At 68.5% G+C, this 108,866-nt stretch carries 109 protein-coding genes and 1 tRNA gene (1 of these 110 only partly in view); 44 read left to right on the top strand and 66 right to left on the bottom strand.

What is annotated here, in order from left to right; translation table 11 throughout:
• A protein-coding gene (locus AC3A5Z_RS11660; protein WP_487519504.1) for a DMT family transporter crosses the window boundary here: on the bottom strand, window positions 1-416 show its beginning. 475 nt of this gene lie to the left of the window's left edge; only the first 416 of its 891 coding nucleotides appear in the window; the start codon lies at window positions 414-416; its stop codon lies beyond the left edge, outside the window.
• An 18-nt stretch (window positions 417-434) separates the two neighbouring features.
• Window positions 435-848 (bottom strand): Fur family transcriptional regulator, encoded by a 414-nt coding sequence (locus AC3A5Z_RS11655; RefSeq protein WP_487519503.1) that lies wholly within the window; start codon window positions 846-848, stop codon window positions 435-437.
• A gap of 655 nt (window positions 849-1,503) precedes the next feature.
• Between AC3A5Z_RS11655 and AC3A5Z_RS11650 the strand changes: the two genes are divergently transcribed.
• The 5 genes from AC3A5Z_RS11650 to AC3A5Z_RS11630 all read left to right on the top strand — a co-directional run bounded on the left by AC3A5Z_RS11650 (window position 1,504) and on the right by AC3A5Z_RS11630 (window position 7,902).
• Entirely contained in the window at window positions 1,504-5,166 is a 3,663-nt protein-coding gene (locus AC3A5Z_RS11650) for a vitamin B12-dependent ribonucleotide reductase (protein ID WP_487519502.1), read from the top strand.
• A 110-nt stretch (window positions 5,167-5,276) separates the two neighbouring features.
• Window positions 5,277-5,780: a cell wall hydrolase gene (locus AC3A5Z_RS11645; protein WP_487519501.1), complete on the top strand. Its 504-nt coding sequence runs from the start codon at window positions 5,277-5,279 to the stop codon at window positions 5,778-5,780.
• 127 nt (window positions 5,781-5,907) lie between these two features.
• Window positions 5,908-7,107: an MFS transporter gene (locus AC3A5Z_RS11640; protein ID WP_487519500.1), complete on the top strand. Its 1,200-nt coding sequence runs from the start codon at window positions 5,908-5,910 to the stop codon at window positions 7,105-7,107.
• Window positions 7,108-7,118: 11 nt separating this feature from the next.
• Window positions 7,119-7,577 (top strand): hypothetical protein, encoded by a 459-nt coding sequence (locus AC3A5Z_RS11635; protein WP_487519499.1) that lies wholly within the window; start codon window positions 7,119-7,121, stop codon window positions 7,575-7,577.
• A 91-nt stretch (window positions 7,578-7,668) separates the two neighbouring features.
• Window positions 7,669-7,902 carry a FeoA family protein gene (locus AC3A5Z_RS11630; RefSeq protein ID WP_487519498.1) on the top strand — a complete coding sequence of 78 codons (234 nt, stop codon included), beginning with the start codon at window positions 7,669-7,671 and terminating at the stop codon, window positions 7,900-7,902.
• A 127-nt stretch (window positions 7,903-8,029) separates the two neighbouring features.
• Here the strand turns inward: AC3A5Z_RS11630 and AC3A5Z_RS11625 are convergent, their stop codons facing one another.
• The 5 genes from AC3A5Z_RS11625 to dddP all read right to left on the bottom strand — a co-directional run bounded on the left by AC3A5Z_RS11625 (window position 8,030) and on the right by dddP (window position 12,748).
• Window positions 8,030-9,094: a flagellar motor switch protein FliG gene (locus AC3A5Z_RS11625; RefSeq protein ID WP_487519497.1), complete on the bottom strand. Its 1,065-nt coding sequence runs from the start codon at window positions 9,092-9,094 to the stop codon at window positions 8,030-8,032.
• Between the two features lie 57 nt (window positions 9,095-9,151).
• On the bottom strand, window positions 9,152-9,310 hold the full coding sequence (locus AC3A5Z_RS11620; protein WP_487519496.1) for a hypothetical protein: 159 nt from the start codon (window positions 9,308-9,310) through the stop codon (window positions 9,152-9,154).
• A 142-nt stretch (window positions 9,311-9,452) separates the two neighbouring features.
• Window positions 9,453-10,757 (bottom strand): adenylosuccinate lyase, encoded by a 1,305-nt coding sequence (purB, locus tag AC3A5Z_RS11615; RefSeq protein WP_487519495.1) that lies wholly within the window; start codon window positions 10,755-10,757, stop codon window positions 9,453-9,455.
• A gap of 411 nt (window positions 10,758-11,168) precedes the next feature.
• Window positions 11,169-11,414: a putative hemolysin gene (locus AC3A5Z_RS11610; protein ID WP_487519494.1), complete on the bottom strand. Its 246-nt coding sequence runs from the start codon at window positions 11,412-11,414 to the stop codon at window positions 11,169-11,171.
• Window positions 11,411-12,748 carry a dimethylsulfonioproprionate lyase DddP gene (gene dddP / locus AC3A5Z_RS11605; protein ID WP_487519493.1) on the bottom strand — a complete coding sequence of 446 codons (1,338 nt, stop codon included), beginning with the start codon at window positions 12,746-12,748 and terminating at the stop codon, window positions 11,411-11,413. The genes AC3A5Z_RS11610 and dddP overlap by 4 nt, the downstream gene beginning before the upstream one ends.
• 141 nt (window positions 12,749-12,889) lie before the next feature.
• On the opposite strand from dddP, the gene AC3A5Z_RS11600 reads away from it, so the two are divergent.
• Window positions 12,890-13,669, top strand: coding sequence for a heme-dependent oxidative N-demethylase family protein (locus tag AC3A5Z_RS11600; protein ID WP_487519492.1), 780 nt, complete (start codon window positions 12,890-12,892; stop codon window positions 13,667-13,669).
• A gap of 63 nt (window positions 13,670-13,732) precedes the next feature.
• Window positions 13,733-15,913 carry a Hint domain-containing protein gene (locus AC3A5Z_RS11595; protein WP_487519491.1) on the top strand — a complete coding sequence of 727 codons (2,181 nt, stop codon included), beginning with the start codon at window positions 13,733-13,735 and terminating at the stop codon, window positions 15,911-15,913.
• Here the strand turns inward: AC3A5Z_RS11595 and efp are convergent.
• Window positions 15,889-16,455: an elongation factor P gene (efp, locus tag AC3A5Z_RS11590; RefSeq protein ID WP_107662687.1), complete on the bottom strand. Its 567-nt coding sequence runs from the start codon at window positions 16,453-16,455 to the stop codon at window positions 15,889-15,891. The genes AC3A5Z_RS11595 and efp overlap by 25 nt on opposite strands.
• A gap of 103 nt (window positions 16,456-16,558) precedes the next feature.
• Here efp and epmA point away from each other — a divergent pair, with 103 nt between their 5' ends.
• Window positions 16,559-17,611, top strand: coding sequence for an EF-P lysine aminoacylase EpmA (gene epmA, locus AC3A5Z_RS11585; RefSeq protein WP_487519490.1), 1,053 nt, complete (start codon window positions 16,559-16,561; stop codon window positions 17,609-17,611).
• A 6-nt stretch (window positions 17,612-17,617) separates the two neighbouring features.
• On the opposite strand, the gene AC3A5Z_RS11580 is transcribed toward epmA, so the two are convergent.
• Window positions 17,618-19,114 carry an alpha/beta hydrolase gene (locus tag AC3A5Z_RS11580; protein WP_487519489.1) on the bottom strand — a complete coding sequence of 499 codons (1,497 nt, stop codon included), beginning with the start codon at window positions 19,112-19,114 and terminating at the stop codon, window positions 17,618-17,620.
• A gap of 272 nt (window positions 19,115-19,386) precedes the next feature.
• Here AC3A5Z_RS11580 and AC3A5Z_RS11575 point away from each other — a divergent pair, with 272 nt between their 5' ends.
• On the top strand, window positions 19,387-20,031 hold the full coding sequence (locus AC3A5Z_RS11575; protein ID WP_487519488.1) for an L-fuculose-phosphate aldolase: 645 nt from the start codon (window positions 19,387-19,389) through the stop codon (window positions 20,029-20,031).
• A 121-nt stretch (window positions 20,032-20,152) separates the two neighbouring features.
• On the top strand, window positions 20,153-20,923 hold the full coding sequence (locus AC3A5Z_RS11570) for a CPBP family intramembrane glutamic endopeptidase (RefSeq protein WP_487519487.1): 771 nt from the start codon (window positions 20,153-20,155) through the stop codon (window positions 20,921-20,923).
• Here AC3A5Z_RS11570 and AC3A5Z_RS11565 read toward each other — a convergent pair.
• Window positions 20,920-21,744 carry an FkbM family methyltransferase gene (locus AC3A5Z_RS11565; protein ID WP_487519486.1) on the bottom strand — a complete coding sequence of 275 codons (825 nt, stop codon included), beginning with the start codon at window positions 21,742-21,744 and terminating at the stop codon, window positions 20,920-20,922. The genes AC3A5Z_RS11570 and AC3A5Z_RS11565 overlap by 4 nt on opposite strands.
• Before the next feature lie 303 nt (window positions 21,745-22,047).
• Between AC3A5Z_RS11565 and AC3A5Z_RS11560 the strand changes: the two genes are divergently transcribed.
• The gene (locus tag AC3A5Z_RS11560) at window positions 22,048-22,254 is read left to right on the top strand and encodes a cold-shock protein (protein WP_487519485.1); all 207 of its coding nucleotides are present in this window, start codon (window positions 22,048-22,050) and stop codon (window positions 22,252-22,254) included.
• A 68-nt stretch (window positions 22,255-22,322) separates the two neighbouring features.
• Here AC3A5Z_RS11560 and xth read toward each other — a convergent pair whose 3' ends face one another.
• Window positions 22,323-23,093: an exodeoxyribonuclease III gene (xth, locus tag AC3A5Z_RS11555; protein WP_487519607.1), complete on the bottom strand. Its 771-nt coding sequence runs from the start codon at window positions 23,091-23,093 to the stop codon at window positions 22,323-22,325.
• Window positions 23,094-23,182: 89 nt separating this feature from the next.
• Here xth and AC3A5Z_RS11550 point away from each other — a divergent pair, with 89 nt between their 5' ends.
• Entirely contained in the window at window positions 23,183-24,469 is a 1,287-nt protein-coding gene (locus AC3A5Z_RS11550; RefSeq protein ID WP_487519484.1) for an anaerobic sulfatase maturase, read from the top strand.
• Here the strand turns inward: AC3A5Z_RS11550 and AC3A5Z_RS11545 are convergent.
• From AC3A5Z_RS11545 to AC3A5Z_RS11535, 3 genes are all read right to left on the bottom strand, one after another.
• Window positions 24,460-26,007, bottom strand: coding sequence for a phospholipase D-like domain-containing protein (locus tag AC3A5Z_RS11545; RefSeq protein WP_487519483.1), 1,548 nt, complete (start codon window positions 26,005-26,007; stop codon window positions 24,460-24,462). The two genes, AC3A5Z_RS11550 and AC3A5Z_RS11545, sit on opposite strands and share 10 nt — an antisense overlap.
• Window positions 26,004-26,732 carry an endonuclease/exonuclease/phosphatase family protein gene (locus AC3A5Z_RS11540; RefSeq protein WP_487519482.1) on the bottom strand — a complete coding sequence of 243 codons (729 nt, stop codon included), beginning with the start codon at window positions 26,730-26,732 and terminating at the stop codon, window positions 26,004-26,006. Before AC3A5Z_RS11540 ends, AC3A5Z_RS11545 begins: the two co-directional genes overlap by 4 nt.
• 101 nt (window positions 26,733-26,833) lie before the next feature.
• The gene (locus AC3A5Z_RS11535; RefSeq protein WP_487519481.1) at window positions 26,834-27,154 is read right to left on the bottom strand and encodes a phasin family protein; all 321 of its coding nucleotides are present in this window, start codon (window positions 27,152-27,154) and stop codon (window positions 26,834-26,836) included.
• 105 nt (window positions 27,155-27,259) lie between these two features.
• On the opposite strand from AC3A5Z_RS11535, the gene AC3A5Z_RS11530 reads away from it, so the two are divergent.
• A complete protein-coding gene (locus tag AC3A5Z_RS11530; protein ID WP_487519480.1) occupies window positions 27,260-28,747 on the top strand; it encodes a bifunctional aminoglycoside phosphotransferase/ATP-binding protein in 1,488 nt (495 codons plus the stop codon).
• A gap of 214 nt (window positions 28,748-28,961) precedes the next feature.
• Here the strand turns inward: AC3A5Z_RS11530 and AC3A5Z_RS11525 are convergent, their stop codons facing one another.
• Complete coding sequence (locus tag AC3A5Z_RS11525; RefSeq protein WP_487519479.1) at window positions 28,962-29,906, bottom strand: DUF6635 family protein; 945 nt, start codon at window positions 29,904-29,906, stop codon at window positions 28,962-28,964.
• A 152-nt stretch (window positions 29,907-30,058) separates the two neighbouring features.
• On the opposite strand from AC3A5Z_RS11525, the gene AC3A5Z_RS11520 reads away from it, so the two are divergent.
• The 5 genes from AC3A5Z_RS11520 (at window position 30,059) to AC3A5Z_RS11500 (ending at window position 34,822) form a co-directional block, all read left to right on the top strand.
• Window positions 30,059-31,417 carry an acyclic terpene utilization AtuA family protein gene (locus AC3A5Z_RS11520; RefSeq protein WP_487519478.1) on the top strand — a complete coding sequence of 453 codons (1,359 nt, stop codon included), beginning with the start codon at window positions 30,059-30,061 and terminating at the stop codon, window positions 31,415-31,417.
• Window positions 31,410-31,712: a DUF4387 family protein gene (locus tag AC3A5Z_RS11515; RefSeq protein WP_487519477.1), complete on the top strand. Its 303-nt coding sequence runs from the start codon at window positions 31,410-31,412 to the stop codon at window positions 31,710-31,712. Before AC3A5Z_RS11520 ends, AC3A5Z_RS11515 begins: the two co-directional genes overlap by 8 nt.
• A 160-nt stretch (window positions 31,713-31,872) precedes the next feature.
• Window positions 31,873-32,826 carry a tripartite tricarboxylate transporter substrate binding protein gene (locus tag AC3A5Z_RS11510; RefSeq protein ID WP_487519476.1) on the top strand — a complete coding sequence of 318 codons (954 nt, stop codon included), beginning with the start codon at window positions 31,873-31,875 and terminating at the stop codon, window positions 32,824-32,826.
• Window positions 32,827-32,850: 24 nt separating this feature from the next.
• Window positions 32,851-33,321, top strand: a complete 471-nt coding sequence (locus AC3A5Z_RS11505; protein WP_487519475.1) for a tripartite tricarboxylate transporter TctB family protein — start codon at window positions 32,851-32,853, stop codon at window positions 33,319-33,321.
• Window position 33,322: 1 nt separating this feature from the next.
• On the top strand, window positions 33,323-34,822 hold the full coding sequence (locus AC3A5Z_RS11500; RefSeq protein ID WP_487519474.1) for a tripartite tricarboxylate transporter permease: 1,500 nt from the start codon (window positions 33,323-33,325) through the stop codon (window positions 34,820-34,822).
• 4 nt (window positions 34,823-34,826) lie between these two features.
• Here the strand turns inward: AC3A5Z_RS11500 and AC3A5Z_RS11495 are convergent, their stop codons facing one another.
• Genes AC3A5Z_RS11495 through AC3A5Z_RS11475 form a run of 5 tightly spaced genes read right to left on the bottom strand, consistent with a single transcriptional unit; the run spans window position 34,827 to window position 39,649 of the window.
• The gene (locus AC3A5Z_RS11495; RefSeq protein ID WP_487519473.1) at window positions 34,827-36,284 is read right to left on the bottom strand and encodes an aldo/keto reductase; all 1,458 of its coding nucleotides are present in this window, start codon (window positions 36,282-36,284) and stop codon (window positions 34,827-34,829) included.
• Between the two features lie 2 nt (window positions 36,285-36,286).
• Window positions 36,287-37,219 (bottom strand): branched-chain amino acid ABC transporter permease, encoded by a 933-nt coding sequence (locus AC3A5Z_RS11490; RefSeq protein ID WP_487519472.1) that lies wholly within the window; start codon window positions 37,217-37,219, stop codon window positions 36,287-36,289.
• The gene (locus AC3A5Z_RS11485) at window positions 37,219-38,130 is read right to left on the bottom strand and encodes a branched-chain amino acid ABC transporter permease (protein WP_487519471.1); all 912 of its coding nucleotides are present in this window, start codon (window positions 38,128-38,130) and stop codon (window positions 37,219-37,221) included. The genes AC3A5Z_RS11490 and AC3A5Z_RS11485 overlap by 1 nt, the downstream gene beginning before the upstream one ends.
• Window positions 38,127-38,852: an ABC transporter ATP-binding protein gene (locus AC3A5Z_RS11480; protein ID WP_487519470.1), complete on the bottom strand. Its 726-nt coding sequence runs from the start codon at window positions 38,850-38,852 to the stop codon at window positions 38,127-38,129. Before AC3A5Z_RS11480 ends, AC3A5Z_RS11485 begins: the two co-directional genes overlap by 4 nt.
• Window positions 38,849-39,649: an ABC transporter ATP-binding protein gene (locus tag AC3A5Z_RS11475; protein ID WP_487519469.1), complete on the bottom strand. Its 801-nt coding sequence runs from the start codon at window positions 39,647-39,649 to the stop codon at window positions 38,849-38,851. The genes AC3A5Z_RS11480 and AC3A5Z_RS11475 overlap by 4 nt, the downstream gene beginning before the upstream one ends.
• Window positions 39,650-39,728: 79 nt before the next feature.
• On the opposite strand from AC3A5Z_RS11475, the gene AC3A5Z_RS11470 reads away from it, so the two are divergent.
• Genes AC3A5Z_RS11470 through AC3A5Z_RS11450 form a run of 5 tightly spaced genes read left to right on the top strand, consistent with a single transcriptional unit; the run spans window position 39,729 to window position 43,507 of the window.
• Complete coding sequence (locus AC3A5Z_RS11470; RefSeq protein WP_487519468.1) at window positions 39,729-40,424, top strand: GntR family transcriptional regulator; 696 nt, start codon at window positions 39,729-39,731, stop codon at window positions 40,422-40,424.
• The gene (locus AC3A5Z_RS11465) at window positions 40,421-40,768 is read left to right on the top strand and encodes a TIGR04076 family protein (RefSeq protein ID WP_487519467.1); all 348 of its coding nucleotides are present in this window, start codon (window positions 40,421-40,423) and stop codon (window positions 40,766-40,768) included. The genes AC3A5Z_RS11470 and AC3A5Z_RS11465 overlap by 4 nt, the downstream gene beginning before the upstream one ends.
• Window positions 40,755-41,804 (top strand): aldo/keto reductase, encoded by a 1,050-nt coding sequence (locus AC3A5Z_RS11460; protein WP_487519466.1) that lies wholly within the window; start codon window positions 40,755-40,757, stop codon window positions 41,802-41,804. Before AC3A5Z_RS11465 ends, AC3A5Z_RS11460 begins: the two co-directional genes overlap by 14 nt.
• A complete protein-coding gene (locus AC3A5Z_RS11455) occupies window positions 41,801-42,211 on the top strand; it encodes a hypothetical protein (protein WP_487519465.1) in 411 nt (136 codons plus the stop codon). Before AC3A5Z_RS11460 ends, AC3A5Z_RS11455 begins: the two co-directional genes overlap by 4 nt.
• Before the next feature lie 36 nt (window positions 42,212-42,247).
• Window positions 42,248-43,507, top strand: coding sequence for an ABC transporter substrate-binding protein (locus tag AC3A5Z_RS11450; RefSeq protein WP_487519464.1), 1,260 nt, complete (start codon window positions 42,248-42,250; stop codon window positions 43,505-43,507).
• Between the two features lie 52 nt (window positions 43,508-43,559).
• Here AC3A5Z_RS11450 and tkt read toward each other — a convergent pair whose 3' ends face one another.
• A complete protein-coding gene (gene tkt, locus AC3A5Z_RS11445) occupies window positions 43,560-45,581 on the bottom strand; it encodes a transketolase (protein WP_487519463.1) in 2,022 nt (673 codons plus the stop codon).
• A 273-nt stretch (window positions 45,582-45,854) separates the two neighbouring features.
• Here tkt and AC3A5Z_RS11440 point away from each other — a divergent pair, with 273 nt between their 5' ends.
• The gene (locus AC3A5Z_RS11440) at window positions 45,855-46,337 is read left to right on the top strand and encodes a hypothetical protein (RefSeq protein WP_487519462.1); all 483 of its coding nucleotides are present in this window, start codon (window positions 45,855-45,857) and stop codon (window positions 46,335-46,337) included.
• Window positions 46,330-46,704 carry a cell division protein ZapA gene (locus AC3A5Z_RS11435; RefSeq protein WP_487519461.1) on the top strand — a complete coding sequence of 125 codons (375 nt, stop codon included), beginning with the start codon at window positions 46,330-46,332 and terminating at the stop codon, window positions 46,702-46,704. The genes AC3A5Z_RS11440 and AC3A5Z_RS11435 overlap by 8 nt, the downstream gene beginning before the upstream one ends.
• Before the next feature lie 153 nt (window positions 46,705-46,857).
• Here AC3A5Z_RS11435 and AC3A5Z_RS11430 read toward each other — a convergent pair whose 3' ends face one another.
• From AC3A5Z_RS11430 to pyrC, 3 genes are all read right to left on the bottom strand, one after another.
• The gene (locus tag AC3A5Z_RS11430; RefSeq protein ID WP_487519460.1) at window positions 46,858-48,345 is read right to left on the bottom strand and encodes a replicative DNA helicase; all 1,488 of its coding nucleotides are present in this window, start codon (window positions 48,343-48,345) and stop codon (window positions 46,858-46,860) included.
• 264 nt (window positions 48,346-48,609) lie between these two features.
• On the bottom strand, window positions 48,610-49,308 hold the full coding sequence (locus tag AC3A5Z_RS11425) for an orotate phosphoribosyltransferase (RefSeq protein WP_487519459.1): 699 nt from the start codon (window positions 49,306-49,308) through the stop codon (window positions 48,610-48,612).
• 142 nt (window positions 49,309-49,450) lie between these two features.
• Window positions 49,451-50,491: a dihydroorotase gene (pyrC, locus tag AC3A5Z_RS11420; protein ID WP_487519457.1), complete on the bottom strand. Its 1,041-nt coding sequence runs from the start codon at window positions 50,489-50,491 to the stop codon at window positions 49,451-49,453.
• Window positions 50,492-50,645: 154 nt separating this feature from the next.
• Between pyrC and AC3A5Z_RS11415 the strand changes: the two genes are divergently transcribed.
• Window positions 50,646-51,041 (top strand): lysozyme inhibitor LprI family protein, encoded by a 396-nt coding sequence (locus tag AC3A5Z_RS11415; protein ID WP_487519456.1) that lies wholly within the window; start codon window positions 50,646-50,648, stop codon window positions 51,039-51,041.
• On the opposite strand, the gene AC3A5Z_RS11410 is transcribed toward AC3A5Z_RS11415, so the two are convergent.
• Both AC3A5Z_RS11410 and AC3A5Z_RS11405 read right to left on the bottom strand, forming a co-directional pair.
• Complete coding sequence (locus tag AC3A5Z_RS11410) at window positions 51,042-51,983, bottom strand: phosphoadenosine phosphosulfate reductase (RefSeq protein WP_487519455.1); 942 nt, start codon at window positions 51,981-51,983, stop codon at window positions 51,042-51,044.
• A 165-nt stretch (window positions 51,984-52,148) separates the two neighbouring features.
• A complete protein-coding gene (locus tag AC3A5Z_RS11405) occupies window positions 52,149-53,162 on the bottom strand; it encodes a glycosyltransferase family 2 protein (RefSeq protein WP_487519454.1) in 1,014 nt (337 codons plus the stop codon).
• A gap of 188 nt (window positions 53,163-53,350) precedes the next feature.
• Between AC3A5Z_RS11405 and AC3A5Z_RS11400 the strand changes: the two genes are divergently transcribed.
• The 5 genes from AC3A5Z_RS11400 to AC3A5Z_RS11380 all read left to right on the top strand — a co-directional run bounded on the left by AC3A5Z_RS11400 (window position 53,351) and on the right by AC3A5Z_RS11380 (window position 59,842).
• On the top strand, window positions 53,351-54,223 hold the full coding sequence (locus AC3A5Z_RS11400) for an AAA family ATPase (protein ID WP_487519606.1): 873 nt from the start codon (window positions 53,351-53,353) through the stop codon (window positions 54,221-54,223).
• A gap of 98 nt (window positions 54,224-54,321) precedes the next feature.
• Window positions 54,322-55,575 (top strand): vWA domain-containing protein, encoded by a 1,254-nt coding sequence (locus tag AC3A5Z_RS11395; RefSeq protein ID WP_487519453.1) that lies wholly within the window; start codon window positions 54,322-54,324, stop codon window positions 55,573-55,575.
• Window positions 55,576-55,696: 121 nt separating this feature from the next.
• On the top strand, window positions 55,697-57,748 hold the full coding sequence (locus AC3A5Z_RS11390; RefSeq protein ID WP_487519452.1) for an OmpA family protein: 2,052 nt from the start codon (window positions 55,697-55,699) through the stop codon (window positions 57,746-57,748).
• Window positions 57,749-57,866: 118 nt separating this feature from the next.
• The gene (locus AC3A5Z_RS11385) at window positions 57,867-58,844 is read left to right on the top strand and encodes an XdhC family protein (RefSeq protein ID WP_487519451.1); all 978 of its coding nucleotides are present in this window, start codon (window positions 57,867-57,869) and stop codon (window positions 58,842-58,844) included.
• On the top strand, window positions 58,844-59,842 hold the full coding sequence (locus AC3A5Z_RS11380; protein WP_487519450.1) for a molybdopterin-binding protein: 999 nt from the start codon (window positions 58,844-58,846) through the stop codon (window positions 59,840-59,842). Before AC3A5Z_RS11385 ends, AC3A5Z_RS11380 begins: the two co-directional genes overlap by 1 nt.
• A gap of 124 nt (window positions 59,843-59,966) precedes the next feature.
• Here AC3A5Z_RS11380 and infC read toward each other — a convergent pair whose 3' ends face one another.
• Window positions 59,967-60,461 carry a translation initiation factor IF-3 gene (gene infC / locus AC3A5Z_RS11375; protein ID WP_487519449.1) on the bottom strand — a complete coding sequence of 165 codons (495 nt, stop codon included), beginning with the start codon at window positions 60,459-60,461 and terminating at the stop codon, window positions 59,967-59,969.
• 256 nt (window positions 60,462-60,717) lie between these two features.
• Between infC and AC3A5Z_RS11370 the strand changes: the two genes are divergently transcribed.
• Window positions 60,718-61,338, top strand: coding sequence for a hypothetical protein (locus AC3A5Z_RS11370; protein ID WP_487519448.1), 621 nt, complete (start codon window positions 60,718-60,720; stop codon window positions 61,336-61,338).
• Window positions 61,339-61,410: 72 nt separating this feature from the next.
• Here the strand turns inward: AC3A5Z_RS11370 and AC3A5Z_RS11365 are convergent, their stop codons facing one another.
• The 6 genes from AC3A5Z_RS11365 to cobA form a co-directional block, all read right to left on the bottom strand.
• The gene (locus AC3A5Z_RS11365; protein ID WP_487519447.1) at window positions 61,411-62,217 is read right to left on the bottom strand and encodes a ferredoxin--NADP reductase; all 807 of its coding nucleotides are present in this window, start codon (window positions 62,215-62,217) and stop codon (window positions 61,411-61,413) included.
• Between the two features lie 62 nt (window positions 62,218-62,279).
• A complete protein-coding gene (locus AC3A5Z_RS11360) occupies window positions 62,280-62,687 on the bottom strand; it encodes a DUF934 domain-containing protein (RefSeq protein ID WP_487519446.1) in 408 nt (135 codons plus the stop codon).
• Window positions 62,684-63,439 carry a phosphoadenylyl-sulfate reductase gene (locus AC3A5Z_RS11355; protein WP_136792474.1) on the bottom strand — a complete coding sequence of 252 codons (756 nt, stop codon included), beginning with the start codon at window positions 63,437-63,439 and terminating at the stop codon, window positions 62,684-62,686. The genes AC3A5Z_RS11360 and AC3A5Z_RS11355 overlap by 4 nt, the downstream gene beginning before the upstream one ends.
• Window positions 63,429-65,099 (bottom strand): nitrite/sulfite reductase, encoded by a 1,671-nt coding sequence (locus AC3A5Z_RS11350; RefSeq protein WP_487519445.1) that lies wholly within the window; start codon window positions 65,097-65,099, stop codon window positions 63,429-63,431. The genes AC3A5Z_RS11355 and AC3A5Z_RS11350 overlap by 11 nt, the downstream gene beginning before the upstream one ends.
• A gap of 33 nt (window positions 65,100-65,132) precedes the next feature.
• Window positions 65,133-65,438: a DUF2849 domain-containing protein gene (locus AC3A5Z_RS11345; RefSeq protein WP_136792476.1), complete on the bottom strand. Its 306-nt coding sequence runs from the start codon at window positions 65,436-65,438 to the stop codon at window positions 65,133-65,135.
• Window positions 65,435-66,202 carry a uroporphyrinogen-III C-methyltransferase gene (cobA, locus tag AC3A5Z_RS11340; RefSeq protein ID WP_487519444.1) on the bottom strand — a complete coding sequence of 256 codons (768 nt, stop codon included), beginning with the start codon at window positions 66,200-66,202 and terminating at the stop codon, window positions 65,435-65,437. The genes AC3A5Z_RS11345 and cobA overlap by 4 nt, the downstream gene beginning before the upstream one ends.
• Before the next feature lie 142 nt (window positions 66,203-66,344).
• Here cobA and AC3A5Z_RS11335 point away from each other — a divergent pair, with 142 nt between their 5' ends.
• Window positions 66,345-66,806 (top strand): Lrp/AsnC family transcriptional regulator, encoded by a 462-nt coding sequence (locus tag AC3A5Z_RS11335; RefSeq protein ID WP_107663927.1) that lies wholly within the window; start codon window positions 66,345-66,347, stop codon window positions 66,804-66,806.
• A 116-nt stretch (window positions 66,807-66,922) separates the two neighbouring features.
• On the opposite strand, the gene AC3A5Z_RS11330 is transcribed toward AC3A5Z_RS11335, so the two are convergent.
• The 7 genes from AC3A5Z_RS11330 to AC3A5Z_RS11300 all read right to left on the bottom strand — a co-directional run bounded on the left by AC3A5Z_RS11330 (window position 66,923) and on the right by AC3A5Z_RS11300 (window position 72,134).
• Complete coding sequence (locus AC3A5Z_RS11330; protein WP_487519443.1) at window positions 66,923-68,101, bottom strand: cytochrome P450; 1,179 nt, start codon at window positions 68,099-68,101, stop codon at window positions 66,923-66,925.
• A complete protein-coding gene (locus tag AC3A5Z_RS11325) occupies window positions 68,101-69,039 on the bottom strand; it encodes a DMT family transporter (RefSeq protein ID WP_487519442.1) in 939 nt (312 codons plus the stop codon). Before AC3A5Z_RS11325 ends, AC3A5Z_RS11330 begins: the two co-directional genes overlap by 1 nt.
• A gap of 62 nt (window positions 69,040-69,101) precedes the next feature.
• Window positions 69,102-69,839 carry a triose-phosphate isomerase gene (gene tpiA / locus AC3A5Z_RS11320; protein WP_487519441.1) on the bottom strand — a complete coding sequence of 246 codons (738 nt, stop codon included), beginning with the start codon at window positions 69,837-69,839 and terminating at the stop codon, window positions 69,102-69,104.
• 79 nt (window positions 69,840-69,918) lie between these two features.
• Window positions 69,919-70,269 (bottom strand): HesB/IscA family protein, encoded by a 351-nt coding sequence (locus tag AC3A5Z_RS11315; RefSeq protein WP_487519440.1) that lies wholly within the window; start codon window positions 70,267-70,269, stop codon window positions 69,919-69,921.
• Between the two features lie 29 nt (window positions 70,270-70,298).
• Entirely contained in the window at window positions 70,299-71,033 is a 735-nt protein-coding gene (locus AC3A5Z_RS11310; protein ID WP_487519439.1) for a DUF3307 domain-containing protein, read from the bottom strand.
• Window positions 71,030-71,686: a hypothetical protein gene (locus tag AC3A5Z_RS11305; RefSeq protein ID WP_487519438.1), complete on the bottom strand. Its 657-nt coding sequence runs from the start codon at window positions 71,684-71,686 to the stop codon at window positions 71,030-71,032. Before AC3A5Z_RS11305 ends, AC3A5Z_RS11310 begins: the two co-directional genes overlap by 4 nt.
• An 85-nt stretch (window positions 71,687-71,771) precedes the next feature.
• Entirely contained in the window at window positions 71,772-72,134 is a 363-nt protein-coding gene (locus AC3A5Z_RS11300) for an SUF system Fe-S cluster assembly protein (protein WP_487519437.1), read from the bottom strand.
• A 329-nt stretch (window positions 72,135-72,463) separates the two neighbouring features.
• Here AC3A5Z_RS11300 and AC3A5Z_RS11295 point away from each other — a divergent pair, with 329 nt between their 5' ends.
• The 3 genes from AC3A5Z_RS11295 to AC3A5Z_RS11285 all read left to right on the top strand — a co-directional run bounded on the left by AC3A5Z_RS11295 (window position 72,464) and on the right by AC3A5Z_RS11285 (window position 76,229).
• A complete protein-coding gene (locus AC3A5Z_RS11295; RefSeq protein WP_487519436.1) occupies window positions 72,464-73,945 on the top strand; it encodes a lipopolysaccharide biosynthesis protein in 1,482 nt (493 codons plus the stop codon).
• A 4-nt stretch (window positions 73,946-73,949) separates the two neighbouring features.
• Window positions 73,950-75,020, top strand: coding sequence for a polysaccharide pyruvyl transferase family protein (locus tag AC3A5Z_RS11290; protein ID WP_487519435.1), 1,071 nt, complete (start codon window positions 73,950-73,952; stop codon window positions 75,018-75,020).
• Window positions 75,021-75,269: 249 nt separating this feature from the next.
• Entirely contained in the window at window positions 75,270-76,229 is a 960-nt protein-coding gene (locus AC3A5Z_RS11285; RefSeq protein WP_487519434.1) for a glycosyltransferase, read from the top strand.
• A gap of 22 nt (window positions 76,230-76,251) precedes the next feature.
• Here the strand turns inward: AC3A5Z_RS11285 and hypE are convergent, their stop codons facing one another.
• From hypE to AC3A5Z_RS11185, 20 genes are all read right to left on the bottom strand, one after another.
• Window positions 76,252-77,274: a hydrogenase expression/formation protein HypE gene (gene hypE, locus AC3A5Z_RS11280; protein ID WP_487519433.1), complete on the bottom strand. Its 1,023-nt coding sequence runs from the start codon at window positions 77,272-77,274 to the stop codon at window positions 76,252-76,254.
• A 63-nt stretch (window positions 77,275-77,337) separates the two neighbouring features.
• Window positions 77,338-78,474, bottom strand: coding sequence for a hydrogenase formation protein HypD (gene hypD, locus AC3A5Z_RS11275; protein ID WP_487519432.1), 1,137 nt, complete (start codon window positions 78,472-78,474; stop codon window positions 77,338-77,340).
• Window positions 78,471-78,761 carry a HypC/HybG/HupF family hydrogenase formation chaperone gene (locus tag AC3A5Z_RS11270; protein ID WP_487519431.1) on the bottom strand — a complete coding sequence of 97 codons (291 nt, stop codon included), beginning with the start codon at window positions 78,759-78,761 and terminating at the stop codon, window positions 78,471-78,473. Before AC3A5Z_RS11270 ends, hypD begins: the two co-directional genes overlap by 4 nt.
• A gap of 1 nt (window position 78,762) precedes the next feature.
• Entirely contained in the window at window positions 78,763-80,244 is a 1,482-nt protein-coding gene (locus tag AC3A5Z_RS11265; protein WP_487519430.1) for a sigma-54-dependent transcriptional regulator, read from the bottom strand.
• On the bottom strand, window positions 80,244-81,083 hold the full coding sequence (gene hypB, locus AC3A5Z_RS11260) for a hydrogenase nickel incorporation protein HypB (RefSeq protein WP_487519429.1): 840 nt from the start codon (window positions 81,081-81,083) through the stop codon (window positions 80,244-80,246). Before hypB ends, AC3A5Z_RS11265 begins: the two co-directional genes overlap by 1 nt.
• Window positions 81,083-81,424, bottom strand: a complete 342-nt coding sequence (gene hypA / locus AC3A5Z_RS11255; RefSeq protein ID WP_487519427.1) for a hydrogenase maturation nickel metallochaperone HypA — start codon at window positions 81,422-81,424, stop codon at window positions 81,083-81,085. The genes hypB and hypA overlap by 1 nt, the downstream gene beginning before the upstream one ends.
• On the bottom strand, window positions 81,417-82,307 hold the full coding sequence (locus AC3A5Z_RS11250; protein ID WP_487519426.1) for a HupK protein: 891 nt from the start codon (window positions 82,305-82,307) through the stop codon (window positions 81,417-81,419). Before AC3A5Z_RS11250 ends, hypA begins: the two co-directional genes overlap by 8 nt.
• The gene (gene hybE / locus AC3A5Z_RS11245; RefSeq protein WP_487519425.1) at window positions 82,304-83,080 is read right to left on the bottom strand and encodes a [NiFe]-hydrogenase assembly chaperone HybE; all 777 of its coding nucleotides are present in this window, start codon (window positions 83,078-83,080) and stop codon (window positions 82,304-82,306) included. The genes AC3A5Z_RS11250 and hybE overlap by 4 nt, the downstream gene beginning before the upstream one ends.
• Entirely contained in the window at window positions 83,077-83,910 is an 834-nt protein-coding gene (locus AC3A5Z_RS11240) for a hydrogenase expression/formation protein (RefSeq protein WP_487519424.1), read from the bottom strand. Before AC3A5Z_RS11240 ends, hybE begins: the two co-directional genes overlap by 4 nt.
• Window positions 83,911-83,921: 11 nt before the next feature.
• Entirely contained in the window at window positions 83,922-84,299 is a 378-nt protein-coding gene (locus tag AC3A5Z_RS11235) for a thioredoxin domain-containing protein (protein WP_487519423.1), read from the bottom strand.
• Between the two features lie 4 nt (window positions 84,300-84,303).
• Window positions 84,304-84,621 carry a HypC/HybG/HupF family hydrogenase formation chaperone gene (locus AC3A5Z_RS11230; RefSeq protein WP_487519422.1) on the bottom strand — a complete coding sequence of 106 codons (318 nt, stop codon included), beginning with the start codon at window positions 84,619-84,621 and terminating at the stop codon, window positions 84,304-84,306.
• Window positions 84,621-85,241 carry a HyaD/HybD family hydrogenase maturation endopeptidase gene (locus AC3A5Z_RS11225; RefSeq protein ID WP_487519421.1) on the bottom strand — a complete coding sequence of 207 codons (621 nt, stop codon included), beginning with the start codon at window positions 85,239-85,241 and terminating at the stop codon, window positions 84,621-84,623. The genes AC3A5Z_RS11230 and AC3A5Z_RS11225 overlap by 1 nt, the downstream gene beginning before the upstream one ends.
• Before the next feature lie 273 nt (window positions 85,242-85,514).
• Complete coding sequence (gene cybH / locus AC3A5Z_RS11220) at window positions 85,515-86,303, bottom strand: Ni/Fe-hydrogenase, b-type cytochrome subunit (protein ID WP_487519420.1); 789 nt, start codon at window positions 86,301-86,303, stop codon at window positions 85,515-85,517.
• A gap of 4 nt (window positions 86,304-86,307) precedes the next feature.
• On the bottom strand, window positions 86,308-86,889 hold the full coding sequence (locus tag AC3A5Z_RS11215) for a HupE/UreJ family protein (RefSeq protein ID WP_487519419.1): 582 nt from the start codon (window positions 86,887-86,889) through the stop codon (window positions 86,308-86,310).
• A gap of 11 nt (window positions 86,890-86,900) precedes the next feature.
• Window positions 86,901-88,691 carry a nickel-dependent hydrogenase large subunit gene (locus tag AC3A5Z_RS11210; protein WP_487519418.1) on the bottom strand — a complete coding sequence of 597 codons (1,791 nt, stop codon included), beginning with the start codon at window positions 88,689-88,691 and terminating at the stop codon, window positions 86,901-86,903.
• A gap of 3 nt (window positions 88,692-88,694) precedes the next feature.
• Entirely contained in the window at window positions 88,695-89,786 is a 1,092-nt protein-coding gene (locus AC3A5Z_RS11205) for a hydrogenase small subunit (RefSeq protein ID WP_487519417.1), read from the bottom strand.
• Between the two features lie 212 nt (window positions 89,787-89,998).
• Window positions 89,999-92,263 carry a carbamoyltransferase HypF gene (gene hypF, locus AC3A5Z_RS11200; protein ID WP_487519416.1) on the bottom strand — a complete coding sequence of 755 codons (2,265 nt, stop codon included), beginning with the start codon at window positions 92,261-92,263 and terminating at the stop codon, window positions 89,999-90,001.
• Window positions 92,263-93,687, bottom strand: a complete 1,425-nt coding sequence (locus AC3A5Z_RS11195; protein ID WP_487519415.1) for a nickel-dependent hydrogenase large subunit — start codon at window positions 93,685-93,687, stop codon at window positions 92,263-92,265. Before AC3A5Z_RS11195 ends, hypF begins: the two co-directional genes overlap by 1 nt.
• Window positions 93,684-94,676: an NADH-quinone oxidoreductase subunit B family protein gene (locus tag AC3A5Z_RS11190; RefSeq protein WP_487519414.1), complete on the bottom strand. Its 993-nt coding sequence runs from the start codon at window positions 94,674-94,676 to the stop codon at window positions 93,684-93,686. The genes AC3A5Z_RS11195 and AC3A5Z_RS11190 overlap by 4 nt, the downstream gene beginning before the upstream one ends.
• On the bottom strand, window positions 94,673-96,007 hold the full coding sequence (locus AC3A5Z_RS11185) for a sensor histidine kinase (protein ID WP_487519413.1): 1,335 nt from the start codon (window positions 96,005-96,007) through the stop codon (window positions 94,673-94,675). Before AC3A5Z_RS11185 ends, AC3A5Z_RS11190 begins: the two co-directional genes overlap by 4 nt.
• A gap of 121 nt (window positions 96,008-96,128) precedes the next feature.
• Between AC3A5Z_RS11185 and AC3A5Z_RS11180 the strand changes: the two genes are divergently transcribed.
• Together AC3A5Z_RS11180 and AC3A5Z_RS11175 are read left to right on the top strand one after the other, a co-directional pair.
• Window positions 96,129-96,563 (top strand): pyridoxamine 5'-phosphate oxidase family protein, encoded by a 435-nt coding sequence (locus AC3A5Z_RS11180; RefSeq protein WP_487519412.1) that lies wholly within the window; start codon window positions 96,129-96,131, stop codon window positions 96,561-96,563.
• Window positions 96,564-96,676: 113 nt separating this feature from the next.
• Window positions 96,677-97,360, top strand: coding sequence for a hypothetical protein (locus AC3A5Z_RS11175; RefSeq protein WP_487519411.1), 684 nt, complete (start codon window positions 96,677-96,679; stop codon window positions 97,358-97,360).
• Here AC3A5Z_RS11175 and AC3A5Z_RS11170 read toward each other — a convergent pair.
• Entirely contained in the window at window positions 97,344-98,639 is a 1,296-nt protein-coding gene (locus tag AC3A5Z_RS11170; RefSeq protein ID WP_487519410.1) for a vWA domain-containing protein, read from the bottom strand. The two genes, AC3A5Z_RS11175 and AC3A5Z_RS11170, sit on opposite strands and share 17 nt — an antisense overlap.
• The gene (locus AC3A5Z_RS11165; RefSeq protein WP_487519409.1) at window positions 98,639-99,757 is read right to left on the bottom strand and encodes an AAA family ATPase; all 1,119 of its coding nucleotides are present in this window, start codon (window positions 99,755-99,757) and stop codon (window positions 98,639-98,641) included. Before AC3A5Z_RS11165 ends, AC3A5Z_RS11170 begins: the two co-directional genes overlap by 1 nt.
• Before the next feature lie 360 nt (window positions 99,758-100,117).
• Here AC3A5Z_RS11165 and AC3A5Z_RS11160 point away from each other — a divergent pair, with 360 nt between their 5' ends.
• From AC3A5Z_RS11160 to AC3A5Z_RS11150, 3 genes are read left to right on the top strand one after another with little or no spacing between them, the layout of a single operon-like run.
• The gene (locus tag AC3A5Z_RS11160; protein WP_487519408.1) at window positions 100,118-101,542 is read left to right on the top strand and encodes a sensor histidine kinase; all 1,425 of its coding nucleotides are present in this window, start codon (window positions 100,118-100,120) and stop codon (window positions 101,540-101,542) included.
• Window positions 101,539-101,745: a hypothetical protein gene (locus AC3A5Z_RS11155; protein ID WP_487519407.1), complete on the top strand. Its 207-nt coding sequence runs from the start codon at window positions 101,539-101,541 to the stop codon at window positions 101,743-101,745. Before AC3A5Z_RS11160 ends, AC3A5Z_RS11155 begins: the two co-directional genes overlap by 4 nt.
• Window positions 101,715-102,131, top strand: a complete 417-nt coding sequence (locus tag AC3A5Z_RS11150) for a sensor histidine kinase (protein ID WP_487519406.1) — start codon at window positions 101,715-101,717, stop codon at window positions 102,129-102,131. The genes AC3A5Z_RS11155 and AC3A5Z_RS11150 overlap by 31 nt, the downstream gene beginning before the upstream one ends.
• Here AC3A5Z_RS11150 and AC3A5Z_RS11145 read toward each other — a convergent pair.
• From AC3A5Z_RS11145 to AC3A5Z_RS11135, 3 genes are all read right to left on the bottom strand, one after another.
• Complete coding sequence (locus AC3A5Z_RS11145; protein WP_487519405.1) at window positions 102,128-102,931, bottom strand: hypothetical protein; 804 nt, start codon at window positions 102,929-102,931, stop codon at window positions 102,128-102,130. The genes AC3A5Z_RS11150 and AC3A5Z_RS11145 overlap by 4 nt on opposite strands.
• 193 nt (window positions 102,932-103,124) lie before the next feature.
• Window positions 103,125-104,534 carry a type I glutamate--ammonia ligase gene (gene glnA, locus AC3A5Z_RS11140; protein WP_487519404.1) on the bottom strand — a complete coding sequence of 470 codons (1,410 nt, stop codon included), beginning with the start codon at window positions 104,532-104,534 and terminating at the stop codon, window positions 103,125-103,127.
• A 72-nt stretch (window positions 104,535-104,606) separates the two neighbouring features.
• Window positions 104,607-104,945, bottom strand: coding sequence for a P-II family nitrogen regulator (locus AC3A5Z_RS11135; protein WP_107664804.1), 339 nt, complete (start codon window positions 104,943-104,945; stop codon window positions 104,607-104,609).
• A 179-nt stretch (window positions 104,946-105,124) separates the two neighbouring features.
• Here AC3A5Z_RS11135 and AC3A5Z_RS11130 point away from each other — a divergent pair, with 179 nt between their 5' ends.
• Window positions 105,125-106,657, top strand: coding sequence for an NAD(P)H-hydrate dehydratase (locus AC3A5Z_RS11130; RefSeq protein ID WP_487519403.1), 1,533 nt, complete (start codon window positions 105,125-105,127; stop codon window positions 106,655-106,657).
• A gap of 4 nt (window positions 106,658-106,661) precedes the next feature.
• Here AC3A5Z_RS11130 and AC3A5Z_RS11125 read toward each other — a convergent pair whose 3' ends face one another.
• Window positions 106,662-107,138 carry a Hint domain-containing protein gene (locus tag AC3A5Z_RS11125; RefSeq protein ID WP_487519402.1) on the bottom strand — a complete coding sequence of 159 codons (477 nt, stop codon included), beginning with the start codon at window positions 107,136-107,138 and terminating at the stop codon, window positions 106,662-106,664.
• 213 nt (window positions 107,139-107,351) lie between these two features.
• Between AC3A5Z_RS11125 and AC3A5Z_RS11120 the strand changes: the two genes are divergently transcribed.
• A tRNA-Leu gene (locus AC3A5Z_RS11120) sits at window positions 107,352-107,436 on the top strand.
• 24 nt (window positions 107,437-107,460) lie between these two features.
• On the top strand, window positions 107,461-108,795 hold the full coding sequence (gene tig / locus AC3A5Z_RS11115) for a trigger factor (RefSeq protein ID WP_487519401.1): 1,335 nt from the start codon (window positions 107,461-107,463) through the stop codon (window positions 108,793-108,795).
• Window positions 108,796-108,866: the final 71 nt, after the last annotated feature.

Here is a 108,866-nt window from a genome sequence, read left to right as displayed (position 1 = left end):
GGGCGGATCACGATCATCACGCCGACGAACCCCACCGCGATGGCGCTCCAGCGCCGCCAGCCAACGGTCTCGCCCAGAAACACCGCCGCGCCGAAGGTGACGGCCAGCGGCGTCGCCTGCAGGATGGCGGAGATGGTGGCCAAGGGCACCAGCGCCAGCGCGGTGATGAAGCCCGCCGTGCCGATCATCTCGCCCGCATTGCGCCAGAGCACCGGCCCCGCCAGCGCTTCGCGCGACCAGATGCTCTTGCCCTCGCGCGCGGCAAGGGCGGCGAAGAGCGGCGTGCCGGCGATGCCGAGGAACAGCAGCACCTGCCCGGTCGGCAGGTCCACCGCGACCAGCTTGATGAACATGTCCTCCACGGCGAAGGCCGCCATCGAGGCGACCATCATGAGGATGCCGCGCAGGTTTTCCATCTTGTCCTTGCCGGGCGGTCAGCCCTTCTTCACCGGTGTGCCGTAGAGCTCCAGCCGGTGCCCGATCAGCTTGTAACCAAGCTTCGCCGCGATGCGTTCCTGCAGCGCCTCGATGTCGGGATCGACGAATTCGATCACCTCGCCCGAGTTCATGTCGATCAGGTGGTCATGGTGGTCGCGCTCGGCATCCTCGTAGCGCGCGCGTCCGTCGCCGAACTCCAGCCGCTCCAGGATGCCAGCCTCCTCGAACAGCTTTACCGTGCGGTAGACCGTGGCGATGGAAATGCGCGGATCGACGGCCGAGGCGCGGGCATAAAGCTCCTCGACATCGGGATGGTCGTCAGCGGCACCGATCACCTTCGCCACGATGCGGCGCTGCTCGGTCATCCGCAGGCCTTTCGCCTCGCAGCGCGCGATGATGTTCTTGTGCATGACGGTCCCCGGTCTGATCGTCTCTCGGGACTTAGGCGATTTTGTCGCGCCGGAAAAGCCCACATCGCCGCGCCGAGGGGGCAGGCCACCCCGCCGCCACCACAGGTTGTAGCTGGGGATTCTCCGGGGCGCGCTGCGCGGCTGCCGGAGAATCGGGCAGAGGGTGGTGCGGCTTGAGGATTCCGCGCAACAGGCGGGAAATGCTTGGCTCGGCAGCAGCCCGGCGTGTCGCGGGGGCGGCGCTTCGCGCCCGCACTTCATCCACCGTTTCAAGGCGGAGCCGCAAACGCCGCTCCTTCCAGAGGATTTGCCGCTTATCCACCGCACAACCCAAAGTTATCCACTTGCCCATCCCCAAGTCGGGCCTCGCGGTGAATCGGCAGGACCCGGAGCGGCGGACGCGGGTCAAGCCGAAAATCGCTGGCGCCGCTAAAATTTCCCGATTGCCGACCCCCAGATTTTACGACACTTTGACGAAGCGCCCGAGCAGGGCACAATATATAGTGTGCATCGCCTGAGTGCCGAAGTCCCGCCGATCGCGCGTTCCGCGCCGGATCATGCCCCGCCTCCGCGGGACGAGAGGGTTTTGCGCACAGGTCAGCGCCGGAGCAGTCTCGGGGCCGGGCCCCGCAACCGAAAACAGGAGACGGGGCAGATGAAGATCGAGCGGAAGTTCACCACGGCCGAGACAGGCGCCTACGGTGCCATCGATTTTGCGACGACGGTTTCCGAGATCCGCAATCCCGACGGCACGGTGGTCTTCCGCAACGAGGCGGTGGAAGTGCCGGAAGGCTGGAGCCAGGTGGCCTCCGACGTTCTGGCGCAGAAGTATTTCCGCAAGGCGGGGGTTCCGGCCAAGCTGAAGCGCGTGAAGGAAAAGGGCGTGCCCGAGTTCCTCTGGCGCTCGGTGCCCGACGAGGCGGCGCTGGCGGCGCTGCCGGAAGACCAGCGCATTGTCGGCGAGACCAGCGCCAAGCAGGTCTTCGATCGTCTGGCCGGGGCCTGGTGCTACTGGGGCTGGAAGGGCGGCTATTTCACCACCGAGGCCGATGCCCGCGCCTATTACGACGAGATGCGCTTCATGCTGGCCCGGCAGATGGCCGCGCCGAACTCGCCGCAGTGGTTCAACACCGGCCTGCACTGGGCCTATGGCATCGACGGCCCGTCGCAGGGCCATTACTACGTCGATTACCAGACCGGCAAGCTTACCAAGTCCGAGTCCGCCTACGAGCACCCGCAGCCGCATGCCTGCTTCATCCAGTCGGTGAAGGATGATCTGGTCGGCGACGGCGGCATCATGGATCTCTGGGTCCGCGAGGCGCGGCTGTTCAAATATGGCTCGGGCACCGGCACCAACTTCTCCAGCCTGCGCGGCGAGGGCGAGAGGCTGTCGGGCGGCGGCAAATCCTCCGGCCTGATGGGCTTTCTCAAGATCGGCGACCGCGCGGCGGGGGCGATCAAGTCGGGCGGCACCACGCGGCGCGCGGCCAAGATGGTGATCTGCGACATGGATCACCCCGATGTCGAGCAGTTCATCAACTGGAAGGTCATCGAGGAGCAGAAGGTCGCCAGCCTCGTGGCCGGCTCCAAGATGCACGAGGCCAAGCTGAACGAGATCTTTACCGCCATCGGCGGCTGGGACGGCTCGATCGCCGATGCCACCGATCCGGCGAAGAACGAGGCGCTGAAGGCGGCGATCCGGTCGGCCAAGAAGGTGATGATCCCCGAGACCTACATCAATCGCGTGCTGCAATACGCGCGGCAGGGCTTCTCCTCGATCGAATTCCCGACCTATGATACCGACTGGGATTCCGAGGCCTATATCTCGGTCTCCGGCCAGAACTCGAACAACTCGGTCCGCGTCACCGACGCCTTCCTCAAGGCGGTGCGGGACGATGCCGACTGGGCGCTGATCCGCCGCACCGATGGCAAGGTGGCCAAGACCATCAAGGCGCGCGATCTCTGGGATCAGGTCGGCCATGCCGCCTGGGCCTGCGCCGATCCGGGCATCCAGTTCCATGACACCGTCAACGCCTGGCACACCTGCCCGGAAGATGGCGCGATCCGGGGGTCCAACCCCTGCTCGGAATACATGTTCCTCGACGACACGGCCTGCAACCTCGCCTCGATGAACCTGCTGACCTTCTACGCCAACGGCAAGTTCGACGCCGACGCCTATGTCCATGCCACCCGGCTCTGGACGGTGACGCTGGAAGTCTCGGTGATGATGGCGCAATTCCCCTCGCAGGAAATCGCCCAGCTCTCCTACGACTTCCGCACGCTGGGCCTCGGCTATGCCAATATCGGCGGCCTCTTGATGAACATGGGCTTCGGCTACGACTCCGCCGAAGGCCGGGCGCTCTGCGGCGCGCTGACCGCGATCATGACCGGCGTCTCCTATGCCACCTCGGCCGAGATGGCGGGCGAACTCGGCGCCTTCTCGGGCTACCAGCGCAACGCGAGCCACATGCTGCGCGTCATCCGCAACCACCGTGCCGCGGCCTATGGCAAGACCACAGGCTACGAGGCCGTAAACGTTGCGCCGGTGCCGCTCGACCATGCCAACTGCCCCGATCCGTCGCTGATCCCGCTGGCGAAATCGGCCTGGGACGAGGCGCTTTCCCTGGGCGAGCAGCACGGCTTCCGCAATGCGCAGACCACGGTGATCGCGCCCACGGGGACCATCGGTCTGGTGATGGATTGCGACACCACGGGCATCGAGCCGGACTTCGCGTTGGTGAAGTTCAAGAAGCTCGCCGGTGGCGGCTACTTCAAGATCATCAACCAGTCGGTGCCCGCGGCGCTGGAAAAGCTCGGCTACCGCTCGTCGCAGATCTCCGAGATCGTTGCCCATGCGGTCGGCCACGGCTCGATCGGCAACTGTCCGGGGATCAACACCACGGCGCTGATCGGCCATGGTTTCGGGTCGCGCGAACTCGACAAGATCGAGGCGGCGCTGCCCTCGGCCTTCGACATCCGCTTCGTCTTCAACCAGTGGACGCTGGGCGAGGATTTCTGCAAGAACACCCTCGGCATCCCGGCGGACAAGCTGGCCGATCCGACCTTCGACCTCCTGCGCCATCTCGGCTTCTCCAAGGCACAGATCGATGCGGCCAACGACCATGTCTGCGGGACGATGACGCTGGAGGGCGCACCCTTCCTGAAGCCCGAGCATTACTCGGTCTTCGACTGCGCCAATGCCTGCGGCAAGACCGGCAAGCGCTATCTCTCGGTCGAGAGCCACATCCACATGATGGCCGCTGCACAGTCGTTCATCTCGGGCGCGATCTCCAAGACGATCAACATGCCGAACTCGGCCTCCATCGCTGAGACGCTGGCGGCCTACGAGCTGTCCTGGTCGCTCGGCATCAAGGCGAACGCCCTCTACCGCGACGGCTCGAAGTTGAGCCAACCGCTTGCCTCGGCGCTGGTCGAGGATGACGAGGAAGCCGAGGAGATCCTGACCAACGGCTCGCAGCAGGAGAAGGCGATCGTTCTGGCCGAGAAGATCATCGAGAAGGTGATCGTCAAGGAGATCATCCGCTCCAACCGCGAGAAGCTGCCCGAGCGCCGCAAGGGCTACACCCAGAAGGCCATCGTCGGCGGTCACAAGGTCTACCTGCGCACCGGCGAGTACAAGGACGGCACGCTGGGCGAGATCTTCATCGACATGCACAAGGAAGGCGCGGGCTTCCGGGCGATGATGAACAACTTCGCCATCGCGGTCTCGGTCGGCCTGCAATACGGCGTGCCGCTGGAGGAATTCGTCGAGGCCTTCACCTTCACCAAGTTCGAACCGGCCGGCATGGTGCAGGGCAACGAGACGATCAAGAACGCGACCTCGATCCTCGACTACATCTTCCGCGAACTGGCGGTCTCCTATCTCGACCGCACCGATCTCGCCCATGTCAAACCGCAGGGCGCGTCCTTCGACGATCTCGGCGGCGGGCAGGAAGAGGGCAAGCGTTCGAACCTGTCCGAGGTCTCGGAAGCAGCCGCCTCGCGCAGCCTCGAGGTGCTGAAGCAGATCAGCTCCACCGGCTATCTGCGCAAGCGCCTGCCGCAGGAGCTGACCGTGCTGCAGGGCGGCATGTCCGTCTCCAGCTTCGATGCGGTCTCCACCCTCGGCGGCATGCTGACCGAGACCCGCGGCGCAACCGCGCTCGCTTCGGGCACCGTCGGGATGGACGCCCGCACCAAGGCAAAGATGCAGGGCTACGAGGGCGATCCCTGCGGCGAATGCGGCAATTACACGCTGGTGCGCAACGGCACCTGCATGAAGTGCAACACCTGCGGCGGCACCAGCGGCTGCAGCTGAGACGGTCGGCCCGACCGTCATACGAGATCCCGTGCGGGGACGAAGGGCAGGGGCGGGGCGTGTCGCGAGGCGCGCGCCGTCCCTGACCTTCAAGAAGGATAGGAGCGGCCATGAAATCCAGTCGGACACGTCTCTTGCTGCTCGGTCTCGCGGCGGCGGTCTCGCTGTCGGGCTGCGGGTTGTTCCATCGGGCGACGCCGCAGGAATGCATGGAGCGCGCGATGTATTTCGAGTCGCACCGTTCCAGCCGCGACGGGATGATCGCAGTCGGCAGCGTCGTGATGAACCGGGTCGAATCCGGAAAATACCCCCGGTCGGTCTGCGGGGTCGTGGCGCAGAAGAACCAGTTCGCCCGGGGTATCATGTCCCGCCGGATGACCGAGACGCGCTCGAGGGCGCTGGTGCGCGAGGCGGCGCGGTCGGTGCTTGCGGGCGAGCGTCATCCGCTGATCGGCAACGCGATGTTCTTCCACACCGCGGGCCATCGCTTCCCCTATGACAACATGCATTACGTGCTGGTGACCGGCGGCAATGCCTTCTACGAGCGTCGCCCGACGGAATACGTGACCCAGCGCGTCCCGCCCGCGCCGGTGGACGGGCTGACCGGCTGGTAGGGCAAAAAACGCTTCCACTGCTGGCGTCTTTGGGCGCGGGCCCGGCGCGTTTCGGCGCCCCGGCCTCTTGTGGCTGCCGCCGGGCTGTGCGCAAGTGACGCGTTCGAACCAGACAAAGACGCTTTCCATGACCATCGCGACCCGCTCCGGAACCCATCTGACCGTGCTGGTCGTGCTGGGAACGACCCATCTGCTGAACGATCTGATGCAATCGCTGATCCCGGCGGCCTATCCGATCCTGAAGGAGAGCTACGCGCTCGACTTCGTCCAGATCGGCCTCATCACCATGACTTTCCAGATCGCGGGCTCGTTGTTGCAGCCGGTGATCGGCATGGTGACCGACCGGCACCCCGCGCCCTATTCGCCGGTGGTGGGGATGATGTTCACCCTCTCGGGGCTGGTGAGCCTCGCCTTCGCCCACAGCTATGCGATGATCCTCGTCTCGGTGGCGCTGATCGGCATCGGCTCGTCGATCTTTCACCCCGAGGCGACCCGGATGGCCCGCTATGCCGCCGGACAGCGGCAGGGGCTGGCGCAGGGCATCTTCCAGGTCGGCGGGCAGGCGGGCGGGGCGCTCGGCCCGGTCTTCGCCGCGCTGATCATCGTGCCCTGGGGTCAACCGAGCCTCGCGTGGTTTGCGGTCACCGCGCTTCTGGCGATGCTGCTCCTGACCTGGATCGGCAGCAAGCAGCGGGCGATCAGCGCCGAGTTCACCGCGCTGCGGGCGCAGGCCAAGAAGACCGGCGGCAGCCCGATGCATGCGCCGCTGACCATCGGCGTCGGACTCGTGGTGCTGACCCTCTTGATGTTCACCAAGAACGCCTATGGCGAAAGCTTCCGGTCGTTCTACACCTTCTACTTGATCGAGCGGTTCGGCCTGTCGATCCCCTCGGCGCAGATGATGCTGTTCATCTTCCTGCTGGCTTCGGCGGCGGGAGCGCTGATCGGCGGCATCGTCGGCGACCGGATCGGGCGCTACCGGATCATCTGGATCTCGGTGCTGGGGCCGCTGCCGCTGACGCTGATGCTGCCCTATGTCGATCTGTTCTGGACCGGGGTTCTGACGGTGATGATCAACCTGATCATGGCCAGCGCCTTTGCCTCGATCCTGCTCTATGCGATGGAGCTGCTGCCGAACCGGATCGGGCTGATCGGCGGGCTGTTCTACGGGTTGAACTTCGGGCTCGGCGGCATCGCTGCGGCGATCCTCGGGGTGATGGCCGAAAGCTATGGTGTCGAGACGGTGTATCGCATCTGCTCCTTCCTGCCGCTGGCCGGGCTGCTCGCCTGGTTCCTGCCGCGGCTGGACGAGGGCCGGGCAGGCTAGAAAGGACGGCGATGTTCAGCGACTGGAAGAAGGAGAAGGCGGTTCAGGCGCTGATCGACGAGGCGCAGGCCCTGGCCGAGCGGCTGGAAAGTGCGAAGCCGCATGTGATCGACGGCTACGCCGCCGCCGCGCAGGTCTGGGCCGCGACCTACCGCGCCGAGGGGCAGGAGCTGCGCGACCTCGCCAGCTGGAAGCCCGCCGTCGTCACCCGCTTCATCGGCAAGGCCGAGACGCGCATCGCCGCGCTGCGCAAGCAGCGGGCCTATGACAGCAGCGACGGGCTGGCGGTCTGGCTGCACACCGCCCGCGCCGTGACCGAGCCGCGCATCGCCCCCGCGGCGCGCGAGATCTGGCAGCGGCTGGAGGAGACGGGCGAGAACGCCCGAACAATGGCCGCCGAGCTTCTGGCCGAGGCGGGCCTGCCACCCGACCCGCCCTGCATCCCGACGGGCTTCGGCAAGACGGGCTGAGGCTTGCCTGCGGCAAGCTGTCACCTCTCTATTTCCGAGTGAAATTCTAAGCTACCTCGGGGGCCGCTTCGGCCCGATGCAGGAGAGCACCATGCAGACGCCGCTGACGCTGATCGACGGAGGGGTGAAGACCCATGTGACCGCCATCCTCGGCGGGCGCGAGATGCAGAAGCGGCTGTCGGACATCGGCATCCTCGTCGGGCGCGAGGTCGAAGTGGTCCGCCGCGGCGGCGGCGGGGCGCTGGTGGTTGCGGTGGGCGACACGAGGCTGGCGCTCGGTGATGACGTATCGCGCAAGATCTTCGTCGCGCCGAGCCGGGTGTAGGCGTCTGCGCGGGGGCGTGTTCGAGGCGCATAGGGCAGGGCGGGCGCTCGCCGTTCGTGAAGCGTGAATGGCAGAGGCTGCCCAAGGACCGGCCCGCACGCCTCTCAGCTCCGGAGGAGCGCCGCCACTACTCGTCCTCCTCCACGATCAGCGTCAGCTCCCCCGCCGCCTCGAGCTGGCGGATCCCGGCGACGATGGCGTTCATCGCCTCCTCGGCCTCCTTCTCTTTCACCCTGCCGCGCTGGCCCGCCTCTTCGCGCAGGCCCTGCGCCATCCGTTGCGACATGTTGGCCAGCAGGAACTCCGCCGCCTCCGTCGCCTCGGGTGAGGCCTGTGCCGCGGCAATGGCCGCGACGAGGCGCACCTGATCGACGACCCGCACCACCTTGGGCACGTCGCGCGGGTTGAGCCGGGCCGGGATGTGCAGGAAGGTGAAGATCGCCTTGCGCACCTGCTCGGCAAAGGCCGCATCGGCCTCCTCCAGCCCCTTCAGCACCTCGTCGCGGGTCAGCGCTGGCGAGACGTTGAGGATCGCGCCCACCCGGTCCACCGGCGTGCCGGTGAAGGCGCGGGCGGGCAGATTGTCGAACTGCGCCGCCAGCGAGACGCCGATCCGCCGCACGGTGTCGGGATCGACATTGCCGGTCATCGACACGGCATAGGCGACGCGGCGGGCCTTCTCGCCGGGCAGCTTGCCCAGAAGCTCCGCCGCCTTGGGCACCGGCAGCTTCGACAGCATGACCGCCGCTACCTCGGTGCTTTCCTGCTCCAGCACCGGCACCAGCGCCTCCACCGGCAGGGCGGTCAGCTTCTCCCACGGGTCGCCCTTGCCGCCGGAGCCCGCCATCCGCCGCAGCCGCGTCGCGGCACCGGGGCTGATATGGCCGTCCATGACTGCCAGCGCGCCTTCGAGCCCGCCGGGGAAGGAGAGGCCGACCTGATCCAGCTCGTCGAGAAACTCCTCGATCACGGCGATCATGGTGGATCGGTCGATGCTGCGCATCTTGGCCATCTGCTCGGTCAGACCGGCCTGCAGGTCTTCGGGCAGGGAACTGAGCGGCGGCAGGCTGCCGCCTTCGGCCAGCATCAGCCGGACGATGATCGCGGCTTTCTCCCGCCGTGACAGGGTACGAGGGCCGTCATCCGCCACGACCAGTCGTGACGGGGTGATCTGTGCCAGAGCCTGTGCCATGCCGCCTCCGATTCTTCAGGACGGGGCCAGCATGGCAGCAGGCGGGTTAAGGCCGGCTTAGCTCGAGACCGTGACGCAGGCCTTCAGCGCCGGATCGTAGGTCTGGTTGTCGCCGCAGGCCGAGGCGGTGACGTTCTTGCTGAAGGGGCAGCCCTCGGCCAGGGCCAGCGTGGGAGCAAGGGTCAGGGCGACGAGGGCAAGGGCAGTGATCTTCATCGGCAGTCCTCCTTCTGGGGCGCGGGGCGCCCGGTGATGCGAGAGCAACAGTGGGAACGGCGTTGGAAATCGTATGCCCGGAAGGATAGCACGGATTCGGTCGCGGCAAGAGGGCAATCCCGCCTTGCCGCGACCGGGGCGATCAGGCGCCGAAAACCCGGGCGAAGATCGTGTCGACATGCTTGGTATGATAGCCGAGGTCGAACTTCTCCTCGATCTCGGCAGGGCTGAGGGCGGCGGTCACCTCGGGATCGGCGAGAAGCTCGGTCTTGAAGTCGGCGCCCTGCTCCCAGACCTTCATCGCATTGCGCTGCACGAGGCGGTAGCTGTCCTCGCGGCTGACGCCGGCCTGCGTCAGGGCCAGCAGCACGCGCTGGCTCATCACCAGACCGCGGAACTTGTTCATGTTGGCCAGCATGTTCTCGGGGTAGATCACCAGCTTCTCCACCACCCCCGCGAGACGGTGCAGCGCGAAGTCGAGCGTGATCGTGGCGTCGGGGCCGATGGCACGCTCCACCGAGGAATGGCTGATGTCGCGTTCGTGCCAGAGCGCCACATTCTCCATCGCCGGGATCACCGCCATCCGCACGAGGCGCGCGAGGCCGGTCAGGTTCTCGGTCAGCACCGGATTGCGCTTGTGCGGCATGGCCGAGGAGCCCTTCTGCCCGGGAGAGAAGAACTCCTCCGCCTCCAGCACCTCGGTGCGCTGCATGTGGCGAATCTCGATGGCAACATTCTCGATCGACGAGGCGATGACGCCTAGCGTCGCGAAGAACATCGCGTGACGGTCGCGCGGGATCACCTGGGTCGAGATCGGCTCGGGGGTGAGACCCATCGCGGCGCAAACATGCTCCTCGACCGACGGGTCGATATTGGCGAAGGTGCCGACCGCGCCGGAGATCGCCCCGGTCGCCACTTCGGCGCGGGCGTTCACCAGACGGGCGCGGTTGCGCGCCATCTCGGCGTAGAAACGGGCGAAGGTCAGGCCCATGGTGGTCGGCTCGGCGTGGATGCCGTGGCTGCGGCCGATGCGGACGGTGTGCTTGTGCTCCATCGCCCGGGTCTTCAGCGCGGCCAGCACCCGATCGAGCGCGGCCAGCAGCAGGTCGGAGGCGCGCACCAGCTGGATGTTCAGCGTGGTGTCGAGCACGTCCGACGAGGTCATGCCCTGATGCACGAAGCGCGCCTGATCCGCGCCGATCAGCTCGGCCAGATGGGTCAGGAAGGCGATCACGTCATGCTTGGTGACGGCCTCGATCTCGTCGATGCGGGCGATGTCGAAGCTCATGTCCTTGGCGCGCCAGACGGCTTCGGCATGGTCCTTCGGGATGACGCCGATGGCGGCCTGCGCGTCGCAGGCATGGGCCTCGATCTCGTACCAGATGCGGAATTTCGTCTCGGGCGACCAGAGGGCGACCATTTCGGGACGGGAGTAGCGCGGGATCATCGGACAGCCTTTCGGTTCGGGGCGGGCGTGCATCGCTTAGCCGCTGGGGCCCGGGGTGGCAAGGCTGGGCTGCCGCAACTGCAGGCGGCGGGTTCATGGCGAGGCTGGAGTGACGATCGGCAAACCGCGTCACGGGCCGATCGGCACGATCCAGATGAGCCTCGAGCGCCGCTTCACCCGCCTCGGCGCTCTCACGACCGGCGAGAGATACCGGGCGGCCCGCCGCCGCGCCCTGCCGTTCTTCTCTGAAAAATATCCCCGCCGGAGGCATCCCAGCTCAACCGCAAGCGCACCCGGACATCATCCTGCCGCGGCAGCGCCGCGCGCGGGGGCTCGATGCCCCCAAGCGCGGCTCGCCCGGGCCGGTTCAACCGCGGGCGGTCCGTCGGGCCGGCTGCGGAGGGAGCGGGGTCAGAGCGGGTTGGTGTCGCGGTAGAGCTTCCATTCCTCGATGACGCTGCCGTCCTTGAGGTGGCAATAGCCCGCCTCGCCGGCCTGTTCCTGCCGGATCTCCAGCTGCCCGCCGAGCCGGGCGCAATAGACCGAGGCCGGGTTCGCCATGCCGGCGCGCGCCAGATCGGGCGCGCCGCTCTCGGTGCCACCGCCGCCGCAGGCCGCGACGAGGGCAAGCGGTGCCATCTGCAGGTATCGGATCATCGCGCCCCCATGAGTGCCGCATCGAACGGATAGGTCGTCAGGTTCTCGTGGCCGGCGGGGGTGATGAGCACCTGATCCTCCAGCTTGATCGAGAAGTCGCCACCCTCCGGCGAGACCAGCGCCTCGACACAAAGCACCATGCCGGGCTCCAGCGCAACCTCGAAGGCGCCCTCCACCCAGGCATCGGGGTAGGGAACGAAGGGCCATTCGTCGCAGAGCCCGACGCCATGCATCTTGCAGGAGTACTTCTGCTTCCAATAGCGCGGCTCCAGCCGATGCCCGCCATGGGTGAGTTCGCGCACCGTCACCCCCGGCTTCAGCATCGCCATGTTGGCGTCGATATGGGCGCGGGCGTGCAGCATGGCCTCGACCATCGCGCGGGGTGGCGGGCGGTCCCCTATCCACCAGCTCCGAGAGATGTCGATGCAGATGCCGTAGCTGCCGATCAGGTCGGTGTCGAAGGCGACGATCTCGTTCGGCTGGATGATCCGCGGTCCGCATTCCTGAAACCACGGGTTGGTGCGCGGGCCGGAGGCGAGGAGCCGGGTCTCGATCCACTCGCCGCCGCGGCGGATGTTCTCGGCATGGAGCACCGACCAGACGTCATCCTCCGACATCGCGCCGCCCGGAATGCCCTCGCGCGCCGCCCGCTCCATTTCGGCGATGGCGGTCTCGCAGGCGTGGTGGGCGCAGCGCATGGCGAGGATCTCGTCGGGGCCTTTCACCGAGCGGGCGCGTTCGGCGACCGCCTCGCCCTCCAGCACCTCGAACCCGGCCCGCTCCAGCGCGCGCAGGCCGTGGACCATGATCTTGTCCACGGCCAGCCGCCGGTTGGTCCCGGCATGGGCGCGCATCACCTCGGTCACCTGCCCGGCGAAGGAGCTGGCATCGGCCTCGGTCCGGTCGCCGCAGACGCCGTAGAAGAACGAGGCGCCGGAGCGGATCTCGGCGACGAGCGGGTTGAAGCTGGCGAGGAACGGCGCCTGCTTGTAATCCCAGAGGACCATATGCCCGTCGGCGCAAAGGAGCACGGCGCGGAACGGGTTGTGGCTGTTCCAGAGCTGCATGTTGGTGGTGTCGGTGGCATAACGGATGTTCATCGGATCGAAGAGCAGCAACCCGCCGATGTCGCGCGCGACAAGGGCCTCGGTCAGCCGTCGCCAGCGATACGCGCGCATTGAAGCGAGGTCGGGCAGCGCCAGCCCCGCCGCCTGCCATTCGGCGAAGGCGAGCCGGGTCGGGCCGATCTCCACCCGGTCGTTGGCGTTGGGCGAGCCGTCGCCCAGTGTGGCGCCCCGGCTGGGATCGATCTTGCGGCGGTCGACATAATTCATATCGCACTCCTCCCCGATCAGACGAGCCTCGGGCAGCGGCGGCGCGCTGGCGCGTCTTGCGGCGACATGGGCCGCGTCGCAAAGCGCTGTCGCGCCTGCAGGCTCTTCCCTCGCGGCGTGGGGACGGGCTAGAACCGCCCGATGAGCCCGATCCTGCAAGCCCGCCTGCCTTTCGCCCCCTGGATGGACCCCCGCACCTGGCGCCTGCCCGGCATCCTGCCGGTGGAGGGCGACGACTGGCTGCGGATCGACGACGCCTATTGCGCGCAGATGGCGGAGCGCGACCGGCTGATCGCGGCCTGTCCCGACCTGGTGCACGGGCTGCTGCAGCCCGCGCGGCCCGCGGCGGAGGAACTCTTCGACCGGGTGCTCGACTGGCTACGGCGCGTGCCGGGGTTCACCGTGGGCGCGGAGGCGGTGACGCGGCCGGATGGCGTCGTCGTCCCGCTGGACCGCAGCCGGCCCCTGCTGACGCTCGGGCGGCTGGTGCAGGAAGACCTCTGCCTGATGCAGAGCGAGGGCGGCGAGAGCGTGCTGACCGGCGCGATCCTCTGTTTCCCGGCAAGCTGGACGCTGGCCGAGAAGCTCGGGCGACCGATGACCGGCATCCATGTGCCGGTGGAGCCCTATACCGCCGACGTCGCCCGCCGGGTGCAGCGGCTCTTCGATGCGATCCGACCGGAGCAGATGCTGTGGCGGGCCAATGCTCTGGTCTATGACGATCCCATGCTGCACCAGCCCCGGCGCGAAGGTCACCATCGCCCCGCGCCGGTGGAGCGGCGCTATCTGCGCTCGGAACGGCAGGTGCTGGCCCGGCTGCCGCAGAGTCGCGCGGTGGTCTTCTCGATCCACACCTACCTCGTGCGGGTCGAGGATCTGGAGCCGGAGGCGCGGGACGGGCTGGCGGCGGCGGGGCTCTGAGCGATTAACCGCATCTTCAGCCGCGGCCTCTAGCTTGGGCCACCGGACCCGAGCGGAGGCGTGATGGCCACCTATGTCATCGGCGGCTATGCCGCATCGGACTTCACCATCCTCGGCGGTGGCCAGCCTGCCATCGGGGCGCAGTTCCGGCTCGACCCGGACTGGAGCGCCTCGACCCACGCGCTGACCATCACCGTCACCGATGACGACAGCACCTTCGACGCGAGCCAGAACGGCGCCAGGGACCCGACGCAGAGCGCCGTCATCACCGATGCGCAGGGCGTCGTGGTGGCCGACGGTCCGGCGCGGCTTGTCCATACCGGCAGCACCACCGATGGCGCGGGCCAGTCGATCCAGGTCTACGAGGTCTATGTCAACGACGTGCTGGCGGGCTATGCCTCGGCCCAGCCGATCCAGCCCGGCACCACCTACGAGATCACCGCGGGCGGCGACGTGGGCCTCGCCCCCGACTATGCCTCCTTCGCAACCTCGACCTACGAGCAGTCCGCCGACAACAGCGCCAGCGGCGGCGGCTTTGCCGACGATCTGCGCGGCGGGGCGGGCGATGACAGCCTGACGGGCGGTTCGGCCGATGACACGCTTTCGGGCGGCGAGGGCAATGACACGCTGCGCGGCGGCATCGGCAACGACACGCTGGAGGGCGGGGACGGCAATGACTCGCTCTACGGCGACGACGGCGCGGACCGGGTGGCGGGCGGCGCGGGCGGCGACCGGGTGGATGGCGGGTCGGGCAATGACACGCTGCTGGGCGAGGATGGCAACGACACGCTGGTCGCGGGGCTCGGCAACGACTCGATGCGCGGCGGCACGGGCGACGACTGGCTCTACACAGGCGCCGGGTCCGACACGCTCTGGGGCGAGGCGGGATCGGACACCTTCTTCATCACCGAAGCGTCCGGGCCCGAAGTCGTCCATGGTGGCGAGGATATCGGCACGGTCGAGCGCGACATGCTGGATTTCCGCAACATCACCACCTCCGACGGGGTGCGGGTGGTCTTCAGCGGCGACGAGAGCGGCGGCTACACGCTGAAGAACAGCACCGGCCAGTTCACCGGGATCGAGGGCGTTGCCGGGACCGAGCGCGACGATGTGCTGAACGCCGAAGCCTCCGGCGCGGCCCAGTCGCTCGACGGGCGCGAGGGACGCGACACGCTGACGGGCGGCTCCGCCGACGATACGCTCGGCGGCGGGCAGGATGAGGACGTGCTGACCGGCGGCGGCGGGGACGACCTGCTGACCGGTGGCGGCGGTTCCGACCGGCTGGTGCTGTCCGAGGGCGGCGGGCGCGACACGGCGACCGATTTCAACATGACCCGCGACGGCAGCGATCGGACCACCGACCAGATCGACGTCAGCCGCTTGCGCGCGCCGGATGGCAGCCCTGTGCGGATATGGGATGTCACGGTCAGCGACGACGGCGACGGCAATGCGCTCCTCGCCTTTCCGAACGGCGAGGAGCTGATCCTGCAGGGCGTGACCCCGGCGGAGGCCTCGGCGAAGCTGAACGCGATGGGCGTGCCCTGCTTCGTCTCCGGCACGCTGATCGACACGCCCACGGGCGGGCGCCGGGTGGAGGATCTGCGGCCCGGCGATCTGGTGAGCACGCGGGACCACGGGCCGCAGCCGCTGGTCTGGACCGGGGGCAGGGCGCTCGGGCCCGCGCAGCTGCGCCAGTCGCCGCAGCTGCGCCCGGTGCTGATCGAGCCGGGGCGGATCGGCGCGCAGCGCCGCCTGCTGGTCTCGCCGCAGCATGCGGTGATGCTGCGGATCGCGGGGCAGGAGGTGCTGGTGCGGGCGCGGCATCTGGCGCAGGCGGGGCTCGCGGGCATCCGGGTGGCCTCGGCCAAGCGGCACGTCGGCTATCACCACCTGCTCTGCGCCCGGCACGAGATCCTGCTGGCCAATGGCGTGGCCTGCGAAAGCCTCTATCCCGGTCCGCAGGCCCTGCTGTCGCTGGGCAGCGCCGGCGCCGCCGATCTGCTGGCGCGCCGTCCCGACCTTGCGGGCGTGCTCGCAGGCCGGGTTGCGGCGTGGGAGGTCTACGGCCCGCCGGCCCGCCCGGTGCTGGAGCGGCGCAGGCTGTTGGCGCTGGAGCAGGCGGTGCTCGAGGCGGCTCTGGCGGTCAGTGGGCCGAACGGAAACGGGGCGGCGCGCGGGTCTGCGCGGCCGCCCCGTCTGTCACGCCCGAGCGCGGAGGATCAGTCCTTGGCGCGCTCGACGTAGGAGTTGTCTTCGGTGTTGATCACGATCCGCGTGCCGGCACCGATATGCGGCGGCACCATGACGCGCACGCCGTTGGTGCACATGGCGGGCTTGTAGGAGGAGCTCGCCGTCTGGCCCTTCACCACCGGCTCGGTCTCGGTGATCTCGACCGTGACCTTCTGCGGCAGTTCGATGGCGATGGCGACACCGTTGAAGGTCTTGAGATAGACCCGCAGGCCCTCAGTCAGGAAGACCTTCTGGTCGCCCACCACATCCTCGGTGACCACCACCTGATCGTAGCTCACCGGCTCCATGAAGTGGTAGCCCTCGCCATCCTCATAGAGGAAGTCGTATTCGCGCTCGTCGACATGGGCGCGCTCGACCTGCTCGGTCGTGCGCCAGCGCTCCGACACCTTGGTGCCGTCGGAGATGCGGCGCATGTCGACCTGGGTGACCGGCGTGCCCTTGCCGGGGTGGAAGTTCTGCGCGGTCAGCACGATGTAGAGCTTGTCGTCCAGCTCCACCACGTTGCCCTTGCGAAGCGTCGATGCGATGACTTTCACGGTGTATTCCTTGTGGTCCATGGCCGCGCGGATTAGGCAGCGCGGGCTTTGGTCCCGCGCCTACCCCATCCGATCCGAAATTTCCAGCCGAAAGCCGCCCCGCATGACAGCCTCCGCCGATTCCGCCGCATGGTGGCAGCCGCATCGCCACGCCGACCGCCGCCCGCTGCTGCTGGCGCGCAACCGCATCCAGCAGGGGCTGCGGCTCTGGCTGGCGGGGCAGGGCTTCACCGAGGTCGATCCCGTCGCGCTGCAGGTCTCGCCCGGCAACGAGGCGCATCTGCACGGCTTCGCCACCGAGGCGATCGGCAATGACGGGCAGGGGCGGCGGATGTACCTGCACACCTCGCCGGAATTCGCCATGAAAAAGCTCCTGGCGGCGGGCGAGACGCGGATCGCCGCCTTCGCCCATGTCTGGCGCAACCGCGAGCGCGGCGTGCTGCATTCGCCGGAGTTCACCATGCTGGAATGGTATCGCGCGGGCGAAGGCTACGAGGTGCTGATGCAGGATTGCGCGGCGATGCTGCGGCTGGCGGCGGAAGCGGCGGGCAGCCGGATGCTGCGCTTCCGCGAGGCGAGTTGCGATCCATTCGCCGAGCCGGAGCGGCTGAGCGTGGCCGAGGCCTTCCAGCGATTCGCGCGCATCGACCTGCTGGCGACGGTCGATGCGGCGGGCGAACCCTCGGCGGAGCTGTTGCGGGCGCAGATGCAGGCCGCAGGGCTGAAGGCGGCGGCGGATGACACCTGGTCCGACATGCTGAGCCGGGTGCTGGTGGAAAAGGTCGAGCCGCATCTGGGTCATGGCCGCGCCACCATCCTCGACCGCTATCCGGTGGCCGAGGCGGCGCTGGCGCGGCCCGCCGCCGACGATCCGCGGGTGGCGGAACGTTTCGAGCTCTATGCTTGCGGGGTGGAGCTGGCCAACGGGTTCGGCGAGCTGACCAACCCGGAGGAGCAGCGCCGGCGCTTCGGGCTGGAGATGGACGAGAAGGCGCGGGTCTATGGCGAGCGCTATCCGCTGGATGAGGATTTCCTCGCGGCCTTGGCGCAGATGCCCGCCGCCAGCGGCATCGCGCTCGGCTTCGACCGGCTGGTGATGCTGGCCACCGCCGCGCCGCGGATCGACGATGTGATCTGGGCGCCGGTCGCTCCCTGAGCCTGCTCAATAGAGCAGCGTCGATTGCGCGCTGAACAGCGGCGTCGAGGCGGCGATCGACCAGGCGAGGATGATCCCCAGAGCCAGCCCCAGCGTCAGCGGGCCGGAGCGCGGCGCCGTCCAGCGCGCCATCAGGCCGAAGACGAGGAGGAACAGCAGGAACACCGGGATGACGGTGAAGAGCAGCCCCATCTCGGCTGGCGCTGCGAACATCGTCGCCGCCAGCGCCACCAGCGGCACCAGCGCCAGCAGCCCGCGGCGCCAGAGCGGCGCGCCATGGGCGAGCAGGCATTTCGCCAGCATGAAGGGCAGGGTGCCCGCAGCGAGCAGCAGCATCAGCGGCAAGCGCGGTCCGGTCGGCAGGAAGGCCGCGCCGTAGCGGTCGAGCGCCAAGGCGAAGGCCCCGAGCGCCCAGAATAGCAGGAGGCCGAAGGCGGCGGGATCGAAGCGCAGCGGCAGGCGCATGAAATGCCGCAGCACCGCCAATTGCAGCCCGCCCCAGACGCCGAAGAACAGCGCCAGCCGCCCGAAGGCGGCAAAGCCGAGCACCGGCTCGGTGAAGGCCAGCGCGGCAGCGGCGGCGGGCAGCGCAGGCAGGATCAGCAGCGCGAGGAACAGCCTCGGGCTGACCTCCAGCGCGGGCGTGGGGCGGGAGGGCAGGAGCTGGGCGAGCGGACGGTAGAGCGCGACGATGGCCGCGAGCAGCAGCGCGATCCACGGGCCGGTGAAGGCCAGCGTCCGAGAGCGCGGCAGGTTGGCGGCCTCGGTCAGCCAGTCGCGCGTCTCGCGCAGGGTGGTGGGGCTCCAGAGCACGCCCACATGGCCGACATAGGGCGCCGAGACCGCGCGGCGCCGCACCCCGCCGCTGCCGACCGTCTGGCCCTCTTCGGCGAGTGCGATCTGGGCGACAGCCTCCAGCGCGACCTCGCGCAGCCGGCCTTCCTGCGCGCCCGAGACGATCAGCAGCCGGGCCGGATGCGCGGGTGTGATGACATCGGAATACATCGAGATCAGCGCCACCGTCTCCACCTCCGGCAGGTCGCGGGCGCTGCGCACGAGGATATCGGTCGCCATCGAGTGACCGAGTAGCGCCGCGGGCCCCGTCACCCCCGGCAGCGCTTCGGAGGCGGCGATCACCGCCTTGGTCTGGGCGACGAGTTGCACGGTGGTCCCCTCGATCACCGTCACGTCGGGCGACATCCCCAAGGGGCTGCGGCCCTGACCGACGAAGTCGAAGGACACCACCGCGAGCCCCGCCCGGGCCAGCGTCAGCGCGATCGACTCCATCATCTGCCGCGATCCGGCGAAGCCGTGGGCGATCACCACCAGCGGGCGCGGCGTAGCATCGTCGAGCCGGTAAAGCGTGGCGCGGGTGTCGCCGATGGCAAGATCACGCCGCTCGATCCCCCAGCGCGCGCCTTCCAGCATGACCAGCGAGATCAGCACCATCAGCACCGCGATCGAGGCGAGGGCGAAGCTGCGGCGGCTCTGACGGCTGGACACTGGCAACACTCCCACGGAAAGCCCACGGGATCAGCTTGTTCAGAGAGGCCGCGATATGGCAAGCGGCTCGGGCGGCGCGGCCGCGTTTCGGATCGGGCGCCGCAGCATGCCTGCCCTGCCTGCACAGCTTCCCACCACCCCTTGGCTCCCCGCCGACCTCGCGGATCCTTCAGGACACCCCCCAACCGTCCTTGGGGCCAGCGCGCTTTCGCCGGTTTGACGGCGCGGCAGGGCTCGCCTATCACCTCGGGGGCACAGCGGGAGGGCAGGCGATGGACGCGGCGGAACGGCAGAAGCGCGAGGAGATCATCCGGCATTGTCTGGAGATGAACCGCTCGGGGCTCAATCAGGGCACCTCGGGCAACCTGTCGCTGCGCCACGGCGAAGGGCTGCTGATCACCCCGACGTCACTGCCCTACGAAGGGATGCAGCCCGAGGACATCGTCTTCCTGCACATGGACGGCACGGCGGAGGGGCGGCACAAGCCCTCGAGCGAATGGCGTTTTCACCGCGACATCCTGCGCGACAAGCCCGAAGTGAACGCGGTGGTCCATGCTCACCCGACCTATTGCACCATCCTCGCCATCATGAACCGCGAGATCCCGCCGGTGCATTACATGGTCGCAGCGGCGGGCGGCTCCACCATCCCCTGCGCGCCCTATGCGATCTATGGCTCCGAGGAGCTGTCGCAGAACGCCCTTGCGGCGCTGAAGGACCGTTCGGCCTGCCTTCTGGAGCATCACGGGCTGATCGCCACCGGGCGCAGCCTGCCGCGCGCCATGTGGCTGGCGGTGGAGGTCGAGGCGCTGGCGCGGCAGTATCACGGCTGCCTGCAGATCGGCGAGCCGCGGCTCCTGAGCGACGCACAGATCGCCGCGGTGTTGGAGAAGTTTTCGGGCTACGGTCTGGCAGGCTGAGGTCCGACCGCCCGGAAACCGCGCGCGGCACGCATTTGTGCGCGCCCGTGCGGCCGAGACGGGTTGCAATCCGGTGCCGAATCTTACGGACTCTGCCCGAGGAAAAAGCAAGGAAACCCGGATGCCCCTTCAGACCAACCGGATCGCTGTTGCCCTGATCGTGCTGCTGCTCTGGGCGCTGGTGACGGTGGTGGCCGGCAACTGGATGACGCGCGAGTATTCCTCGCTGCTCGACGTGGTGACGCAGGGGCCGGTGCCGTCCTTCGTCGCGGCGGTGACGCTGCTGATCGTGGCCAGTGCGGTGCTGCGCTGGGAAGGGCTGGGGCTGGGCCCGGCGCATCCCTGGCAGTCGCTGAAGATCATGCTGCTGCCTTCGGTGTATCTCGTGCTCTTCCTGTCGATCGCCGTGGCACTCGGCCTGCCGCCGGTGATGATGATCGGCTCCATCGTGCTGAACTGCCTGCTGGCGAGCTTTTCGGAAGAGGTGATGTTCCGCGGCATCCTGTTTCAGGGGCTGCGCTCGCGGCTGGCGATCTGGCCCGCCGTCTGGATCACCTCGCTGCTCTTCGGCGCCATCCACAGCCTGAACGTCTTCTTGACCGGCGAGCTGTCGCAGGCGCTGGTGCAATCGGTGGCGGCGGTGATGAGCGGGGTGCTGTTCATCGCCATGCGGCTGCGCACCGGCTCGCTCTGGCCGCCGATCCTGTTTCATGCCGCGTGGAACGCCAGCACCTTCCTGATGGTCGCCGCCGCCGGGGGCGGCTCGGCGCCGCCGCCCGAGACGAGCGGTCTGGCGCTGGTGGCGCCGCTTCTCTTCGTGCTGCCGAACCTGCTCTACGGGCTCTACCTGCTGCGCGACATCGACTATCGCTGCGCAGGCCGGACCGCCTAGGCCGGGGCGACGCTCCACGTCGGGATATGGGCGTAGATGCGCGCGGTATAGGCCTGCAGCGCGGCCATCGCCTGATCGGCGAGCGCCGGATCGTCTTCGGGCAGCGCCACGAGGTAATGCGGCTTCCAGCAGGGCCAAGCCGCCGTCTGCCGGTCGAAGGCCGTCCCGAGGATGTCGACCAGCCGGTATCCGCAGCGCTCGAACAGGGCGAAATAGGCATCGTAGCCCACGCCGAACAGGCTCATGTAGCGCGGGATATGCTCGAGACAGATCACCGGGCGATCCGAGCGCAGCCGCTCCTCGGCCCCCGAGAGAGCCCCGTATTCACCGCCTTCGAGGTCGAGCTTGATGAAGCGCAGGCGCCGACTGCCGGTCTCCAGATCGTCGATGCGCACCTGCGGCACACGGATGCGGTCGATCTGGGTGAGGGCGGGCGGGACGTGCAGCGAGGACCGCCCGGGATCGCTCAGGGCGACGGAGAACTCCAGATCCTCGGTCCCGGCGCCAAGGGCGGCGAAGAGCGGGCGCACGGGCGGCGACGGGAAGCGGTCTCGCAGGCAGGGAATCATCGCGGGATTGGCGTCCACCGCTATGACGAGACCCCGCTGCTGCACCCGCCCGGCCATCGGCCCGGTGTGCCTGCCCTGATTGGCGCCGCCGTCGATCGCGGCGTCTCCAGGCTGCAGACAGGCGGTGTAGATCGCCTCGATCGTGCCCTCGTAGGACCAGTCGAGCGGATGCGCCGAGGCGGGCCAGGACTGGAACGGCGCATGGAAATCCGCCATGGCATCCATCGATGAAAAAGCGCGCAGGGCCCGCATCTTACCTCCTACCTTCACAGGTGCCGGGAGCGGCACGGGCGAGAGACTTTCGCGCATGGGAGCGGGGGGCAAGCCCTATCCGGGACCTGCGGCGATATGCGGGGGTGCGCGATCCGCCGCCGCCGGGCGGGCCCGGAAAAAACTAAATTCGGGAAAGGGTTGTGTAACGGGGCGATATGACCCATGTTGGTCGGGCAAGATGTTTTCCGTCGACCCTTCTGATCCTCACGGCCCAGTTGCGATGTGACAAGGCTGAGCCAAACCGCCGCATTCCGCGGGTGGACCCAAGAAGGAGATCTCACGATGGCCAATGGCACCGTGAAATGGTACAACGCAACCAAAGGCTTCGGCTTTATCGCTCCGGCGAACGGCAACCGTGACGTGTTCGTGCACGCCTCGGCTCTGGAGCGCGCGGGCATCCGCGAGCTCGCCGACGGTCAGGCCGTGACGTTCGACATCGAATCCGGCCGTGACGGTCGTGAGTCGGCGATGAACCTCGCTCTCGCCTGATTTCGTCAGGTTGCACGATCTGAAACGGGGGTGGCGCAGGCCGCCCCCGTTTTTCTTTGCGCCGCAGGTCAGTCCTTCAGCGTGATCCAGGCGGGGGCATGGTCGCTCGCCTTCTCCCAGCTTCGCACGGCGCGGTCCACACCCGCCGCCGTCAGCCGCCGCGCCACCTTGGGGCTCAGCAGCAGGTGGTCGAGCCTGAGCCCCGCATCGCGGCCGTAGGCGTCGCGGAAGTAATCCCAGAAGGTGTAGATCCGCTCCTTGGGGTGCTTCTTGCGGATCGCGTCGGTCCAGCCCTGGGCGACGAGCGTCGCATAGGCCTCGCGGATCTCGGGCAGGAACAGCGCGTCCTTCTGCCAGCGCTCGGGCTTGTAGACGTCGAGCTCGGTCGGCATCACGTTGAAATCTCCCGCCAGCACCGCAGGCAGCTTCTGCGCCAGCAGATCCGCCGCATGGGCCTGCAGCCGGGCGAACCACTCCCGCTTGTAGTCGAGCTTCGGCCCCGGCGCGGGATTGCCGTTGGGCAGGTAGAGACAGCCGATCAGCAGCCCGTTCACCGCCGCCTCGATGTAGCGCGACTGGTCATCCGCCTTTCCCGGCAGGCCGCGCCGGGTCTCGACCGGCTCGCTCCCGCGGGCGAGGATGGCGACGCCGTTCCAGCGGCTCTGCCCGTGCCAGACGGCGCCATAGCCCGCCTTCTCCAGCGCCGCGGCGGGAAACTTCGTCTGCGGCGCCTTCAGCTCCTGCAGGCAGACGGCATCGGGGCGGGCCTCTTCCAGCCAGCGCAGCAGGACGGGCAGGCGGCCATTGATGCCGTTGACGTTGAAGGTGGCGATCTTCATGGGCATGAGATAGCACGCTGCGGCGCGAGGTCAGCGGCGGGCGGCGATGCCGCAGCGACGCCGGGGGAGGGCGCGGCTAGGTATAGCCCATGACCCGCCCGTTCCACATCATGGCCAAGCCCGCCGGGCCGCGCTGCAATCTCGCCTGCGACTATTGCTATTACCTTGAGAAGGAGCCGCTCTTTCCCGACCGCCGCCTGCGGATGGGACGCGAGGTGCTGGAGCGCTTCGTGTGCGGCTACATCGACAGCCAGAGGGCGGCGGGGCTGGGCGAGATCTGGTTTGCGTGGCAGGGCGGCGAACCCGCCCTCATGGGGCTCGCGTGGTTCCGCGAGCTGGTGGCGCTGCAGGTGCGACACTGCCCGCCGGGGCACCGCGTCCGCAACGCGCTGCAGACCAACGGCACTCTGATCGACGCGGAATTCGCGGCCTTTCTTGCCGAGCACCGCTTCCTCGTCGGTGTCAGCCTCGACGGCCCGCCCGGGCTGCACGACCGCTACCGCCGCGACCGGCGCGGGCAGGGCTCTGCCGAACGGGTGCAGGCGGGGCTGGACGCGCTGCGCGGCGCGGGGGCCGAGGTCAACCTGCTCTGCACCGTGAACCGCAGCAACGCCCGCCACCCGTGCGAGGTCTACCGCCATCTGCGGGGGCAGGGCCGGTTCCTGCAGTTCATCCCGGTGGTGGAGCGGCTGGCCCCCGACGGCAGCCTTGCCGGGCCGCCGCAGCCGGGCGACGAGGCCTTGCCCCCGGCGCCGTGGAGCGTGTCGGGCAGGGACTATGGCCGGTTCCTTTGCGCCGTCTTCGACGATTGGCTCAGGCAGGATGTGGGGCGCATCCATGTGCAGCTTTTCGACATGGCGTTGGGGGTCTGGCTTGGCCAGCCAGCCTCGCTCTGCGTCCATGCCAGGACCTGCGGCGATGCGCTGGCGCTGGAGCAGAACGGCGATGTCTTTGCCTGCGATCACTACGTCTATCCCGCGCACCGGCTCGGCAACCTGACCGAGACGCCGCTGGCAGATCTGGCCGCAAGCCCCGCCCAGCGGGCTTTCGGCGCCGCCAAGGCCGATGTGGCGGCGGCCTGCCGGGCGTGCCCGTGGCTCGCGCTCTGCTGTGGCGGCTGCCCCAAGCACCGCAGCCTGCCGCCCGATGCCGAGGGGCGGCGGCGGAGCGTGCTCTGCGACGGCTACCGGATGTTCTTCGCCCACGCCGCGCCGTATCTCGCGACCATGGCGCGGCTGATCCGCGCCGGGCAACCCGCCTCCGCGATCATGCCGCTCCTCGCCCGGGCCGAGACGCGGGAGGGCATGCCTGGGCGCAACGCGCCCTGTCCTTGCGGTTCGGGGCGGAAATTCAAGCATTGCTGTGCTCAGAGATAGCTCTGGATCGGCAGATGGCCGACGACCCACGAAATCGCACGCAGCGTCAAGGGCGACTCCGGCTCGAACTTCGCCTGTGCCGGACGACCGCCGCGCAGCACCGACCAGCGCATCCGACCCTCGTCGAGCGACAGCGTATGCGCCTGATCCGGAGCGATCTGCCGCTCGAACATCTCGGTCAGCTCCGCCACCAACTGCGGCTCCTCGAAGAGGATTCCGAGCTCGGTATTCATGAAGGCCGAGCGCAGGTCGAAGTTCAGCGAGCCGACCACCGCCTGCCGACCGTCGATCAGGAAGACCTTCGTGTGCAGCAGATCGCGCCGTCCCGTGGGACGGACCGGCGGGCAGAATTCGTGCATCTCGGCCCCGGCCTTCAGCAGCGGCAGCCGGTAGTGGCGGTAGGCGCCATGCACCAGCACCATGTCCGTCACCGCCAGCGCATTGGTCAGGATCGACAGCCGCACCCCGCTCGCGGCGATGTCCTCGAGCATCTTGCAGCCCTCGTTGCCCGGCACGAAATAGGGCGTGATGAAGCGGACCTCGTGCTCGGCGGCCTTCAGGAGCGCGTTGATCGCATCCGACATCCAGGGCGACGTGCGCTGCCCCAGCGCCTTGTCCGGCGGATCGGCCAGGAGCGTGATGCTGTCGGTGAAGCGCAACCCTTGGGTCAGCAGCGCCAGGTGCCGCCCCTCCATCGTGCGCATGACGAAGCGCCGCGCCGCCGCCGAGCGGTTGTGGCGCGCCATGCGGCGGTGGAACGAGCCCATCTTGACCTTGAACTTCGGCCAGAGCGTCAGGATCGGCAGCGCCAGACCGAGGTTCCAGTAGCTGTCGAACAGCGCCTCCACCTCGGCCACCTTGGGGCCGGTCAGCATGATGTCGGCATCGCGCGACATCGGCTCGCCGCCCTCGTAGGCATCGAAATAGGTGTCGCCGATATTGCGCCCGCCAAGGATCGCGAGCCGCCCGTCGACGATCCAGGCCTTGTTGTGCATGCGGCGGTTGAAGCGGGACAGGCCCAGCATCATCTCGAGCAGCCGCCGGACGGCATGGCCGCGGTTGCGGGTCGGGTTGAACAGCCGCACCTCGACATTCGGGTGCTGGTTCAGCGCGAGGAAGGAACGGTCGAAGCCCTGCACGTTCACGTCGTCGAGCAGCAGCCGGATGCGCACGCCCCGATCCGCCGCCGCCAGAAGCTCGGCCAGGAGCAGCCAGCCCGTCGTGTCGGTGCGCCAGATGTAATACATCAGATCGAGGCTGCGCCCCGCTGCCGCCGCAGACAGCGCGCGCGCGGCAAAGGCGTCATCGGCCTCGAGCAGGTTCTTAAGCGCGGAGCGCCCGGGTTCCCCGGCCTCCAGCGGGTCGAAGAGGAGGTCGAGTTGCGTTGCGGGGCCGCTGCGCGGCAGAGCGGTCGTCACCGAGCCCCGTGCCTGCCGGGCAAAGCGTCTCCAGGACCGATAGGTCAGCACCGACAGGATGGTGACCGCCAGCGCGGTCCAGATCAGCCAGAACAGCGCGTCGAGCCCGGTGTCGATCATGAGCCGGTCATCTGCTGCGGCGCGATCAGCCGGAGCCGCGCCTTGATCGGCAGATGGTCCGACGCCTTGCGGGCCAGAGGCGAGTCGTGCGGCGTCACATCGTGCAGCTGCGCCAGCGAGCAGGTCATGATCCGGTCCAGCGCAAGCATCGGATAGCGCGAGGGAAAGCTGCGCACCGAGGCCGAGGTGGTGAAGTGCCGCGACAGATGGGTGAGCGAGGTCGCCCGCACCCGCCACTCGTTCAGATCGCCCATCAGCAGCGTCGGCCGCGGCTCCAGCGTGTCGAGAAGCTCCAGAAGCGCGCGGGTCTGCGAGGCGCGCGAGCCGGGAAGAAGCCCCAGATGCGCTGCGATCACCCGGATCGGGCTGCCCTTGACGACGAGATCGGTCATCAGCGCGCCCCGCGGCTCGAAGCCGGGCAGCACCACCTTGCGCACCTCCTCCACTTCGCCGCCGCGCACCAGCAGAAGGTTGCCGTGCCAGCCATGCGCCAGCCCCATCCGGCCCTCGATCTCCACCGGCTCGAGCCCCGACTCGCGCTTCAGCGCCGCGAGGTCAAGGAGGCCCGCCCGGTCGCCGAAGCGGCGGTCGGCCTCCTGCAGCGCCACCACATCGGCGTCAAGCTCGCCAATCACCGCGGCGGTGCGCATCAGGTCGCGGCGCCGGTCGGTACCGACGCCCTTGTGGATGTTGTAGGAGGCAACGGCGATATCGCGCTGGGGCATGGGCAGGCTTTCATCGGCAGGAAGAACGTGGCCTTCCGATATAGGAGCCCATTCCGTCTATGCAAAACCCGCAAGCCCGTGCCACGGTTCCGCCGCCCGGCTCAGCCGAGCTTGATATGCACCATCTCGTCCAGCGCCCGCGCCCCGATATCGACGATCCGCCCGGTCTCGGCGGTATACTGGTCGATGGCACGCTGGAAGAACTTGGCCCGCACCTGCGCCAGCTCCGGCAGGCTGCGGCAATGCAGCATCTGTTGCTGCGTTTCGAAATCCTCCCTGATACGCTCGGCGAGGAAGGACAGGATCTCGCTGCCGAGCGCGCTCCAGCACTCGACGAGGGCGGCATTGCTGACGTGCAGCCTCGCCCCGGCGCCGGACCAGGTCGGGGATTCTGCGGTGGGGGATGGGTTCGCGTCGGTCATCGGTCGGCTCCTCTCCTTCGGATGATGCGCGGCAAGGCGCCGAGTCTGGCAGCGCCCCCGCGCGCGGTCATTGATCGGGATCAACGCCGGGCGGGGAGACGGACGATGGACAGTCAGCACGAGACGGTGGCCTTCCTGCGCACGACCCTCGGGGCAGGTGGCGAGAAGGTCGATCTGGTCGAGACGCATGGCGCGCGGATCTTCCTTGCGGGCGAGACCGCGCTGAAGATGAAGCGCGCGGTGGTCTACGACTACATGGATCTCTCGACGCTGGCGCGGCGCGAGGCGATGCTGCGCCGCGAACTGAAGCTGAACCGCCCCGCCGCGCCCCAGATCTACCGCGATCTGCTGGCGGTGACGCGCGGGCCGGAGGGGCTCAGTCTGGGCGGTGCGGGCGAGCCGGTGGAATGGCTCCTGCGCATGTGGCGTTTCCTTGCCTCTGACGAGCTGGCGGTGATCGCCGCGGAGCGCGGCATCGACGATGCGCTGGCGACGGCGCTGGGGCAGGGGGTGCAGCGCTATCACCGCGCCGCTCCCCTGCGCCCCGGAGAGGGGGCGCGGCTGATCGGCGACATCCTCGACGAGCTGGCCCGGGTCTTCGCCGGGATGCAGACCGAGCTGGGCGCGGATGCCATCGCCGCCTTCGACAGCGCCGCCCGCCGCAGCCTCGCGGCGCTTTCGTCGCTGCTTCACCGGCGCGCGGCTGAGGGCCATGTGCGGCGCTGCCACGGCGATCTGCATCTGGGCAACCTCGTGCTGATCGAGGGCAAGCCCGTGCCCTTCGACGCGCTGGAATTCGACGAGCGGCTGGGCACCTGCGACGTGCTCTACGATCTGGCCTTCCTGCTGATGGACCTCTGCCACCGCGGCCTGCGACAGGCGGCGACCATGACGCTGGCGAGCTGGCTGCTGGAAGCGGCAGGCGAGGAGGACGCCGGCCTCGCTGCCCTGCCACTGTTCCTCGCGGTGCGGGCGGCGATCCGGGCGATGGTGCTGGTGCAGACCGACCGGGCGCGTGGCACCGAGGCGGCAGGTCCCGAAGCGCAGCAGCTTCTGGCCGAGGCGCTGGAGGCGCTGAGCCCACCCCCCGCCCGGCTAATCGCGGTCGGCGGGCGCTCGGGCAGCGGCAAGACGACGCTCGCGCGGCGGCTGGCCCCGAAGATCGGCGCCTGCCCGGGCGCGGTGCATCTGCGCAGCGACAGCGAGCGCAAGACCGAAGGCCAGCCGCCTGCCGCCTACAGCCCCGAAGACCGTGCCCGGATCTACCGCCGGATGCTCGCCCGCGCCGAAACACTGCTGCGCGCCGGCCATGCCGTGCTGCTCGACGCTACTTTTCTTGCGCCGGAGGACCGGCAGGCCGCCGCCCATCTCGCCCGAAGTCTGCAGCTTCCGTTCCACGGTCTCTGGCTCGAGGCCCCGCGGGAAACCCTCATCGCCCGCGTCACCGCCCGACAGGGCGACGCCTCGGATGCCGATGCGACGGTGGTCGCATCCCAACTTGCCCGCGCCTCCGACCCTGCCGACTGGCAGCCCCTCGACGCGGGCTCCGACCTCGAGGCAACCCTCGCCGCCGCCGAAGCGGCGCTCACCTGAGCCGCATTGCCATAACCGAAAGACCGGACCTGCGCCTTCTTCCTGATCCGATTGCTCTTGCCGACAGCCTCCGACGCCGGGCCCTTCTGGGCGGTCGGATGTTCGGAGACCACCCGGCCCAAGGCGACGGCAGCGCCGGGCGAGGGGGCTCGATGCCCCCGAGGCCGGCTCCTCCGGCAGAGGTCGGACGCCTCCGGCAGCGTCAGAAAAAGCCTCAGCCGCGGAACAGCCGCAGCGTGGCGAGGCCGGCGTCGGCGAGGTCGAGCAGGCGGGCGAAGTAATGCTCGCGCGCGGCGAAGGCGCGGCGGCCGCTGCCGGTGAATTCGTCCTCCAGCGCGTCGATCAGCCGGAGCAGGCGGCGGCGGTGGATGCCGAGCGCGGTCTGCACCGGATCGGCGATCACCCCGGCGAAGGCGGCGGCGACCGCGCCGGTGAGCATGAGCCCGAGGATCACCGCGCCGGAGAGGACCGGCGAGGCGCTGGCGGGGAAGAGGCCGTACCAGACGGACCCGAGCAACCCGCCCAGCGGGAAGGCCGCGAGCGCCGCCTGCTGCGCGAGGATCGCGGCCAGCGCCGGGGCGAGAGAGACCATGCCCGGTGTCAGCGCCTGGAAGGCGAGCGCGCCGACGCCGAGCGTGCCCATCGCCGTGGTCATCTCGGCCACGGCGGCGCGGGTGCTGCTGTATTCCCCGAGGGTCCGCGCCACCCGGGTCTCGATCCCGGCCTCAAGTCGCTGCGCGATCAGCGCGCGCAGCGCCGGCTCGGCCAGCATCGCCTCGGCCAGCGCATCGCGCTCGGAGCGGCCCTCGGCATCGGCCCAGGGGAGTTGCAGGAGATCGACGACGATGCGGCGCTCGGTGGCGCGGGCGACATCGGTGGGCAGAAGAAAGCGTCGCCGCCCGAGCCAGCCCGCCACGCCCTGCCACCCGACCGCGCGGGCGGCGAGGCTGCCCAGCCGCGTCAGGATCAGCACCGGGGCCAGCATCACGTTGAGCGGCGCGCGCAGGATGTCCCAGCCGAGCGCACGGCGGTGCAGGCCAAGCGTCCCGCGCAGCCCGAAGGTGCGGGCGACGAAGCCGGGCACCATGGCGCGACGCGCGGCGAAGTAGCCTTGCGCGGCGGCGATCAGGGCGGCATCGGCGGCTTCGGTGCGGGTCATGGGGTGCGGCTGTTGGGGCTGAGGGAAAGATGGGGTCGGGCGGCGGCTTCGGCAAGCCGGTCTCTGCTGGACAAGGGCCGGGCGTTTGTGCAGGCTCTGCGGCGTATCCGGTGACAGCGGTGGGCGCGGCATCAACCAGCGAGGGCAGCTCGATGACACGGGTTCTCATTCCGACCGGGGCACTCGGCCTTGGCTATGACAAGGCGGCGCTGGCGCGTGGCATCGGCAACCGTCCGGCGATCATCGCCGTCGATGGCGGCTCGACCGACAGCGGGCCGTCGTATCTGGGGCGGGGCGTGTCGAAATATTCCCGCGCCTCAACCAAGGCCGAATGGCGCGGGCTGATGGAGGCGCGGGCCGAGGCCGGGGTGCCTCTGGTGATCGGTACGGCGGGCACCTGCGGAGCCGACAGCGCGGTAGACTGGCTTCTCGACATCACGCGCGAGATCGCGGCGGAGACCGGGCAGCGGCTGCGGGTGGCGACGCTGAAATCGGGCCAGCCGGTCGGCCGGGTGAAGCAGGCGCTGGCCGAGGGCCGCATCGCGCCGCTGAACCCTGCTCCGGAGATGACCGAGGCGCTGCTCGACGACTGCACCAACATCGTGGCGCTGGCCGGGGCCGAGCAGATCGCGGCGGCACTGGCGACGGGGGCGGATATCGTCATCGCCGGGCGCACCACCGACACGGCGATCATCGCGGCGCTGCCGCTGATCAATGGCGACCATGCGGGCGGGGCCTGGCACGGGGCCAAGATCGGCGAATGCGGGGCGCTGGCCACCACCCATCCGATGACCGGGGTGATCCAGATCGATTTCGACGCGGATGGTTTCACCGTCGAGCCGATGGCCGAGGTGGCGGCGGCGACGCCCTACACTGTCTCGGCGCATATGCTCTACGAGAATTCCGACCCGTTCATCCTCTACGAGCCGGGCGGGCATCTCGACGTCACGGGGGCGAGCTATCATGCGCTCGACGCGCGGCGGGTTCGTGTGGAGGGCTCGCGTTGGGTCACGGGCCGCTACACGGTGAAGCTGGAGGGCGCGCGGATCGCGGGCTACCAGTCGGTCTGCCTCGCGCTGCTGCGCGAGCGGCGCTATGTGCGCCATGCGCGCGAATGGGCGGCGGATGTGCAGAAGCGGGTGACGGCGCAGATCATCGAGCGGATGGGGCTCGCCGCGGAGGAGTTCACGCTGGAGCTGCGGCTGATCGGCATGGATGCGACGCTGGGCGATCTGGAAAATCGCAAGGAGCTGCCGGTCGAGGTGGGCGTGCTCGGCATCCTCACCTGTCCGACCGAGGCGCAGGCGGCAGAGGCGGGCAAGATGCTGAACCCCTACCTGCTGCACCACGCGCTGACCGAGGACGAGCCGATGCCGACCTTCGCCTTCCCCTTCTCGCCCGCCGAGATGCAGCGCGGGGCGCTCTACGAATTCTGCCTGAACCACATCATGATGCTGGACGATCCGATGTCGGCCTTCCGTCTTGAAACCCATGAGGTCGGACGTGCCTGAACTGGGAACTCTGGTCGAGAAGGTCCGCTCCAAGAATGCCGGTCCGTTCTGGCTGACGGTGGACGTGTTCTGCGGCAGCGGCCCGGCCTTCGAGCGGGTCGCGGCGGGGCTGGAGACGGCGCGGGTGGCGCGGCTCTTCGGGGTCGAGCCGCAGGACATGAAGCGCTTCGACATCCCCTCGCTGAACGTGGTGAAGCTCTCGGTGCCGCGGCCGGTGGTGCAGGGCACCCGGGCCGACCGCGACATGCATGGCGCGGGCTGGGCCGTGCTGGTCGAGGAAATGCTGATCGACTGAGCGATGGCGCCTGCGGGCCGCCCTGTCGAAGTCATTGCGTGAATGCATCCACCCCCATAACACTGTTGCTGAGACATCGTGCCACAGGCATCGTCTCCAGCCGTTCCGGGCCAACCGGACGGTCGGGCGCAGACGCCCGTGTCAACAGGGGAGGTAAGACATGATCAGATCAATGTTCGCCGCGGCGGTCGCCGTGGCAGTTTCCGCAGGGCTTCCCGCCTTCGCCGAGCCGGCCGTGGTGCTGGCGCCGGGCGGGGCGGGTGGTGGCTATGACGCGATGGCGCGTCTGCCCTTCGACGCGATGCGCGCCGACGGCATCTTCACAGACGGGGCCTCCTTCGCCAACAAGGGCGGCGCGGGCGGCACCATCGGTCTGGCCGAGTTCGTTTCGTCCAACACCGGCAACGACAATGCGGTGATGTCGATGGGGGTCATCATGATCGGCGGCATCCTTCTGAACAACTCACCGGTGACGATGGATGACGTGACCCCGCTGGTGCGGCTGACCAACGATACCGGAGTGATCGCGGTGGCGACCGACTCGCCGATCCAGACCGTCGAGGATCTGATCGCGGCGATGAAGGCCGATATCGGCTCGATCGCGGTGGGCGGCGGTTCGGCGGGCGGTGTCGATCACGTCGTCATGGCGCTCCTGGCCAAGGAGAACGGGCTCGATCCCAAGGCGATCAACTACATCCCCTACGACAGCGGGGCCGAGACGGTGACCGCGCTCGGTGGCGGCACGCTGGCCGTGGCCGTATCGGGTGTGTCGGAGTTCAAGCCGATGGCCGATGCCGGCCGCATCCGCATCATCGCCGTCACCTCCGCCGAACGCTTCCCCGGGGTCGAGGCCCCGACGCTGAAGGAAAGCGGCTCGGATGTGGTGGTCGGCAACTGGCGCGGCATCGTCGGCGCCAAGGACATGTCGGCCGAGGGCCGCACCATGTGGCTCGACCGCTTCGCCAAGATGCACGAGGGCCCGGCCTGGCAGGAGATCCTGGCCAAGCAGGGCTGGGAGGATGCCTATCTCGCCGGTGACGAGTTCGTGGCCTTCCTCGGCGAAGAGCGGACCCGTGTCGAAGCCGTCCTGAAGGACGTCGGCCTCATCCAGTAACCCGGCTTCGGGGAAGGAGACCGCATGGAACGTCCGTACTGGCTTGCGGCGGCGACGATCGGCTGGGGCGCGGTGCTGCTCTGGAAGGCGTCGGAGCTGCCGCAGTTCGACCGCTATGCCCATATCGGCCCGGGGCTGATGGTGACGGCTGTCGGGCTGGGGCTGGTGCTACTCGGCCTCATCCTGGCGGTGCAGATCCGGCAGGGCGTTCCCTTCGAGGAGCAGGGCGCCGAGGACGTGGACGAGTCGCATGGCGTCTCCTACACCGCGCTGGCCTATGCGGCGGCGGCCTGCGCGCTGCCTCTCCTGACCCTGCCGCGGCTCGGCTTCGTGCTGACGGCGACGGGCTGTTTCATCCTGGTGGCGCGGGCCTTTCGCTCGCGCCGCCCGCTTTTCGACCTGCTGATCGGGGCGGCCATCTCGCTTTTGTGCTGGTATCTGTTCCGGCTGCTCGGCGTGCAACTCGGCAGTCTCCTGCCGCTTCTGGGAGTATGACATGGACTCCCTGACCTCATTGCTCGGCGGCTTCTCCACCGCCCTCCAGCCGATGAACCTGCTCTGGGCCTTCGTCGGCACCTTCATGGGCACCGCCATCGGCGTGCTGCCGGGCATCGGCCCGGCGCTGACCATCGCGCTGCTGCTGCCGGTGACGGTGCATATCGACCCGACGGGCGCCTTCATCATGTTCGCCGGCATCTTCTACGGCGCCATGTATGGCGGCTCCACCACCTCAATCCTGCTCAACACCCCGGGCGAGAGCGGCGCGATGATGACCGCGCTCGAGGGCAACAAGATGGCCCGATCGGGCCGGGGGGCGGCGGCGCTGGCAACGGCGGCCATCGGCTCCTTCGTAGCGGGCACCATCGCCACCATCGGCATCACCTTCCTCGCCCCCCCCATCGCCGAGCTCGCCTTCATCTTCAAGCCGCAGGACTACTTCGGCCTGATGCTGCTGGCCTTCCTGTCGGTCGCGGTGGTCATGGGCGCCTCCAAGGTGCGCGGCTTCATCGCGCTGTTTCTCGGCCTGTCGCTGGGGCTGATCGGCATCGACAAGCAGACCGGGCTGCAGCGCGTCACCTTCGGCCTGCCGGACCTCCTCGACGGGGTGGAGATGACCGTCGTGCTGGTCTCGCTCTTTGCCATTGGCGAGACGCTTTATGTTGCCAGCCGCTTCGGGCTGCACCGGCCGAACCTGAACCCGCTGGCGGGCGGGATCTGGATGACGAGGGACGACTGGAAACGCTCGTGGAAGCCGTGGCTGCGTGGCACCGCGCTCGGGTTCCCCATCGGCGCGCTGCCCGCGGGCGGGGCCGAGATCCCGACCTTCCTGTCCTACACGCTGGAACGCAAGCTGACCAAGCACCCCGAGGAATTCGGTCATGGCGCCATCGAGGGTGTCGCCGGGCCCGAGGCGGCCAACAACGCCGCTGCCGCCGGAGTGCTGGTGCCGCTGCTGACGCTGGGCCTGCCGACCTCGGCCACCGCCGCGATCATGCTGGCGGCCTTCCAGAACTACGGTCTGCAGCCGGGGCCGCTCCTGTTCATCAACTCGGGCGATCTGGTCTGGGGGCTGATCGCCTCGCTCTATGTCGGCAACCTCATGCTGCTGATCCTGAACCTGCCGCTGGCCGGGCTCTGGGTGCGGCTGCTGTTCATCCCGCGGCCTTATCTCTACGCCGGTATCCTGATCTTCTCGCTGGTGGGGATCTGGGGCGTGTCGAACTCCTGGCTCGATCTGGCGATGATGGTGGGGATTGGCTTTCTCGGCTACATCATGCGGGTCTACGATTTCCCCATCGCACCGGTGCTGATCGGGCTGATCCTCGGCCCGATGGCCGAGACCCAGCTGCGCCGGGCACTGGCCATCAGGCAGGGCGATCCGCTGGTGCTGGTCTCGACGCCGCTTTCGGCGGTGATGATAGGCATCTGCCTCTTGATCCTCGTGGTGCCCGCGGTGCTGCATTGGCACCGCACGCGCAAGATCGCCGAGGCGTGATCCGCTAGGCGCGGACCACGGCCTCGGCCTCGATCTCCACCCGGTAGTCACCGATCAGGTTGCCGGCGAGGAAGGTGGTGTTGGCCGGGGGATGCCCGGCAAAGCGGCGGCCATGCGCACGTGCGGCGGCTTCGACGTCGCCCGCCTCGCGCAGGAACATCCGGGTGCGCAGGATGTCCTCCGGCTTGCCACCAAGCGCCCGAACCGCCGCAACGATTTTGTCGAGAATGTAGGTGGTCTGCGCCCCGGCATCGTCCGGTGCCACGGTCCGGTCGCGCCCATGCGTTGCCGTGGTGCCCGAGACGAGAATCCGCTCGCCGTCGCGGATCGCCCGGCAGTAGCCCGCAATCGGCTCCCATTCCGAGCCGGAGAAGACGCGGGCGCGGCCCGGCACCTCGGGGTCGGGCAGGGCGGTCAGGGCGCTCGGCATCTGCGACAGGTGGTGGCTCAGATCGCCCGAGGCGGTGAGGAAGGGCGGCTGGCGGTATTCGTCACCGCAATCGCCGGGGATCGGCGTGGTAGTGGCGAAGGCCGCGTCCAGCGCCGCGTGATCCTCGGCATCGAGGCGGAAGCCGAACAGCCGGGCATTGTCGTCGCGGTGGACGTTCTCTCCCAGCCGGGCCCCGACGATGACACCCGCGACCGAGGGATGCTCCAGCACCCAGCGCGTGGCGACGTTCGACAGCGACACGCCATGTTTCGCCGCGACGCCTGCCGCCGCGCGCAGGATGCCCTGATAGGCCTCCCAGCCGCCGGCCGCGTCGATGAAGCGCTGGTATTTCATCCGGCTCCAGTCCGGGATCGCCTCGGGGCGCGGCTGGCCCAGCCAACGCTCGGTGAGAAAGCCGCCGCAGAGCGTGCCGTAGGCCAAGAGCCGCACGTTCCGCGCCGTGCAGAGCGCGGTGAGCGCCCCCGCCGCGCGGCGGTCGATCAGCGAGAAGGACACTTGGTTGGAGACCAGCGGGATGCCGTCAGAAAGGGCAAGCCCCAGATGCGCCGCGTCGAAATTCGTCACGCCGATCTCGCGGATCAGCCCCTCCTCTCGCAGCTTCGCCAGCTCGTGCAGCGCATCGAGCCAGGCCGGATGCTCGAAACTCCACCAGTGGAACTGCAGCAGATCCACCGCCGCCACCCCCAGCCGGTCCAGCCGCTCCTGCACCCCGGCCCGGACCACCTCGGCCGTCATCGGGCCCGGGGCGGGGCACCATTTGGTGAAGGCGAGCGGCCTCTGCGCGCCCTCATGCCGCCGCAGCATCTCGCCCGTGATCAGCTCGGCACTGCCGTAGTGGTCGGCCATGTCGAAGGTGTCGAACCCGGCCGCCGCATAGTCCGCCAGCGCCTGCGCCGAGGCCGCGATGTCGGAGGGCGTGCCATCCTTCTCCTGATCCGCGACCTGCCAGAGGCCGGTGAGGACGCGGGAGATCGAGAGCTTCGGGGTCAGCGGATAGCGGTCGGGGACCATGGTCATTCCTTCGCGTTGCGATGGCCGAGGTTGCGGGAGACGTGGCGCGCCTCGGGCAGGATGCCCTGCGGCCGCCAGAGCAGGATGGCGCAGAGCATGACGCCGATCAGCACGGTCTGCAGCGAGGCGGCACGCGCCTGCTGGCCGGGCGGGAAGACCTCGGCGATGACACCCGCCGAGGCCGCCCAGAGCGCCCAGACCAGCACCGCGCCGAGGATGGCGCCGCGGTTGTTGCCCGAGCCGCCGACGATCAGCATGGCCCAGACCTGAAAGGTCATCACCGGCAGGTAGTTGGCCGGGGCGATGAAGCCAATGAAATGCGCCTGCACCGCGCCCGCGAGCCCCATGACCGCGCCGCCCAGCACGAAGGCCTGGATGCGCAGGGCGGCGGGCGTCTTGCCCAAGGCTTGCGCCGCGCGCTCATCCTCGCGCACCGCCCGCAGCGCCCGACCCCAGGGGCTGCGCAGCAGATGCTCCAGGAGCAAGTAGAGCGCCAGCACCACGCCCGCCGTCAGCGCCAGATTGGCGAGGTTGAAGGCGAGCGGCTGGCTGCGCAGGCTGGCGAAGGGCCGGGGGATCGAGCCGATGCCGAAGGCCCCGCCGGTCACGCTCTCGAGGTTCTGGAACACGAGCTGCAACGAGACGGCCACACCGAAGGTGGTGATGGCGAGGTAATCGGCGCGCATGCGGATGGTGAGGAGCCCCACCAGGAGCGCCAGAACCCCGCCCCCCGTCGCCGCGGTCAGCCAGCCCAGGGCAATGGGCAGGCCCGCGGTGGTGAGGATGGCCGAGGCATAGGCGCCGAGGCCGACGAAGGCCGCGATGCCGACGTTGAAGAGCCCGGTCTGGCCCCATTGCACGTTGAGGCCGAGGCAGATGATGGCATAGGTCAGCGCCATGGTCAGGAAGAAGGCGGCGTAGGCGACGAGTTCCATCATGCCCTCTGCCCGAAAAGCCCGCTCGGGCGCAGCACAAGCACCAGCACCAGCACCACGAAGGCCACCGCGGCGCGCCATTCGGCACCCACCGCCTGCACCGCCAGGGCCTCGGCCAGCCCGATCACCAGCCCGCCGATCATCGCCCCGGGGATCGAGCCGATCCCGCCGAGGATGGCGGCGGCGAAGAGCGGCAGCAGCAGATCGAAGCCCATGTAGGGCCGCACCTGCACCAGGAGTCCCGACATCACTCCGGCGACACAGGCCAGCCCCGCGCCGATCACCCAGGTGATGCGGATGACGCGCGTCACGTCGAGCCCGTAGACCTCGGCCAGCGCAGGATTCTCGCTCACCGCACGCATCGCCCGGCCGGTGGCGGTGCGGCTGACCAGCAGATGCAGCGCCAGCACCAGAAGGGCAGCCAGCGCGATCACCATCAGCTGATCGGGCGTCGCGCGCAGGCCGAGACCGAGCGGCTGGGCGATCTGCAACCCTTGGGTCATGTAGACGGGCTTCGCGGTGAAAATGAATTCCAGAAGCGAGCGCAGCGCCATCGAGGCGCCGAAGCTCGCCATCACGATGATGATCACATCCGCCCCCCGCGCCCGCAAGCGGCTGAAGAGCAGTGCATCCAGCACCAGCGCCAGCGCGACCGTCAGGGCGACGCCGCCGAGCATCGCCAGAGGCAGGCCGATGCCGAAGCTGAAGGGCGCGATCGGCGCGCCGAGCCCGGCGAGAAGCCCGCCCAGAAGCCCCGCCACGGTCAGCGTCAGATAGGCGCCCCAGGCGAGGAAATCGCCATGGGTGAAGTTTGCGAAGCGCAGGATCGAATAGGTGAGCGACAGACCGATGGCGCCCAGACCGATCATCGATCCGGCGATCAGCCCGTCCATCAGGGCCTGGGGATTCATCGCGCGACCTCCCGTCGACCAAGGAACAATTCCCCCAACCGCTCGCTGCCTGCAAGCTCGGCTGAGGGACCGTCATGCGCAAGATGGCCGTCGACCAGCACCAGCGCCCGCGGCGCCAGAGCCAGTGCCGCGCGCACGTTCTGCTCGACCAGCACCAGCGTCACCCCGGCCTCGGCGATGCGGCGCAGCGTGTCGAAGACCTGACCGACCAGCTTCGGCGACAGCCCGGCGGAGGGTTCGTCCAGCATCAGCACCTGCGGCTCGGTCAGCAGCGCCCGCGCCGCCGCCAGCATCTGCCGCTGCCCGCCCGACAGCGCGCCTGCCATCGCCTGTGGGCGGCTGCCGAGATCGGGAAACAGGGCGAACATCGCCTCGATCCGGTCGCGCCGGCCCGGGCGGGGCAGAAGCTCGGCGGCGATCTGCAGGTTCTCGCGGATCGTGAGCCGGGTGAAAATGTTTTCCGTCTGCGGCACGAAGCCGAGCCCGCGCTTGGCCAGCGCATGGGCGGGCAGGCCGGTCACATCCTCGGCCCCCAGCCGCACCCGCCCGCCGAAGCTGCGCACCTGACCGGCGCAGGCCTTGATCAGCGTCGATTTCCCCGCACCGTTCGGCCCGAGGATCGCGACGGTCTCGCCCTTGGCGACCGTGAAGCTCACGCCCTTCACGATGGGCAGATCGCGGTCATAGCCCGCGACCAGCGCCTCCAGCGACAGCGCATTCATGCGGGCATGCCTTCGAGATAGACCTCGATCACGTCGGGCCGCCGCGACACCTCCGCCGGCGGGCCCTCGGACAAGAGCTTGCCGCCTGCCATCACCAGCACCCTCGGGCAGAGCCGGGCGATCATCTCCATGTTGTGCTCGATCAGCAAAAGCGCGATGCCCTGCGCGTTGATCGCGGCGATCCGGTCGATGATCAGGTCGAGCAGCGCCGGGTTGACCCCGGCTGCGGGCTCGTCGAGCAGGATCACCTTGGGCTCGGCCATCAGCACCCGCGCCAGTTCCAGAAGCTTGCGCTGCCCGCCGGACAGCACCGAGGCCGGCTGATCCTCTAGATGCGAGAGCGAGACGAAATCAAGCAGATCGCGGGCGCGCGCGACATGGCGGCGCTCCTCGGCGGCGACGCGGCGCGGGCGGAGCAGGGCGAGGAAGGCATTCTCGCCGGTCTGGCCCTGCGCGGCGGTCATCAGGTTTTCCAGCACGGTCATGCGCGGGAAGGGGCGCGGGATCTGGAAGGTGCGACCCAGCCCGGCGCCGAGCCGGGCCTGCGGCGGCAGCGTCGTCAGATCGCGCCCGCACAGCCGGATCGTGCCGCTGTCGCAGGGTTGCGCCCCGGCCAGCAGGTCGAAGAGCGTCGACTTGCCCGCGCCGTTTGGCCCGATCACCCCCAGACACTCGCCCGCCCGCAGCGAAAGCCCCATCTCCGACACGACGCGCAGCCCGCCGAAGGCCTTGCAGAGACCTCTCGCCTCGAGCAGCGCTTGCCCCTCTTCCCCCATCCCATCCCCGAAGTTGATCAATTATCAATTTTGTTTACGGGACCATGCTTCCCGCCTAATGTAAAGCGCGATGACAGGGGAAGCGGGGCGCAGGATGGATATGGGCGCGCAGACGGGCGGGCTGGAGGCACTGGCCCCGGTCGGACGCGAGACGGTGCAGGACCGGACCTATCGCCAGCTGCGCGACGCGCTGATCCGCGGGGCTTTCGACGCGGGCGAGCCCTTTCTCGTCGGTGACGTGGCGCAGCGGTTGGAGGTCAGTTCCATGCCGGTGCGCGAGGCGCTGGCGCGGCTCGTCTCGGAACGCGCGCTTGAGGTGCTGCCCAACCGCCGGGTGCGGGTGCCGCTTCTGACGCTGGAGCGGGCGCGGGACATCACGAGGGCGCGGATGCTTGTGGAGGGCGAGTTGCTCTCCCGCGCGCTCGCCAACCTCAGCCGCGAGGATGTGGCGGGGCTGGAGGCGCTGACGGTGGAGTACGAGGCCGCGACCGATGCGCCCGCCGTGGCGCATCTGAACCACGCCTTCCACTTCGGCCTCTATGCCCGCGCGGGGTCGTCGGTGCTGCTGCCGGTGGTCGAGAGCCTCTGGATGCAGGCCGGTCCCTTCGTGCGCGCCGCCGTGCGCCGTCACGACCCGGCGCGCGACGGCTCTCCCACGCTGCACCACCGCGCCATCATGGATGCGATCCTCGCCCGCGCCCCCGACCGCGCCGCCGAGGCGCTGGGGGCCGATATCCTGATGTCCTTCGCGATCCTCGAGCGGGCGGGGGCCGAGGTCTGGGAGGACGCGCCATGAACGATTTCGAGCTCTGGGATCTGCGGGTGGAGGTGGTGGCGCCGGAGGGCGCGAAGCTCTGGTGCGGGGCGAAGGTGGGCGACCATTTCGAGCTGCGCGGCGAGATGCTGCATCTGCCGCCGGGGCAGGGGATCTCGATCTACTCGCTGGCCTCGGTGCTGCCGCTGCTTGCCGCCAAGCAGCGCGTCACCGATCCGAACGACTGGATGAGCACCGACGCCGAGATCGCCTGTCCCGATCCGAACTGCCCCTCGCGGCTGCGCATCACCCGACTGGCGAAGCGCCGCTTTGCCCATGCCGAAACCACTGCCGTGCCATTGGAGGCCCCCGATGCAGACCTATGACCTCGCCCCCGGCCACCGGATTTCGCGCATCCTGAAAGGCGGCTGGCAGCTTGCCGGCGGCCATGGCGCCATCGACCGCGCCACCAGCATCGAGGACATGATTGCCTTTGCCGATGCGGGCATCACCACCTTCGATTGCGCCGACATCTACACCGGCGTCGAGGAGATGATCGGCGCTTTCCGCAGCCGCTATCTCGATCTGCGCGGCGCCGAGGCGCTGGCGGCGATCAAGGTGCATACCAAGTTCGTCCCCGACCTCGGCGCGCTGGCGACGATCTCGCGCGCCGAGGTGACCCGCGCGATCGAGACCTCCATCGCGCGGCTGCAGGCCGAGCGACTCGATCTCGTGCAGTTCCACTGGTGGGATTACGAGGTGGACCGGCAGGTGGAGGTGGCAAGCTGGCTGGCCGAGCTGCGCGCCGAGGGCCGGATCGCCAATATCGGCGGCACCAATTTCGACACGGCGCAGATGCTGCGGATCGTCGAGGCGGGGGTGCCGCTGGTGTCGATGCAGGTGCAATACTCGCTGATCGACGACCGCCCGGCGCGGCAGATGACGGCGGCCGCGCGCGCGCATGGCGTGAGCCTGCTCTGCTACGGCACCGTGGGGGGCGGGCTCTTCTCCGAGCGCTGGCTGGGCGCGGCGGAGCCGGTGCCGCCCTTCGAGAACCGCTCGCTGACCAAGTACAAGCTGATCGTCGACGAGTTCGGCGGCTGGGCGCTGTTCCAGGAGCTGCTGCAGGCGCTCTCCGAGGTCGCTGCGCGGCATGGCACCGACATCGCCTCCGTCGCCAGCCGCTGGATGCTGGACGCGCCGCAGGTCGCGGGCGTCATCGTCGGCGCGCGCAACCGCTCGCATCTGGCGAGCAACCTCGCCATCCCCGATCTCGAGCTGAGCGCCGCCGACCGTGCAACGGTGCGGGCGGTGCTCGACCGGGCGCAACCGGTGCCGGAGGACGTCTACACGCTGGAACGCGACCGGACCGGCAGGCACGGCGCGGTGATGAAATACAATCTGAACAAGGGCGACGCATGACCACCCTCGCCGCTCTCGCCGAAGCCGAGGTTCTGGCGCGGCACCGGTTCTTCGAGGCGTGGTTCACCGGCACCGCCGCTCCCGAGGCGATGGAGGAGACCGCGCGGGTCTTCGCCCCCGATATGCGGATGATCGCGCCCAATGGGCAGGAGCATGACGCGGCAGCCGTCGTCGCCTATCTGCGGGGGTGCCAAGCCACGCGGGCGCAGGGCTTCGCCATCCGCGTCGCCCTCTGCGGCACGCTCGATCTCGGCCCGGATGCGGTGCTGCTGCGCTACGACGAATACCAGACGGACGAGCAGGGCGCCTCCACCCGGCGCCGCTCCTCCGCCATTTTCAGCCCTGATGCCAGCCTGCCCGGCGGGGTGGTCTGGCGGCATCTGCAGGAAACCTGGACGACCGAATAACAGCCGGGACAACCGGCCCCCAACAAGGAGAGAGACATGAAGAGATTGAAGACGCCGCTGCTCGCGGCCCTGCTTCTGGGAACCGCCTCGCTGGCGCAGGCGCAGGACTGCGACATCACCATCGGCATGGTGATGGAGCTGACCGGCCCGGCCGGAGCCTATGGGCAGGCCGGGGCCAAGTCGGTCGACATGGCCTTCCGCGACCTGACCGAGGCGGGCGGGGTGCTCGGCTGCCAGCTGGTCAGCGACACGCGCGACAGCCAGAGCCAGGGCAACGTGGCGGTGGATCAGGCGACGCAGCTTGTCACCATCAAGGGCGTGCCGGTGATCATCGGCGGCATCATCTCCTCGGTGTCGATTCCGATCCTGACCTCGGTCACCGCCGGGGCCGGGGTGGTGCAGGTCTCGCCTGCCTCCTCCTCGCCGACGCTGACGCAGCTGGCGCGCGACGGGCAGACCGGCGGCTTCTTCTTCCGCACCATCACCTCGGACGCGCTGCAGGGCATCGCCGCGGCAAAGTATGCGATGGATTCGGGGCTGAAGAAGCTGGCCATCATCCATGTGAACAATGATTTCGGCGTGAACATGGAAAAGGAGTTCATCGCCGCCTACAAGGCGCTCGGCGGTGAGGTGACCTCGGTCACCGCCTATAACGAAAACCAGCCGAACTACGGTGCCGAAGTCACCGCCGCCATGGGCGGAGAGCCGGAGGCGCTCTATCTGATCAGCTATCCGGTAGATGGCGCGACCATTGCCCGGGCTTGGATCAGCCAGGGCGGGCCGCAGAAATTCCTGCTGAACGACGGGATGAACTCCTCCGACTTCATCAGCGCCGTGGGTGCGCAATATCTCGAAGGCGCCTATGGCACCTCTTCCGGCACCGAAGAGACCGCCTCGACGAAATACTTCTACGAGAATTACGCGGCCTTCTCCGACGGCATCGCCCCGGATGCGCCCGCCGCCGACCGCTCCTACGATGCGGGCGCCATCGTCGGGCTGGCCATCGCCAAGGCGGGCAGCAAGGAGCCGACGGCGATCCGCGATTCGATCCGCGCCGTGCTCGATCCGGCGGGCGAGCCGATCTACGCCGGCCCGGAGGAGTTCAAAAAGGCGCTGGGGTTGATCGCCGAGGGCAAGCCGATCCGCTACGAGGGCGTCATCGGCAAGGTGGCCTTCGACGAGTTCGGCGACATCAGCGGCCCCTTCCGCCTGTGGCAGATCAAGGGCGGCGAGGTCGTCACCTCGGGCGAGCTCAGCGCCGATCAGGTCTCCGACGTCCGCGCCACCCTGAAGTAATGAAAAAAGGCTCCGCGATCGCTCGCGGAGCCTTTCCCATTCTTGCGACGGCTCAGCCGAGCAGCGCCTTGGCCTTGGCCACAGTCGCTTCCACGGTGATGCCGAACTCGGCGTAGAGCCGTTCCGCCGGGGCCGAGGCGCCGAAGCCGGTCATGCCGATGAAGGCTTCCTTGCCCTCGCGGCCGCGCTCGCCCAGCAGCCAGCGATCCCAGCCGCCCAGACGCACCGCCGCCTCGATGCCGATCCGCACTGGACCGGCCGGCAGCACCTTGCGGCGATAGCCCTCGTCCTGCTGCGCGAAGAGCTCCATGCAGGGCATGGAGACGACGCGGGTGCCGATGCCCTCGGCCTCGAGCGCCTCGCGCGCCTTCACCGCGATCTCGACCTCGGAACCGGTGGCGATCAGGATCACCTGACGTTTGGCGGTCGCGTCCTCGAGCACATAGGCGCCTTGGGCGGAAAGGTTTTTCGAAGTATGCGTCGTGCGCACCGGCATCAGGTTCTGCCGCGACAGCGCCATCACCGAAGGCGTGGCCTTGGAGCTCAGCGCGATCTCCCAGGCCTCGGCGGTCTCCACCAGATCGGCGGGGCGGAACACCATGGTGTTCGGCGTCGCGCGGCTGATCGCCAGATGCTCGACCGGCTGGTGGGTCGGACCATCCTCGCCCAGACCGATGGAGTCATGCGTCATCACATAGACCACCGGCGCATGCATCAGCGCCGAAAGCCGCATCGCCGGGCGGGCATAGTCGGTGAAGCACATGAAGGTGCCGCCATAGGGGCGCAGGCCCCCGTGCAGCGCGATGCCGTTCATCGCCGCCGCCATGCCATGCTCGCGGATGCCGTAATAGACGTAGCGGCCCTTGCGGTTGATCGGGTCGAAGACGCCGAGATCGGCGGTCTTGGTGTTGTTCGAGCCGGTGAGGTCGGCCGAGCCGCCCAGCGTCTCGGTCATCACCGGGTTCACCACTTCCAGCACCATCTCCGATGCACGGCGGGTGGCGACCTTGGGCGCAGTCTCGACGGCCTGCTTCTTCATCGCGCGGATCACCGCCGAAAGCTTCGCCGGAGCCTCGCAGGAGAACTGGCGCTGGAAGAGCTGCTGCTTGGCATCGGAGAGCGCGGCAAAGCGGGCCTCCCACTCCTTGCGGGTTTCCGCCCCGCGCGAGCCGATGGCCTTCCAGGCGCTCTGCACGTCCTTCGGGATCTCGAAAGCCGGGTAGTCCCAGCCATAGGCCGCCTTGGTATCGGCGATCAGCTTGGCATCGGTCAGCGCGCCATGGCCCTTCGAGGTGTCCTGCGCCGAGGAGCCGAGTGCGATATGGGTCTTGCAGGCGATGAAAGCCGGTTTCGCCGAAGCCTTCGCCTCGGTCAGCGCGCGGTCGATATCCGCCGGATCATGGCCGTCGCATTCGAACGTGTCCCAGCCGGAGGCGGCGAAACGCGCGATTTGGTCGGTGCGGTCCGAGAGCGAGACCTTGCCGTCGATGGTGATGCCGTTGTTGTCCCACATCACGATCAGCCGCGACAGCTCGTGCCGCCCGGCGAGGCCGATGGCCTCCTGGCTCACGCCCTCCATCAGGCAGCCGTCGCCGGCAATCACATAGGTGTAGTGGTCGATGATCTTGGCACCCCAGCGGGCGCGCAGCGACTCCTCGGCGATGGCAAAGCCCACCGCCATCGAGATCCCCTGACCCAGGGGGCCCGTCGTCGTCTCGATCGCCTGGGCGAGGAAATTCTCCGGATGACCGGCGGTGTTGGAACCCCACTGGCGGAAGTTCTTCAGCTGCTCGATCGGAAACTCGGCATCGCCCGTGAGGTGCAGGAGCGAGTAGATCAGCATCGAGCCGTGGCCCGCCGAGAGGATGAACCGGTCGCGGTTCGGCCAGTTCGGCGCCGAGGCGTCGAAGTTCATGTGCTTTTCATAGAGCACGGTGGCCACATCGGCCATGCCCATGGGCATCCCGGAGTGACCGGAATTCGCCGCAGCCACCGCATCCAGCGTGAGGGTCCGAATGGCGCAGGCCTTCTTCCAGTGGTCGGGGTGCTGGGCGCGCAGGCTGGCAATGTCCAAGGCAATTCTCCGCTGTTGATAACCCGAGGTGCGGCTTTGACACGTTGCGCACCGATGCCAACGGTGCATAACAGCCCATGCGGCAAGATCAAGCGTGCCGGGGCGCTCCTTGTGCCAAAGGGGGGCGCAATCGGCTTTTGCTTTGGGCTAAGATCGCTGAAACGCCGGGCGAATGCGATTCGCGCGACAATAAGCCGCTGACGCTCCGGGCGACCGGATGTGGCAGCGGGTCGGGGGCGACGGACCCGGCGAGGACAGGAAAGGCACGAGACCATGCAGGAGATGGCGGAACTTGAGCGCAGGATCACAGCGGCGCTGGAACGGATCGGTGTGGGGCTGGAGGGGCTGACCTCGGTCGCGGCTCTGGCCGAACCGGCGGAAAACCCGCTGCAGGCGGAACTCGACGACGAGAAGATGGCCAATGCCCAGCTGAGCGAACGGCTGAAGGCTGTGAAGGAACGCGACGCGGCGACCATCGCCCGGCTCGAGGCGCAGGTTGAAAAAATGACTCGCCAGCTCGACACACAGGGGCTGGAGCTGCAACGGATGCGCAAGACCACGATCCAGCTGCGCGAACATCTGCGCAGCCTGCGCAGCGCCCAGACCGACGGCGTGTCGGAGCCGCATCTGGTGAACAAGACCATGCTCGCCGAACTCGAGGCGCTGCGCGCCACGCGGCTGAGCGAAATGGCCGAGATGGACGAGATCCTCTCGGAGCTGACCCCGCTGATCGAGGAGGCCCGTGCCGATGCCTGATCTGAGCATTACCATTGGCGGCAAGACCTTCGAGGTGGCCTGCCAGCCCGGCGAGGAACATTTCCTGCGCTCCGCCGCCGCCATGCTGGACGCCGAGGCGCAGCCTCTGGTGACCCAGATGGGCCGCATGACCGAGTCGCGGCTGTTGCTCATGTCGGGCCTGATGCTGGCCGACAAGACGGCGGCGCTGGAGGACGAGCTGCGCCAGGTGCGCGCCGAACTGGCCGAGATCGAGAGCCGCCCGAAGCCGCCGCCGGAGCGGATCGAGGTGCCGGTGGTGCCGCCGCAGGTGAAGGAAGCGCTGGCCGAGATCGCCGCCCGCGCCGAGGCCATGGCCACCACCGTCGAGGAACGCGCCCGCGGCTGACCCGGCCCGGGCGAGCCGCGCTTGGGGGCATCGAGCCCCCGCGCGCGGCGCTGCCGCGGCGGGATGATGTCTGGCTGCGCCTGCGGCTAAGAGGGAATGCCTCCGGCGGGGATATTTTTCAGGGAAGATCGGCAGGGAGCGGCGGGCAGCCGCTCAGTAGCTGTCGCCGCCCTGCTGCCAGGGTTTCACCAGATTGCCGAAGCGGGTGAAGCGGCCCTCGAAGCTGAGCTCGACCGAACCGATCGGCCCGTGGCGCTGCTTGCCGATCACCACCTCGGCCTTGCCATGGACCTGCTCCATCAGCTGCTGCCACTGCGCCATCTTTTCCATCTCGTGATCGCCGGGCTTCTCGCGCTCGCGGTAATATTCCTCGCGGAACACGAACATCACCACATCGGCATCCTGCTCGATCGAGCCCGATTCCCGGAGGTCGCTCAGCTGCGGCCGCTTGTCGTCGCGGCTTTCCACGGCGCGGCTCAGCTGCGACAGGGCGATGACCGGGATGTTCAGCTCCTTGGCGATGGCCTTCAGGCCCTGGGTGATCTCAGAGACCTCGTTCACCCGGTTGTCGCCCTTGCCGGTGCCCTTCAGCAGCTGCAGATAGTCCACCATCAGCACGTCGAGCCCATGGGTGCGCTTCAGACGCCGCGCCCGGGCCGCGACCTGGCTGATCGGCAGGGCCGGGGTGTCGTCGATGTAGAGCGGGCAGGTCTCCAGCGCCTTCGCCGCCTCGACGAAGCGGCGGAACTCGGCTTCGGTCATGTCACCGCGCCGGATCTGCTCGGAAGGCACTTCCGAGGCTTCCGACAGGATCCGCGCCGCCAGCTGTTCGGCGCTCATCTCCAGGCTGAAGAAGCCGACCACGCCGCCTTCCACCGCGCCCTCATGCCCCTCGTGGGTCATGCCGCGCTTGTAGGCCTTGGCCACGTTGAAGGCGATGTTGGTGGCGAGCGAGGTCTTGCCCATCGACGGGCGCCCGGCGAGGATCAGCAGGTCCGAGGGGTGCAGCCCGCCAAGCTTCTTGTCCAGATCGACGAGCCCGGTCGAGATCCCCGCCAGACCGCCGTCGCGCTGATAGGCGGCATTGGCCACGTTGACCGCATCGGTCACCGCCTTGAGGAAGCTCTGGAAGCCGCGCTCGGCATGGCCCTGCTCGCCCAGCTTGTAGAGCCGTTGCTCGGCCTCGACGATCTGCTCCTTGGGCTCGGAGGCGACATCGACCTTCGCCGCCTTGGCCGAGATGTCGCGCCCGAGCGCGATCAGCTCGCGCCGCACGGCGAGGTCGTAGATCATCTGCGCATAGTCGCGCGCCGCGAAGGAGGAGATCGCGGCCCCCGCCAGACGCACCAGATAGGAGGGCCCGCCGAGCTCCTTCAGGCCGGCGTCATCCTCGAGAAAGCCCTTCAGCGTCACCGGCGAAGCCAGCGCGTTCTTCTGGATCCGCGCCGCTGCGATCTCGAAGATCCGGGTGTGGACCGGATCGTAGAAATGCTCGGCCCGGATCACCGAGGCAATGCGGTCGAAGATGTCGTTGTTGGTCAGGATCGCGCCCAGAAGCTGCTGTTCTGCCTCGATGTTATGCGGCAGCACATCGGGAACCGTCTCCGGCGCCGTGTCGCGCAATGCCCTGACCTCGTTCATGCCTGCCGTCCTCTTCTCTTCGCGGCGTCGCCTTCACCGGACGCCCTGATCTTGTCTGCGCCGTGCTTATCCCTTTCCCGCCCGCCGGGGCAGGGGGTAAGGATCGGGGGAGAAGCCACCGCGAACCCTGTGGATAAGCGGTGGAGAACTCGTCACCCGCCCAAGCCTACCACATCTCGCGGAAGCCTTGGGGTCAAAATACAGCCTGTGGCGATTCTCTGAGGGGCCGTCGCGGCTTATCCCCACGTGGCGCCGCGACGCGGCTCAGCCCTTCGGGGCAGCGTCGGCCAGTTTCCGCGCGTCCTGCCAGGCCCGCGGCGCGCCGAGAAAGCTCTCGACCTCCGCCAGCGTCCCGGCGTCGAAGGCGCCCGAGGCGCGGGCCTCGGCCAGCACGTCCCACCAGGTGCAGAGATGATGCAGCGTCACCCCGTGATCGGCAAGCTTGCCCACCGTCTCGGGGAAGATGCCGTAATAGAAGATCACCGCAGTATGGGCGCAGCTTGCCCCGGTCTCGCGGATCGCATCGACGAAGCTCAGCTTCGAGCCGCCGTCGGTGGTCAGATCCTCGACCAGCAGCACCCGCTGTCCCTCGCTCATCGCCCCCTCGATCCGGGCGTTGCGGCCGTAGCCCTTGGGCTTCTTGCGCACATAGGTCATCGGCAGCGCCATGCGCTCGGCCACCAGCGCTGCGAAGGGAATGCCCGCCGTCTCGCCGCCAGCGATGTTGTCGAACGCCTCGAAGCCCGCATCGCGCATCACCGTCACCGTCAGGAAATCCATCAGCGTCGAGCGGATGCGCGGATAAGAGATCAGCTTGCGGCAATCGATATAGGTCGGCGAGGGCAGGCCCGAGGCCAGGGTGAAGGGCTCGGCGGCATTGAAATGCACCGCCTTGATCTCCAGCAGCATCCGCGCGGTCAGCCGGGCGATCTCTTCGCGGGGCGGGAAAGAGGTGGGGATCATGCGCGCAGTCCTTTGCAGCTTCTTCTCTATCTAAATATCCCCGCCGGAGGCTCCGACGGTGCGGCCCGGTGCTCCGCTGGCACCCGCGCCCCGGCAGGGCCGTCCGAGGGGGCTCGATGCCCCCGAGGGCGGCTCGCCCGGCTCAGGCCTCGACGCGCCAGTGCAGCGGAAAGCCCGGGTCGAACAGCGTCACGGGGCCGGCTTCGGTCAGGATCTTCGCCGGCATCGCCTGCACCGCGCCGCGGCTCAGGGTGATCCGCGCCTCGTTCACCGGCAGGCGGTAGAAGCCCGGGCCGTTCAGCGAGACGAAGGCCTCGAGCCGGTCCAGCGCGGCGTCCTGCTCGAACACATGGGCGAGGATCGCCATGGTGTTCGTCGCGGTGAAGCAGCCGGCGCAGCCGCAGGCATGTTCCTTCAGCGCATCGACATGCGGCGCGGAATCGGTGCCGAGAAAGAACGAGGCCTCGCCCGAGGTCGCGGCGGCCAGCAGCGCCTGCCGGTGCGTCTCGCGCTTGGCCACTGGCAGGCAGTAGTAGTGCGGCCGGATGCCGCCGGCGAGGATGTGGTTGCGGTTGATCACCAGGTGATGCGTGGTGATCGTGCCGGCGATGTCCGGCCCGCCGCCGCGCACATAGTCCACGCCCTGCGAGGTGGTCACATGCTCCAGCACCACGCGCAGCCCGGGCGTGGCGCGGCGCAGCGGATCGAGCACGGTGTCGAGAAACACCGCCTCGCGGTCGAAGATGTCGACCTCGGGGCTCGTCACCTCGCCATGCAGGCAGAGCGGCAGGCCGATCTCGGCCATCCGCTCCAGCACGCCGCGCACCTTGTCGAAGTCGCGCACCCCGGAGGCCGAATTGGTCGTGGCCCCGGCAGGATAGAGCTTCACCGCCTTCACCAGACCCGAGGCCGCGGCCTCAGCCACATCCTCCGGATCGGTGGTCTCGGTCAGATAGAGCGTCATCAGCGGCTCGAAAGCCGCGCCCTCGGGCAGGGCCGCAAGGATGCGCTCGCGGTAGCTCGCCGCCTGCGCCGCGGTCACCACCGGCGGCACGAGGTTCGGCATGATGATGGCGCGGGCGAAATGCCGCGTCGTTTCCGGCAGCACGGCTTGCAGCATCGCGCCGTCGCGCAGATGCAGGTGCCAGTCGTCGGGGCGGCGGATCGTGAGGCTCTGGGTCATGCCTTCGCGCCTAAAGCATCGCCGCGGGTTTTTCCAGTCGTCTCATGCAGCCTTTCGGTCACGACCCACCAGCCTGTGACCGCCGGCCCTCTGGCGCGCTGGCGCCGGATGGTGTTCTCTGCAGGCCAACCCCGCCCGGTGGAATGGTGACCAGATGAAACACCTCGCTTCGCTCTGTCTTCTGCTGCCCGCCGCTCCGGCCCTGGCCCAGCAGGTCGATTGCAAATCGCCGAAATACCAGGTCGAGATGACCTATTGCGCCGAACAGTCCTGGGTCGCGGCGGATGAGGAACTGAACGTCGCCTTCCGCACCGCCCGCGACGAGATGCGGCGCATCGATTCTGCGCTGCCCGAGGATCAGAAGGGCGCCGAGATGCAGCTGCGCGACGCGCAGCGCGCCTGGGTCACCTTCCGCGACGCGACCTGTGCCGCCGAGGGCTACAGCTATCACGGCGGATCGGCCGAGCCGATGGTGATCTATTCTTGCCGGGCGCGGGTGACCAAGGCGCGGGCGCTCGATCTCTGGGCAATGACGGCGCTGCCGCGCTGATCAGCCCTTGCGGCGCTGCGCGGCTTCCAGCTCGTCCTGCCGCGCCCGGATCCGGCGCAGCCTGAGCCGGGCATTGACCGAGCGGCAGATGCCGAGCGCGCGGGTGGGCCGCGCCTCGTTCAGCGCCAGAAGATGCAGGATGTAGGGCTTGTGGTTGCGCCGCGCCCGCCAGAGCCGGGCGAAGTTGCCAGCTGTCAACTCGCCCTGGCCTGCGGCGGCGATGAGCTGGGGCAGGATCTGCATCTGCGCGAGGCTCTGCGCCAGCGCGCTCCCGGCATGGCGGCAGCGCAGCTGCGTCACGTTGGGACGGCAGAACAGCGCGGCATGCATTGCATCCTCGATCTCCGCCGGGTCGTGCAGCAGGAACACCTCGCCTGTGCCTTCCACCATGTCGGGGGCAAAGCCGTAGCGGTCGGTGAAATCGAGCCGTCGTTCCGCGAGATTTCGGCGGTCCCAGCCTGCTACCGCCGGGTCGAGCGTGGCGCGCGGCTGCACCGCGAGCACCGTCGCCCCCGGCGCGGCCAGCGAATAGGCGCAGGCGGCATAGCCGCCCATGCCCGCGCCATAGAAGACCACGCGGTCGAAATCCTCGAAGAAGGCGTCATCCACCAGCCGGTCGATGTAGCGATAGACCGCCGGGTCGCGATACCAGGTCGGCCCGTCGGCGATCAGGCAAAGATGCGACCAGCCGTGGCTGCGGGCGAGGCTGTCGCCATAGGGCTGCTGCTCCGGCCCCGTGGCGCGGATCTCCTCCACCGTCTCGAAGGTGACGAGCAGGGTCGGGCTGTCGTCGCGGAAGAAGGCCCAGTGCCGGCTGCCCAGCGGTTCGAAGTAACCGGCTTCCTCGCCCAGCGTGGCGATCTGCTCCAGCCAGCCCGCGCGATCCTCGGGCGTGGGCGAGGCTGCGGGCAGCTCCGGGTCGGTGGTGGCAGGAAAGGTCATGGCAGTCACTCGCAGCGTCGGTCGGGCCGACCAGACCAGATAAATGCTAATTCTTCGTGCCCATGAGAAGCAGGCATTGGGGCAAAGTCGTGGCAGAGGGCCGGGCGCGGCAGACAATCCTCCGCCACTGTTGCCAAGGCGCGCGTTATCGGCGGAAAGGCGCCGTCAGCGCCGCAGCGCGGCCGCCTCGGCGGCGGAGAGCGCCCGGCTCGGCGCCGTCATCATCAGGCGCCCCATCAGCGCGCGCCACGGCTCCTCGCGCAGCAGCGCAGTGATCCGCGCCTGCCGCCAGGCCACGCCCGCCGCATGCAGCCGCGCCACCTCCGCATCGGCGATCATTGCCGCCCTGATCCGCGCCGCCTCGGGCTGCAGCGCCAGCGCCGAACGGTCCTCCACGTCGCAGAAGTTGCGGTCGATCCAGTACCCCATGTCGAAGGGCGCGGCCTCGCGGTTGGCCCGTCCCCGGTCGCACTTCAGCAGGTAGCTCTCCATCGCCCCCAGCGCGTAGTGATTGAGCTGCACCAGCCGGAAATTGTCCTGCCCCGGCGGCGAGATCAGGCCCTGCGTGTGAAAGCTTGCCGGCATCTCGCGGCCCGAGCCGTCGAACCAGCGCTGCGCGTCGAGCCGCGCCGGATCGGGGCTGCGCGGGCGGTGCACGCCGAGCTTGCGGTAGCTGCCGTCGTTGCGCAGCAGCGTCTTGAACAGCAAGGCGCGCCACGGCCAGTGCAGGACCGCCGGGGCGGCGCGGGTGAACTGTTCGGTCACCGGGCGGTCCGCGTAGGCCAGAACCCCCGCATTGCCGAACATCCGCCAGGTCAGCGGGATTGCCGTCGCCCCAGGCAGTGCTGCCAGAAGGTCGGGCAGGCGGTGGCCTCCGGCATGGATCGTCACATATTCGTCGATGTCGCAGACCAGAAGCCAATCCGCCTCGTGCCGCAGCGGGTGGCGGTCCGCCGTCTTCAGCGCCGCCCATTGCGGCCCCTCGGGATGCGGTCCCGGGTTGCGCAGATGGGTGAGCAGCCCCATCGCCTGCAGCCGATCGAGCAGCAGGTCGGTGCCGTCGTCGCAGTCGTTGGTGAAGACCAGCACATCGGTGAAGCCGCAGGCCCGGTGATACGCCAGCCAGTCGAGCACGAAGGCCGCCTCGTTGCGCAGCGTCAGGATCGCCAGAAACCGCATCCGCCCGCTCCCCGTCCTCCCCATCGCCGCAGCGATAGCAGTCGCCGCAGCGTGGGTCAAAGCCGCGACCTTGGTCGCATCCGCGCGGGTGGCGCTTGACCCCGCGCGGCCCCCCCGCCACGCTGGGGCAAAACCGCGCAGGAGCTCCCTTGACCGTCACACCCGCCTCGATCGACGCCGTGGAGGCGATGCTGGCCAGCGAGGGCTATGTCAGCAACCGCGCTCTGGCCACGGTGGTCTTCCTCGCGCTGAAGCTGGGCCGCCCGCTGTTTCTCGAGGGCGAGGCGGGGGTGGGCAAGACCGAGATCGCCAAGGCGATCTCCGCCGCGCTCGGGCGGCGGCTGATCCGGCTGCAATGCTACGAGGGGCTGGATTCGGCCTCGGCGGTCTACGAGTGGAACTTCGCCGCGCAGATGATCGCGATCCGCACCACCGAGGCCTCGGGCAGCGCCGACCGCGACGCGCTGAAAGCGGAGCTCTTCACCGAGGACTACCTGATCGAGCGCCCGCTGCTGCAGGCGATGCGCCCGCAGGCCGGGGGCGCGCCGGTGCTGCTGATCGACGAGCTCGACCGCACCGACGAACCCTTCGAGGCCTTCCTCTTGGAGGCGCTGTCGGATTTCCAGGTGACGATTCCGGAGCTCGGGACGATCCGCGCGCCCGAACCACCGATCGTCATCCTCACTTCCAACCGCACCCGCGAGGTGCATGACGCGCTGAAGCGCCGTTGTCTCTATCACTGGGTGGATTACCCCAGCTTCCAGCGCGAGCTCGACATCCTGCGCGCCCGCGCGCCCGAGGCTCAGGCGGTGCTCAGCCGCGAGATCGTCGCCTTCGTCCAGCGCCTGCGCCGCGAGGACCTGTTCAAGAAGCCCGGCGTGGCCGAGACCATCGACTGGGCGAAATGCCTGCTGGCGCTCGACGTGATCCAGCTCTCGCCCGAGGTGATCTCTGACACGCTGGGCGCGATCCTGAAATATCAGGACGATATCCAGAAGCTGCAGGGCTCCGAGGCCAAGCGCCTGCTCGACGAGGCCCGCCGCGACCTCGCAACGGCATGACCTTGGACGAGCCGCCTTCTCTTCATCTTGGCCTGAATATCCTCGTTGGGGTCCGGGGTGCCAAGCAGCCCCCCCGGCGCTTCCGCTAGAGCCGCCGCATGCAGTTCCCGGACCTCGCCCTTCCCGAAGACGGCAAGCTCGGCCAGAACATCCTCTGGTTCGCCCGGGCTCTGCGCAAGGCGGGGCTGCCGATCGGGCCGGGGCGGGTGGTCGATGCGATCCGGGCGGTGGAGGCGGCGGGCTTCACCCGGCGCGAGGATTTCTTCTGGACGCTGCACGCCTGTTTCGTCAGCCGCCCCGAGCATCGCGCCGTCTTCGCGCAGGTGTTCCGCCTCTATTGGCGCGATCCGCAATTCCTCGAGCAGATGATGTCGCTCCTGATGCCGCAGGTGCGCGGCACGCAGGAGGACCGCCGCGCCGACCCGGCCGAGAAGCGCGCCGCCGAGGCGCTGCTCGATGGCGTGCATCGCGAGGAGGAGGACCGCGAGACCGAGGCGCCGGATCGCGTCGAGATCGACGCCTCGCAGACCGCGGCGCGCGAGGAGCGGCTGAAGACGCTCGACTTCGAGCAGATGAGCACGGCGGAGATTGCCGAGGCCAAGCGCATGCTGGCGCGGCTGGCGCTGCCGGTGCGGCCGATCCGCTCGCGCCGGGCGCAGGCCTCGGCCACGGGGCGGCAGCCGGACGGGCGGCGCACGCTGCAACTCGCGCTGCGGCAGGGCGGCGAGATCACCCGCATCGCCCGGAAGGAGCCGAAGCAGCGCTGGCCGAACCTCGTGGTGATCTGCGACATCTCCGGCTCGATGTCGCAGTATTCGCGGCTGGTGCTGCACTTCGTCCATGCCGTTGCCAACCGCAAGGGGCAGGGCTGGGCGCGGGTGCATGCCTTCACCTTCGGCACGCGGCTGACCAACATCACCCGGCACCTGCGGCAGCGCGATGTCGATGCGGCGCTGGCGGCGGCCGGGGCCGAGGCGCAGGACTGGTCGGGCGGCACGCGGATCGGCGCCTGCCTGTGCAGCTTCAACTGCGACTGGTCGCGCCGGGTGCTGGGGCAGGGCGCGGTGGTGCTCTTGATCACCGACGGGCTCGACCGCGACGACGGCGGGCTGCTTGCCGCCGAGATGGAGCGGCTGCATCTTTCGGCGCGGCGGCTGATCTGGCTCAACCCCTTGCTGCGTTGGGAGGGTTTCGCGCCCAAGGCCAACGGCATCCGCGCCATGCTGCCCCATGTCGACAGCTTCCGCTCCAGCCATTCCATCGCATCGCTCGAGGCTCTGGGCGAGGCGCTCTCCTCCGCGCGGGACAGCGGCGAGAAGCTGCGGCTGATGCGGCTGATCTCGCAAGAGTGACGGCGTTTCCCGGCCGACTTCTCTTGCCGCACAGGGAACGAACCTTGCCGCCTTGCGTTTGAGCAGTGATGAAGATCAGCCGAGGACCGGATCGATCTTCGCCACAATGAGGACGCAGATTATGAAGAATCGCTTTCTGACCGCCACGGCCGCATTGTCGGTCGCACTCGCCGCGATGCAGCCCTTGCCGGCGATCGCCCAGAACAACAACCGCGGCAACCAGGACTGCACGCCGGGCGAGGGCGATTGCCCGCCCGCCGAGCGCGGCCGCAAGAATCAGGGCGAGCGCGAGGCGCGGCCCCAACGCCAGGAGCGTCAGCAACGCCAGGAGCGTCAGGAGCAGGCCGAAGGCCAGCGTGAGACGCGTGAGCAGCCCGCAGAAGAGCCGCAGCAGCGCCGCCGTCCGGTGGAGAATGCGCGTTCGCCGGGGGATGACCGTCCTGCCGAGCAGCCCGCCGAAGAGCGTGCCGCCGAGCCGGAAGCCGAGACCAACGACGCCGAGCGCGCCGCCAATCGCGAGCGTCGCGAAGAGCGCCGCCGCGCCCAGCAGCAGGAAGAGCAGGCCGAGGGCGAAGCACGCCAGTCGGGTGACGCCGAAGCCGCTCAGGAAGAAGAACGCCGCGTGAACCGCGAGCGCCGGCAGGCCGACGAACAGCGTGAGGCCGATGAGCAGCGCGCAGACGAGGGCGATGCCGCGGAAGAGGATGGCGAAGCCGCCGCCAACCGCGAGCGCCGCGAGGAGCGCCTGCGCGCCGCCGAGCGCGAGGAAGCCGATGCCGAGGCCAACCGCGAGGCCGAGCGCCGCGCGAACCAGCGTCAGCAGACCAGTGACGAGGCGGGCGAGGAAGACGGCGAAGCTGCCGCCAACCGCGAGCGTCGCGAAGAGCGTCTGCGCCGCGCCGAGCAGGAAGAGAACGAGCGTGCCGAAGAGGCGAACCGCGAGGATGGTCAGGACGAGACCCGCGACGCCGACCGTCGCCGCAATCCCGGTCGCGATGGCGAGAACCGTCAGGCCGATGGGGAAGACCGTCAGGACGACCGCCAGAACCGTCGCGCCAACCGCGAGGATCGCGAGCCGAGCGAGGAGGCCGTGGACCGGCTGAACACGCTGCTGGCCAACCCCGACGACGTGCGCCGCGACCGTGTCGAGGCTGCCTCGGGCGAACGCAACAACCGCGACCGCGGCCGGCTCATCGAGCGCCGCGTCACCGAGCGCGACAGCCGCTCGAGCGACGAAGAGTTCCGCACGCGCGTCAACGAGGAAGACGATGACGACGATGATGACGGCCTGAGCGATCTGCAGAAGTTCGGTCTGCTGGCACTGGGCGGTCTCGCCGTGGGCGCGCTGCTGAACAACGGCGACGAGGTCGTGTCGAACACCGGCGACCGCGTGGTGGTCCAGCAGGCCGATGGCACCTATACCGTGCTGAAGGACGACGACACGCTGATCCGTCGCCCGGGCAGCGACGTGCAGACCTACACCTATGACGACGGCTCGACCGAGTCGGTGGTGATGCGCGAAGATGGCAGCCAGATCGTCACCATCCGCGACGCCTCGGGCCGCGTGCTGCGCCGGACGCGCGTCGATGCCAACGGGCAGGAGCTCTACCTGATCAACGACCTGAACGAATACGAGACGGTCGATGTCAGCACCCTGCCGGAACCGCGGCCCGACCTGCGGCTTTCCACCCGCGACGGCTCGCTGCGCGAGGCGCTGGAGCGGATCGAAAGCTCCGAGACCGACCGCAACTTCAGCCTGCGTCAGGTGCGCGACTACCGCGAAGTGCGTGACCTCGCGCCGAGCATCGACATCGAGGGCATCAACTTCAACTCCGGTTCCTCTGCCATCGGCGAGGGCGAGGCGGAGAAGCTTTCGGACCTCGGCAACGCAATCGCCGACCTGATCGCCGAGCGCCCGAACGAGATCGTGCTGATCGAAGGTCACACCGACGCGGTGGGTTCGGCAGCCTCGAACCTCGCCCTGTCGGACCGTCGTGCGGAATCGGTGGCTCTTGCGCTGACCGAATACTTCGACGTCCCGCCGGAGAACCTCGTGGTGCAGGGCTATGGTGAGAGCGATCTGGTGGTCGATACGGAGACCGCCGCGCGGGAGAACCGTCGCGCCACCGCCCGGATCATCACGCCGCTCCTGGAGCAAGCCTCCAACCAGTGATCCGGTGACATGACAGAGCAAACGCCGCGGGCCTTGGGTCCGCGGCGTTTTGCATGGCACCAATTGGCAGTGGCGGAGGGTCGGACCGCGTCGCATAGTGCCGCCAAGGAGACATCCCATGACCCGCGCAGAGCATGACAGCATCCCCGAAATCGCCCTTGGCTGGCACCGCGACGGGCGCGGTGCGGCACTCGCCACAGTGCTCGAGACCTGGGGATCGGCGCCCCGCGCGGCGGGAAGCCAGCTCGCCATCTCCGGCGAGGGCGAGATCATGGGGTCGGTCTCGGGCGGCTGCGTCGAAGGCGCGGTGGTGGCCGAGGCGCAGGAGGCGCTGGTCGACGGTCAACCGCGGCTGCTGAGCTTCGGGGTCAGCGACGATCAGGCCTTCGCGGTCGGCCTTGCCTGCGGCGGCACCATCCGCGTTCTGGTCGAACCCATCGGCAGCGCCCTGCCGGAGGCGCTGCTGGCCGCGCTGGTCGAGGCCCGCGCCGCCCGCCGCCCCGTGGCGCTGCTCGTGCATCCCGAACGGTGGGAGCGTCGGCTGGCCGGGGCGGAGGAACCTGCGGTGGCGGCGCGGCTGCGGTCGGATCGGTCGGGGGTGGAGGAGGACGGCTGGTTCATCGGCGTCCACAACCCGCCGTTGCGGATGATCGTGGTCGGCGCCGTGCATATCGCCCAGCCGCTGGTCGCCATGGCGCGGCTCGCGGGTTTCGACCCCAGCCTGATCGACCCGCGCGCCGCCTTCGGCTCTGCCGAGCGCTTCCCGGGCGAGCGCATCCTCGACGATTGGCCGGACGAGGCGATGGCCGCGCTCCGGCCCGACAGCCGCACTGCCGTCGTCACCCTGACCCATGACCCGAAGCTCGACGACCCGGCGATCCTCGCGGCGCTGGAAAGCGAGGCCTTCTACCTCGGCTGCCTCGGCTCGACCCGCACCCATGCCAAGCGGCTGGAGCGGCTGCGCGCCGCGGGCGTGCCGGAGGAGCACATCGCCCGCATCCACGCCCCGGTCGGGCTCAACATCGGCGCTAAGACCCCGGCGGAGATCGCCGTCTCGGTCCTTGCCCAGATCACCCAAGTGCTGAGGCAGGGCTGATGCGCTTCGGCCCGGTGCCGCTGGATCAGGCGGAGGGGGCGGTGCTGGCCCATTCGGTGCCGCTCGAGGGCGGGCGGTTGCGCAAGGGCGTGGTGCTGACGCGGGCCGATCTCGACCGGCTGGCGCAGGGGGGGGTGACCGAGGTGACCGTGGCGCGCCTCGGCCATGAGGACGTGGCCGAGGATGCCGCCGCTGCCCGCCTTGCCGCCGCTCTGGTGCCCGATCCGCAGGCTGCACATCTGAGCCGCTCCGCAGCCTTTACCGGGCGGGTGAATTTGAACGCGGTGGGGCCGGGAATCGTGGCGCTGGACGGGGCGCGGATCCACGCGCTGAACCGGATCGACCCGTCGATCACGCTCGCCACGCTCGCGCCGCATACGCGGGTGACGGCGGGCATGCTGGTCGGGACGGTGAAGATCATCGCCTACGGGGTCGAGGCCTCGGCGCTGGTGACGGCCGAAGCGGTGGGTCGCGCTGCGCTGCGGGTGCTGCCGGTGGTGCGGCGCTCGGCGGGGCTTCTCTTGACCGAGGTGCCGGGGCAGGAGCCGAAGCTTGCCGCCAAGGGCCGCCGCGCAGTCGAGGCGCGGCTGGCGGCGCTGGGGATGGAACTGGCGGAGGTGGTCACCGTGCCGCACGAATGCGCGGCCATGGCGGCGGCGCTGGCAAGTCTGACGGGGGAGATGCTTCTGATCCTCACCGGGTCGGCGACGTCGGACCTGCAGGATACGGGGCCGGAGGCGCTTCGGGCGGCGGGCGGCAGGGTGGCACGCTTCGGTATGCCGGTCGATCCGGGCAACCTGCTGTTCCACGGCAATCTCGGCAACCGCCCGGTGATTGGGCTGCCGGGCTGCGCCCGCTCTCCCGCGCTGAACGGGGCGGATTGGGTGCTGGAGCGGTTGGCCTGCGGGCTGGAGATCGGCGATGACGAGATCGCGGCGATGGGGGTCGGCGGGCTGCTGAAGGAGATCCCGACCCGGCCGCAGCCGCGCGAGGGCTGAGCGGCACGGATTTTCTGCGAAAATCCGCAGCGATCTGTTTCTGCGAAAACAGAAAAGACCGATCTTTCGCAGAAAGATCGGTCTTCAAAGTCTTCGCAGAAGACTTTTTCGAGATTGCCGCGGCTTACTTCGGCCCGATCATCATCACCATCTGGCGGCCTTCGAGCCGGGGCATGGATTCGACCTTGCCCGCCTCGACCTCGGCCACCTGGGCGGCGACGCGATTCAGAAGCTCCAGCCCGAGCTCCTGGTGCGCCATCTCGCGACCGCGGAAGCGGAGCGTGACCTTCACCTTGTCGCCCTCTTCGAGGAACTTCAGCACCGAGCGCATCTTCACGTCATAGTCATGCGTGTCGGTGCCCGGACGGAACTTGATTTCCTTGATCTCGATGATGTGCTGCTTCTTGCGGGCCTCGGCCTCGCGCTTCTGCTGCTCATACTTGAACTTGCCGAAGTCCATGATCTTGCAGACCGGCGGCTCTGCGTTGGGCGAGATCTCGACCAGATCGAGTCCGGCCTCCTCGGCCATCTGCATGGCGCGCGCAGGCGTCACGATACCCACATTCTCACCATCCGCGCCGATGAGGCGGATTTCGTTCGAGCGGATGCGGTCGTTCACACGGGGGCCCGTATCGCGTTGCGGCGGGGCGTTGTGGGGTCTGCGGGCTATGGTGGCGTTCCTTGTGTCATTTCCGGGTTCGGTGACGCAAAATAGAGGCTGCGGCCCCGCGTTTCAACCGGAATCGGGCCAAGACCCGCAGGATAGCGGTGCTGATTGCCGCAGAGCGGGTCCGGCTGCGCTTTCCTTGGGCGGCGATTTCTGCCATGGGAGGGGCTGGGCCGTCCCGAGGGGACGGCAAAGAGGAGAGTCCCGAATGAACAAGGGTGTCATCGTCGCGATCGTGGTGGTCCTCGCCGCCGCCGCGGGCTACTACCAGTTCAGCTATCTGCCGGAACAGCGTGCCGCCGAAGAGGCTGCCGCGCAGGCCAATGCCGACGAACAGGCCGCCGCCGCCGCCAAGGCCGAGGCCGAAGCCGCCGCGGAAGCTGCCGCCGCCGAGGCCGAAGCGGCGGCCAATGCCAGCGAGGATGTGGCGGCCGAGGCTGCGGCGGATGCCGCCGCCGCCGCCGATTCCGCGACCGAGGCGGCCTCTGATGCCGCTGCCGCCGCCGCTGCCGCCGCCAACAACGCCATGGAAGCGACGAGCGAGGCCGCGACAGAAGCGGCCGATGCCGCCACGGCTGCCGCCAACGAGGCCGCCGCCGCCGCGACCGAGGCGGCCAACGATGCCGCCGCCGCGGTGAGCAACCTGCTGCCCGCCGATCTGCTGACGGTCGAGAACTTCCGCATCGACCGGGTCAACGGGCTGATCGACGACTCGAACCTCGATCCGACCACCAAGGGCACGCTGAAATCGGCGGTGGCCGCTGCGGCCTCGACGCCGGAACTGCTGGGGCCGACGCTGGAGACGGTGAAATCGGCACTGGGTCTCTGACCCAGCCGACCGCCTGAAATGCAAAAGGCCGCGCGGATCGCTCCGCGCGGCCTTTTCGCTGTCGGCCCGCCGTCAGATGCCGTTGCCGACGAAAGCCTTTTCCACCACATATTCCAGCGGCTCGGAATTGGCACCCTCGCGCAGGCCGAAGCCTTCCAGAACCGCCTTCACATCGACGTTGAACTGCAGCGAGCCGCAGACCATGGCGCGATCCTCCGCCGTGTTCATCGGCGGGATGCCGAGATCGGCGAAGACCTTGCCCGAGGTCAGGTTGTCGGTGATCCGGCCCATGCGGTCGGAGGGCTCGCGGGTCGTGGTCGGGTAGTAGAACAGCTTGCCCTCGACCATCTCGCCGATCAGCGGGTCGTTCCGCAGGTTCTCGACCAGTTGCCGGCCATATTCCAGCTCCGCCTTCTCGCGGCAGGTGTGCATCATGATGACCTGATCGTAGCGCTCGTAGGTCTCGGGGTCGCGCATCAGCGAGGCGAAGGGGGCGAGGCCGGTGCCGGTCGCGAGGAACCAGAGCCGCTTGCCGGGCAGGAGCGCGTCGAGCACCAGCGTGCCGACGGGTTTTGGCCGCAGGATGATCTGGTCACCCGGCTGGATGTGCTGCAGCCGCGAGGTCAGCGGGCCGTCCGGCACCTTGATCGAGTAGAACTCAAGCTCCTCGTCCCAGTTGGGCGAGGCGATGGAATAGGCGCGCAGCAGGGGCTTGCCGCGCTCGTCCTGCAGGCCGATCATGACGAACTCGCCCGAGCGGAAGCGCAGCGATTGCGGACGGGTGACGCGGAAGGAGAACAGACGGTCCGTCCAATGCTGCACCGAGGTCACGGTCTGCGTGTCGGGCAGGGTCTTCACGATGGTGGCTGGCTGGTTCATTTTGCAGTCCTGTCTATCCGCACCCTTGGTAAGCCGTCGCGGGATGCGGGGGAAGCCGGAATTCAGGCCTTAAGGTGCGACTGATAGTCATGCTTTTGCCAGTCGGCGCGGAAAAGCCATTGCTCTTCCGGCTGACGGGCGGCGAGATCCTCGGGGATTTCCACCTCGTCGAAGCCCGAGCGGCGGGCCATGGCGTATTGGTCGGCCAGCAGCGGGCCGTGGGCGCGCAGCCGCCCGGTGTAGCCCATCCGGCGCAGGCGTTGCGCGAGGCTGAAGCCGCGCCCGTCGCTGAAGCTGGGGAAGGCGATGCGGATCAGCTGCAGCGCGCCGAGCTGGTTGCCGAGCGCCGCCGGATTGGCGGTGTTGCTCAGATCGACGGCGCCGTTGTGATTGGCCAGATCGTCGAGCGGGACGATGGGGGCGGTGAAATCCTCGGGCGCGAAGCCCGCGTCGGTCACGATCACGCTCATGCGGCGCTCTCCTGTGTCACGGGGCCGCGCACGGCTTTCCCGTTGATGAAATGAATGCCGCATTCGGTTTTCTGGCTGCCGCGCCAACGGCCTGCGCGCGGATCTTCACCTTCGGCGACCGGGCTGGTGCAGGGCTCGCAGCCGATGCTGGGGTAGCCCTTGGCGACCAGGGGATGCCGCGGCAGGTTGTTGTTGGCGATATACTCTTCCAGATCCTCGCGGCCCCAATGCGCCAGCGGGTTCACCTTGATGCGGCGGTCTTCCTCGGATTCGAAGAACTCCACCTCGGCGCGGGTGTTGCCCTGATAGCGTTTGCGCCCGGTGATCCAGCCGTCGAAGGTTTTCAGCGCCCGTTCCAGCGGCTCCACCTTGCGCACCGCGCAGCAGGCGTCCGTGTTGAACTGGTTCAGCGTGCCGTCGGGATCCTCGAAATTCACCCGCGGCTGGGTGGCGCGGATGGTGCGCACGTCGCAGAGGTTCAGCGTGTCGGCGAGCTGGCGCTGGTAGTCCAGCGTCTCGCGGAACAGCATGCGGGTGTCGATGAACAGCACCGGCGTCTCGGGTGCGATGACCGAGACGAGGTGCAGAAGCACGACCGATTCGGCCCCGAAGGACGAGACCAGAGCCACCCGGCCAAGGTCCGCATCCTTCAAGGCATGTTCCAGCACCGCGGTCGCGCCGTGGTGCCTGTAGCGGCTGTTCAGTGCGGAAACGCGATCCGCGACCGAGCCGGAGGGAAAATCACGCGGCATCCTGCTGGCCTTCCGCCTCGTAGAGCGCGGCCTTGAACGGAGCGAGCCCAAGGCGGCGGTAGGTTTGGAGGAAGGTCTCCTCCGGCTCGGCCCGCACCTTGAGATAGGCGCCGATCAGCCGTTCGATGGCCGGAACGATCTCGTCATAGGCAAAGCCGGGGCCGGTCTTCTCGCCGACGACCGCCGTTTCGGTGCCGTCGCCGCCGAGCGTGATCTGGTAATTCTCCACCCCGGCGCGGTCGAGGCCGAGAATGCCGATATGGCCGACGTGATGGTGACCGCAGGCATTGATGCAGCCCGAGATCTTGATCTTCAGGGGGCCGATCTCGTGCTCCAGCTTCAGCTCGTCAAAGCGGGTGGCGATCTGCTGCGCCACCGGGATCGAGCGGGCCGTCGCCAGCGCGCAGTAATCCATCCCGGGGCAGGCGATGATGTCGGAGATCAGCCCGACATTGGCCGTGGCGAGCCCGGCCTGCGCGAGGGTCGCGTGAACGGCGGGCAGGTCCGACTTGTGGACATGCGGCAGGATCACGTTCTGCTCGTGGCTGATGCGCAGCTCGGAATGGCCATAGCGTTCGGCCAGATCGGCCATGGTGCGCATCTGGTCCGCCGTGGCGTCGCCCGGCGTCGCGCCATGCGCCTTGAGGCTGATGGTGACGATGGCGTAGTCGGGATGACGATGCGCGGCGAGGTTGGTATCGGCCCAGGAGCGGAACACCGGATCGGCGTTGTAGAAGGCGTCATAGCCATCGGTCGCCGCCTCGCGGAAGGCGGGCGGGGCGAAGGCGGCCTCGATCTGTGCCAGAAGCGCGTCGTTCTGGCCGCCCCAGACCGGCAGGATCTCGGCGAAGCGATGTTCGATCAGGGCGGTGATCTTGTCCAGCCCCGTCTCGTGCACGAGGATCTTGATCCGCGCCTTGTACTTGTTGTCGCGCCGGCCAAGCTGGTTGTAGACGCTGAGGATCGCCTCGACGTAAGGCAGCAGCTCCGCCTTGGGCAGAAACTCCCGCACGACGCGGCCGATCATCGGGGTCCGGCCCAGCCCGCCGCCGACGATCACCTCGAAGCCGGGCTCGCCTGCGCCATTGCGCACCATGCGCAGGCCGATGTCATGCGCCTTGGTCACGGCGCGGTCGTTGGGCGAGCCGGTGACGGCGATCTTGAACTTGCGCGGCAGGAACTGGAACTCCGGATGGTCGGTGGACCACTGGCGCAGCAGCTCCGCGATCGGGCGCGGGTCTTCGATCTCGTCGGCGGCAGCCCCGGCGAAATGATCGGCGGTCACGTTGCGCACGCAGTTGCCCGAAGTCTGGATGGCATGCATCTCGACATCGGCCAGCGCCGAGAGGATGGCGGGCACGTCGGGCAACTTCGGCCAGTTGAACTGGATGTTCTGCCGGGTGGTGAAATGGCCGTAGCCACGATCCCAGGTCTCGGCGATCATCGCGAGCTGGCGCATCTGCGGCGGGTTGATCGTGCCATAGGGAATGGCCACGCGCAGCATGTAGGCATGCAGCTGCAGATAGAGGCCGTTCATCAGGCGCAGCGGCTTGAATTCATCCTCGGTCAAGGACCCGTCGATCCGCCGCTCGACCTGCTGGCTGAACTGCGCCACGCGGGAGCGGACGAAGGCCTCGTCGAAATCGGTGTAGCTGTACATCTGGCTGCCTTTCGTCGGAGGGAAGGGGCGCGTTTACTGCGCGGCTTCTTCCTGCTTGCCGTGGAAATAGTTGGAGGGACCGCGGGTGCGGAACTCCTCGCGGAAATGGGTCGGCTCGGGGCCGTCGGGGCCGCGCCTGGCATCGGCCAGATAGGCGCCGACGATCACCGACTTCTGCGACGCCGCATGCAGGAGGCGCATCTGGGCATGGGCCTCGTCCTCGATCAGCTCGGCCTCGTGATGCTGGCGGCTCCAGCGGTCATCGGCAGTGAGATAGACCACGTCGCCCTCGAGCAGGGCATTGGCTGTGACGACTTTGGGGATATAGGGGCGGCTCATGCGAGGGCTTCCTTCAACTGAGGCAGGGCGAGCGCGGCGCGGCGGGGCGCGAGGCCGTAAAGCAGGATTGCGGGGCCGGACAGGGCGGCGGCGGCTTCGGGCAGGGTCTGCAGCGTGGCGGCGACGATGCGCTCGTCGGCGCGGCTGGCGTTCTCGACCAGCGTCACCGGGGTGTCGGCCCCGGCGCCGTGCATCATCAGCCGACCCTGGATGAAGCGGGAGGATTTCTTGCCCATGTAGATCGCGGCGACCTCGCCCTTGCGGGCCAGCCCCGCCCAATCCTGCTCGGCAAAGCCGGCCATGTCATGCCCGGTGAGGATGCGCAGCGCGGCGTTGCGGCCCCGCTTGGTCAGCGACTGGCCGATGGAGGCGGCAGCGGCGGCGGCGGAGGTGAGGCCCGGCAGGATCGACCATTCGATCCCGGCCTCGTCCAGCGCGTCGATCTCCTCGTCCAGCCGGCCGAAGATGCCCGAGTCGCCCGATTTCAACCGCACCACCCGCGCACCCGTCTGGGCATGGCCGGTGGTCAGCGCATGGATCGCCGATTGCGGGGTCGAGGGGCCGAAACCCTCCTTGCCGACATCGACGCGCATCGCCTGCGCCGGGATCAGCGCGAGGATCTCGGGCCCGACGAGGCGGTCGTGGATCACCACATCGGCGGTCTGCAGTGCGCGGAAAGCGCCAAGCGTCAGATGGTCTGCCGCACCGGGGCCCGCGCCGACGAAGGTCACGGTGCCGGCGCTGAGGGTCTGGGCTTGGGTCATCGGGCTCGTCCGCTGCTGGGAGTGTTGAGCTGAATATAGGAGATTTTCCCGGTGAACCGCCATGCGCCCTTGCAGATAAGGAAGATTGTTCCATATTGGCCGCCGGATGGAACGGGGTTCCGGATCAGGGGAGTTTCGCGGAATGGCAGTCCGGCTGGACGAGATGGACAGGAAAATCCTCGGCGAGTTGCAGGAGGACGCGGCGCAATCGCTCGACGAGATCGCCCGCAAGGTGGGCTCGTCGAAGACGCCGGTCTGGAATCGCATCCGCCGGATGAAGGAGGCCGGGGTGATCCTGCGCCAGACCGCGCTGCTCGACGCCGAGGCGCTGGGGCTGGAGGCCTGCTTCTTCGTGCTGATCCGCACCAGCGAGCATGAGGCCGACTGGCAGCGCAAGTTTCTCAAGGCGCTGCGGGAACGCCCCGAGGTGCTGGAGGCGCATCGGCTGGCGGGGGACATCGACTACATCCTCAAGGTGCGCGTCGCCAACGCGCGGGCCTATGACACGTTTTACCAGGCCCTGATAAGCGAGGTGCGTATCTACAATGTGACGGCGCTGCTCTCGATGGAGGAGATCAAGGCGACGACGGTATTGCCCTTGTGAGGCCCCCGGGGCTCTGCCCCCGGCGCGGCCACGGGCCGCGCGTTCCTTGCTGAAACCCTGCCACCGGCAGGGTTTCCGGGCGCTCGTCACCCCCGGGATACTTGGGCCAGGATGAATCAGGTGACCATCAGGCGCTCTAGGCCGCGGAAGTGGTAGGTGTTGGCGTAGCGCGGCTTTTGCGCCAAGCGCAGGTCCGGGCGGCGGGCGAAGAGGATGGGGAGGGCGGCAGCCATCTCCAGCCGGGCGAGGGGGGCGCCGAGGCAGAAGTGCAGACCGGCGCTGAAGCTCAGATGCGCCTTTTCGGGCCGCGCGGGCAGGAAGCGCCGCGGCTGGTGCCAGGCTCCCGGGTCACGATTGGCGGCGGCCAGCAGCAGCGCCACCTCGCTGCCCGCGCGGAAGCTCTGCCCCATGATCTCGGCATCGGCATAGACGTAGCGCTTGAAGAGATGCAGCGGCGGGTCGTAGCGCAAGAGCTCCTCCACCGTCGCGCCGACCTGCGGCGGCGACAGCGCCTCGGGCGGGGTTCCGGTTTCCAGCAGCGTCTTCACCGCATTGCCGATCGCATGCACGGCCGCCTCGTGGCCTGCGTTCAGGATCAGGATGCAGGTGGCGATCACCTCGTCGGTCGAGAGCCGCTCGCCCTCGGCCTCGGCCTGGATCAGATGGGTCAGCAGGTCGTCGGCGGGGCGGCGACGTCGGGCGCCGATGTAGAGCCGCAGGAACTCGGCGAAGACCGCGGCGGCGGCGGCAGCGCGTTCCTCGGTCTGGTGGCTGCGGCCCGCCTGATACATGCCGACCATGGCGCTCGACCAGCGCTCCACCTCTGGGGCCAGAGGTTCCGGGATGCCGATCAGCCGGGCGATGACCAGCATCGGCAGCCGTCTGCAGAAATGGGCAATCAGGTCGCATTCGCCCTCGGGCAGCGCGTCGATCAACTGATGGGCGATGGCCTCGATTTCGGGCGCCAACGTGGCGATGCGGCGGCTGGTGAAGGCGCGCAGCACGAGGCCGCGCAGGCGGGTGTGATGCGGCGGCTCCAGCTCCAGCATCGAGTGATCCTCGACGGCGTAGAACGGGCGCAGATGCTCGGGCACCGCCGGACGCAGCGCGGGCGGACATTCGCGGCCGAAGCGGCGGTCGCGCAGGATGGCGTTGATCGCGGTGTGCGAGGTGGTGCAGGGCAGGTCGTAATCGGTCCAGTGGAAGAACGGCCCCAGCGCTCGGGCCCGCTCGTAGAACGGATAGGGGTTCTGCACGAAGCGGGCGGCGGTGGGCGATTGGGTCAGGCTCTGCATCAGCTCATGGGGTTGTCTCGGCGGATCGTCTCTGCGGTGCGTCGGGGCATCCTGCCCTGCGCCACCAGCACGCCAAGGACGACGATGGCAGCGGCGAGGGCCTGGGTCCAGCTCCAGGAGCCGCCCAGCATCACCAGAAAGATCATGACATAGAACGGTGTCGCATTGCCATGCAAAGAGGCGACCCCGATGCCGAGATGGCCGACCGAGATGATCCAGAGCACCTGCGAGACCGCCAGCGCGCCGATGCCGTAGATCAGCAGCGCCACAATCTGCGGCAGGCCGATGGCGCTCCAGTCGGGGGAAGGCCCGCCGAGCGAGACCTGCAAGCCAGCCGCCAGCGTGGTGACGGCTGTTGCCCCCGCCAGCGTCACCGTGGCGCAACCGAGCGGCGAGAGGTCGGGGAAGCTCTTCACCGTCGCACGCGAGCCCCAAGTGTAGCAAACCACCGAGACCACGGCCATCAGCGCCCCGAAGCCGAAGCCCACGGAGCCGAGCTTGCCGCCGTAGGACAGGAGTCCGCCGCCGAGGCTGAGCGCCACACCTAGGATCAGCGTGCCGCTCAGCCGGCGGCCGTCGAGCAGACATTCCAGCGTGATGCCGATCACCGGCATGGCGGCGGTGATCACCGCGATGGTGATCGCGTCGGTCAGGGATTGCGCGAAGACGAGGAGATAGGCGCCGAGGCCGAAGCCGATGCCGCCGACGAACAGGCCGCGACCCCAGCTGGCGCGGCGCAGGGTCTCCGCGCCCTCCAGCGCCAGCCAGAGCGGCAGCAGCAGCGCCAGCGCCGTGAGCATCCGAAGCGCGGTGAGCGGCAGCGGGGTGAGCGGCCCAATCAGCAGATCGGCAGCGGGAAGCCCGGCGGCCCAGACCAGCATGGAGGCCATGCAGATCAGGTTGGCGGAGAGCGTGGTCAGGCGGCGGGAGGTGAACATCCGCCGAGCCTGACCGATTCCCGGCCCCGCCGCTGTGTCTTCTGCGACCTTCCGACGAGGATTCAGGCGGCGGAGAGCGCCGCGACGATGGCGCCGAAATCGGCGGCCTTCAGGCTGGCGCCGCCGACCAGCGCGCCATCGACATTCGCCACGGCGAAGATCTCGGCGGCGTTCGATGGTTTCACCGACCCGCCGTAGAGCAGGCGGAAGCCCTCGGCATCGCTGAACCGCTCGGCCAGCCGGGCGCGCAGGAAGGCGTGGACCTCGGCGATCTCTTCCAGCGTGGGCGTGCGGCCGGTGCCGATGGCCCAGACTGGCTCGTAGGCGATGACGGTGCTGCGGGCGGTGGCGCCATCGGGCACGGAGCCCGCGAGCTGGCCGCCGATGATCTCCAGCGTCTCGCCGGCGTCGCGCTGAGATTCTGTTTCGCCGACACAGACGATCGTCACCAGCCCTTCGGCCAAGGCGGCCTCGGCTTTGGCACGGACCTGCGCGTCGGTCTCGCCGTGGTCAGCGCGGCGCTCGGAATGGCCCAGGATCACATGCGTCGCCCCGGCATCCGACAGCATGGGCGCCGAGATGTCGCCGGTATGGGCACCTGAGGCCTTCGCATGGCAGTCCTGCGCGCCGATGAAGAGATCGCCGGTCGCCCGGGCCGCCATGCGCGAGATCAGCGTGGCGGGCGGGCAGAGCAGCACCTCGCACCGCGGCGCACGATGGGCCGCGACAAGCGCGTCGACCTCGGCGAGGTTCGCCTCGAGCCCGTTCATCTTCCAGTTGCCAGCGGCAAGTTTGCGCATCTTTCGTCCTTCCCTGTCGGTCCGCGACCGTCTTAGCCGATGGCGGGACGTGGGGAAAGCGTCAGGCGTCCCGACGTTCTCAAGCGTCCTTGAACTTGATCGACTCGCCGCAGCCGCAAGCCTCGGACACGTTCGGATTGCGGAACTTGAAGCCCGCCTCGAGCAGCGAGGTCTCGTAGTCGATCTCGGTGCCGAAGAGGAACATCTGCGCCATGGGGGCAATCATCACCCGCGCGCCGTCTTGCTCCACGGTCTCGTCCATCGGATTCACGTCGGAAACGTAATCCATCGTGTATTCCATGCCCGCGCAGCCGCCCTTCTTGATGCCGATGCGCAGGCCCATCGAGCCCTGCTTGTTCATCAGCCGCGCGATCTGCTTGGCTGCAGAGGGCGTGAGGGTGACGGCCTGTTTTCCGGGGATGCCGAACATGAGCGAAATCCTTTGTGATCCCGCTCAATCTAGGGTGTGGCGGGCGGAATCTCAAGCGGGGGAAGCCCGATCGCCAGATGCTGCACGGCCAGCGCCGTGGCGATGGCCCAGCCGAAGGAGGCGAGCGTGCCGATGATGACGTATTCGGAGGCCGCGCGGTCCTCGGAGACGGTGCCGAAGCGCAGGATCGACTTTGCGGCGATGAGGAAGCCGGTGGCCTCGGGCTGGCCCGAGAGGATCAGGATGTAGATCAGCCCGCGCTCCAGCATGCCGATGGTGAGCCCGCCCTTGGGCAGGCCGCGCCCCGGGGTATCATCGGCGCCGGGCGTCTTCATCAGCAGCCCCACGGCGATTCCACCCGCGCGGGTGGCGATGATCAGCCCGGCGGCGAGCAGCATGTAGCGCGGCGCGGCCTCGAACCGGTCCGGCAGCGCGGCCCAGAGGCCGGTGGCCCAGAGGTCGGGCAGGGCGAGGCCGAGGCCGAGGATCACCGCCAGATGCGCCGCCTGATCGCCGAGGAAGGCGCCGAGGCCGGGGCGGGCGACATGGGTCTTCACCGCGTCGATGGCCAGATGCAGCCCGGCCAGCACCAGCACCCCGGTCGAGGCGACATGGCCGAGCGCCAGCTGCGACAGCGCCAGCACCACGGCGGCATGGGCCAGCAGCACCCAGGGCTCGCGCTTGCGCCGCACCATCCAGTCGGGCTGCAGCAGGAAATCGGCGAGCGCATGGGCAAGGAGCAGCGCGGCGATGGTTTCGCTCATCGGCTCCAGCTTCCGGTTTCGGCATGGGTCACGAAGGCCTCCTCCCATTCGGTGAGCGCGCGGCGGATCGCCTGCACCGCACCGCCGCTGAGCCGATAATTCACCGCCTGCGGCGAGATGCCAAGCAGCGGCGCCATGTCCTGCAGGGTGGGCGCGCCCGGATGCAGCGCCAGGGCAGCAGCCTCGGCCTGATCGCGGGTCCATTTGCGGCAATGCTGCTCCAGAAGGTCCACGACAACCGGATGCAGCGCCGTCAACCCCTTGCCTTCGACCGAGAGGAGCCGCAGGCGGCTCATCGCGTCGAGCCCGCGGCCCGAGAGTTCGAAAGCGGCGCCATGGGCGTCGGAGAGATCCTTGGTGCCGAGAGTCTCAACAGGACCGATGCCGATGGACATGCGGCTGGCCATGGCCTCAGGTGTGGCGCGCAGGCGGGCGGTAAGGAAGAGGGCGGCGCGGAGGCCGGATTCCGGTGCGGCGACGACGACTTGCCAGCCGTCGCCGCGAAACCGGGTGAAGCGGGGCGGGGGCAGGGGCCAGTAGGCCAGTTCGGCGGCGGCCTGCGCGATCACCGCCATCGTGCGCTCCAGCGCCTCTGGCGGAGCGTCAGAGGAGCCGACGACATCGCCGGTGATGACCGAGATCTGTTCCATCATATCAAGCCCCATCGCTTGATATGATAAAATCAAGTTTCAGGGCTTGATGCAAGTAATTTCAAGGGTAAGGACTTGAATCGCCCGTTCACATGAACCCGAGTTCAAGTCGCGCCTCGTCTGACATCATCTCCATCCCCCAAGGCGGATCGAAGGTCATGCCGACATTCACCTGCTTCACGCCGGCCAGCGGTTCGACCGCATCGGCGACCCAGCCGGGCATTTCGCCCGCGACCGGACAGCCGGGGGCGGTGAGGGTCATCAGGATCTCGACCTCGTTCTCGGGCGAGATGTCGATCGTGTAGACCAACCCGAGATCGTAGATGTTCACCGGAATTTCCGGGTCGAAGACAGAGCGGCAGGCTTCGACGACCGACTCGTAGAGCGGGTGATCGGTGGTGGAAGGCTTGATCAGGGGCGCGCCCTCGATCATGTCGGCGGAGTGGGTCATGGGATGCTCACGCGTTTTGTTGACCAATTATATAGGGAATGGCGCGGCAAAGGTCCAGTGGCTCGCGGCGAGGGATAGGCGGGCCAAAGTGACGCTGCGTCGCGACATCCGATGAGCGGCGATCTGGCACAGGACTTGGGCAGTCTATGCCGATCCCCGCCGACCAGCTCGACCTGCGGTTGAAAGCGCTTACCGCAGGGATCAATTTCAGGCATGTTGCGTTGCAGCATCTGGGAGGACGCGGCAGCCGTCGCGCGGAACTGCAAAGAGGTCGCGCCGAGCGGCAGGGGGACTGTCGCGGCCATCCGGTCGCCTAGCTGGAAGAACCTATGACTGCCGCCGAGACCATGGCCCCGCCGGACGACCTCAAGAAGAAGACCGCCACCGCCATGCTCTGGTCGGTGCTGCGCGCAGGCTGGGTGAATATCGCCACCTTCGTGCTCTTCGTCGTGCTGGCCCGGCTTCTGGGGCCGACCGAGTTCGGCATCTTCGCGCTGGCCAGCCTCTTCGTCGAATTCACCCGCATCGCTGCCAGCGCCGGGATGGGCGATGCGGTGATCCGCCAGCTCGATCTGGACGAGAGCTTTGCCGATACCGCCTTCTGGACCACGCTGGGCCTGAGCTCCACCATGGGGGCGCTCGCCTTCGTCGCGGCACCCTATTACGCCGAGCTGGTGCAGGAGGAGAACGTCACCGCCGTGGTGCGCTGGCTCGCCGTGCTGCTGCCGATCTCGACGCTGGGCACCGTGCACGGCGCGCGATTGGCGCGGGAGTTCCGACACAAGAACCTCGCCTTCCAGAGTGTCGCCGCCAGCCTCGTCTCGGGCGTCGTCGCGGTGGCCGCGGCCTATGCGGGCTGGGGGATCTGGGCGCTGGTGGTGCAATCGGCGGTCTCGGCGCTGATCACGGTGAGTCTTGCCTTCGCCATGTATCGCTGGATGCCGCGCCTGCGCTTCAGCTGGGCGCAGTTGAAGCCGGTGCTGCTCTTCAACCTCAGCATGGTGCTGACGCAGCTCATGTGGATGATGCTGGTGCGGGTGCAGGATATCTTCATCTCGCGCTGGTTCGGTCCGACCGCCGTCGGCACCTATCGCATTGCCTGGCGGCTGATCGAGCTTCTGGGCCAGTCGGTGCTGGCGCCGATCGGCAGCGTCTCGCTGGTGACGCTGTCGCGGCTGCAGAACGACCGCGAGCGCTTCGGGCGGACCTACAACCGCATGATGGGGATGGCGGGGCTCTTCGTTTTCCCGATGATGCTGGGCTTCGGCGCCCTGGCCCATGAGTTCATCCCGCTGGTCTTCAGCCCGCAATGGGCCGCGGCGAGCGATATCGCCATGGTGCTGGTGCTGATGGCGGTCCCCTTCGTGACCAACTTCTTCGCCGGACCGGCGCTGGCCGCCGTCGACCGCGCCGGGCAGATCGTCGCCGTGGCGGCGCTGCAGCTGGCGGCGACGGTGCTGCTGACCTGGGCGCTGGTGCCCTACGGGCTTGTCGCGGTGGCTGTCGCCTATGTGGCGCGGGCCTATCTGACGATGCCCTATCAACAATGGGTGCTGATGAAGCATGGCGGTGTCTCGCCGCTGTCCACGCTGCGCATGTTGTTGCCGCCCTTTGCCTCCGCCGCGCTGATGGCCCTTGCGATCTGGCTGCTGAAACCCCAGATCGCGGCGCTCACCGGCTCCGGCTGGCCGCTGATCGGCGCTGCCGTGGCGCTTGGCATGGTGATCTACGCCCTGCTGCTGCTGATCCTCGCCCGCACCATGCTGCGCCCGATCCTCGATCTCGTCCGCTCCCTCGCATCCAAGAAATGAGCCCATGACCAGCCTCTCCGCGCTTCCCCAGACAACCGGCCCCCGACAAAGCCATCTCGACGTGATCCGCAGGCTGCAAGGCCGGATCGACGACGCGCTGGCCTCGCTGGTGCCCGCCCTGCAGGCCAAGCCCTATGCGCTGCTGGATTTCCCCGATTACGGTAACATCGGCGACAGCGCGATCTGGCAAGGTAACATCGCCTGGCTGGAGCGTCAGGTGAAACAGCCCCCGGCCTACAGCTGCCGCTGCTATGTCGATTTGGCCGAAATGACTGCCGCGATGCCGGAAGGGGTGATCCTGCTGCAGGGCGGCGGCAATTTCGGCGATATCTGGCCGCAGCACCAGAACTTCCGCGAGGCGGTGCTGGCGGCCTTCCCCGGCCGTCCCGTGGTGCAGCTGCCGCAGTCGATCCACTACAGCGACGAGGCCGCCATCGCCCGCACCGCCGAGGCGATCCGCCGTCATGGCGCCTTCACGCTTCTGGTGCGCGACCAGCCGAGCTATGATCTGGCGACCAGCCGCTTCGATTGCACCGTCCGGCTCTGCCCCGACATGGCCTTCGCCATCGGCCCGCTGCCAAGGCTGCGCGAGCCCGACGCCGACGTGCTTCTGGCGCTGCGCGAGGATATCGAGGCGCGGCCCTCCTCGGCGCTGCCCGAGGTGCTGCCCGAGGGCTGGATCACCGGCGACTGGCCTGCCGACGATCCGGCGCTCTACGACAAGGCGTTGCGCCAGACGCGGATGGCGAGCTTTCTCACGCTCGACAGAAGCAAATGGCGCAAGGCGGCGCGCGAGCTGACCTATTTCAACACCTTGGCCGACCGCCGGATGGAGGCGGGGCTGAACCAGCTCTCCGGCGCGCGCTTCATCATCACCGACCGGCTGCATGTGCATATCCTCTCGACCCTGCTCGGCGTGCCGCATGTCTTTCTCGACAACAGCTACGGCAAGATTCGCCGCTTCTCCGACTGTTTCCAGACCCGCTGGGACGGAGCGGCAGCGGCGGACAGCGTGGAGGAGGCCATTGCCGTGGCCCGCAGCCATCTCGCCCATAGCGGAACAGTGACTCTCTGACAGCCGTTCCTGCACTGCACCGCCCAATCGGCGGGCAGTTTCGGCAGGATGTCGCATCTCTGTGAGTTTGTTCCGGTAAAAGTGTGTCAAACCATCGGCATTCGCGCTATGGTTGAAACATCGCCCCAAGGGGCATCAACACAGTCCGCCCGACTCAAGGCGCACCGCACCTTCCTGTCCCGCTCCGTTGATCGGGACAGCAACCCCCAAGGCTGGACCCGTGTCCGGTATCGAATGAAGGAGAAGCCGATGTTCATCAGCGTCATCATGTGCACGCGGAACCGGGCCGAACAATTGCGCCGCGTGCTTCAGACCGCCGTCGCGATGAAGAAACCGGATGTCGAGTGGGAGTTCCTGCTGGTTGACAACGGCAGCACCGACAACACCGCCGAGGTGGTCGAAAGCGTCGCCGGCCTGCTGCCGATCCGCCATGTGGTCGAGCCCGAGGCAGGGCTGTCGCATGCCCGCAACCGCGGCGTCTCCGAAGCGCGGGGCGACTATATCTGCTGGACCGACGACGACGTGATGATCGATGCCGACTGGCTGGTTTCCTACGCCGCCGCCTTCCGCCGCTACCCGGAGGCCGCGGTCTTCGGCGGGCAGATCGTGCCGGTGCTGGAAGGGCCCGCACCGCGCTGGTTCGAGCAGAATTATGACGAGCTGGCCTCGCTGCTGGCCAAGCGCGATCTGGGAAAGAAGCCGATCCGGCTGACCAAGGTCGGTGACCATCTGCCCTATGGCGCGAACTTCGCCGTCCGCACCCGCGAGCAGAAACAGTGGCACTACGACCCGAACCTAGGCGTCAGCCCCGGCCAGAAGCGGCTGGGCGAGGAGGTGACGGTGATCGAGGGCATTCTCGACAGCGGCGCCCCGGGCATCTGGGTTCCCGGCGCCATGGTGCGCCACATCATCCCGAAGTCGCGGCTCTCGCTCGACTATGTCGGCGTCTATCACCGCTCGGCAGGCGAGACCTGGGCCTATCTGAGCTCGGTCGACGGCGGTGGCGTCATGGGCGAGCTTGCCCCCAGCGGCGGGCGCCGGTTGTCGGGCGCGCCGCTCTGGGTCTGGCGGATGGCGGCGACGCATCTCTGCCTCTACCTCGCCACCTCGGTCACGCGGCCCTCGTCGCGCTGGCTGCAGCACTGGATCAAGTTCAACCACTTCCGCGGCGCGATCGAATACTGGTCGCGCAGCAACGTTCCGGGCTGAGGCCGGGTCGAGGAGGTCTCCCTCAGCAGATCCGCGGCAGCTGCTCGCCCACCAGCATGTCGACGATGCGCTGACCGCCGAAGGCGGTGCGCATCCTGACCTGCCCGGGATGCGCCGCCACCGCCGCGCCGATGATCACCGCCTTGGCGCCTTCCGGGCGCTGGCGCATCGCGGCCAGCGCGGCCTCCGCCTGATCGGGGGCCACGAAGAGCACCAGCGTGCCCTCGTTCGCCAGATAAAGCGGGTCGAGCCCGAGCAACTCGCAGATGCCGCGCACCTCGTCGCGCAGGGGCAGGGCGGTCTCGTCGATCACCACGCCGACCCCGGCCGCCGCCGCCATCTCGTTCAGCGCCGAGGCGAGGCCGCCCCGCGTCGCATCCCGCGCTGCCCGCGTTCCGGGCGCTGCCGCCAGCACCGCCTGCATCAGATGGCCGAGCCCGGCGCAATCCGACTGCAGGTCGGTCGACAGCGCCAGATCGCCGCGCGCCGCAAGGATAGCTGCGCCATGGTCGCCCAGGCATCCGTTGACGATGGCCAGATCGCCGGGCCGGATCAGATGCGCCGCGATCTCGCAGCCCGGCGCGATCACCCCGATCCCGGCGGTGGTGATGAAAAGCCCATCCGCCGCGCCGCGCTCCACCACCTTGGTGTCGCCGGTGACGATCCGCACCCCCGCCGCTTGCGCCTCCGCCGCCATGGTGGCGACGATCCGGCGCAGCAGCGCCATTTCGCAACCCTCCTCGATGATGAAGGCCGCCGAGAGCCAGAGCGGCCTTGCCCCGCCGACCGCCAGATCGTTCACCGTGCCGCAGACCGCGAGCTTGCCGATGTCACCGCCGGCGAATTCCAGCGGCGTCACCACGAAACTGTCGGTGGTAAAGGCCAGCCGCGCGCCGGGCTCCTGCAGCGCCGCGTGCATCAGCCGTGCCTGATCCTCGCCGCCCGGCGGCTCGAAGACGCTGGTGAAGATGTCCTCGATCAGGTCGCGCATCGCCTTGCCGCCGCCGCCATGGGCCAGCGTCACATGAGTATCGCGCAGGGTCATCGTGCTTCTTTCATCTTGGCGAACCTATCCCGGGGGAGCCCGCAGGGCGGGGGCGGAGGCCCCTCACTCCGCCGCCGCCCGCGCTCCGGCGTATTGCCAGTAGGCGGCGCAGGCACCTTCGGAGCTGACCATCAGCGCGCCGAGCGGTGTTTCGGGCGTGCAACCCCGGCCGAACTGCGGACAGGCGACCGGCTTCATCCGCCCGGTCATCACGGCGCCGCAGGCGCAGCCCTCGGGCTCGGGCAGGCTGCGGTTGGCCGCGCCATAGCCGACGCCGAACTTCGCCTCGGCATCCCAGGCGGCGTAGGCCGGGCGGATGCGCAGGCCGGAGGAGTCGATCTCGCCGAGGCCCCGCCATTCGAAAGAGGGGCGCCGCTCGTAGACATCGGCGATGGCGGCAAGGCTCACCGGGTTGCCATGTTCCGGCACGACGCGGGCATATTGGTTCTCCACTGCCGCCCGGCCCTCGGCGATCTGGGTCAGCACCATCAGCAGCGATTGCAGCAGATCGGTCGGCTCGAAGCCGGCGACGACGATGGGCCGGCCATAGTCGCGCGGGATGAAGTCATAGGCGTGGATGCCGATCACCATGCTCACATGCCCCGGACCGATGAAACCGTCGAGCCGCATGTCGGGGTCCTCGAGCAGGGCGCGCAGCGGTTCGGGCACGGTGATATGGGTACAGAAGACGCTGAAATTGCGCAGACCCTCGCGCGCCGCCTGCTGGATCGACAGGGCGGTGGAGGGAGTCGTGGTCTCGAAGCCGAGACCGAAGAACACTACCTCGCGCTCCGGGTTGCGCCGCGCCAGTTCCAGCGCGTCGAGCGGCGAATAGACCATGCGGATATCGGCGCCGCGCGCCTTGGCCTGCAACAGCGACCCGCGCCGCCCCGGCACCCGCATCGCATCGCCGAAGGTGGTGAAGATCACCTCGGGGCGTTCGGCAATCTCGATGCACTCGTCCACCCGCGCCATCGGCAGCACGCAAACCGGGCAGCCGGGACCGTGGATGAACTCGATCCCCTCATGCACCAGCCGGTCGAGCCCGTAGCGGAAGATCGCATGGGTATGACCGCCGCAGATCTCCATGATGTGGAGCGGTTTTTCACGGCTGGCGCCGATGCGTTCGGCCATGGCGGCAATGGCGGCGAGCAGCGCACGCGCGGCGACGGGATCGCGGAATTCGGAAGCGTATTTCATCCACGCGCCTCCAGCGCCGCGTCGCCCGCGGCCATCGCCTCCAGCGCCTCCTGCGCCTCCCCGAGATCGCGCAGCGCCTCCAGCGTCTTTGCTGCCTCCGCCGCGTCAATCAGGCTCATGGCGAAGCCGACATGGATCAGCGCCCATTCCCCGATCAGCGCTTCGAGCGGCCCTGAGGCGACGCAGGCCACGCTCACCTCGCGCCGCACGCCCGAGACTTCCGCCAGCGCCATCAGCCGCGTGGGGTCGGTGATCGCGACGATCTGGCCGGGGATGCCGAGACACATGTCAGTCTTCCTCTTCTTCTGCCGGCACGCGGCCGGAGGGGTCGGCGATGCCGTAGCGGTCGAGCTTGGCACGCAGCCCGACCCGGCTCAGCCCCAGTTCCGCCGCAGCGCGGCTCTTGTTCCAGCGGTGGCGGGTCAGCGTCTCGCGCAGGATGCGCATCTCGATCAGCTCCACCCGGTCCTTCAGCGTCCCATCCGCCGTCAGGACTGCCTGCGCCGAACGGTCGGCCCCGCCTTCGCCCGGCGGCGCCTGCAGGATCGGGCGCGAGATCAGATCGGCGCCCAGCACCTTGCCTTGGGCGAAGATCAGCATCCGCGTCACCTCGTTGGTCAGCTCGCGCAGGTTGCCGGGCCAGTCGTAATTCTCCAGAAACTCCAGCGCCGCCGCGTCGAAGTCGTGCACCGGCTTGGCATGGGCGGTGGCCAGCCCGTCGAGGATCTGCTGCGCCAGAAGCGCCACGTCGCCGCGACGGGCGCGCAGTGGCGGCACGGCAATCTCGCCGGCAGAGAGCGCGTAGTAGAGATCGGCGCGAAACAGCCCCTCGGCCACCAGCGCCCGCAGGTCGCGGTGCGAGCCGGCAATCAGGCGGACCGAGGTGGTCAGCGTCTCCTGCCCGCCCAGAGGCGAGAAGACACCCTGCGCCAGCACCCGCATCAGCGAGAGCTGCAGCGCGGGCGAAGCGCAATCGACCCCGCCGAGATAGAGCGTGCCGCGGTCGGCCTTCTGCATCAGCCCGATCCGCGTGCCATTGCCCGGCGCAGTGCCCCGCTTCGCCCCGTAAAGTTCCAGCGCCGCCAGATCCTCGGGCACGCCCGAGAGGCTGAACTCGTGGAACGGCCGGTCCGAGCGCAGCGAGCCGTAATGCATGGCGCGGGCGAGCTGCGCCTTGGCCGTCCCCGGCTCGCCGGTCAGCAGCACCGGCACGTCGAAGCTCGCGTATTGCCGGGCCTGCGCCACGACCGCGTTCATCGGAGATGTCGGCGCGCGCAGGATCGTCTCGAAGCCGAGCCCGTCGCGCAGCGCCTTGCGCCGTTTCTCCAGCCGCGTCTCGACCGTGGAGGTGAGGAAGCGCATCTCCAGCGCCAGCCGCTCGTTCTCGCGCGCCAGCTCGAACAGCCGCGCGGCGGATTTGGCCGCCATCACCAGCTGGTCGGGCAGCCAGGGCTTCGTCAGGAATTGGTGGATGCCCGCTTCGTTGATCGCCGCCGCCATCGCCGAACTGTCGGTATAGCCGGTGAGGATGATCCGCACCGTCTCCGGCCAGCGTTCGCGGGCCTGCGCCAGAAGCTCCACCCCCGTCATCCCCGGCATCCGCTGATCCGAGATGATGACCTGCACCCATTCCTCCTCGAGGACCTTCAGCGCAGCTTCGGCGCCGGGAGCGGTGGCGATCTCGAATTCGTCCTCCAGCGCCATGCGCATCGCGCTCAGCGCATGCGGCTCGTCATCGACCAGAAGGATCAGGGGGCGGGCGCGGGGCATCAGGCGGCCTTCAGCAGTTTCTCGGCGCGGCGCGAGGCGAGCCAGCGCAGCCAGGCCTCCATCCCCTCGCCGGTACGGGCCGAGACTCGCAGGATGTCGATCCCCGGGTTGACGCGGCGCAGGTTGGCCTCGTAGAGCCCGAGATCGACGTCGCAATGCGGCGCGAGATCGGTCTTGTTCAGGATCGCGAGCCGTGCGGCGGTGAACATGTCTGGGTATTTCAGCGGCTTGTCCTCGCCTTCGGTAACCGAGAGGATCGCCACCTTGGCATCCTCGCCCAGATCGAAGGCGGCGGGGCAGACGAGATTGCCGACATTCTCGATGAAGAGGTAGCTGCCATGGGCCGGCGCCAGATCGTCGAGCGCATGGCCCACCATATGCGCGTCGAGATGACAGCCCTTGCCGGTGTTGATCTGCACCGCCCGCGCCCCGGTGGCACGGATGCGGTCGGCGTCATGGCTGGTCTGCTGGTCGCCCTCGATCACGGCGAGCGGCGCCGCGCCAAGCATGGCGATGGTGCGGCAGAGCAGCGTGGTCTTGCCCGAGCCGGGCGAGGAGACGAGGTTCAGCGCCAAGGCCCCGAGCCGCCGCAGCGCCGCACGGTTGGCTGCGGCATAGGCGTTGTTCTTCGAGAGGATGTCGGTCTCGACCTCGATCAGCCGCGCCTGACTCATCCCCGGCACGCTGACACCCGCCGCTCCAAGGCCGTGATGGTGGAGGCCGTGAGGGTGGTGGTGCCCGTGGAAGTGCCCCTGCTCATGCGCGTGGGAATGCCCGTGCGCATGCCCGGCCTTGCCCTCCAGCGTCATCGTTCCGTCGCAGCCGCAGACCGTGCACATCACGCCACTTCCATATCTCTGATCCGCATCTCGTCCCCCGCCACCGGCATCAGCCTGCCGCTGCCGCAGAGCGGGCAGGGGCTCAGCCGGTCGGCGATCTCCACCGTCTCGCCGCAGTCGTAGCAGGCGGCGCGGCCCGGCAGGTCGATCATCTCGAGCACCGCACCCTCGGCGGGCGAGCCGCGCATCACCACGTCGAAGGCAAAGCCGAGCGCCTGTTTCTCCACCCCGGCGAAGCGCCCGATCTCCAGCCGCAGCAGGGTGACGCGGGCAAAGCCGTGCCGGGCCGCCTGATCCTCGACGACGCCGCGGATGCCCTCGCAGAGCGACATCTCATGCATGTTCCACCTCGCGCAGCTCGACCGGAAGGCAGGGATCGAGGATCGAAACCAGAAGCGGCGCCAGCGCGGCCTTGTCGGCGGGCAGGCTGGCCAGGCTCTGCGCCAGAACCCCGCCGGGGGCGGTGAGGTGGTCGGTCGGCGTGACCCGGCTCAGGCCGGTCACCTGGCCGCGCTCCACTTGGGCGCGCAGCCCGTAGCTGCCCCGGGCGGCGGGCACGATCGCGGCGCCGCAGGCAAGGATCAGCGGGCGCGGCATCTCGGCAAGACAGGCCTGCAGATCGACCAGCCGCCCCAGCACGCGCCAGAGCGGCCCCTTGCCCTGACGCTCCGCGACGGCGGCGAGCAGGGGATGCGCCGCCTGCCGCGCGGCGGGCGAGTTCTCGAAGGCGCGCAGGCTCATCGTCTGGCGTGGGGGCAGGGCGGGCAGATCGGCCACGGCCTCGCCCGCGGCGAAGAGCGCGGCGATCCGGCGCAGGAGCGGGGCCACACCGGCATCGGAGGCCAGCCAGCTCTCGAACCCGGCGGGGTCGGGCAGAGCCGGTCCACCGAAGACTGCCCGCCGCAAATCCGCCTCGGCCTGCGGCAGCGCCGCCGTGGGCAGGCCCAGCAGGCCCGGCCAGATCACCGTCAGCTTCAGCAGATGCTCGCGGCGGATCTCCTCGGCCAGCGCTCGCCGCGCGCCCATCGGCAGGCCGAGCGCCAGCCGTGCCGCCATGCCCTGCGCCTCGGCGCAGAGGTTGAAGAGCCGCGGCAGAAGCTCCGCCACCGCAAAAGGCGAGCGGCCCGAGACCAGCTGTGCGAGCGGCAGGGGCTTCGGCAGACGGATCTTGGCCGCCAGCCGCGTGCCCTCCGGGGTCAGCCTGATCTCGAGCCCGTCGCTCATTGTGCCTCCGCTGTGCCAAGCCCCGCCGTCAGTACGGCCCGGCGGGTGGGGGTGAGGTCGGGCGGGCTTTCCGCCGCGGCCAGCTCGGCCTCGCGCGTCGCGCGGATCTCGGCGGCGCGGTCGGTCTCCGCGCGGTTCGTCTCGTCGAACAGCGCCGCCATCACCGCCCGGGCCACCTCCACCGCCTGCAACTGACTGGGAAAATCGGTCATGGGAGAGAACAGCGAGCAGGCCTTGTATCCGCCGGTCATCAGCCGGGTGTTGTAGATGAACTCGTAGCGTCCCGAAGGAAAGGCGATCTCCTCCTTCGCCCCCGGCACCAGCGCCGACCAGTCTTCACCGGGAGCGGGCAAAAGCACAAGGTTCATGAACCACGGCGACAAGAGCACCCCCAGCGGGCGGCACTCATGCAGCCGGAAGCCCACCGCCTCGACATGCAGCGCGCCGTTGACCAGCGGCACGTCGCGCATCTTGGCATGCCAGATATCGTTGAAATCGGCCACCAGATTGGCAACCCGCGCGGCAATCGCCGCCTCTTCGGCACTGGCGGCGGCGCCGGGGTCTTCCAGCACCATGAACTGCGGCTTGGGCGCGCCGCAGCAGGGGCAGCTCCAGTCCTCGGGCAGGGCGGAGAAGGCCGTGCCCGGCAGCACCTGCCGGTACTCGTCGCCCTGCGCGGGATCGTAGGGCGTCCAGCAGATCTTGCACTCCATCACCGCCTCTGCGCTGATCCGGTCACCCGCGCCGAGATAGGAGCCCTCGAAGCCGCTCATCGGATCGCCTCCAGCACTTCGAGGAGCCGGGCGCCGCTGTCGGCAAGGTCTTCGGGCGCGGCCAGCGCCACGTCGGGCATCGCCGTCACCTCGAAGGTGTCGAGGATCAGGCTGTCCATCGAGTTGAAGAACTGCACCCGCCAGACCTGCGGCAGGGCCGTCGCGGTGATCCGGCAATTGCCATAGCCGCGCGACAGGATGGTGACCGCGCCTTCCCCCAGCGCCCGGTCGAGCCAGAGCAGATCCTCCTCGGTATGCGGCAGCAGCGTCAGGTTGACGACACGCGGCGGCACACCCGGCAGCCAGTGCCGCGCCTTGTCGGAAAGCTCGGCCAGAAGCGGGGGCGCATTCACCACGCCAGGGCTGCGCGGCGGTGTGGCCTCGGCGGGACGGTGCGGCGCAAAGGCCCTGCCGAGCGCGGCGGCGGGGATGGGGGCGACCTCCACCCGGTCGACACCTTCGCCCCCCAGCACCCAGACACCGGCAAAGACGCTCTCCTGCACCCGCAGCGCCGGGATGCCGCGCAGCCGCATCGAAACCTCGCCCTGCCCGAGCGTCTCCGCCATCAGCCGCCGGTTCTCGGCGTCGAGCCCCGCGAGATCGAAGCCCGCGGTCTGCCCGGTCGTCGCGCAGAGGTCGCAGGCGGCGGCGATATCGGCCAGCGTCTTCAGCGCCGGGGTCGCGCTGCTGGGGTCGGCCAGTTCGGGCAGATGCGGCGCATAGGTCCGCATGCCGGAGGGCAGCGCCAGATAGGCCAGCTCGGCGTCATCCTCGGGCGGTTGCGAGCCGGGGCCGAAACCACTGGGCGGCAGATGGAAGGCGGAAGCCATGCGATGTCCTTTCAGGCCCGGGCGAGGCCGAGGAGATGCGGGATGCGCGCGAGGTAGTCGTCCCAGTCGCGGATCTTCTCGATCGCGCCGAGGAAACGGCCTTCGCGGTAGAACAGGAAGCCGGGCGTCCGCAGCGCGCGGGTGGCATCGCGCAGCGCCGCCTCGATGGCATCGTCGACGATGGCGCAGTCGAAGGCGCGCTGAAAGGCCAGCCGTAGCTCCGGCAGGATCACCGCGGCATCGGCGCTTTCCAGATTGCGCGCCGGATCGCCGGGGATGAACAGGCAGTGGGCGCCGGGGGCGGCGGTGAAGGCCTCCACCTCTGGCAGGCTCGAAAGACGCGGCCAGCCTAGGTCGGTTTCGAGACGGGCGATCAGCGGGTGGGTCATGGCATCATCCGTGGCTTCGGCCCGCGTCGAGCGCGGCCTGCAGATGGGGGGGCAGTTGCGGCGCGCGGTCGAGGTCGGCAAAGCCATCGCCCGCCTCCTCCCCGGCCATGATCGCCCGGAGTGCCTGCAGCGCCGCCGCGATCTGCCGGGCCTCGGTCACGTCGATCACCCGATGCGCGGCGCCGAGGAAGGCCAGCACCCAGTCGCCGGTGCGGGCATCGGGGGTCAGGCTCAGGTCGATGAGCTGCAGACGGTCGCCATCGCGTGCCGTCCCGGCGATCCCGTCGATGGCCAGAAGCCGCAGCGGCTCGCCGACGCACATCAGAGCGCCTCCGGAAAGAAACGTGCGTCGCCGGTGCGACAGGCCTCGGCCTCGGCCGGGCGACCCTGCTCATAGGCCTCGCGGCGCAGCGCGGCATCGGCGAGATCCGCACCGCCATGCGCGCCTGGCAGGGGCGTCACGCCCCATCCGGCCAATTCGGCCAGTGCCAGATCCAGCGCGGGCGCGATCCGTACCGCCACCACCGGGCGCAGGCTGCCGCCGTAATCCTCCAGTTCCTCGGGCTGGCAGCCGATCAGCGTCATCCGGTCCGGGCAGCGGTCCAGAAGCTGGGCGGTGGCGATCACCTCCTGAAAGCCAGTCTGGTGCAGGCTCATCTTCTTTGCGCCCAGAAAGGCGGGCACTTCGGCATCGCGCACCGTCAGCAGCGTGCCGGGGGCGAGGCCGTAATCCACCGCGTCGAAGACCAGCAGCGCCTCGGCCTCCTCGAGAAACGGCAGGAGGTAGAGCCCCTGCGTGCCGCCGTCGAGCAGCCTCACCCGGTCGGGGAAGGCGTGGCGCGCGGCCAGGGCCTCGACGCAACGCGGCCCGAAGCCCTCGTCGGCCCAGAGCAGGTTGCCGATCCCGAGGACGAGCACCCTCGCCGGTGAAGTTGCTGGCATGGACCCCTCCCTGGCCGCTGCTCGCAGCGTGGCTCTCGCCCCGCCCGTGTATCCGACAATAGTCTTTGCAGATCGTGTTAAAAGACAGGAAAGTGACATGGATGCGACAAGCTGTCAGAGCGCTGTTTTGTCACGGAAATCCAACGATGCCGGGGCGCGGGGCGGCGCAAGCGCCGATCACGGTGCTTCCAGATCCAACCCGCCTCTGGAAAGCCGCTGACCGGTGCGGGCACAAGCGCGACCACCGGACGCGCCCGCCTCGACCGGTCAGCGTTACTCCACCCGGTCGTCCTTGAAGGTCCGCCAGCCCGAGACGATGGTCGAGATCATCGATTGGCGCGACATGATATCCTCGCGGACGGCGGCGTAGATATGGATCACCGTGAAGATCACGATCGACCACATGCCCAGATGATGCAGCGTGTGCAGCCGCTGCGAATTGCCCACCAGCCCCAGTACCCAGCCGAACAGCCGGTCATAGACCGAGCCTTGTCCCGCGCCCTCGGCATAGAGCGCAAAGCCGGTGACGATCATGAAGGTCATGCCCAGCGTGATGAAGAAGAACATCGCTGCATGGGCCAAGGGGTTGTGTCCGATGTATTTCTTCGGCTCGGGCACGAGGAAGAAATACCATTTCAGCTCGAAGATCACCTCTCTGATCCAGCGCAGGTTCCACAGCGGAATGTAGAACATCTGCCGCGCATGGGTGTTGCCATAGAAGGCCCAGAGGATGCGGGCGAAGAAGGCCACCGTCAGCACCATCCCAGCGGCGAAATGCGCGAAGCGGATGTAGCCGAAGACGAACTGGTCGGTGGCCTCGGCGATCTCCATCGTCGGCAGCGGCGAGGCGATCAGGTATCCCGTGCCGATCAGCACGAAGATCATCGCCGCATTCAGCCAGTGCCAGAGCCGCACCGGCACCTCGTAGACATAGACCGAGGTCTTGTAGAAGATACTCTCGATATCCTCGGGCCGTGCCCCGCCGGTGAGGCGCGCGGCCTCCAGCGGGGTCGGGGCCTCGGGGTTGACGACATGGATCGTGACCGGCGCCTTGGTGTCCATGGCCTTACCCCGCCATCAGGAGAAGGCCCGATCCGGCCAATGCCGAGCCGAGCAGGGTCTGGATCACCCGCGCGGCCCGGCTGCGGCTGGTGCCGAGCGCGACACCGATCCCGGCCAGATGCAGAAGGGCTGTGGAGATCAGGAAGCCCGCGAGATAGGGCGCGATCGCCCCGCGGGCCTCGGTTGCATGGGCATGGCCGTGGCAGGCGGCGAAGGTGGCAATGGCCGCGAGCGAGAGGCCGGTCTGCCAGCGGGGCTGTGCGCTGCGGGCAGACACCACCAGAAGCCCGGCGAGCAGCACCGAGGCGAGGATCCAGGCCTCGACCATCGGGATGCCGATCCCGGCCCAAGACAGCGCCGCGCCAAGGCTCATCGCCGCGAGGAAGGTCACCGCCCCGGCCCAGAGACGCCTCGGCAGGGCGAAGCCCGACCAGACACCGACGCCCAGCATGGCCAAGAGATGATCCGGCCCGAGGATCGGATGGCCGAAGCCGTGCAGAAAGCCCGAGGTCTCGCCATGTCCGGTATGGGCCAGAACGGGAGCGGCCACAGATGAAAGAACGACGGTAAGCGCAAGGTATCGCATGATTTCCTCCCTCAGCGGACTTTGACGCGGGTCAGCTCCGACCCGTCGGGCGAGATGACATGGGTGGAGCAGGCGAGGCAGGGATCGAAGGAGTGCAGCGTGCGCAGGATCTCCACCGGCTCCTCGGGCCGCTCCATCTTGGTGTTCATCAGCGCCGCCTCGAAGGCACCGATATTGCCCGCCGTGTCGCGCGGCGAGCCGTTCCAAGTGGTCGGCACGACGCATTGATAGTTCTCGATCCGCCCGTCCTTGATCCTGATCCAGTGCCCGAGCGCGCCGCGCGGTGCCTCAGTCATGCCGACACCCTTCGCCTCGCGTGGCCAGGTGCTCGGGTCCCATTTCTCAACATTAGCCGTGGCTTGGTCGCCGTTTTTGATGTTAGTTACCAGCTTGTCGAAGAAGTGCTTCTGCAGCCGTCCGCAATACTCGCTCTCCAATGCCCGCGCCGCCGTGCGACCGAGGGTGGAGAACAACGCCGAAACCGGCAGTTGCATTGTGCCCAGAAGACCTTCGACCTGGCTCTTGATGTCCTCGTGCCCCTTGGCGTAGCCGACGATGTAGCGGGCCAGCGGCCCCACCTCCATCGCATGCCCCCGCCAACGCGGCGCCTTGATCCAGGAATATTTCGCGGCCTCGTCCAGCTCCTGGATATTGGTCCGCGTGCCCTTGGCATTGGGTCCGAGTTCGTATTTCGGCTCGGTCACGCCATCCCAGGGGTGCAGGCCCTTGCCGGGCTCGCCATAGGTGTACCAGGAGTGGTCGACGAATTCCTGCACCTGCTCGGGGTCGCGGACGTCAACGTCATGCACCTGCGTCAGGTCGCCGTCGATGATAGCGCCGCGTGGAAGATGCAGCTGCTCCGTGCTGAAATCATTGGCGTTCTCGGGAATGTCGCCATAGGCCAGCACCGATTTCGACGACAGCCCCCCACCGTAGAGCCAGGTCTTGTAGAAGCCGCCGATGGCGATCACGTCGGGCAGGTAAACGTTGCGGTTGAACTCGATGCAGCGGTCGATGATGGAGCTGACCATGTTCAGCCGCTCCATGTTGATCGCACCGACCGACCCGACCCCATCGATGTTGATCGGGCAAGGCACGCCGCCCACCAGCCAGTTCGGATGCGGGTTCTTGCCGCCGAAGATGGTATGGACCTTGACGATGTCCTTCTGCAGGTCCAGCGCCTCCAGGTAGTGCGTCGTCGCCATCAGGTCGGCTTCTGGCGGCAGCAGATAAGCCGGGTTGTCCCAGTAGCCGTTCTTGAAGAGGCCAAGCTGGCCCGATTCCACGAACTTCTTCAGCCGGTTCTGCACGTCACGGAAGTAGCCGGGCGAGGACAGCGGGTGACTTGGAGAGACTGCCTGCTGAAGCTCGCTCGTCGTTTTCGGATCGGCGCGCAAGGCATTGACGGGGTTAACCCAATCCAGTGCGTGCAGGTGGTAGAAATGCACGATGTGGTCATGCACCTGCAGGTTCAGTTGCATTATATTGCGGATCGAGTTGGCATTGTCGGGGATGCGGATTCCCAAGGCATCCTCCACCGCTCGGACCGAGGTCAGCGCATGGGTGCCGGTGCAGACGCCGCAGATACGCTCGGTGAAGGCCCAGGCGTCGCGCGGATCGCGGCCCTTCAGGATCACCTCCAGCCCGCGCCACATGGTGCCGGTGGAGACCGCGTTGCGGATGATGCCCTGATCGTCCACATTCACCTCGCAGCGCATGTGGCCTTCGATCCGGGTCACCGGATCGACCACGATGCGGCGGCCGGTGGTGTCGAGCGTGAAGCCGTTCGGTGTGGCACCCATGGCTCAGGCCTCCGTCTTTTCGGGGGATTGGGTCTTTTTCTGCGCCCGTTTCAGCGCACTGGCCGCGACATGCAGCGCCACGCCCGCGCCGAGCGCACCGACGGCGGTCATGCCGACCCGGTCGGCATTTGCCTCGATGCCGAACTGCTTGATCGTGGTCAGCCGGTCGTAGAACGAGCCCTGATCCCAGAATCCGTCCTCGGAACAGCCGATGCAGCCGTGGCCCGACTGGATCGGGAAGCTGACGCCCTCGTTCCAGCGCACGGTGGAACAGGCGTTGTAGGTGGTCGGCCCCTTGCAGCCCATCTTGTAGAGGCAGTAGCCCTTGCGCGCATAGTCGTCGTCCCAAGCTTCCACGAACTGCCCTGCGTCGAAGTGCGGGCGGCGGTAGCATTTGTCGTGGATGCGCTGGCTGTAGAACATCGCCGGGCGGCCCTGGCGGTCAAGCTCGGGCAGGCGGTCGAAAGTCAGCATGTAGGTGATGACACCGGTCATCACCTCCGCGATGGGTGGGCAGCCTGGCACCTTGATGATCGGCTTGTCGAGGATGACCTTGTGCACCGGCGTCGCCCGCGTCGGGTTGGGTGCGGCCGCCTGCACGCAGCCGTAGGAGGCGCAGGCGCCCCACGAAATGATCGCCTTGGCGTGTTCGGCCGCCATCTTCAACTGCTCGACGAAGGGCTTGCCGCCGATGATGCAATACATCCCGTCCTCGTTCAGCGGCGGGTTGCCCTCGACCGCGAGGATGTAGTTGCCCTTGTATTTCTCGATCGTCTCCATCAGCGCGGCCTCGGCCTGATGCCCCGCCGCCGCCATCAGCGTGTCGTCGTAATCGAGGCTGATCATGCTGAGCACGACATCCTTGGCAAGGGGATGGGCCGAGCGGATGAAGCTCTCCGAACAGCAGGTGCATTCCAGCCCATGTACCCAGATCACCGGGGTGCGCGGCTTCGTCTCCATCGCATGGGCGATCTTCGGCACGAAGGCCGGCCCCAGCCCCAGGGCCGCTGCCGTCAGCGAGCAGTATTTCATGAAGCTGCGCCGGGTGATCCCCTGACGGCGCATCACCTCATAAAAGGTTTCGATCTCGGCCAAATCCGCATCCTCCCCTCGACTGGCGTGGCCGAAGACGGCCCGCTGGCTCTGTATTCCAAGGCATGCGGCGGGAGGCCGGGGTCAGGCAAAGGAATTTATGACGAGGGATGTTTTTGCGGATAATCGCGCATCGGCAGGTAGTTATGTGGCGATCTTCGGGAGACGGCGAGCGATTGGTCGGAAAGCCGCTATCCAGAGCCTTCCGCCGCCGGTCACTCCGCTTCCGCAGCAGGAATATGCCGCGCCGCGGCGACGAGAGCCTGACCCAACGCCAGCCCGCCATCGCCCGGGGGCACCCGCCTGTGACGCAGGACCGGCAGTCCGGCAAGCTCCGCCTCGCAGGCCAGAAGCAGCCGCGCGTTCTGGAAGCAGCCGCCGCTCAGAGCCACGGCCCGTACTTGTCCGGCTGCCACCAGCGCCCGCGCCGCTGCGCAGACAGCGCGCGCCAGCCCGGCATGGAAGCGCGCCGAGATCACGCCTGCCGGGATGCCTGCCGCCAGATCCTCGGCCAGCGCCCGGAACATCGGCGCGGGGTCGAGCCCGTCGAAGGGATAGGGCGCGCCTTGCCCCGGCAGCGCCTCCAGCCGCATCGCAGCCTCGCCCTCAAAGCTCTGCCGCTCCGCTGCGAGGCCGAGACAGGCGGCCACGGCATCGAAGAGCCGCCCGGCGGAGGAGGAGAGCGGCGCGTTCACGCCTGCCGCCAGCGCCCGCCGCAGGGCGTCGCGCGGGCGCCCGGCAAAGAGCCGGTCCGCCCGTTCTCCGAGCCCCGCCTGATCCAGCCGCACCAGCGCGTTGCGCCACGGCTCCCGCGCCGCCAGATCGCCGCCCGGCAGCGGCGCTGGCGCCAGATGCGCGACGCGCTGGAAGCTGCGGTAGTCGCCCAGCAGGATCTCTCCGCCCCAGCTCGTCCCGTCGTCCCCGAGCCCGGTGCCATCCAGCACGATCCCCGCCACCGGCCCGGCCTCGAGCGGCCAGCCAGCATCGGCCAGCACGGCAGACAGATGGGCGTGGTGATGCTGCACCGGCTCCAGCGGCAAGCCGAGCGTCTGGCCATGCCGGGTGGCGCGGTAGCCGGGGTGCAGATCGCAGGCGACGAGGCTCGCACGGTGATCGAAGAGCGCCGTGTAATCATTTATAGCCGAACGGAATTCATCGAAGGTCAGTGCGTCATCGAGATCGCCCAGATGATGCGACAGCAGCGCCTCGCCGTCGCGGATCAGGCAGACGGCGGCCTTCATCTGCCCGCCGAGCGCCAGCACCTGCGGCGCCTTGGCAAAACCCTCGGGCAGCGGGAAGGTGCCGGGGCAGCGCCCGCGCGCCCGGCGCAGGACGATGGGCGGGGCCGCGCATTCCACGCTGTCATCCATCCGCCGCAGGATCTGGCGGTCATGCATCAGGAAGGCGTCGGCGAAGCCCGCCAGCTTCGCCCGCGCCTCGGCATTGCGGATGACCTGCGGCTCGCCGGAGAGATTGCCGGAGGTCATCACCAGCGGTCCGCCGAAGGCGTCGAGCAACAGGTGATGCAGCGGCGTGTAGGGCAGCATGACACCGATCCGCGCCATCCCCGATGCAACCGCCTCTGGCAGGGCGAAGCGGGACGCGACAAGCACCACCGGCGCCGCGGCGTCGCGCAGGAGCGCCAGATCCTCGGGCGTCACCTCGGCGATGGCGGCGAGCATCGGCTCGCTCGCCATCACCGCGAAGGGCTTGGCCGGACGGTGCTTGCGGCTGCGCAGCAGCGCCAGCGCGGCAGGGTCGGCGGCATCGCAGGCAAGATGGAAGCCGCCAAGACCCTTCACCGCCACGATCTGCCCGGCCTTCAGCCGCGCCACCGCCGCCGCCAGCGGATCGCCCGAAAGCACCTGCCCCTCCGCCTCGAGCCAGAGCCGGGGGCCGCAGGCGGGGCAAGCGATGGGCTGGGCATGGAAGCGGCGGTCGGCGGGGTCGGTATAGTCGGCCCGGCAGTCAGGGCAGAGCGCGAAGCCTGCCATCGAGGTTTGCGCCCGGTCGTAGGGCAGCGCGCGCAGGATGGTGAAGCGCGGACCGCAATGGGTGCAGTTGGTGAAGGCATAGCCCCGCCTGCGCCCGCTGCCGCGGATCTCGGCCAGGCAGGCGGGGCAGGTGGCGGCATCCGGTGTCACCCGGGTGGCGACCGTTCCCGCGCCGCTGGCCGTGATGCGGAACTCCTCCGCCGTCACTCGGCAGGGGCGGCTCTCGACCCGGTCCACGCGGGCAAGCGGCGGTGCGCGCTCGCTGAGGGCGGCGAGAAAGGCGTCGAGCCCGTCTCCCGCCACGTGGATCAGCACGCCAGAGCCGTCGTTCAGCACCTCGCCGCGGAGGCCCATCTCGCGCGCCAGCTGCCAGACGAAGGGGCGGAATCCCACGCCCTGCACCTGTCCCCGCACCCGGATCTCCAGCCCCTCATGGCCCGCATGTCCCTGAGACGCATGCCCCCCGCTCTCCGGGTATCCTTTCATCAATGCACCGTGCAGACCATGCAGGGATCGAAGCTGCGCACGATATGCTGCACGCTCAGCGGCGCTGTCTCTCCCTCGCGCACCACGGCCCCTTCCAGCGCCGCCTCCAGCGGCCCCGGCACGCCCGCCGCATCGCGGGGCGAGAAGTTCCAGGTGGTCGGCGCGATGATCTGATAGCCCGCGATCCGGCCGCGCTCGATCCGCAGCCAGTGGCCAAGCGCGCCGCGCGCCGCCTCGACCAGCCCCGCACCCTGCGCATGTTCCGGCATCGGCACGGGTGCGGCCATGAAGCGCGCCGAGGTGTCGAGCCCGTCTACCAGCGCCTCCATGAAACCCTGCGTCCGCGCCAATTCCAGAAGCCGCCCGGCGACCCGCGCCAGCACGCCGCCCTGCCGCGCCAGATCGGCGGCGAGCGGATGGCCATCGATCAGCTGCCGCGCCAGCGCCCCGGTCTCGGCGGTAAGCCCGCCCATCCGCGGCGCCTTGCACCAGCTGTAGGCCGTGTCCCGCATCGCCTCGTCAGGCTCGGTGCGCCCTGTGGCGGGATGCGCCTCGGCGCCGAGCATCCAGGCGTGGCTCAGGTCCTCGCGGATGCGCCCGGTCTCGAGGGGGTGCCAGCCGCCGTTCCAGAAACCCGGGGCGAAGCCATGGCCCTCGGCCAAGGGATAGGCCCCGAAGCTCAGGTAGCGCCCGCTGCCACGACCCGACGCCGCCAGATCGAGGTCGGCGGCGATCTCAAGGAACAGCCCGACATCGCCGCGCCCCCAACCGAGCAGCGCCGCGCTGTCGGGCAGGGCGGCGAAGGCTTCGAGCGGGCCGCCGAACACCACTGTCTCCAGATAGCGGCGGAAGGCGCGCAGCGTGGTCTGCAGCCGCAGCCGGTCGCGCAGGCCGGGAGCGCGGGTGACGCCGCCGGGCTGGATCGCCAGGGTATGCGGCCATTTCCCCGCCATCAGCCCGAGGATGTGCATGAGCTCGGCCCGCGCCGCCACGCCTGCGCGCAAGGCGCCGCCTTCGGTTGCGGTGAACCGCTCCACCGCCCGCGCGTGCCAGGGGCGGCCGGCATAGGCGGGGCGGGTGAAATCCGGCATGAAGAACAGGTTGAAATGGGTGAGATGGTCCGAGACATTCTCGACCGCATGGATCAGCGCCGCGATCTTCGCGCCCTCCGGCGTCGGCGCCAGCCCCATCGCCGCGCCCAGCGCCCGGGCGGCGGCGGCGGATTGGCTGATCGAGCAGATGCCGCAGATCCGGGGCGTCAGCGTCAGCGCGTCCATCGGGTCGCGCCCCTCCAGCATCCGCTCGAAGCCGCGATAGAGCGGGGCATTGACCCGCGCAGACGTCACGCGGCCCTCGGCGATCTCCAGCCGCACCTCCAGATCGCCCTCGACCCGGTTGAACGGGCCGACCACCAGCTGCGTCATCGCCGCGGCCCCCGCAGCGTGGGCGGCACGGCGATGCGGTCGGAGGTGGCGTTGCGACGCAGCCGGTTCGGGGTCGCGGCCTTCGACAGGCTGGCCAGCGCCATGAACCAGGCCTTCGGCATGTCCGAGGGCAGACCAACCGGGATGCCGCCGATCTTGGGCGTCTCGGTGAAGGGGTGGCGCGGCTCCTCGAACTCGGGCGCGGTGCAGGCGATGCAGGGGTAGCCGCCGCGCGTGCAGGAGCCGTCGCCGTTCCAGGGCCGGATGTTGCAATCGCCCACGGCCTGCGTGCCGACGCAGCCCAGATGCTCCATCATGCAGCCAAGCTCGGACAGGCGTTCGGCACTGGCCTTGTATTCGTAATATTCGTTCTTCGGGCAGCCGTGATGCACCAGATGGTCGGCGTAGAACCGCGGCCGGGAGAGGGCGTCGAGGCCCGCGGCGTCGAGGGTGCCCGACTGGAGCAGCAGCAGCGTCTCGCTGACCCAGCCGGGATGCGTCGGGCAGCCCGCGACATTGACCACCGGCAGGCCGCTCCGGCTGCGGAACTCGGGCGGCAGCAGCCCGCCGGGATGCGCGCCGTCATAGTGCAGGCCCACCGCGTCCGATGGGTTGCCCCCCGCCGTCGTCACCCCGCCGAAGGCCGCGCAGCTGCCCACCGCCACCACATGCCGGGCCAAGGGCGCGAGGCTGCGCACCCAGTCCAGCATCGACCGGCCGGTGCCCGAAAGCATCTGGTAGCGCCCGGTGTTGCGCGGCCCGCGCGCGATCGCCCCCTCGATGCAGAGCACGTCGAGCGGCACCGCACCCGAGACCACCCGCTCCAGAAGTGCCGTCACCTCGCCCCCGGTCTCCAGCGACAGCGCCGGGTGCCAGAGAAAGCGGATGCCCGCGCCCTCCAGCAGATCAAGGATGCCGGGGCTCTCGGCGCAGAGGAGCGACATGGTGCAGCCGCCGCAGCCAGCGGCCTGAAGCCAGAGAATGTTCATTGTGCCGCCTCCGCGGGCCGGGCCAAGGGCAGCTCCAGCCGGAAGCAGGCGCCCGGGTGGTTCGGACAGAGCGACAGCCGCCCGCCATGTTCCTCTGCGATCTTGTGCGAGATCGACAGGCCGAGGCCGGTGCCGCGCCCGATGGGCTTCGTCGTGTAGAACGGATCGAAGATCGCCTGTGCCGCCGCCTCCGGCACGCCGGGGCCGTTGTCGGTCACCGACAGCACCGCCCGGTCACCCTCAATGCTGTGGGCGAGGCCGATCTGCGGGGCAGGGTGATCCTCCACCGCGTCGAGCGCATTCTGCACGAGGTTCATCACCACCTGCTGGATATGCCCCGGCCGCCCCCGCACCTCCAGCCGGGTGAGCCCGCTGACCGCCACCTCCACCGGCCGCCGCGCGCCGCGCTGCACCCAGGAGGCGGCGACATTCGCCGTCGCCACCAGATCGAAGACTTCCGTCTCGCCCGAGCCATCCGCCGAGAGCCGGCGCAGATCCTCGACGATGTCGCGCACCCGCTCGGCGCCGGCGCGCGCGCCCTGCACCGCGTCGCGCAGGTTTCGCACCTCGCGGTCCAGCTTCAGATCCTCGCGCAACTGCACCAGCGTCTCGCGGCTGGCCCCGGCCTGCACCTGCTCGAAATACTGCTCGAACTTCCCGGCATAGCGATCGAGCGCATGGGCGTTGGCATAGACGAAGCTGATCGGGTTGTTCAGCTCATGCGCCACCCCGGCCAGAAGCCGCCCCAACGAGGCCAGCTTCTCGCTGCGCACGAGATGCGCCTGCGCGGCCTTCAGCTCGTCATGGCTGGTGGCAAGCTCCGCATAGGCCTGACGCAGCTCGGCCACCGAGCGCCCGGTCAGCACCATCCCGGCATTGCGCCCGCGCTCGTCGAAGCGGGGCGAAAGCGACAGCTCCACCGCCGAGGGGCCTTCGGGAGTCAGAAGCCCGACCTCCACCATCACCGGCGCCCGCTCGTCGCCCACACGGCGCAGCGCGGTCTCCAGCAGCGCGTGGTCCTGCGGCGCGAAAAGGTCTGCCACCGGCCCGCCGCAGAGCCGCACCCGCGTCTGGCGCAGCCGGGTGCAGACCGAGGCCGAGACCTCCTCGACCAGCCCCGCGCGGGAGACGACGATCAGGATGTCCGATACCGAGGCGAGCACCGAGGCGAGAAAGGAGCGCAGGATCTCGAGCTCGGCATTCTGCCGCTCCAGCCTTTCCTGATAATCCACCAAATCGGCGTAGGTGCGGTCCACCGCCGTCAGCACGTCCATCCAGACGGCATCGGTCAACTCGGCAGGGCCGCTGTGCGGTCGCAGTTCCTTGGCCATCGTCACCCCTCCGGAGCCGACAGTAGCGGGCGGCTTTCGCCAAGGAAAGCGCCTCGGCGAGGGAACCTTTGCCGCCCCTCGGCACTGTCATGGGCGGCATGGAGCCGCAAAGGAGGGCTCTATGGCCGACAAGACACTGCAGGACGTGGCGAAGGACATGCGCGACATCGACTTCACCATGCTGTTCACCCGCGCCCCGGGCGGCGAGATCGCCGGGCGTCCGATGAGCAACAACGGTGACGTGGAATTCGACGGCGACAGCTGGTTCTTCACCTACGAGAATACCCATACCGTCCGCGACATCGAGCGCGACCCGACTGTCGCCATGTCGCTGACCGGCAAGGCCGGGCTGCTGGGCAAGCCGCCGCTCTTCCTGTCGATCGAGGGCCGGGCGGAGATCGTCCGCGACAAGGCGACCTTCGAGGAGCACTGGTTCAAGAGCCTGCGGATGTGGTTTCCCGAGGGCACCGACACACCCGGCATGGTGCTCTTGAAGGTCCATGCCAGCCGCATCCACTACTGGGACGGCACCGACGAAGGCGAGATCCGGTTGTGATCCCGCGAGGGATCGGTAACTTCCCTCTGAGAGACTGAAAAGAAAGGCGCAACCCCGGGAACCGGAGTTGCGTCCTGTCATTGACGATTATCCTGAGTGACGACCGAGGTATCATGTTCATCCTGACTCCCTCTTCCGTTCTGAACTTTCGTGCCCTGCGCCGCTGCACTGCCACCGGGGTGATGCGCCGCGCGGGCACACTCGTCTTCCCCCGCAAGCTGATGCTGTCGCGCACCTTCTGGCGCCTGCTGCTGGACTCTTCGCTGGTGCGGCACATCATCGTGCTGGCCCCGATTCCCGCGGCCATGCTGCTGCTGCCGGAGTTCGTCGAGGTCAGCCTCGCCGTGGCGCCCGTGCTTCTGCTGATCGCGCTGATCGCCGAGGGCAATGTGCTGCCGGTGACGGCACAGCCCGGCGACGACGTGACGTCGGACCGCACGCTCGACGTGCTGTCGCAGCGCGGGCGGTCGATCCTCACCCGCATCGCCGCCGGGCGCGGCATGATGCAGGGGCGGCTGATGCTGGTGGTGGAGCAATCCGACATGGCGCGGCTGCGGCCCTTGACCTTCGTCTCGGTGCAGGATGCCGAAACCCGTGCGGTGCTCGACCTCACGCCGGAGGAACGGCAGATGCTGCGCGAGGGGCTTTTCGATCAGGGGCTGGAGGAGAGCACGCTTCTGCGGGTGAACCTCGTGCAGAAGAAGCCGCTGCGGTCGGTGGCACTCGAGGCGTCGAGCATCTCGGCCCACGCCCGGCTGGCGGGCATGGCGCGGGCAAAGCTCAGCGCGACAGGCTGATCACCTTGCCGAAGGGCGGGGTGGGCGCCTTCTCCTGCGGGATGGCCCAGATCACCGGCACCTTGGGCGCGGCACCGAAGGGCCCGTCGAGATCCGTAAGCACCACGATCACCGACGGATTAAGCGCCAGCGCCGCTGCGATCACCGGCCCGAAGTCTGTGCCGCCACCCCGGGCGAAATCGACGCGCCGGATTTCCGACTCCCAGGCGATGCCCTGCATCCTGCTCTGCCCCGTCACCACCGTGTCGAAGGCAAGCACATGCACCTCTGCCCCCGAGCGACGCCCGATCCCCGCCACCTGAGCCGCAAACAGCCCCAGCCGCGCATCGTCGATCGAGCTGGAGGTATCCACCGCCACCGCCACCCTTGGCCGGTTGCGGTCGGCGCAGCGGGCGGGCTGGAAGGCGGGCTGGAAGCGGCCTTCCTCGCGCGCGGCACTGTCATGCGCCAGCCAGCGCCGGGCCGGGCGGCCCCAATCGGGGCGCGGCGTGTGCGACACCGCCTTGGAGACCAGCCGCCGCAGCACCCGCTCCCAGGGCGTATGCACCTGCGGCAGGTCCAGCGCGTCGGTGCCGAGCGTGCCGATGCCGCGCCCCGCCGACCGCCCGTCCTCCATCGCCCGGGCCAGCCGTTCGCGCCAGGCGTCGGGGTCGGGGCTTTCGTCCTCCTCGCCCTCGACCGGGGCAGGGACGGCGTGCAGGTCCTGCCCGAAGCTTTTCTGCCGCGCCAGCTCGCGCGCGGCCTCGGCCGCGTCGGGGCGGCCGTTCTGGCTCTCGCCCTTGCCCTTAATCTTGCCGTCACCCTCGCCCTTTCCCGGCTGGTTCGCATCGGCCATCAGCCGGATGTAGAGCTTCTCCACATCCCATCCTGTCACCGCCGTCTCGGCGGGCAGGGCGGCCTTCAGCAGATCGGCCAGCAGCACGACCGGGCGGGGCAAGGCGTGGCCCGCCAGCACCAGCGTCTGGTTCAGGATCGCGTCGCAGGCGATGTTGAACAGCTCCTCGTCGAACCGGTCCCCGAACCGCCCGCGCATCGCCAGCGAGCGGGGCGCATGACGCAACGCGATATGCAGCACCTGATGCGCCGCCAGCCCGGCCTGCTCATGTGGGGCGAGCGTCTCGAAGCCGGGGCCGTAGAACACCGTTCTCCCATCGGTCCAGGCGGCGGTCTCGCCCTCGGCATCGCGATGGGGGCACCAGAGCGCCAGCGCCCCGAGTGCCGGATCGGCTTCGGAGAGGCGGCGCAGGGCGGGGCCGGCGCGGCGAGAATGGGCGCGCATCAGTCCAGACCCAGCCGGGCGCGTTCCTGCGAATAGGCGGCATAGGCCGGGTGGTCGAGGAAGTCTTCGGCCAGCCCCTGCTCCAGCCCGCGCCGGATCGCCATCTCGAAGCCATGGGTGCAGAGCTCGGCGAGCGGCATGCGCGAAAAGGCCGCCTCGTCCCGCTCGCGGTCCAGCGTGCGGATGCCCGCCATGACGTCGATCACCGGCACGGCCGTCTGCGGCCCGAGCGCGCCCACCAGCCCGTAGATCAGCGCGTGCAGCCCGTGCATCGATTCCGGATAGAGCGCCGGGCGATCCTTGGGTGCGGCCTCCAGCAGCGCTGCCACGCTGACGCTGGCGTCGATGTCGTCGGCCACCAGCTGGAACTCCGCCGCGATCGCTTCGCCGATGGTGCCGGCCAGCATGATCTTGCGCAGCGCGCGGTCCTGCACCGCCTGCATGATCTTGCTGACCCGCTCCCAGCTCCGCGGGGTAGTGGCGATCATCAGCCCGCGATCCAGTGCCTCGGGCGTGGTCTCCAGCAGATCCGGTCGCATGCGGATGAAGGCGGCCACGGCGGGGTGCAGGCTGTTGGGAATGGCAAAATTCTCCAGCCAGTCGGTGGCGGAGGCAGCGACGTTCAGATGGATCAGCCGGTCGGACAGGGCCGTGCCCATCTCGTAGGCCACCGCGCCATCCTCGACCATGTTGCCGGCCGCCACGATGAAGACGCTGTCGGGCAGGTTGTGCGGCCCCACGCGGCGCTCCTGCAGCAGGCCATAGACGGCGGGGTGCAGATGCGGCGGGGCGGCGGTCAGCTCGTCGAGGAACAGCAGCGACGGATGCGCCGGATCGTCGGGCAGGTCGTCGGGGCGATACCAGAGCGTCTTCTTCGTCTGATGGTCGTAATAGGGCAGGCCGCGGAGGTCCTGCGATTCGATGGTGGTCAAGCGCAGATCGTAGAGCCGGGCCTTCTGCTCGGCGGCTAGCTGGCGCACCACTTCGGTCTTTCCGACGCCGGGACGGCCATGCAGCATCCAGGAAGTGGTGAGCGCGCCTGCCCTTTGTGCCGCCCAGCCCTCGCGCAGAACCCTGAGCGCCTGTCCGGCCGAGACGTCCATCGTGTTAACAGTCATTACCAGTCCTTTCACATCCGGCTGACACCCGCACTGCCCGCCCGCCGCAGGCTGGACAGAGGGCCGGGATCAGGCTCCTTTCAGCGTGAACCGGCATGCCATAAATAGCCTGCTGCTTGCCAAAGTTCCGCTAATTCTGCGCTCTTTCGTCGCATGTGACGTAACGGCGCTTGCGGGCTTCGCGCTTTGCGCGAATCGGCGCCGGAAATTGCACCCGCGCCGATGGTCCGACCTCTCTTATATGGCCTGCCGCGGCGTGATAGCGTCTTTTCGTCGCAACGAAGGAAAGACGCAGCAGTGCAGCACGGACGCGAGAAAACGACCCGGAGCACCGGACTTCTGGCTGCAGGAGCCCTCCTCATGGTGCTTGTCGGGGCGCTCGGCACCTATATCTCCTTCCGCGCCGACGAGACCTTCCGGCTCATCGTCGAGGAACGCGAGATGCGGCGCAATGCGGCGGATCTGCTCTCGGCGCTGCAGGATACCGAAGTCGGCCAGCGCGGCTTCCTCGTCACCCGCGATCCCGAGTTCCTCGAACCCTACAGCGCGGCGCGCACCCAGGTGCCGGAACTGATGGCCGCGCTCCTGCCAGACCTGCCGCTGCATGGCGAGGAGGAGGGGCCGGAGTTGCAGCGTCTGGTCGAGCGGCGGCTGGAACTGGAGGAGATCGTGCTGGCCGATCTGGCCGACGGCACGATCGACCGGCTGTCGCTGATCGGGCTGGAAGGCGAGGGCCGCGCCACGATGGACGGGATCCGCACCATCCTCGACGGCGTCCTGACCCGCTCCGACGAGCGCAACGCCTCGGCCATCGACCGGCAGAAGCGGCTCAACCGCATGCTGCAGGCCGCCTCGATAATCGGCGGTCTGGCGACGCTGGTCGTGATCGGCGGCGCCTTCTACGAGATGCTGCGCCAGCTGCGCGCCCTGCGCGCCGCCGACGAGGAGATGCGGCGGCTGAACGCCGGGCTCGAGGAACGGGTGCAGCAGCGCACCGTCGATCTGATGCGCGCCAATCAGGAGGTGCAGCGCTTCGCCTATATCGTGACCCACGACCTGCGCGCGCCCCTCGTCAACATCATGGGCTTCACCAGCGAGCTCGAGACCGCGCTGAAGCCGCTGCAGACCTACGTTCTGGCCGACGGCACCCCGGTTAGCGAGACCGACATCCGCGACGCCCGGACCGCCGCCGCCGAGGATCTGCCCGAGGCTCTGGCCTTCATCCGCTCCTCCACGCGCAAGATGGACGGGCTGATCAATGCCATCCTCAAGATCTCGCGCGACGGCCGACGCGAGCTAAAGCCCGCGCCGCTCGATCTCGGCGCACTCGCCGAGCAGACGGCGGCGACGGTGCGCCACCAGGTCTCGGAGATGGGCGGGTCGGTGGACATCACCTCCGACGTGCCCGAGATCGTCGGCGACCGCCTCTCCCTGGAACAGGCGCTGGGGACCCTCGTCGACAACGCGGTGAAATACGCCCATCCCGATCGGCCGCTGCAGCTGACGATCCGCATCCGCCGCGAGAGCGCGCGCATGGTGCGGGTCGATGTCAGCGACAACGGGCGGGGCATTTCCGGCGACGATCACGAGCGGGTCTTCGAACTCTTCCGCCGCGCGGGTACGCAGGACAGGCCCGGGGAGGGAATCGGTCTTGCGCATGTGCGCACCCTCATGCGAAATCTCGGCGGTGAAATCACCCTGAAATCGATTGCAGGTGAAGGCTCGATGTTCACGCTGCGTGTGCCTGCGGATCTGCGTCCTGTCTTGAAAGAGGTCAAGGCATGAAGGCGCTCGGAAAAGAAGTCACCATCGTGATGGTCGAGGATTACGAGGGTCATGCCCGTCTGATCGAGAAGAACATCCGCCGCGCCGGCGTGAACAACGAGATCATCCCCTTCGTCAACGGCGGCGACGCCCTGACCTACGTCCTCGGCGCAGACTTTATTTGGGCGAAGACATGCGCGTGGTGGAGCTGGAGCCCTACCTGACCACCATGCTGTCCGACTTCGCCGCGGCCGCTCCCTCCTCGGTGAAGCTGGAGATGGCGTTCTCGCCGGTCAACATCAGCGCCGACCGCGCCGTCTGTCTCGGGGTGATGGTTTCCGAACTGGTGACAAATGCGGTGAAATACGCCTGGCCCTCGGGCGATGGCGGCACCTTGCGCGTCTCGCTGGAAGAGGCCGCGCCGGGGCGGGCGCGGCTCAAGGTGTCCGACGACGGCGTGGGCATCGACCCGACCATCGTGGCGCAGGGCACCGGGCTTGGCCAGCGACTGCTGCGCGCCATGGGCGACCAGCTCGGCGGAACGGTGGAACAGGTGCCGGCCGAGCTCGGCACCTGCATCGTCCTCCAGTTCCCGACCGACGCCGATTAGATCATCGCGATCAGCGACCGCCCCAAATCGCTCTGCAGGAAGACCGTGCCCAGACCGGTCAGCACCATGGCTTGCGAGGTCAGCCGCAGGTCTTCGCCCCGCAACAGCGAATAGGTCATCATGGCGGCGCCCACCGGCATCGCGACGAGGATCAGCGTCGCGTTCATCGTGTGGATCGCCAGCCGCATCGGCGTTGCATTGGCGTTGGCGGGCTTCTTCTCGCCCTGCCACGGCGCGCCTTCGGGATAGAGCGCCGAGCGCACCGTCTCGTTGCCCGACTGGCGCCGGGGCAGGTCGGGGCGGTCATTGGCGGCCTCGGGATGCACCGGGGCGAGCGGCGGGAAGCAGAGCTGCGCCTTGCTCGGCAGCTCCACTTCCTGTGCGGTGGGCAACTGCGCCAAGAGCGTCTCGAGCCGGTCCGGCGTCACCGGGCCGGGCAGGTTGTGCCAGGCGACGGCAGCCGGGGGGAAACGGGTCTGGATGCGATCAACGATCATCCGGCACATCATCGCGCCGCGCTGGATCGCCGGAACCTCGGGATCGGCCACCGGCGACGGCCCGACAGAGACGCTGAGGCAGCAGGCATGGCCGCCACCCGGATTGTCTGCAAGGCTCATGATCACCCGCGCGCCGTCCAGATCGAAGATGGCCACGTCGTCGCAATCCCAGGCGAAGCTGCGATCCACCGCATCGCATTTCGCCAGCGCGCTGTTGAGCTCGCCCACGAGCATGGCGAAATGCATGTGCAGCGGGCGGGCGTAGAGCAGCTGCGCGATCGTGCTGGTCGATGTGTCACGCATGGAAACCCCCATGTTCTCCGGTCTCATGCTGCATGGTTAAACCGCGATTGCGGACAGATTGTGATCTTTGAGGGAAATTAACCCAATCAGGCGCCATTGTTGCGCCACAATGTGCTAATGCATCCTGTGGTTGCGCCGCCCACGCATGAAAAAGGGCGCCCGAAGGCGCCCTTTCCCGAAGATGTCCCACCGATCAGCAGGAGTAGTACATCGCGTACTCGATCGGGTGCGGCGTGTGCTCGTAGGCGTAGACCTCTTCCCACTTGAGCGCCATGTAGCCCTCGAGCTGATCCTTGGTGAACACGTCGCCGGCCAGCAGGAAGTCGTGGTCCTTCTCCAGCTCCTCCAGCGCCTCGCGCAGCGAGCCGCAGACGGTCGGGATTTCGGCCAGTTCTTCCGGCGGCAGGTCGTAGAGGTCCTTGTCCGAAGCCGGGCCCGGATCGATCTTGTTCTTGATCCCGTCGAGGCCGGCCATCAGCAGGGCGGCGAAGGCCAGGTAGGGGTTCGCCGAGGGATCGGGAAAGCGGGCTTCGACGCGCTTGGCTTTCGGCGACTCGGTCCACGGAATACGGACGCAGCCCGAGCGGTTGCGCGCCGAGTAGGCCCGCAGCACCGGAGCCTCGAAGCCCGGGATCAGGCGCTTGTAGCTGTTGGTCGCCGGGTTGGTCAGCGCGTTCAGCGCCTTGGCATGCTTCAGGATGCCGCCGATGAAGTAGAGGGCTTCCTGCGAGAGGTCGGCATACTTGTCGCCGGCGAAGAGCGGCTTGCCGTCCTTCCAGATCGACATGTTCACGTGCATCCCCGAGCCGTTGTCGCCCTTCATGGGCTTCGGCATGAAGGTCACGGTCTTGCCGTAGGCGTGGGCCACGTTGTGGATCACGTACTTGTACTTCTGGATGTTGTCGGCCTGCTCGACCAGACCGCCGAAGATCATGCCCAGCTCGTGCTGGCAGGTGGCGACCTCGTGGTGGTGCTTGTCGACCTTGATGCCCATGCGCTTCATGGTCGAGAGCATCTCGCCGCGGATGTCCTGCGCCTCGTCGACCGGGTTCACCGGGAAGTAGCCGCCCTTGTGACCGGCGCGATGGCCGTAGTTGCCGCCCTCGGTGGCCGAGTCGGTGTTCCAGGCCGCCGCTTCGGCGTCGATCTGGTAGGCGACCTTGGCCGGGGTGACCGAGTAGCGCACGTCGTCGAACAGGAAGAATTCGGCTTCCGGACCGAAGTACGCGGTGTCACCGATGCCCGAGGACTTGAGGTAGGCCTCGGCCTTCAGCGCCGTGCCGCGCGGGTCGCGGCTGTAGGCCTCGCCGGTGTCGGGCTCGACCACGTTGCAATGCACGCAGAGCGTCTTTTCGGCATAGAAGGGGTCGATGTAGACCGAGCTTGCATCCGGGATCAGCTTCATGTCGGACTGATCGATGGATTTCCAGCCGGCGATGGACGAGCCGTCGAACATGAAGCCTTCCTCGAAGAAGTCCTCGTCGACGAGATCGGACACCAGCGTCACATGCTGAAGCTTGCCCTTGGGGTCGGTGAAGCGGATGTCGACATATTCGACCTCCTCATCCTTTATCAGTTTGAGAGCAGCAGAGACATTGCTCATCGAGTCTTTCCTTTTGCTTGAGGATCGCTTGACAGGGCCGGGCGCAACCGCGCGTCCGGCGCGTTGGGCCGGTCAGATCGCGTCGTCGCCGGTCTCGCCGGTGCGGATGCGGATCGCCTGCTCGACGGGGCTGACGAAGATCTTGCCGTCGCCGATCTTGTCGGTGCGGGCGGCAGAGGTGATCGCCTCGATCGCGGCATCGACCATGTCATCCGCGAGGACGACCTCGATCTTTACCTTCGGCAGGAAATCGACAACGTATTCGGCGCCACGGTAGAGCTCCGTATGGCCCTTCTGACGGCCGAACCCCTTGACTTCGGTAACGGAAAGCCCCTGCACGCCTGCGGCCTGCAACGCCTCCTTCACCTCGTCGAGCTTGAAAGGCTTGATGATCGCCTCAATCTTCTTCACGGCCCGACTCCCCCGCTTTGCCCCGTATCCGCAAGCCACTGACCACTTCCGCAGGGCAGGGACAATTGGCTAGGGTAGGCACAGGCAGGATCGGCAGGGAAAACTGCGACCTTCTGTCTGCAATTTGATCTATCCGCACAATTAACGGGCAGATTTAGAACAGGATCGGGGTGAATACGATGGAAGTTCTGCATTCTGCCCAAATGCGCGCCATAGAGGCCGCCGCCATCGCCTCCGGCACAGTCACTGGGCTCACGCTGATGGAGCGGGCGGGCAGCGGCGTGGTGCAGGCGATCCACGCCGAATGGCCCGCGCTGCGCGAACGGCCCGGCGCCGCGGTGATCTTCTGCGGCCCCGGCAACAATGGCGGCGACGGCTATGTCATCGCGCGCCTCCTGCGCGAGCGCGGCACCTCGGTCGCGGTCTTTGCGAGCGCGCCGCCCACCACGCCCGATGCCCAGTCGATGTGCCGCCGCTGGGAGCTGCTCGGCCCGGTGCGCGACCTTGCGGCGCTGGAGCCCGCCGATCTCGCCGGGCGCCCGCTGGTGGTGGATGCGTTTTTCGGCGGCGGTCTTACCCGCGACATCGCCCCCCAGATCCGCGACTCGCTGCGGCTGGCGCAGGCGAGCGGTTGCCGGCTGGTGGCGGTGGATGTGCTCTCGGGTCTCTGCGCCGACAGCGGGCGGGTGCGCAGCGCGGAGGGCTATCTCGACCGCCCGGCGGCGCTGACCGTCAGCTTCGAACGCCCGCGCCTCGGCCACATGCTGGAGCCTGCCGCCTCTCTCGGCGGGGTGCTGCGGCTGGTACCGCTGGGGGTCGAGGCCGCGGTGCAGGACTTCTTGCGCGGGGCCGGTCCGGAGGCGGTGCGGCTGGCGGAGCGGGGCGATCCGGGCAAATACGCCGGGCACAAGTTCAGCCACGGTCACGCGCTGGTGCTCTCCGGCGGGCCGGGGCATGGCGGGGCGGCACGGCTCTCGGCCCGCGGCGCGCTGCGCATGGGGGCAGGGCTGGTGACCCTGGCCTGCCCAGAGGCCGCCGTTCCGGAAATGGCAGCGCGGCTCGACGCCATCATGCTGCGCCCGCTGGAAGACGCAGAGGCGCTGGCGGCGATGCTGCAGGACAGCCGTCTGACCGCGCTCTGCCTCGGCCCGGGCCTTGGCACCGGCCCGCGCGAGGCGGCGCTGGTCGCGGCGGCACTGGCCGGGCGGCGGGCGACGCTGCTCGACGCCGATGCGCTGACGCTGGTCGCGCGCGACCCGTCTCTTGCCGCCGCCCTGCACGACCGCTGCGTGCTCACCCCGCATATGGGCGAATTCGCCCGGCTCTGCCCCGATCTGGCCGAGCGTCTCGACGCCGCCGCGGCGCCGGGCCCGGCCTTCTCCAAGCTCGACGCCTGCCGCGCGGCGGCCGAACGGTTCGGCGCGGTGGTGCTTCTCAAGGGCCCCGACACGGTGATCGCGGCCCCGGACGGTCGCGCCATCCTCAGCCCGGCGCTCTACGACCGCGCGGCGCCGTGGCTGGCGACGGCGGGGGCGGGCGATGTTCTGGCAGGCTTCATCACCGGGCTGCTGGCGCGCGGCGTGACGCCCCTGGAGGCGGCGGCCTCCGGCGCGCATCTGCATGTCGAGGCGGCGCGCAGCTTCGGACCCGGGCTCATCGCCGAGGATCTGCCGGAGGAACTGCCCAAGGTGTTCCGCGCGCTGGGGCTCTGACGGCTCAGGCCAGCGCCGACTGCGGCGCGGGCTGCGACACGGCCTCCACCGGCCCGGCATAGATCACCACCGCCGCGTCGAAGCGCAGCGCGTTCAGCCGGGTCTCGGCCGTCTCCAGCCGCACCTGCCGCCCGTCGGCCAGCCGCTCGGCGGGCAGGACGATCTGTTCGACCCCGTGGATCAACCTGGCCCGCATGCCGCGCAACAGCACCGGCAGTTCGGCCGGCAGCAGCAGGTCGCAGTCGGGATTGCCATGCGCCTGCGTCCCGGCGCCGATCCGCAGCATCCGCCGCCGCGCCAAGGGCAGCACCTCCACACCCGCCAGCCGTCGCGCACCTGAGCGGGTCACGATCCGGTCGCCCGGGCCCAGCAGCTCCACCGGCAGCGCGCCCTCCAGTGTCAGCACCCGCGTGCCCGGAACAAGTAGAAGGCCGTGCTGCGGCTCCACCCGGATGTCTGCCTGCGGTTCCCACTGTGCCATATGTCCGCCCATTCGCGCCGCGCCGATCGTCACCCGCCGACGGTTCGCGTCAAGGTGGTGCAAAATTAAGGCCGGGAGGCGGCAGGAACCCGTCACCATGCCGCGCTGCCGCGTGCTTTTCCTCTCGCATCGCGCCCGGGGCTTTGTTAGAAGGGCGCGGATTTTGAGGCGCGGTTCTGGTCGGAAACGGCAGGGCCGCGCTTTGAGTGATGTGCGGGTGTGGCGGAACTGGTAGACGCAGCAGGTTTAGGTCCTGCCGCCGCAAGGTGTGGGGGTTCGAGTCCCTTCACCCGCACCATAGGAACAAAGAGGACGGAAACATATGCAGGTCACCGAAACCCTGAACGAAGGTCTGAAGCGCGCCTACACCATCACGGTGACGGCGGCTGAACTGGACGCGAAGGTCCAGGAAAAACTGATCGAGGCTCAGCCCGAGGTCGAGATGAAGGGCTTCCGCAAGGGCAAGGTGCCGATGGCCATGCTGAAAAAGCAGTTCGGCCCGCGCCTTCTGGGCGACGCGATGCAGGACGCCATCGACGGTGCGATGAAGGACCATCTGGAAAATTCCGGTGACCGCCCGGCGATGCAGCCGGAAGTGAAGATGGTCGGCGGCGAAACCTGGGCCGAGGGCCAGGATGTCGTGGTCGAGATGAGCTACGAGGCGCTGCCCGAGATCCCGGAGATCGACGCGAGCGGCCTGACGCTGGAGCGTCTGACCGTGAAGGCCGACGAGGCTTCGGTCGACGAGGCGCTGACCAACCTGGCCTCCTCGGCGCAGTCCTTCGAGGACCGCAAGAAGGGCTCCAAGGCCAAGGACGGCGATCAGGTCGTGATCGACTTCAAGGGCTCGGTTGACGGCGAGCTGTTCGAGGGCGGCACCGCCGAAGACTACCCGCTGGTGCTGGGCTCCGGTTCGTTCATCCCGGGCTTCGAAGAGCAGCTGGTCGGTGCCAAGGCCGGCGACGAGGTGACGGTGAAGGTCTCCTTCCCGGCCGAGTACGGCGCCAAGCACCTTGCCGGCAAGGAAGCCGAATTCGCCTGCACCGTGAAGTCGGTGAAGTCTCCGAAGCCGGCGGAAGTCGATGACGAACTGGCCAAGAAATACGGCGCCGAGGATCTGGCCGGTCTGAAGACCCAGATCTCCGAACGTCTGGAAGCGGAGTTTAAGGGCGCTGCCCGCGCGGTGATGAAGCGTGCGCTGCTCGACCAGCTCGACGGCATGGTCTCCTTCGACCTGCCGAGCTCGCTCGTCGAGGCCGAAGCCGGGCAGATCGCCCACCAGCTCTGGCACGAGGAGCACCCGGAAGAGCAGGGCCACAACCACGGCCATGTCGAGGCGACCGAGGAGCACAAGAAGCTGGCCGAGCGCCGCGTGCGTCTGGGCCTCCTGCTGGCCGAGATCGGTCGCAAGGCCGAGATCAACGTGACCGACGCCGAGATGACCCAGGCGGTTCTGGCGCAGGCCCGGCAGTATCCGGGGCAGGAGCGTCAGTATTTCGAGTTCGTCCAGAAGAACCCGCAGATCCAGCAGCAGCTGCGCGCGCCGATCTTCGAGGACAAGGTGGTCGACCATATCGTGTCCGGCGCGACCGTGACCGACAAGGAGATCAGCAAGGACGAGCTGCAGAAGGCGATCGAAGCCCTGGACGAAATGTGATTTCGCCCACAGCGTGACAGATCGGGGCCGCTCCTTCGGGAGCGGCCCTTTTCACATCCCGGCCGGTTTAC

Source organism: Cereibacter sp. Soil_C_27 (assembly GCF_057657095.1).
The sequence above is the reverse complement of the archived record's forward strand: the minus strand, read 5'-3'. Positions and strand labels throughout refer to the sequence as shown.

Bases quoted from the DNA above. Each gene is read 5' to 3' on its own strand.
- AC3A5Z_RS11175 (WP_487519411.1), top strand. From the start codon at position 96,677: ATGTTCATCCTGACTCCCTCTTCCGTTCTGAACTTTCGTGCCCTGCGC.
- AC3A5Z_RS11635 (WP_487519499.1), top strand. From the start codon at position 7,119: ATGTTCAGCGACTGGAAGAAGGAGAAGGCGGTTCAGGCGCTGATCGAC.
- AC3A5Z_RS11545 (WP_487519483.1), bottom strand. From the start codon at position 26,007: ATGATCGACACCGGGCTCGACGCGCTGTTCTGGCTGATCTGGACCGCG.
- AC3A5Z_RS11385 (WP_487519451.1), top strand. From the start codon at position 57,867: ATGACCCGCGCAGAGCATGACAGCATCCCCGAAATCGCCCTTGGCTGG.
- AC3A5Z_RS11365 (WP_487519447.1), bottom strand. From the start codon at position 62,217: ATGAACCAGCCAGCCACCATCGTGAAGACCCTGCCCGACACGCAGACC.
- AC3A5Z_RS11410 (WP_487519455.1), bottom strand. From the start codon at position 51,983: ATGACCTTTCCTGCCACCACCGACCCGGAGCTGCCCGCAGCCTCGCCC.
- AC3A5Z_RS11525 (WP_487519479.1), bottom strand. From the start codon at position 29,906: ATGACCCGCACCGAAGCCGCCGATGCCGCCCTGATCGCCGCCGCGCAA.
- AC3A5Z_RS11470 (WP_487519468.1), top strand. From the start codon at position 39,729: ATGGGCGCGCAGACGGGCGGGCTGGAGGCACTGGCCCCGGTCGGACGC.
- AC3A5Z_RS11620 (WP_487519496.1), bottom strand. From the start codon at position 9,310: ATGAAGATCACTGCCCTTGCCCTCGTCGCCCTGACCCTTGCTCCCACG.
- AC3A5Z_RS11305 (WP_487519438.1), bottom strand. From the start codon at position 71,686: ATGATGGAACAGATCTCGGTCATCACCGGCGATGTCGTCGGCTCCTCT.
- AC3A5Z_RS11480 (WP_487519470.1), bottom strand. From the start codon at position 38,852: ATGAATGCGCTGTCGCTGGAGGCGCTGGTCGCGGGCTATGACCGCGAT.
- AC3A5Z_RS11300 (WP_487519437.1), bottom strand. From the start codon at position 72,134: ATGACCCACTCCGCCGACATGATCGAGGGCGCGCCCCTGATCAAGCCT.
- dddP (WP_487519493.1), bottom strand. From the start codon at position 12,748: ATGAATTATGTCGACCGCCGCAAGATCGATCCCAGCCGGGGCGCCACA.
- AC3A5Z_RS11345 (WP_136792476.1), bottom strand. From the start codon at position 65,438: ATGAGCCGCCCCTATATCCCCAAAGTCGTCACAGCCAATGCCCTGCTC.
- AC3A5Z_RS11425 (WP_487519459.1), bottom strand. From the start codon at position 49,308: ATGATCCCCACCTCTTTCCCGCCCCGCGAAGAGATCGCCCGGCTGACC.
- hypD (WP_487519432.1), bottom strand. From the start codon at position 78,474: ATGAAATACGCTTCCGAATTCCGCGATCCCGTCGCCGCGCGTGCGCTG.
- AC3A5Z_RS11600 (WP_487519492.1), top strand. From the start codon at position 12,890: ATGAGCCCGATCCTGCAAGCCCGCCTGCCTTTCGCCCCCTGGATGGAC.
- AC3A5Z_RS11235 (WP_487519423.1), bottom strand. From the start codon at position 84,299: ATGACCCACCCGCTGATCGCCCGTCTCGAAACCGACCTAGGCTGGCCG.
- AC3A5Z_RS11540 (WP_487519482.1), bottom strand. From the start codon at position 26,732: ATGCCCCAGCGCGATATCGCCGTTGCCTCCTACAACATCCACAAGGGC.
- AC3A5Z_RS11310 (WP_487519439.1), bottom strand. From the start codon at position 71,033: ATGAGCGAAACCATCGCCGCGCTGCTCCTTGCCCATGCGCTCGCCGAT.
- AC3A5Z_RS11240 (WP_487519424.1), bottom strand. From the start codon at position 83,910: ATGGCTTCCGCCTTCCATCTGCCGCCCAGTGGTTTCGGCCCCGGCTCG.
- AC3A5Z_RS11490 (WP_487519472.1), bottom strand. From the start codon at position 37,219: ATGGAACTCGTCGCCTACGCCGCCTTCTTCCTGACCATGGCGCTGACC.
- AC3A5Z_RS11145 (WP_487519405.1), bottom strand. From the start codon at position 102,931: ATGCGTGACACATCGACCAGCACGATCGCGCAGCTGCTCTACGCCCGC.
- AC3A5Z_RS11160 (WP_487519408.1), top strand. From the start codon at position 100,118: ATGGTGCTTGTCGGGGCGCTCGGCACCTATATCTCCTTCCGCGCCGAC.
- cobA (WP_487519444.1), bottom strand. From the start codon at position 66,202: ATGACCCAAGCCCAGACCCTCAGCGCCGGCACCGTGACCTTCGTCGGC.
- AC3A5Z_RS11190 (WP_487519414.1), bottom strand. From the start codon at position 94,676: ATGAACATTCTCTGGCTTCAGGCCGCTGGCTGCGGCGGCTGCACCATG.
- AC3A5Z_RS11185 (WP_487519413.1), bottom strand. From the start codon at position 96,007: ATGGCCAAGGAACTGCGACCGCACAGCGGCCCTGCCGAGTTGACCGAT.
- AC3A5Z_RS11450 (WP_487519464.1), top strand. From the start codon at position 42,248: ATGAAGAGATTGAAGACGCCGCTGCTCGCGGCCCTGCTTCTGGGAACC.
- AC3A5Z_RS11650 (WP_487519502.1), top strand. From the start codon at position 1,504: ATGAAGATCGAGCGGAAGTTCACCACGGCCGAGACAGGCGCCTACGGT.
- AC3A5Z_RS11530 (WP_487519480.1), top strand. From the start codon at position 27,260: ATGGACAGTCAGCACGAGACGGTGGCCTTCCTGCGCACGACCCTCGGG.
- AC3A5Z_RS11570 (WP_487519487.1), top strand. From the start codon at position 20,153: ATGCCCCTTCAGACCAACCGGATCGCTGTTGCCCTGATCGTGCTGCTG.
- AC3A5Z_RS11415 (WP_487519456.1), top strand. From the start codon at position 50,646: ATGAAACACCTCGCTTCGCTCTGTCTTCTGCTGCCCGCCGCTCCGGCC.
- AC3A5Z_RS11170 (WP_487519410.1), bottom strand. From the start codon at position 98,639: ATGCGCGCCCATTCTCGCCGCGCCGGCCCCGCCCTGCGCCGCCTCTCC.
- AC3A5Z_RS11440 (WP_487519462.1), top strand. From the start codon at position 45,855: ATGCAGGAGATGGCGGAACTTGAGCGCAGGATCACAGCGGCGCTGGAA.
- hypE (WP_487519433.1), bottom strand. From the start codon at position 77,274: ATGACCCTGCGCGATACTCATGTGACGCTGGCCCATGGCGGCGGCGGC.
- AC3A5Z_RS11560 (WP_487519485.1), top strand. From the start codon at position 22,048: ATGGCCAATGGCACCGTGAAATGGTACAACGCAACCAAAGGCTTCGGC.
- purB (WP_487519495.1), bottom strand. From the start codon at position 10,757: ATGATCCCGCGCTACTCCCGTCCCGAAATGGTCGCCCTCTGGTCGCCC.
- hypB (WP_487519429.1), bottom strand. From the start codon at position 81,083: ATGTGCACGGTCTGCGGCTGCGACGGAACGATGACGCTGGAGGGCAAG.
- tig (WP_487519401.1), top strand. From the start codon at position 107,461: ATGCAGGTCACCGAAACCCTGAACGAAGGTCTGAAGCGCGCCTACACC.
- AC3A5Z_RS11630 (WP_487519498.1), top strand. From the start codon at position 7,669: ATGCAGACGCCGCTGACGCTGATCGACGGAGGGGTGAAGACCCATGTG.
- hypA (WP_487519427.1), bottom strand. From the start codon at position 81,424: ATGCATGAGATGTCGCTCTGCGAGGGCATCCGCGGCGTCGTCGAGGAT.
- AC3A5Z_RS11550 (WP_487519484.1), top strand. From the start codon at position 23,183: ATGACCCGCCCGTTCCACATCATGGCCAAGCCCGCCGGGCCGCGCTGC.
- AC3A5Z_RS11335 (WP_107663927.1), top strand. From the start codon at position 66,345: ATGGCAGTCCGGCTGGACGAGATGGACAGGAAAATCCTCGGCGAGTTG.
- AC3A5Z_RS11125 (WP_487519402.1), bottom strand. From the start codon at position 107,138: ATGGCACAGTGGGAACCGCAGGCAGACATCCGGGTGGAGCCGCAGCAC.
- AC3A5Z_RS11380 (WP_487519450.1), top strand. From the start codon at position 58,844: ATGCGCTTCGGCCCGGTGCCGCTGGATCAGGCGGAGGGGGCGGTGCTG.
- AC3A5Z_RS11350 (WP_487519445.1), bottom strand. From the start codon at position 65,099: ATGTACAGCTACACCGATTTCGACGAGGCCTTCGTCCGCTCCCGCGTG.
- AC3A5Z_RS11155 (WP_487519407.1), top strand. From the start codon at position 101,539: ATGAAGGCGCTCGGAAAAGAAGTCACCATCGTGATGGTCGAGGATTAC.
- AC3A5Z_RS11435 (WP_487519461.1), top strand. From the start codon at position 46,330: ATGCCTGATCTGAGCATTACCATTGGCGGCAAGACCTTCGAGGTGGCC.
- tpiA (WP_487519441.1), bottom strand. From the start codon at position 69,839: ATGCGCAAACTTGCCGCTGGCAACTGGAAGATGAACGGGCTCGAGGCG.
- AC3A5Z_RS11430 (WP_487519460.1), bottom strand. From the start codon at position 48,345: ATGAACGAGGTCAGGGCATTGCGCGACACGGCGCCGGAGACGGTTCCC.
- AC3A5Z_RS11330 (WP_487519443.1), bottom strand. From the start codon at position 68,101: ATGCAGAGCCTGACCCAATCGCCCACCGCCGCCCGCTTCGTGCAGAAC.
- AC3A5Z_RS11360 (WP_487519446.1), bottom strand. From the start codon at position 62,687: ATGAGCGTGATCGTGACCGACGCGGGCTTCGCGCCCGAGGATTTCACC.
- AC3A5Z_RS11150 (WP_487519406.1), top strand. From the start codon at position 101,715: ATGCGCGTGGTGGAGCTGGAGCCCTACCTGACCACCATGCTGTCCGAC.
- glnA (WP_487519404.1), bottom strand. From the start codon at position 104,534: ATGAGCAATGTCTCTGCTGCTCTCAAACTGATAAAGGATGAGGAGGTC.
- AC3A5Z_RS11370 (WP_487519448.1), top strand. From the start codon at position 60,718: ATGAACAAGGGTGTCATCGTCGCGATCGTGGTGGTCCTCGCCGCCGCC.
- AC3A5Z_RS11180 (WP_487519412.1), top strand. From the start codon at position 96,129: ATGGCCGACAAGACACTGCAGGACGTGGCGAAGGACATGCGCGACATC.
- AC3A5Z_RS11325 (WP_487519442.1), bottom strand. From the start codon at position 69,039: ATGTTCACCTCCCGCCGCCTGACCACGCTCTCCGCCAACCTGATCTGC.
- AC3A5Z_RS11265 (WP_487519430.1), bottom strand. From the start codon at position 80,244: ATGCCCCGCGCCCGCCCCCTGATCCTTCTGGTCGATGACGAGCCGCAT.
- AC3A5Z_RS11395 (WP_487519453.1), top strand. From the start codon at position 54,322: ATGCAGTTCCCGGACCTCGCCCTTCCCGAAGACGGCAAGCTCGGCCAG.
- AC3A5Z_RS11495 (WP_487519473.1), bottom strand. From the start codon at position 36,284: ATGGTCCCCGACCGCTATCCGCTGACCCCGAAGCTCTCGATCTCCCGC.
- AC3A5Z_RS11510 (WP_487519476.1), top strand. From the start codon at position 31,873: ATGATCAGATCAATGTTCGCCGCGGCGGTCGCCGTGGCAGTTTCCGCA.
- AC3A5Z_RS11290 (WP_487519435.1), top strand. From the start codon at position 73,950: ATGACCAGCCTCTCCGCGCTTCCCCAGACAACCGGCCCCCGACAAAGC.
- AC3A5Z_RS11315 (WP_487519440.1), bottom strand. From the start codon at position 70,269: ATGTTCGGCATCCCCGGAAAACAGGCCGTCACCCTCACGCCCTCTGCA.
- AC3A5Z_RS11130 (WP_487519403.1), top strand. From the start codon at position 105,125: ATGGAAGTTCTGCATTCTGCCCAAATGCGCGCCATAGAGGCCGCCGCC.
- AC3A5Z_RS11465 (WP_487519467.1), top strand. From the start codon at position 40,421: ATGAACGATTTCGAGCTCTGGGATCTGCGGGTGGAGGTGGTGGCGCCG.
- AC3A5Z_RS11505 (WP_487519475.1), top strand. From the start codon at position 32,851: ATGGAACGTCCGTACTGGCTTGCGGCGGCGACGATCGGCTGGGGCGCG.
- AC3A5Z_RS11595 (WP_487519491.1), top strand. From the start codon at position 13,733: ATGGCCACCTATGTCATCGGCGGCTATGCCGCATCGGACTTCACCATC.
- AC3A5Z_RS11640 (WP_487519500.1), top strand. From the start codon at position 5,908: ATGACCATCGCGACCCGCTCCGGAACCCATCTGACCGTGCTGGTCGTG.
- AC3A5Z_RS11485 (WP_487519471.1), bottom strand. From the start codon at position 38,130: ATGAATCCCCAGGCCCTGATGGACGGGCTGATCGCCGGATCGATGATC.
- AC3A5Z_RS11535 (WP_487519481.1), bottom strand. From the start codon at position 27,154: ATGACCGACGCGAACCCATCCCCCACCGCAGAATCCCCGACCTGGTCC.
- pyrC (WP_487519457.1), bottom strand. From the start codon at position 50,491: ATGACCCAGAGCCTCACGATCCGCCGCCCCGACGACTGGCACCTGCAT.
- AC3A5Z_RS11520 (WP_487519478.1), top strand. From the start codon at position 30,059: ATGACACGGGTTCTCATTCCGACCGGGGCACTCGGCCTTGGCTATGAC.
- AC3A5Z_RS11565 (WP_487519486.1), bottom strand. From the start codon at position 21,744: ATGCGGGCCCTGCGCGCTTTTTCATCGATGGATGCCATGGCGGATTTC.
- hypF (WP_487519416.1), bottom strand. From the start codon at position 92,263: ATGAAAGGATACCCGGAGAGCGGGGGGCATGCGTCTCAGGGACATGCG.
- AC3A5Z_RS11230 (WP_487519422.1), bottom strand. From the start codon at position 84,621: ATGTGCGTCGGCGAGCCGCTGCGGCTTCTGGCCATCGACGGGATCGCC.
- AC3A5Z_RS11390 (WP_487519452.1), top strand. From the start codon at position 55,697: ATGAAGAATCGCTTTCTGACCGCCACGGCCGCATTGTCGGTCGCACTC.
- cybH (WP_487519420.1), bottom strand. From the start codon at position 86,303: ATGGACACCAAGGCGCCGGTCACGATCCATGTCGTCAACCCCGAGGCC.
- AC3A5Z_RS11400 (WP_487519606.1), top strand. From the start codon at position 53,351: ATGCTGGCCAGCGAGGGCTATGTCAGCAACCGCGCTCTGGCCACGGTG.
- AC3A5Z_RS11225 (WP_487519421.1), bottom strand. From the start codon at position 85,241: ATGCCAGCAACTTCACCGGCGAGGGTGCTCGTCCTCGGGATCGGCAAC.
- AC3A5Z_RS11460 (WP_487519466.1), top strand. From the start codon at position 40,755: ATGCAGACCTATGACCTCGCCCCCGGCCACCGGATTTCGCGCATCCTG.
- AC3A5Z_RS11575 (WP_487519488.1), top strand. From the start codon at position 19,387: ATGGACGCGGCGGAACGGCAGAAGCGCGAGGAGATCATCCGGCATTGT.
- AC3A5Z_RS11215 (WP_487519419.1), bottom strand. From the start codon at position 86,889: ATGCGATACCTTGCGCTTACCGTCGTTCTTTCATCTGTGGCCGCTCCC.
- AC3A5Z_RS11210 (WP_487519418.1), bottom strand. From the start codon at position 88,691: ATGGGTGCCACACCGAACGGCTTCACGCTCGACACCACCGGCCGCCGC.
- AC3A5Z_RS11500 (WP_487519474.1), top strand. From the start codon at position 33,323: ATGGACTCCCTGACCTCATTGCTCGGCGGCTTCTCCACCGCCCTCCAG.
- AC3A5Z_RS11250 (WP_487519426.1), bottom strand. From the start codon at position 82,307: ATGAGCGACGGGCTCGAGATCAGGCTGACCCCGGAGGGCACGCGGCTG.
- epmA (WP_487519490.1), top strand. From the start codon at position 16,559: ATGACAGCCTCCGCCGATTCCGCCGCATGGTGGCAGCCGCATCGCCAC.
- AC3A5Z_RS11355 (WP_136792474.1), bottom strand. From the start codon at position 63,439: ATGCCGCGTGATTTTCCCTCCGGCTCGGTCGCGGATCGCGTTTCCGCA.
- AC3A5Z_RS11195 (WP_487519415.1), bottom strand. From the start codon at position 93,687: ATGACGCAGCTGGTGGTCGGCCCGTTCAACCGGGTCGAGGGCGATCTG.
- AC3A5Z_RS11285 (WP_487519434.1), top strand. From the start codon at position 75,270: ATGTTCATCAGCGTCATCATGTGCACGCGGAACCGGGCCGAACAATTG.
- AC3A5Z_RS11405 (WP_487519454.1), bottom strand. From the start codon at position 53,162: ATGCGGTTTCTGGCGATCCTGACGCTGCGCAACGAGGCGGCCTTCGTG.
- AC3A5Z_RS11295 (WP_487519436.1), top strand. From the start codon at position 72,464: ATGACTGCCGCCGAGACCATGGCCCCGCCGGACGACCTCAAGAAGAAG.
- AC3A5Z_RS11610 (WP_487519494.1), bottom strand. From the start codon at position 11,414: ATGATCCGATACCTGCAGATGGCACCGCTTGCCCTCGTCGCGGCCTGC.
- AC3A5Z_RS11165 (WP_487519409.1), bottom strand. From the start codon at position 99,757: ATGACTGTTAACACGATGGACGTCTCGGCCGGACAGGCGCTCAGGGTT.
- AC3A5Z_RS11270 (WP_487519431.1), bottom strand. From the start codon at position 78,761: ATGTGTCTCGGCATCCCCGGCCAGATCGTCGCGATCACCGACCCCACG.
- AC3A5Z_RS11625 (WP_487519497.1), bottom strand. From the start codon at position 9,094: ATGGCACAGGCTCTGGCACAGATCACCCCGTCACGACTGGTCGTGGCG.
- AC3A5Z_RS11645 (WP_487519501.1), top strand. From the start codon at position 5,277: ATGAAATCCAGTCGGACACGTCTCTTGCTGCTCGGTCTCGCGGCGGCG.
- AC3A5Z_RS11455 (WP_487519465.1), top strand. From the start codon at position 41,801: ATGACCACCCTCGCCGCTCTCGCCGAAGCCGAGGTTCTGGCGCGGCAC.
- hybE (WP_487519425.1), bottom strand. From the start codon at position 83,080: ATGAGCGGCTTCGAGGGCTCCTATCTCGGCGCGGGTGACCGGATCAGC.
- AC3A5Z_RS11655 (WP_487519503.1), bottom strand. From the start codon at position 848: ATGCACAAGAACATCATCGCGCGCTGCGAGGCGAAAGGCCTGCGGATG.
- xth (WP_487519607.1), bottom strand. From the start codon at position 23,093: ATGAAGATCGCCACCTTCAACGTCAACGGCATCAATGGCCGCCTGCCC.